The sequence below is a fragment of the Arthrobacter sp. PGP41 genome, assembly GCF_002953935.1.
Lineage (GTDB): Bacteria > Actinomycetota > Actinomycetes > Actinomycetales > Micrococcaceae > Arthrobacter.
Genome location: NZ_CP026514.1, coordinates 3,825,992 through 3,935,080 on the forward strand (window position 1 = coordinate 3,825,992; position 109,089 = coordinate 3,935,080).

Consider the following 109,089-nt stretch of genomic DNA (forward strand, 5'->3'; position numbering starts at 1 on the left):
TGGCTGGTCGCCCTCTACATGGTGGTCACGTCGATCATCACTATCGTTGGCGCCCTCTGGTCACCTGAAACCGCGCCCCAGGTGCGGCTCCGGAAGGGGCTCAGCGCAGAGCACGATCCCACAACAACCCGCTAGCCCAACCGGTTCCGCCGGCACCCTCCGGCAGACGGCATAGAGCCGGATGCCGGAGGGTGGCGGCAGCCGTGATTGGCTAGTCTGAAAGCCGGCACAACACTGGTACCCGCACAAGGGCCGCCAAGAAGGAAAGGGGACGCAGCCGATGGTGACGAGCCGCGACGTCGCAGAACTGGCCGGGGTCTCGCAGGCGACCGTATCCCGGGTCATGTCCTCGTCCCCGAAGCTGTCGGCTGCGACCAAAGCCCGGGTGCAGGCAGCCATGGAAACCCTGGGCTACGTTCCCCATGCCGGGGCCCAGGCCATGAAAACCAGGCGCACCAATGCGATCGGTGTCGTTGTTGCAGACCTGAACAACCCCTTCTACTCGGAGGCTCTCGACGAACTCACCCGCGAGCTCGATACTTCCGGTTTCAGGGTGGTCATCTGGAACGCCGGCGGCGGCAGCCACCAGGATGCACTGAAGGCCATCAGGGAACATGCTGTGGACGGCGTCATCTTCACAACCGCCACTGAAGACTCCATCGAACTGCAGGCAGCCATTGAAAAAAACAGCCCCATCGTCCTGATCAACCGGGTGGTGGAAGGGCTTGACTGCGACCAGGTCACGAGCAGCAATGCCGACGGCGGCGCAGCAGTCGCCGACTATCTTCTGACCCACGACAAAACGCGCGTGGCCTTCATCAGCGGCCCCGAGGACGCAAGCACCACCCGTGACCGCGGCCGGGGCTTCCTGAGCAGGATGGCTGACCAGGGACACCCGGTGCCCGAACACCTCCGCTTCAACGGGCAGTTTTCCCACGACATCGCGGCGCAAATCATGAACAGGCTGCTCTCACGGTCAGACCGTCCACAGGCCGTATTCTGCGCCAACGACCTCATGGCTTTCGGTGCCCTGGACGCCCTCCACGCCCAGCAGATTACGCCGGAAAGCTGCTGGGTCATCGGATACGACGACGTGGACATGGCAGCCTGGGATTCCTTCAGCCTCACCACCGTCCGCCAGCCAAGCCGTGAAATGGCCCGCATAGGAGCCCGAATGCTGGTGGAACGGATCATCACCCCCGGCCAGCCAACTCGCCAGGTTATTTTCCCGTGCGAGCTGATAGTCCGCGGAAGCGCTCGACAGCGCTGACCCGTCGACCTAAAGTCCCCACCCTCGGCCTCGACCGCGCGGGGCACGGTACCTAGACTTAAAGCGCTGGGACTTCTGCGCCGGGGAGCCCTTGACCGGGGGCGGCGCGGTTGCGGTCCGTCTCTCCACCTTTGGCATCTCACCAGGCGGCGTCATGCGAGCGTCCTCGAGGTCGTTTCTCGGTGCACTGTCCGCCGTGGTGCTCACGCTTGCGGCATGCACCTACTCAGAACCGGATCCCGCCCCTGCCTCCTTTGGCACCGCTCCCCCGCCCACCAGGTCCATTGACAACACCATGCGCGCCTTTGCGGACCAGGGCTCCGTGGCCGTGGTGGCGGAAGTCCGCTGGCCGGGAGGGACTTGGTCCCGTGCCTACGGTGTCCGGAACCTGGAGTCCAAAGTGGCCGCGACGCCGGCGGACCAGGTTTTCGTCGCAAGTATCACCAAGTCCATGACCGCCGTCTCCGTCATGAAGCTGGTGGAAGACGGCCTGATCGGCCTGGACGATCCCGTCAACGGAATACTGGACAGCTTCACCACGGTCCTGAAACCGCCTGGCCCCATCACTGTCCGCCAACTGCTGGGCCACACCTCGGGCATGCGCTCCTTTGAAGAGGTCACCGAGAGAACGGCCGACGACGTCCGGCGGGTTATCGAGGAGGACATCAGTCCCCAGCGGGGACTTGAGCTGACAGGGCAGCTGCCGTGGGACGCCCGGGACGTAGGCTTTTTCCGCTATTCCAACTCAAACTACCTGGCGCTTGGGCAGCTCGTGGAGAAGCTGCGGGGGCGGCCGTTCGCGGAGGTGCTGCGCCAGGACGTCATTGACCGGCTGAAACTGGAGCGGACCACCCTTGACCCGGCGGCCGCGGCCGGCCCCGACGTGATCCGCGGCTACATCACCTACCGCGGCGAACGCCTGGACGTGACGGAAGCGCCCGGAGCACTGGGCTCACCTGCCTCCGGAGCCATATCCACGATGTCCGATATCAATGACTTCTACGGCGCCCTGTTCCGCGGAGAGCTCCTGGCCAAGGAATCCGTGCAGGAGATGACCCGCGCCGAGGCCATCCCGCTGTACGGCCTGGGGCTGCGGAGGTGGAGCCAGGACTGCGACGGCACCCACCGGTTCGGCGGAACGGGCGGGTACTGGACCTACCGCACGGCCTCCGTTGCCAGCACCGACGGCAAGTACCAGGCCACCATGACCCTGGTCCCGCCGCCGATGCCCACTGCCCTCGAAGATCCCAAAACTGACGACAAGTTGAACCTCTGGGATGACCAGATGGTGTCCGCCCTGCAGGAGACCCTCGACCGGCTCTGTCCTTAGAGCGGCTGCTGCCGTTGCACCCCGGCGGCACCCAAGGAACGCCTGCGGCACGGACCGGCCTCCCGCCGTCGAACGTTCTCCAGGCTCCTCATGGAGTGATCCTGGCGCAGCACTGCCCTGGGCTGTTGTTGGCCGCCACCCGTTGTTCCGGCTCCCCGCTGCCGGCGGCCGCGCCGCTGAGGAAGGCCCCGTTCATGGCACAGACGACACTTGGGTGCCCCTCCGAGAGGCGGTGGAAGGGGCAGTTGGGCAGCGTGAACCCGCCGCTGCCGTCGGGATTGGGACGGTAGCCGAAAGCGACGAGGAAGTCCTCCAGGCCCTGGCTGTCCGCGGCCAGCGCCTTCCCCCTGGCATAGGCGGTGGCAAGGAGAACGTCCCGCACCGGCTGGTTGCTTGCCGCAGCCTCGTCGATAGCGGCTGCCATCAGCTCTCCGGCGAGGTCGTAGTTCCTGTCCGGCACCGAAACGCCCACTTCGCGGGCAGCGGCCCGGTACACCTTCGAGGGGCGCCCGGACCCCGGACCGGACTTTCCCGCCGGCTTGTGGAACTCCACGGCAAGCAGCCCGTCGGCCACGAGCCTGTCCAGGTGGAATGACACGGTACTTCGGGGAAGATCCGCGGCTTCAGCAGCCTCGTCCCGGCTCATCGCCGCAGGAGCAGCGAGCACCAGCTCGTACAACTGCCGCCGCTTTTCGTCCCCGAGGGAGGACAGCGCCACCACTCTGCGTGCCCACGAAAGCCTGGTCATGCCCGCACCTCTTTCTAAAAAGATTCCCCTTGTTTAAATCTACGGCACTTTCTAAAATCAAGATACCTACTTTTAGAAGGAGACCATCATGACAACAAGAGCAGCCCACACGCCGGCGCAGGCCCAAGGCCGCCATTCGGAACACCAGGCCTTCCTGTTGCTCCGCACCGTCTTCACGGTTGCACCTATCGTTTTTGGGCTGGACAAGTTCACCAACCTGCTGGTCGACTGGACGATCTACCTCGCCCCCGTGGCCACGTCCATCGTCCCCCTGCCCGCCCAGACCATCATGTATATGGTGGGCGTCATCGAGGTGATCGCCGGCATTGCCGTGGCTGTGCGGCCCCGGTTCGGTTCACTGCTCGTGGCCGCCTGGCTTCTCGGCATCATCGTCAACCTCCTGGTCCTCGGCGGCTTTTACGATGTGGCGTTGCGGGACTTCGGGCTCCTCGTCGGCGCCCTGGCCCTGAACCGGCTCTCCCCGGGGACAGGCATCTTCAGGTGAGCTGAAATGGACTGGCGGGGTGGGCGCTGGGCCCACTGGTGCATGCCCGGCGTCCTGCCTGCCCTTTCGAATACGACCTTGTGGGATCGTTGAGAACGACCACGTTCCCTGGCTCACTGGCCATCAGGCACGAGCTGAACGACTTCCTCTTCAACGAGGGCGGGCACATTGGCTACAGCGTCAGGCCCTCCGCGCGGCGCCGCGGCCATGCAGCAAGGGCGCTGGCCGACGCCCTGCCGCGAGCCCGGGAACCTGGAATCCAGCGGGTCCTCCTCAGCTGCGATGAGGACAACGCAGGCTCAAGGGCCGTAGCAAGCACTCAAGAGTCGAGCAAACCCGGGTTCAGAGGAATTGCCGCCAGCTGCCCCGGGACTGAACGTCCTCCCGCGCCGCTTCAACAAACTCTTCCACCTTCGTACGGCAGCGCTCTCCCTGCTCATTCAGATCCTTGCGGCTCCCCAGCTTCTTCAGGGCGGTGATATCCGTCAGCGACTGCTGGGCGAGATTGGCAATGTTCTCGTTGCTGGTCAGAAGGCGCACGCCGTAGTAAGCCGACCAAGCCGCGCCGCGGGCGCGATGAACATCGTCATCCTCAGTCCTCGCGTCCACGCCGTGGCCCTCAAACCACTCATCCATTACAGCCCGTCGGTACTCCATTACGGCTTCCGCGAAAGTCTTGTAGGCATCAATTCGGGCCTGATGGATGCGCGTCTCGAAAGCGTTCTTCCGGTTGAAGGCGTATGTCAGAATGGCGCCGAGCAGAGCACCAAGAAGGCCGATAATCGCAGTACCCACCGACCCTGCCTACCCCGCCGGCCGCAGCGACGTGATCATCCGCTTGATGTCCCGGTACTCCTGGGTCCCCGCGTACAGCTTCGCCTTCTCCAGGTACGGCAGCGACGCGTCGCCGGGCGTCCGGTTGAGCTCCGGATTGTAGAACGCCCCGAACGTGGCGGCATTGGGCGGCCAGGTGAAGAAGTGGAACATGTAGCAGGCTGAATCACCTTCGGGGTGCGGTGCGGACGTGATGCCGTAGGCCGCTGCCGGGGTATCCGGCGGGCCTGCAGCGGTGTCGTTGCCGCGGGTTTCGAAGGTATACCGCGGAACGGTGCCGTACTGCCCCAGCTGCGGCATCTCCTGCGATTCCAGGACCGAGTAGGGGTACTTTTCGGTGCACGTGGAGCCGGTGGCCATGTTGGTGCGCAGCGTCGCCAGCAGCCGGCCGTCCTCGCTTGTCACCTCAGCGAATGCCCCGCCACCCTCGGCCAGTTCCCCCGCCGGATCCTTGATGTGCCATGTGGAGGGCAGGTCGAAGGCCAGGTCGCCGGCCGCAGTGGTGTACGTGGTCCAGGAAGCCGACGGCGGCGGGGTAGCGGAGGGGCTGGCGGACGCACTCGCCGAGGCTGCCGCCGTCGTCATTTCCGTGGACGTTGGCGTGGCGCTTGCGGTGGCGGAGGCGGCCGACGACGTCCCCTGCGGCGGTCCGGCCGGCCCGCCGCAGGCGGTGAGCAGGGAGAGTGAAAGAAGTACTGCGGGTGATACCGCGCCGGGCCACGCTGACCGCCGCATCTCTGCCTCCTTGGAAGCGTTTTGGGGTCCTCCCATTGTGCCGCCGTACCGCAGCGCAGGACCTTTTAGTCAACCGATTGGAGCCAAACCGTTTCCCTCATAACAAAACGGTTAGGCTGGATTTCGCACGCGAGGGACAGGAGGCTGCGGTGGCTGAGGCAACGTCGACCGGGGCGGGTGTGGCTGAGCTGATGGCCGAGCTGGCGGAGCTTGAGGATCCAAGGGCACGCGAAGTGAACGAGAGGCACGGCGATGACCACGGCGTGAACCTCGGCAAATTGCGTGCCATCGCCAAGCGGCTGAAAACCCAGCAGGAAGTTGCCCATGAGCTCTGGGACACCGGCGACACCGCAGGCAGGCTGCTGGCCCTCCTGGTCTGCCGGCCCAAGGCGTTCGCGCGGGACGAGCTGGACGCGATGCTGCGGGAGGCCAGCGCACCAAAGGTGCAGGACTGGCTGGTGAACTACGTGGTGAAGAAGAATCCGCACGCCGAACAGCTGCGCGTGGCCTGGCTGGAAGATCCGGACCCGGTGGTGGCAAGTGCCGGCTGGGCCTTGACGAGCGAGCGCGTGGTGAAGGTACCCCGGGGCCTCGACCTTGCAGGACTGCTGGACGTCATCGAAGCGGAAATGAAGGACGCCCCGGACCGGCTGCAGTGGGCCATGAACACATGCCTGGCCCAGATCGGAATTGAGCACCCCGGGCACAGGGCCCGGGCACTGGAGACCGGCGAGCGCCTGCAGGTGCTCAAGGACTACCCCACCTCCCCCGGCTGCACCTCACCGTTCGCGCCCGCGTGGATCAACGAGATGGTCCGGCGGAAGGACGGCAAGGACGGTCAGGGCTGAGGCTACAGGTTTGCCAGGATGTTGGCGGCGTCGTCCAGGGCGCCGGGGGCTAGGGAGAAGTAGGCCCAAGTGCCGCGCTTTTCGCGGTGCAGCAGCCCGGCTTCGACCAGCACTTTCAGGTGGTGGGACACCGTGGGCTGGCCAAGGTCCAGAGGCTCCGTCAGGTCACACACGCAGGTCGATCCGGAGGGTGAGGCCTTGATGATGGAGAGCAGCCGGAGACGGTTTGGATCAGACAGGGCCTTGAAGACCAGCGCCTGCTGCTTCGCTTCCTTGGCGCCCAGCGTGGAGCCTCCTGCAGGCGGGCAGCAGGCTTCATCAGTGGCCGGCTGAAGGACGGGCAGCACATTCACCTACCTATTATGCGCCAAAATTGACATGCATCAATATAGTGGCGCCCTTTGTTGGGCCGGGAAGCCGCCTAGGAGCTGACTTTGGCCTCGTGCGGAAGTACGACGTCATCGGCGGCGCTGGCCGCGGAGGGGAAGAGGACGAGCAGGAGCCCCAGGCCCACTCCAGCGCCGACGACCTGGGCGATGACAAACGCGGGCACGGAGGCCGGTGCGATGCCGGCGAACGTGTCGCTGAAGATACGGCCAACCGTGACAGCGGGATTCGCGAACGACGTCGATGACGTGAACCAGTACGCGGCCCCGATGTAGGCGCCCACCGCCGGCGCGGCAAGGACGCCCCGCTTTGTAGCCGCAAGGGCGAAAATGAGCAGGATCAGGCCCGCCGTTGCGACCACTTCGCCGAGCAGGTGGCCGCCCGAGGCGCGGTCCTTGCCCGAGATGGAGGTGCCCACCTCAAACATGGCGTTCGCCACGGTACTGCCACCGATCGCACCGATCGCCTGGGAGGCCACGTAGACGCCGACGTCGGGCAGGGTCAGTCCGGCGCCGCTGCGCCGCCCCAGAATCCAGTCAACGAGCGAGACTACGGGATTGAAATGCGCCCCGCTGACAGGCCCGAACACGAGGATCAGGACGGTCAGGCCAAGAACAGTGGCGGTGCTGTTCTGCAGCAGCTGCAGGCCAACGTCGTTGGGCGAGAGCTGCTGCGCCATGATGCCCGAGCCCACGACGATCATCACGAGCAGGCTGGTGCCAAGGAATTCGGCGACGGCGCGACGCCACAACGGCGGCTGGTTCGTAGTCATGTCACCAAGCTTGACTCAAGAAAGTTACTCAGTCAAAGTTGACTCAATGAGAACTGACCCAGCGTCCGCTTTCCAGGCGCGCGTAGCCAAGCACGCAGCCCTGGCCGACCCTGCGCGGCTGCGCATCGTCGACCTGCTGACCCTCGGCGACTTCTCCCCCACGGAACTCCAGGTTGAACTGGGCATGCCATCCAACCTGCTGTCGCACCACGTGCGGGCCCTGGAAAGCGCCGGCCTGGTAACCCGGCACCGCTCCGAAGCGGACAAACGTCGCAGCTATATCCGCCTCACCGCAGGGGCGCTGGAAGGCCTCGCGCCCGGCGTCGAACATGACGCCACTCGGCTCCTGTTTGTCTGCACGCGGAACAGCGCCCGCTCCCAGATGGCCGCCGCCCTCTGGCGCCAGGTCAGTGATATCCCGCCCACCTCGGCCGGGACGCATCCGGCGGACCGCATCGCCCAGGGCGCTATTGATGTCGCCCGCCGCCATGGGGTGGAGCTGCCCGAGGTTCCGCCGCGGAAACTGGAAGGGATCTCCGGCGGCGATTTCGTGATCACCGTCTGCGACAACGCCCACGAGGAACTCGCCAACCTCGGCGGGATCCACTGGTCCGTCCCGGATCCGCTCCGACTCAACACCCCGGAAGCCTTTGAGGTTGCCTTCAATGACATTTCGCACCGCATCCACGGCCTCGCTCCCCGGCTTTATGCCGCCTGACACGGCCCATTCCAAGACCGCGCCACATTAAACATTGACAACCATCAATCAATCGTCGGATACTCCATACATCGATCAGCATCAATATGTTCGAGACGTAGGGCGTGACGACTTCAACCAGACCGAAACACCCAACTGATTCCAGGAGAACACCAGTGAGCACCGAAACCGCCAAGAAGCCGTCCGTCCTGTTCGTCTGCGTCCACAACGCCGGCCGCTCCCAGATGGCCGCAGCCTTCCTCACCAGCCTTTCCAAGGGCGCCATCGAGGTCCGCTCCGCCGGATCCCAGCCCGCAGACAAAATCAACCCGTCCGCCGTGGAGGCCATGGCTGAGGTGGGCATCGATATGTCCGCCGAGGTCCCCAAGGTCCTCACCACGGAGGCCGTAAAGGAATCCGACGTCGTCATCACCATGGGCTGCGGCGACGAATGCCCCTACTTCCCCGGCAAGCGTTACGAGGACTGGGTCCTCGAGGACCCCGCCGGCAAGGGCGTCGAATCCGTCCGCCCCATCCGCGACCAGATCAAAACCCGCATCGAGGGCCTGATCGAATCCCTCATCCCGGCCGCCAAATAGCCCGTCCCGGACACCAGGAGAGACACCCGTGAGCAGCACCAACGAAACCCCGGCAGCCGCCAAGGCTGAACAGCTGATCATCGTCGGTTCCGGCCCCGCCGGCTACACCGCCGCGATCTACGCCGCCCGCGCCGGGCTCAAGCCCCTGGTCCTCGCCGGCTCGGTCACCGCGGGAGGTGCCCTGATGAACACCACCGAGGTCGAAAACTTCCCCGGCTTCCCCGGCGGCATCCAGGGCCCGGAACTCATGGACGGGCTGCAGGAACAGGCGGAAAAGTTCGGCGCCCGGGTGGTGTTCGACGACGTCACGGAGGTTACGCTGACGGGCCATCTCAAGCGCGTGGTCACCGGCGGCGGCGACATGCATGAGGCGCCCGCCGTCATCCTCGCCACCGGCTCCGCCTACAAGGAACTCGGCCTGCCCGAAGAGAAGAAGCTCAGCGGCCACGGCGTGTCCTGGTGCGCCACCTGCGACGGGTTCTTCTTCCGCGACCAGGACATCATTGTGGTGGGCGGCGGCGACTCGGCCATGGAAGAGGCCATGTTCCTGACCCGTTTCGGCAAGTCCGTCACCGTCGTCGTCCGCAAAGACGAACTGCGCGCCTCCCGCATCATGGCACAGCGGGCCAAGGACAACCCCAAGATCAGCTTCGCCTGGAACTCCGCCGTCACCGCCATCCACGGCGCTACCAAGGTCACCGGCGTCACCCTGACGGACACCCGCACCGGCGAAACCCGCCACCAAGCCGCCACCGGAATCTTCGTCGCCATCGGCCACGTCCCCCGCACCGAACTGGTGGCCGGACAGGTGGACCTGGACGAGGAGGGGTACATCAAGGTCGACGCCCCCACCACCGTCACCAACCTCACCGGCGTCTTCGCCTGCGGCGACGCCGTGGACCACCGCTACCGCCAGGCCATCACAGCCGCCGGCACCGGCTGCGCCGCAGCCCTCGACGCCGAACGCTACCTCGCAGCACTCGAAGACGCAGACAGCATCGCCACCGCCCTCGTCGAAGAACCAACCCACGCCTGACACACCCCGCCCACCGCCGCCCCCACCCCAAACCCCATCCATCCCAACTAGGTAGCGCTAAGTGTCGTTATGGGCCGTCAGAACGACACTTAGCGCTACCTAGTTGGGGAGGCCACTGAGAACAAAAGAGGACACATGGATTCGACGACGAAGCTGCCGGTTGCCGTGATCGGCGCAGGACCCGTCGGGCTGGCCGCCGCCGCCCACCTGCTTGAGCGCGGACTGGAACCGCTGGTCTTCGAAGCAGGAACGACGGCGGGCGCTGCCATCGAGCAGTGGCGCCACATCCGGCTGTTCTCACCCTGGCGGTTCAACCTCGACGCCGCCGCCCTCCGCCTGCTCGCATCGGCAGGATGGGAAGCACCCCGCCCCACCGCACTCCCCTACGGCGGCGAACTCGTCGACAACTACCTCGCACCCCTGGCCGCACTGCCGCAGATCGCCTCACGGCTGCAAACCGGCGCGCGAGTCATCGCCGTCACCCGGCAGGGGCTGGACAAAACCCACAGCCGAAACCGGGACACAACGCCCTTCACCGTCCGCGTCGAACACAGCAGCGGCGAGACCCGCGACCACACCGTGTCCGGCGTCATCGATGCATCCGGCACATGGTCCCGCCGCAACCCGCTGGGCACCTCAGGCCTTCCCGCCGTCGGTGAAGACACGGCAGCGGACCGGATCTCCGCGCCGCTGCCGGACGTCACCGGCCGGGACCGCGCTTCGTTCGCCTGCCGCCGCGTCCTCGTCGTCGGTGATGGCCACTCAGCCGCCAACACCCTCATCAGCCTCGCTGACCTGGCCAGGGAAGAGCCGGATACCCGGATCCTCTGGGCCGTTCGCGGCGCTTCGGCGGACAAGGCCTACGGCGGCGGCGACGCAGACGGCCTGCCGGCACGGGGCCAGCTCGGAGCCCGCGTCCGACGCCTCGTGGAGGCAGGAAAAATCGAACTCCACACCAGCTTCGGCATCAGCTCACTGAAGAATCTCGACTCGCACGTGTTGGTCGAGTCCGTCGACGGCCGCACCCTCGATGCCGACGTCGTTGTGCCCTGCACCGGTTTCCGCCCTGACCTGGACATCCTGCGCGAACTGCGCCTCGACCTGGACCCCGCCGTCGAAGCGCCCGTCGGGCTCGGTCCACTTATCGACCCCGAGTTCCACTCCTGCGGCACAGTCCCGCCCCACGGCGCGAAGCTCCTGGCCCACCCGGACAAAGACTTCTACATCGTCGGCATGAAGTCCTACGGCCGGGCACCCACCTTCCTCCTCGCCACGGGCTACGAACAGGTCCGCTCCGTCGTCGCCGCGCTTGCCGGCGACCAGGAGGCCGCCGACACCGTCCAGCTCGAACTCCCGGAAACCGGCGTCTGCTCCACCGACGCCGGCACCAGCTGTGACGTCCCCGCGCAGGCCGGACCAGCGGCGGCCGCAGCCGAGGAGACCGGCGGCTGCTGCACCACACCCGAACCGATACTGGTCGGCTTCCCCACAGGCCTGGCACACGGCCGCTCGGGCACAACTGACCCGCTGTAATGTGATGGCGTGATCGTCCCCGATATTTCCCAGAGCGCCGCGGCGGTCGCGGACCACTACGACGAGCTCGATCCCATTTACCGCCGGGTGTGGGGCGATCACGTCCATCACGGGCTATGGGTGACTGGCCGGGAGACGCCTGCCGAGGCCGTCGAGGCGCTGGTCGGCACCGTCGGCGATCGGCTGGGCCTCATGCCCGGCGAGGCGTGCGTCGACATTGGCTGCGGCTATGGCTCCACCGCACGGCAGTTTGCGGTGACACGCGGGGTCCGCGTTACCGGCTTCACGCTGTCAACTGAACAGGCCCGCTATGCCGATGCGCATCCCGTACCGGCTGTGGACATCCAAGTCCGCGACTGGCTCGTCAACGGGATGGCCGATGCCTCCGCCGATGCCGCCTGGGCGATCGAATCGAGCGAGCACATGGTCGATAAGGCCCGGTTCTTCGCGGAGGCGCACCGCGTGCTGGCGCCCGGCAGCCGCTTCGTCATCTGCGCTTGGCTCGCCGAGACTGATGCCTGCGGCTGGAAGGTTCGCCACCTGCTTGAGCCGATCTGCCGCGAAGGGCGCCTGCCTTCAATGGGTACGCGCGAGGAGTATGAGGCGATGGCAACGGCGGCGGGCTTTGCGATCACTGGCTATGAGGATGCCAGCCGCCGCGTGGCGCGCACCTGGACGATCTGCACCCTACGACTTGTGAAGGCCTTGCTCGTAGATCGCGAGACCCGCCGCCTCGCCCTCCGCGCACGCAACCGCAGCTCGTTTCTGGGCTTGCCCCGCCTGATCCTGGCGTACCGCACCGGTGCGATGCGCTACGGGATTTTCACGCTGTCGAAGGCGAGGGAGAACGGGGCGCCACGCGAACCCGGCACGGTCAGCTAGGAGATGCGTCGGAGCCGCCATGACTAAATGGTTCGACTGCGCGGTCGGAGCCCCCGCGCGAGTCTCGCTCACCGCGAATCTTGATCGAACCTTCACAACCCGTGAGTGCCCCGGCCGAATGTCGACCGGGGCACTCACTCACTGCGTTCTGTGCGGAAGTCCTACGAACCCAGAAGAAGTGTGATGAGCCGGATGGAGGACGCGATGATGGTGATCAGGCCGATGGCGCCGAAAACGTTCTGCCACCAGCGGTTGCGGAGTTCCCCCATAACGGCGGCCTTGTTGCTCATGATGAACAGCAGGACCCCCAGCAGGGGCGCAATCAGAACGGTCAAGGACTGGGCGATGACGATGAGCCCCACCGGGGAGGACTGGAACGAGAGTGTAATGATCAGCCCAAAGGCGAGGATCATGCCGGTGACGATGCGCGCGGCAGGTGATCCTGCGTGGGCTCCCCTGCCCATGGCGTCGGAGAGCATGGTGCCGCCTGCAGTGGCGTTGGCGATCATGGAGGAGAAAGCGGCGCCGGATAGACCCAGGGCGAAGAGCATGGAGCCGACAGGGCCTGCGAGCGGCTCAAAGATGGAGGCGAGGGCGGTGATGGAGCCTGCTTCCCCGCCGGTCTTGCCCAGGACGGCGGCTGCCACCAGGATGACCAGGGCGGTCATGATGCCCGGGGCGACGATGCCGGGAATGGTATCCGCAAGGGTGATGTCCCGGTAGTCGGCGCGGGTGCGCCGGTGTTCTTTGATGCCGTACGAGGTGTAGAACGCGGCATTGATGGAGAAGTTGGTTCCCACCAGGGCAACTACCAGGATTTCACTGCCTACGGGCAGCGTGGGCACCATCCCTTCGAGGGAGCGGTACCAGTCCGGCTGCGCGACGACGGCGCTCGCCACGAAGGCGACGGCCATCAGGGCAACAATCACCAGGAGTGCCTTTTCGATGATGCCGTACACATTGCGGAAAGCGAGGACGAACGCGACGGCAGCCGTGCAGACGACCGTCCAGATCACCGGAGAACCGCCGAAGACCATCGACAGGCCCAGTCCTGACCCTACTGCGTTTCCTACGGAAAACATGAGGGTGATGCCAAAGACACCAAAGCCCGCGAGGACGCCCACCGGCTTGCCAAGGTGGTCCTTGATGGAAGTGATCAGCGACGTCGGCGTAACGATTCCCAGCCGGACGCTCATGTCCGTAAAGAAGATCATGAGAATGGTGGAGACTGCGATGACCCAGACAAGGCTGTAGTCGAAACGGCTGCCGGCCTGGACGGCGGTGGTGAGGTTACCGGGGCCGAACTGCCAGGCGCCCACCACAAAGGCCGGGCCCATCAGGGCGAGGTAGCCAAGGAAGGTACGGCGCTTTCCCGTTCCTGCGGGCGCGGGGTTTACGTGCGGGGTGGCCATCTGCTGTTCCATCTGTCCGGGATGGGTGATGGTCCTATTCTGCTCGCGCATCTGCGAGTCCTCCTTCTACAGCTGCAATGCTGTGGGTCGTCATTGACCGGGTGGAGAGTAAAAAAGTGGGGACCGGGTGGCGGGCCATGGCCCGCCACCCGAAGGGATCCAGGAAAATGGATCAGACAGTGGCCGTGACGCTGCCGAGGTTTGCGGACTTCAGGGCCAGGGCGATTTCGTCGCCGGCGCCCTCAGCAAGCGGAAGCAGCGGAGGCCGGACCGTCGCGTGCTCCAGGATTCCGCGGGCAACGAGGCCCTCCTTGAGCGCCACCGTGCCTTCCATATGCGAACCGCGGTGGTACACGTTCTTGGTGACGGGCAGCAGGCGGTCGTGGATGGCACGGGCCGCCTGGTAGTCCTTGGCCTTGCCGGCCGCGATGAGCTCCACCAGCGGTTCGGGTGCGAGTCCGCCGTAACCCACCAGGGCGCCGTCCACGTCAAACATGGTGTGCAGCAGGTACTCGTCATGGCAGGTGAGGATCTGCAGGTCCGGGTAGGTTGCGCGGAGCACGGGGATTTCCGTGTCCCAGCGTTTCATGTTGCGGACGCCGTTCTTGGTGGCGAACACACCTTCCTGGCCGGCGATCTCCAGCTGGGTTTCAAGGTCGTAGGTGGCCTTGGTGGCATCCGGGTACTGGAAGAGGATCAGCGGCAGGCCGGAGGTCTCGTAGATTTCCTTGTAACGGGTCTGCGGCGCACCCTTCTGGTAGCCGAACCGGAGCCAGCCGTGCGAGGGGTAAACGAGGCCCGCGGACGCGCCGGCCTCGACGGCCCGCTTTGCCTCCAGGGCAGCAACAGTGTTTCCCTCGCCGGTGATGCCCGCGATGATAGGAATCTCGCCATTGACCGCGTTCTTGAATTCGCGGATCACCAGGGCCTGCTCATCCTGGGTCAGGAAGGTGCCTTCACCGGCGTGGCCCAGGACCACCAGGCCCTTGACGCCCTCGACGCTAGCCAGCCAGCCGCCCAGCCGGTGGATGGCGTCGACGTCGACGCTGCCGTCGCGGTTGAAGGGGGTGACGGGAGCGGGGACCAGCCCGCGGAGATCGATGGTCATTTCACTACCTCTGTCTTCTTTGATGGTCGGCAGTCCCGCCGGGGTTTCAGTTTTCTTGATCTGAAAACGTTTGCGGGAACGTTTTCATTGTGACCCGCATCGCAGGGCGCTGTCAAGAGAACGTTTGCAGAAAGGGGGAATAGAGTGTCTTTACACGCTTGCCGTAGAAGAGGAGGACCGCCATGGAGCCCGTGGCATCCAGCACGATCGTCACGCTCAGGGACGTCGCTGCAGCCAGCGGCGTCAGTATTTCCACCGCCAGCCGCGCCCTGGACGAACGTACGGCTTCCCGCTCCGCCGCAGCGGCGCATGTGAGGAAAGTGGCGGAAGAGCTCGGGTACCGCCGGAACTCCTTTGCGTCCGGCCTCCGCCGCGGCGAAACCAGGACCCTCGGCGTACTCGTCCCCCGCCTGAGCGACACCGTCATGGCGCTCATGTTTGAGGAAATCGAACGGGCGGCGTCGTCCCGCGGTTATTTCGCGATGGTGGCCACCAGCGGCGACGACCCCAACGACGAACGCCGCGCGGCCGAAACACTTCTGGACCGGAATGTGGACGGCCTGATCCTGGCCACGGCACGGCTCGACGACGAACTTCCGCGCCGCCTGCGGGAGCGGAAGGTAGCGCACGCCCTGGTGCTCCGGACGGACGGCGTCAGCCCCTCCGCCCTCGGGGATGACGAGGTGGGAGGCTACCTCGCGGTCAGGCACCTCATCGACCTTGGACACAGCGACATTGCGGTGGTCACCGGACCGTCGTTCACTTCATCGGGAATCGCCCGCCTGGCCGGAGCCCGCAAGGCCCTGGCCGAAGCGCACCTGACGGCCCGCGAGGACTGGATCATCACCGGCGGCTACGGCATCGAAAACGGCTTCAGCGCGGGTGAAGCGCTCCTGGGGCATGAACCCCGCCCCACCGCGATTTTCGCGGCAAACGACAACCTTGCCATGGGCGTCATGGCCGCCGCCCACAGGCATGACCTGAAGATCGGGGCGGACCTGGCACTGGTGGGCTACAACGACACTCCCCTGGCCGCAAGGCTCCCGACGCCCCTGACGTCCGTCCACGTTCCCTTGGACCAAATCGCCAGGACCGCGATTGACCTCATTGTTGAGCCGGGCACGGAACCGCCGCTTCGGAAATCCATGCCCACGCTCATCCCGCGTGAATCAAGCGGCGCACGGCGTGTCAGCGACGGCAGGAAATGAACGAGCTGCCTGCCACGCGTTAGTCGCTTTCCGGCCCCTGCGTTGCGTCAGTGTCTTCCTCGGGCTCAAAGGTGTTGGGCTCGGCGTCCGATCCGATCCCCACGCCATCGCTGCTGCCGGGAACACCGCCGTCGCCCTTTTCCCGGGCCGCGGCCGCGCCCTCCTGCGGTTCGTCTTCAGGCAGTGAATCGGGTGAATTGATAGTCATCGCTCCTCCTTCATTGGCCGGTCCTTCACGCTAACAGCACCCGGCAGGAAAGGCTCCGATGCCGGCAAACAATTTGATGCCGCTACGTCCAGTCCGCCGAGAAATCCAGCGGCGGCCACCACCGCGTCCGCGTGTGGACAGCGAACCTGCGTCCCGTGACCTCGGTCGGGTTGAGCCGCACCAGATGCTCCTTGAGGCCTGGCTCCCAGGGTTCACGGTCCGGGTCCGCAAGCTCCAGGGGCAAGGCGCCGTCTTCCACGGGCTCGGGACTGCCCTTGACTACCACGCTCCACACCTCGGTGCTGTATGCGTTCAGCCCGTCCGTCTCCAGCGCCACAGCGGCCCCTGCGAGCAAGGAGCGCAGCTTGGTGCCAGGGGCAGTCCGAAAGTAGAGTGCCCGCTCTGCTGTCACGATGTTCACGGGAAAGATTTCGGGGGTGCTCCCGTTGATGACCGCCAGCCTGCCAATGTAGGAGGAGCGCAGGTACTCCCAGCACTCTGCTTCCGTGAGGACCTCGGTGTTCGGTCCCGGCTGTGTCATGCCCATGATCCTAGGCTTTCCCGGCAGGCTGGCGCAGCTCGAGGTATTTCTTCAGCGCCAGCCAGTTGGCTTGTTCCCGGCGGTTGCCGACGGCCCGGACCAGGGGCCCCAGGAGCCGCAGCGGACCGTGCGGCTCCAGCCTCCAGACCCAGCGAAGCCTGCACTGGTTTCCCTGCGGGGCGAAAGTCAGTTCGCCGGCGATGTCCATGCCGGCGGTCCGGCTGTGCGACTTCAGCGAACGGGGACGGCTGAACCCCGTGCATTCGATGGTCACGCGGGTGCGGCGCCGCCCCTTCATGACGGCGGCGTACCGGGTCCGGAGCCCAATGGGCCCGGGCGTGAGCTTCTCCACCTGCACCATGTTTGGGTTGTAGAGGGGCTCGTTGCGTTCGTCCGCCACGAAATCGAAGACCGCCTCGATCGGAGCGGCGATCACGATTTCTCCGATGATCGGTTTCATCCTTCCCTCCAAGGCCGCCGTTCGCAGGACCCGCGGCACGGGCCCTGCGAACAGCTTTGACTCAACCTGGCAGGAGCGGAAGTGCCGAAGGTCCCTCAGCCCTGGGTGGCCAGTTGCCTGCTTTCAGCAAGCCTGATCCAGGTGTCCACCACGGTGTCCGGGTTGAGGGAGACAGATTCGATGCCCTGGTCAACCAGCCACTCAGCCAGGTCAGGGTGGTCGCTGGGGCCCTGGCCACAGATACCGACATACTTGCCGCGCTCCCTGCAGGCCCGGATTGCCATTGCCAACAGCTTCTTCACAGCAGGATCGCGCTCATCGAAGCCCTCGGCCACCACCGCCGAATCCCGGTCAAGCCCCAGGGTCAGCTGGGTCATGTCATTGGAACCGATGGAGAAACCGTCGAAGTAGTCCAGGAACTCGTCCGCCAGAAGCGCGTTGGACGGCAGTTCGCACATCATGATGACCTCAAGGCCATTTTCGCCGCGCCGCAGCCCGTTCTCGGCGAGGAGGTCGATAACGCCCCGGGCCTCGTCCAAGGTCCGCACGAAGGGGATCATGAGCTTGACGTTGGTCAGGCCCATCTCGTTGCGGACGAAGGACAGGGCCTCGCACTCGAGGTCGAAGCAGTCCCGGAACGAGGGCTCTAGGTAGCGTGAAGCGCCGCGGAAACCGAGCATCGGGTTTTCTTCATGCGGTTCGTAGGCGGGCCCGCCGATGAGGTTGGCGTACTCGTTGGATTTGAAGTCGGACATGCGGACGATGACAGGCTCAGGCGCAAAGGCAGCTGCAATGGTGGCCACGCCCTCGGCCAGGCGCTTGATGTAGTAGTCGCGCGGGTTTTCATAGGCGGCGATCCGTTCCCGGATTACATCGGCTACGTCCGGCGCCTGGTCCTCGAGGTTCAACAAGGCCTTGGGGTGGATGCCGATCTGGCGGTTGATGATGAATTCGAGGCGGGCAAGGCCCACGCCGTGGTTGGGCAGCTGGGCAAAGGTAAACGCCTGCTCCGGCGTTCCCACATTCATCATCACCTTCACCGGCGCCTCGGGCAGCTGGGTGATTCCCGTTTCCTCAACGCTGAAGTCCAGCAGCCCTTGGTAGATGACCCCAGTCTCGCCGTCGGCACAGGACACGGTGACCTCGACGCCGTCTGCCAGCGCATCGGTGGCGTGCCCGGTTCCCACAACCGCGGGGATCCCGAGCTCGCGGGCGATGATGGCCGCGTGGCAGGTCCGTCCGCCGCGGTTTGTGACGATGGCGGAGGCACGCTTCATGATCGGTTCCCAGTCGGGATCGGTCATGTCCGCGACGAGGACGTCACCCGTCTGGAACGCGGCCATTTGGTCGATGGCGGTGAGGATGCGGACGCTGCCGGCGCCGATGCGCTGGCCGATGGCGCGGCCTTCGGCGAGCACCGGACCGGTCTCGTTGAGGCGGAACCGGGTCTGGCTGCCGGGCGCACGGCGGGACTGCACGGTCTCCGGGCGTGCCTGCAGGATGTACAGGCCGCCGTCAATGCCGTCCTTGCCCCACTCAATGTCCATGGGCCGGCCGTAATGCTTCTCAATGGCGACGGCGTGCCGGGCGAGCTGCTCGACGTCGTCGTCCGTGAGGCTGAAACGGTTCCGCAGCGCAGCCTCAACCGGGACGAAGTCAATGGTGCGGCCGACTTCCTGGCTGTTCGTGTACGTCATCTGGAGGGCTTTCTCGCCCAGGCCGCGCTTGAGGATTGCGGGGCGGCCCGCTGCCAGGGCGGGCTTGTACACGTAGAACTCGTCCGGGTTCACGGCGCCCTGGACGACGGCTTCGCCCAGGCCGTAGGAGGAGGTGACAAAAACGGCGTCCTGGAAGCCCGATTCGGTGTCCATGGTGAACATGACGCCGGAGGATCCGACGTCTGAGCGCACCATCCGCTGGATGCCGGCCGAAAGTGCCACGTCGGCGTGCTCGAACTTGTGGTGCACGCGGTAGGCAATGGCCCGGTCGTTGTACAGGGAGGCGAAGACGTCCTTGATGGCCTGCAGGATGTTCTCGATGCCGCGGACGTTCAGGAAGGTTTCCTGCTGCCCGGCGAAGGAGGCGTCCGGGAGATCTTCAGCGGTGGCACTGGACCGCACCGCCCAGGAGAGGTCGGCGGAGCCGCCGTGCTTCTCGACCAGCTGCTGGTAGGAGTTCCGGATCTGTTCTTCGAAGTCCGGGAGGAAAGGCGTCCCGCGCACCAGGGACCGGATCTCCTGGCCGGCTGCGGCCAAGGCCGTCACATCGTCAGTGTCCAGGCCTACCAGCCTGTCCGCGATCTTCTGGTCCAGGCCTGAGTCGGCCAGGAAGCGGCGGTAGGCATCAGCGGTGGTGGCAAAACCGTCCGGTACCTGTACGCCGGCAGAGGTCAGGTTCTGCACCATTTCGCCCAGGGAGGCGTTTTTCCCGCCCACCCGGTCCAGGTCCTTGAGCCCGAGTTCGGAGAACCACAGGATGTCTGTTGTCATAGTTGCTGCTCCTTTGCAGAGGGTCGCGCGTGGCACCCGCATCCGCGCATGGCGGAAGCGGGCAGATGCGCACAGTTCCTGTCAACAGTGGCAGGTCTCTAAAAGTCCTGCCACATGACGTGCGCCACACTCGGATTGTGAAACTTTTCCCTAATGTTTGAGGTTCATTTTCTGGAGGATGGTCGCCGCCATTTCCTCAACGGACACGCTGGCCGAGTTCAGGTACGGAATCCCGTAGGACTCATACAAGCGCTCCGCGCTGCGCAGCTCGAACCCGCATTGCCGCAGGGAAGCATAGGGGGAGCCGCGCCGCCGTTCGGTGCGGACCTGGCTGAGCCGCAGCGGATTGGTGGTCAGGCCGAAACACTTCGAAACAAAAGGCCTGAGCGGTCTCGGCAGTCCTTCCCGTTCAAAGTCCTCGTCCACCAAGGGAAAGTTGGCGGCGAAGATCCCGTGCTGCAGTGCCAGGTACATGGTGGTGGGCGTCTTGCCGCACCGGGAGGGGGCCACCAGGATGACCTGTGCCTTCTCCAATGCGCGCAGGCTCTGGCCGTCGTCGTGCTCCATGGCGTACTCGACCGCGGCCATCCTTGACTGGTAACGGGCAGCGTTCCCCAGCCCGTGCGCCCTGCCCGGTTCCCCGCTGGCCAGCGTGCCGAGCCCCTTTTCCAGGACGCCAATATGGGTCCCGATGAGGTCCACGACGATTCCCTGGCACGTGCCAAGGATCTGCCGTATTTCGCTGTTGACGGCCGTGGAAAAGACAATGGGCTGGAGGCCCTTGGCAGCGAAGCCGTCGATAGTCTCGACGACGGAACGCGCCTGCCCCGCACTGGTGATGAACGGGATTGTTATGCGGTCGAAATTGTTCACGGGGAACTGCGTCAGCAGTGTATTGCCGAGCGTTTCCGCAGTGATGCCGGTACTGTCCGAGAGAAAGTAGACGGGACGGAGATCGCCGCTGGTCATGTTGCTTTTCGGACTTCCACGGGGGTGCCGGGAAGGTTGAGCCGCGGGTCATGGCGGTAGGACGTCATGGGATGCCTTTCGTTCAGCGACGGTGGGGAACGGGTCCGGGCGGTATGACATCGAGTTTACGGAACAGGAAAGACCCGCCCAGAATTGATGGGATCTTGAGTTAAACCTTGCTGGCCGTTGAAGTTTCAGGTCCACGCTGGAGCCATAGCATCAAACAGTCTGTGGGGAGAAGGAGCTATGAGTGACCAGACAGCTTTTTACGGCGACGTCATCGCCGTAGGAGGTGTCCTGACGGATCAGCATCCGGTCGACTTCCACACGTTGGGGCTTGCCGGTTGCATTGACCGGCTCACCGGGCCCCTCCGCCAGCACGGGACCGCAGTCCACTGGGATACTCCGCACTGGGGCATCGAGATCCCGGCGGACTGCGCGTCCCTCCTCTACCAGTCGGCACGCGAGGCTCTAAGCAATGCCTACAAGTACGCCGATGCCTCCCGCCTGACCGTCCAGCTCGCCGCCGTGGACCATGGAATCCGCCTGGTAGTGGCCGACGACGGCGCGGGCTTTGACAGGGAGCACGCCTCCTTCGGGCGGCACCACGGCTACGGCCTGCGGCTCATGGCTGTGGCCGTGCGGGGAGCAGGCGGCACGCTGGACATCAGCTCCAGCCCGGGGCACGGTACCAGCGTCACGGTGACGCTGCCGCTCGACTAAAGACTCGGATGCCCGCCGTACTGGGACAGCGGGCATCCGTAATCACTAGCGCATCAATATCGCGGGAGCCCGCCTACCTGGTGAGCTTCCCTTCGTCCAGTTCAAGGTCGCCGATGTGGCCGGGCGCGTTCGCGGCCAGGACCCGGGCAACGAACGCGCTGTACTCGTCCATGTAGTGGCGCAGGAACTTGGCGGTCCCCTCGTCCTTGACCTCGCCGCCCTCACCGAACACGGCAGCGCTGTAGTGGATATAGGCTTCCGGGGCGTTCAACTGCGGGGCGTCCAGGAAGCTAAGGACGCTGCGGAAAGAGGACTGCATCACCGCCGTCCCGATGCTGCCCACGGACGCTCCAATAATGCCGGTGGGCTTGCGGGCGAATGAGTTGCTCCCCCAAGGCCGGGAGCCCCAGTCGATGGCGTTCTTGAGGGCGCCGGGAATGGAACGGTTGTATTCGGGGGATACAAACAGGATTCCGTCCGAAGCCTCGATGGACTCTTTGAGGGCGCGGCCTTCCGGCGGAAAGTCGGCGTCGTAGTCGTAGCTGTACAGGGGTAGGTCCTTGATGGGAATCTCAGTGAATTCCAGGTCCTCCGGAGCCAGTTTGATCAAAGCCTGGGAGAGGACCCGGTTGATTGAGCCGGTGGCCAGGCTCCCCACGAAGTACCCGATCTTGAACGGTGCCATGAGTGTTCCTTCCAAGGGCCGGCGGCGCCGGCCGTCCATGTTTGTTTGGAAAAGGTGCCGCCGCGAATGGACGGCGCTTGATGCCCGCTGCCCCACCAGTCCAGCACAGAAGTCCGGGTGCTGCCAGAGCGAGGAAGTACGTCCTTGACACGCCGCACGGGGGAGCGCTGAATGATCTGTAGCGAAGTCCCCCGGTCAGGAGCAGCCATGAGCGAGAATCCATTGCAGGACGAGCGGGTCCACGCGGAGGCACCCGCCGAGGGCGATCCGGACGCGGATATCACTGAAATCCGGGCCCACTCACAGGAGCCTGCCGAGGGACCGGACACAGACGAAGCCGCCCGGAAGGGCAAGTAGCAGCGCGCTTAATGAAGGGCATTCCGCCACCCGCGTCGCCATTCCACCATTCCGTCGTTCCCGGCTGCGCTCCGGATGATGGGTACCCCTTGCGGTCCCGCCGGTTTCGGGTCTACTTTTGAAACGAATCAGAAAACGGTTTCCCAACGCACCATGAGTCGACGAAGTGGATAACATGACGGACAGCACCCTCCTCAGATGGCTCGACGGCGAGGCGCCTGCGCAGATCAGCGGCGGAACCACCTGGGGAATGCCCTTTGCCCGCGGCTCCGTCCCTTCAGCCCGGGCCCTTTCGGTCTCGGACGCCAGCGGATCCCCGGTTGCCGCCCAGGCCTGGCCCCTGGCCACGTGGCCCGACGGTTCCCTCAAATGGGCGGGCATCGCGCTTCCCGCCACGGACTCGCCGTCGGAGGGTTACCTCGTAAGGTCCGACGGCGGCGCGTCACCCCGCGAAGGCAATCTCCCGCCGTCGGGCGCCACCGACGTCACCGTCACGGAAACCGCTGACACCCTCACAGTGGACACCGGCGCCCTCCAGATGGTGCTCAACCGCGGCGGCTCTACCCTGTTCAGCAGCCTCACCCGCAACGGCACGGAAGTGGCACGGGACGCCCGCCTCGCCAGCCTCCTGCAGGACGGAATATCCGAGGGCCCCGGCACCTTTAGCCGCGAGGCCTTCACCGGCGAGGTCACCGCCGTCACGCTTGAACAAAGCGGACCCGTTCGCGCCGTGGTGCGGCTGGAGGGGCGGCACCGGCCGGACGCTCCCGGAAGCAGCCGCCGGGACTGGCTCCCGTTCGTGGTCCGGTTCTACTTCTACGCCAACGCCCGCAGTGTCCGGATGGTCCACTCCTTTATCTGGGACGGCGACGCGGAGCTGGATTTCCTCGCCGGTCTTGGCGTCCGGTTCAGCGTGCCGCTGGCGTCCGAACTCCATGACCGCCACGTCCGCATTGCAGGGGCCGACGGCGGCTTCCTCACCGAAGGGGTCCGCGGCCTGACCGGCCTGCGGCGGGACCCCGGCACGGACGTCCGCCGGGCGCAGGTGGAGGGCAGGCCCACCCCGCCGCCCGCGGCATGGAACCCGGAGGTGTCGGAGCGGCTGCATTTGATCCCGGCGTGGAACGACTTTACGCTCAGCCAGCTCAGCGCCGACGGCTTCGAGCTGCGCAAGCGCACCGCGCCCGGCCACGCCTGGGTGGGGATCTCCGGCGGGACAAGGTCGGCCGGCTTCTGCTCGCTAAGCGATGCCCGGGGCGGTTTTGGTGTTGGCATCAAGGACTTCTGGCAGTCGCACCCCGGCCAACTGGACATCCGGAACGCTGCGACTGATGAAGCGGCCCTGACCGCGTGGCTGTACTCCCCCGAGGCCCAGCCGATGGACCTGCGCTTCTACCACGACGGCTTGGGCCAGGACACCTTCGAGGAACAGCTCGAGGGGCTCGAAATCACGTACGAGGATTACGAACCGGGATTCGGCAATCCCACCGGAATTGCCCGCACGCATGAGTTAACCCTGTTCGCGTACGAGGGCACGCCGTCAACGGAAAGCCTGGCGGCCGATGCCCTGGCCGTTTCCACCCCCGCCCTGCTCCAGGCCGCCCCGGAGTACCTGCACTCCGTGGGCGTCTTCGGCGACTGGGCTCCCGTGGACCGCAGCACGCCTGCCCGCGCGGAGCTTGAGGACCACCTGGACTTCCTCTTCGATTTCTACGCCGGCCAGGTGGAGCAGCGCCGCTGGTACGGGTTCTGGAACTACGGCGACGTGATGCACACCTACGACCTTGACCGGCACGTATGGCGGTATGACGTGGGCGGCTACGCATGGGACAACTCCGAGCTCTCCCCCGACCTGTGGCTCTGGTACTCGTACCTGCGCTCCGGCCGGGCGGACATCTTCCGGTTCGCCGAGGCAATGACCCGGCACACCGGGGAAGTGGACGTCTACCACCTGGGAGCCTGGCGCGGCCTCGGCTCCCGGCACAACGTCCAGCACTGGGGCTGCAGCGCCAAGCAGCTCCGCATCAGCACGCCCGCCTACCGCCGCTTCTACTACTACCTCACAGCGGACGAACGGACCGGGGACCTGCTCACCGAACTGGTGGACAGCGACCAGAACTTCCTGGGCCTGGATCCCGTGCGCAAGGTCCGGCCCGACGCCGACACATACCGGCCGGACCGCGGCGCCCTGGGGGTGGGTCTCGGCACGGACTGGGGTTCGCTCGCAGCCACCTGGCTTACGGACTGGGAACGCACGGGCAACCCCCGGTCCCGGGACCGCCTCCTGGGCACCATGGCAGACATTGGCGCCCTCAAGTACGGCTTCCTCACCGGCGAGGCGCTGTACGACCTGGACAAGGGCCGGTTCGACACCGGCCGCGAGCTGCTCCAGGTCTCCCACCTCAGTGCAGTGTTCGGGCTGGTGGAGATCTGCAGCGAACTGGTGGACCTGGTCCCCGATCCGGACTTTGAGCGGGCGTGGCTGCAATACTGCCGGCTCTTCCTGGCCACGAAGGAGGAACAGATGGACGCCGTGGGCCAGCCGCTTGAGGGCATCCACCTCACGCAGGCGCACAGCCGGCTGACCGCCTATGCTGCGGCCCGGCTGGATGACCCCGAACTCGCTGCCCGGGCCTGGGCGGGCTTTGCCGAAGGAGGCGAACACCTCAATCACGGGTCGGCGTTCACGCTCCGGGAGATCGAGCCGCCGCACGTGCTGCTGCGCGTGCACGAGGCACCCACCGTCTCCACCAACGACACCTCCCAGTTCGGCCTGGCGGTGATCCAGAACCTGGCGCTGATCGGCAAGCACCTCCCCGGCTGACCGTCCCCTGCGTTACTGAAGGGGTGGTGGGGAGTGTCCGGACGGAGCAAACTTAAGCTACTGATGACCAGCTTTCTCATCGGTTTCGGTTCAGTCAAAGGAGACGTCATGAGCACGAAAGTGGAGAAACGGATTGTGGTCGATGTACCGGTCAGCACCGCCTACACCCAGTGGACCCAGTTCGAGGAGTTTCCGCGCTTCATGGGCGGCGTGGAGAGCGTGACCCGCCTCAGCGATGACCGCCTCAAGTGGATGGCCCATATTGGCGGGGTGCGGCGGCAGTGGGAAGCCAAGATTCTTGAGCAGCTTCCCGGCCGGCGGGTGGCCTGGGCCGCGGTTGAAGGCGTCACCAACTCCGGCGCGGTCGATTTCAGGGACGCCGGCAATAACCGGACCGAGCTCACCCTGACCCTGGAGTACAAGCCCGCCGGGGTAGTGGAAAGGGTGGGCAGCCTGCTGCATGTGGTGGGCCGCCAGGCGGAACACGACCTCAAGAAGTTCAAGGATTTCATCGAACACCGGGGCCCTGCCGCCCAGGCCGAAGCCACCGCGCCCGCCGGAGCGACCGCGCCGGCCGGAGCGACGGTGGCGGCGGCCGAGCAGCCGACCTACAACCGCTTCGCGCACCCGTTCGACCAGACCGGCGGCATGGTGGATTTCGAGGGCGAGTCGGACGAGACGGCCGAGGGCGAAAGCTACAGTTCCGCCGAACGCCGGACCCGCCGCAGCGGGGGTAACCTCCCACCGATCGACGGCAGCCTGGGCCAGCACTGAACGCGTTCCTTCCCGGCTGCGGGTGTTGCTCTGGAAACCAGCCCGCCCAAAAGGTATGTTGGTAAGCATGCTGATGATTTTTACCGACTTGTCAGCTTCCGGTAACACAGCGAAGGAGACGTTATGAGCACGAAGGTGGAAAAACGCATTCTGGTGAACGTACCGGTAAGCACCGCTTACAACCAGTGGACGCAGTTCGAGGAATTCCCGCACTTCATGGGCGGCGTCAAGAGCGTGACGCAGCTCAGTGACGACCGGCTCGAGTGGGTGGCCGAGATCGGCGGCATCCGCCGGCAGTGGGAAGCCAGGATCCTGGAGCAGGTCCCGGACCGCAAGGTCGCCTGGGCAGCTACCGAAGGTGCCACGAACGCCGGGGCAGTCGAGTTCGAGGACGTCGGCGGCGGCCAGACCTCCCTGCAGCTGACGCTCGAATACGAGCCCGAAGGAATCATCGAAAAAGTGGGCGACAAGCTCAACGTTGTGGACCGCCAGGCCGAGGCAGACCTCAAGCGGTTCAAGGAATTCATCGAGGATGAGGGCTACGCCAGCGGTGCCTGGCGCGGCAGCGTAAGCTCCGGGGCGCCAGTCGGCACTCCGGGCGTGGAAGACGCCGCGGGATCGCGTGGCGATTCCGGCAAGGCCGGCGTGTCCGGCAAGGTGGCCGCCGGCGTGGGCGTAGCAGCGGCAGCAGGCGCAGCAGCCGCAATGGCCGGTTCAAAGCAGGACACGGCCGAGGCCGCGGATGTAACGGTCACTCCAGCGAACCCCTCGGAACCCGTCACCGTCACGCCGATTCCGGCGGACACTACGGGCACGACGGCGGCAGCCGGCTCCACCGGTTCGGTCGCCGACCTGGGCGATGACAGGATCGGCCACGCCTTCGACCAGACCAACGGCCTCGTGGACACCACCGGGGAGTCGGACGAGACGGTTGAGGGCGAGAACCTGAGCGCGGGCGAACGGCGCGAAGATGAGCGCCGGCCCGATGGCGGCCTGCCGCCCGTTGGCGGCAACCTCGGCCAGCACTAACAGGATGTAGCCGCAGCGCAACAGAAAGCGCCGTCCACCTCCTTTCCGGAGGCGGACGGCGCTTTTTCGGTTGCCGTAGCCGTCGCCCCACGCGGCTACGCTGCCACGCGGCGGATCGTAGGGAACCGTGTCCATGATTGTGCCGCTGGCGCCGTTGAACGCGGTGAGGAATTCCGGCCTGGACTGAACGCTACGGAACAATATCTCCCGTTTGGTCCCGTCAAAGCCTCGCGGCTGCGTCGCCGCGCGGCCGGCCCGCTGCCGCCTGCAGGAGCGGCAGCGTCCTCGCGGGCATGACCTCCACCAGGGACATGGCCGTGCTGGTTCGTACGACGCCGGCGATCGCCAGCATGCTGCGGGTGACCCTATGGAGATCGGCGGGGTCCTTCGCGGCGACTTTCGCGAGCAGGTCCGCGTCGCCGGTGGTGGCGTGCATCTCGATGATTTCCGGAATGGTGCGCAGTGCCGCCATGGCCTCATCGCTGGCGGACTGGCTGATGGAGATCGAGATGAAGGCGATCAGCGGCAGGCCGAGGGCGTCTGTGCGGACGCGCTGGCTGAACGGGGCCAGGCTGCCGTCGTTGACCAGGCGCCGGAGCCGCGCGTGCACCGTGTTGCGGGCCACGCCCAACGTCCGCGACAGGGACAGGACCGTGGCCTGCGGATCCGCGTCCATGGCCAAGAGGATTTCGGCGTCCAAGGCATCGATGAGGTGCATAGTGAGCATTTTGTCATGTTGCCGGGCCTTCTCCACCCTGATCTGTCCTGCCTGATTTGCTCGTGTTGCGCAGATGCTCCGCGCTGCCCCACGATGCCTTCATGGCCACCATCCTTCCCCAGGCACCGGCACCCGAGGTGCGTTCCGCCGTCGCAAACCTCCCCGCTTACATTGCCGGGAGGAGCGCGGAAACGGCCCTGACTGCCGCCCTCGCCTCGAACGAGAGCCACTTCGATCCCCTGCCCTCGGTCATCGACGTGATCTCTGCCGAGACGCGCAGGATCCACCGGTACCCAAGCATGGGCGCCGTGGACGTCCGGGACGCGATCGCACGCCACCTCTCGGTGTCCGCGGATGAGGTTGCTGCCGGGCCGGGAAGTTCCGGGGTGCTGCAGCAGATCATTTCCGCGGTATGTAACCACGGCGACGAGGTGGTTTTCGCGTGGCGTTCCTTTGAGGCCTACCCCATCCTGGTGACGGTGGCCGGCGCCGTGCCTGTCCCCGTCCCGCTCCGCGACGACGAGCACCACGACCTTCCTGCCATGGCCGCTGCCGTCACCGGGCGGACGCGGCTGGTAATCCTCTGCTCTCCCAACAACCCCACCGGCGTGTCCATCCCGGCGGACGCGCTGGAGGAATTCCTCGGAGCCGTGCCGCCGCAGGTCCTGGTGGTGCTGGACGAGGCCTACATCGAATTCCAGCGGGGCCCGGGTTTGGATTCCCTGGAACTCTACCGCCGGCACCAGAACCTGTGTGTCCTGCGGACCTTCTCGAAGGCCTACGGGCTGGCCGGGCTGCGGATCGGCTACGCCATCGCCCGCCCGGCCGTGGCTGAGGGGCTGCGGCGCACCGCCATTCCATTCGGCGTCAACCGCATGGCGCAGGCGGCCGCGGCGGCGTCACTGGACGCGCAGGTTGAGATCCGGGAACGGACCGATGCGGTGGCGGAGGAGCGCACCCGCGTTGTTTCCTCCTTGCGCCAGTCCGGCTGGACTGTCCCGGACAGCCAGGCCAATTTCTACTGGCTGCGGGCATCTGACGGGCTGCGGGAACAGATCCTTGCAGCGCTTTCCGACGCCGACATCCTTGCACGGGGATACGCGGGCGACGGCGTCCGGGTCACCTTGGCGGACAGGGAAACGAACAACCGGGTGCTCGCCGTGCTCGCGGACCGCGGGCGGTTTGCCGCCCAGTGAGCACGCCAACCGCGTCACCCGAAACCACCGCCGCCCCAACCACGCCGGACCTGGGACCGGCGGCACCAGGCCGCGTGCCGCCGTCGGCCGTCCGCCATTCCGCCATCGAAGATGTCCTAGGGATCCTCACGGGCGCCTTCACCGCCTCACTGGGCCTGTTCCTGCTCAAGTCCAGCCAGGCTGTCACGGGCGGAACGGCGGGCCTGGCGCTGCTGCTCAGCTACTCCCTCCCGGTTTCTTTCGGCGTTATCTTCATGGCGGTGAACGCGCCTTTCTTTGCCCTGGCGGTCTGGAAGAAGGGCTGGAACTTTGCCCTCCGGACGGGGGCCGCCATCGGTCTGGTTTCGGCCATGTCCGGCCTGCACCCCTGGGCACTTGGCGCCCTGCACATCGACCCGGTGTACGGCGTGCTGGGCGGCAACCTGCTCGCCGGCGTCGGCTTGCTGATCCTATTCCGGCACCAGTCCAGCCTGGGCGGCTTCAGCATCCTTGCCCTACTGCTGCAGGAGAAGTTGAAGTGGCGCGCCGGGTACGTCCAGATGGTGCTGGACGTGGCGATCGTCCTGGCGGCGCTGGCCGTGGTGGCTCCCCTGATGGTGCTGCTCGCCGCCGCCGGAGCCGTCCTCCTGAACTTCATCCTGGCCCTGAACCATCGCCCGGGACGCTACCTGGGAAAGTGACCGCCGGCGCGCGGATTTATTCCCCGGCCCGCCCTGAAATATCTTTGCCCGGGTCGCTGTTGCCGGGGACATGACAACAATCGGAATCATTGGTGCAGGACATATTGGAAGCCAGATTGCCCGGAAGGCAGTGGAGTTGGGCTACGACGTAGCCATCAGCAACTCCCGCGGCCCTGAAACGCTGGCCGGGCTGGTGGCGGAACTCGGCCCGAACGCCCGGGCCGCAACTCCTGCGGAGGCAGCGGCGGCCGGTGATTTCGCCGTCGTCGCCGTTCCGCTGAAGAACTACAGGGACGTCCCGGTTGAGCCGCTGGCCGGCAAGGTGGTGATTGACGCCAACAACTACTACTGGGAACGGGACGGCCGCATCCCTGCCCTGAACAATGGCGAGGCCACCACGTCCGGGCTGCTTCAGGAACACCTGCGCGACTCGAAGGTGGCCAAGGGCTTCAACCACATTATGGCCGCCGAGATCACCACGGACGGGAAGCCTTCCGTAGCCGGGGACCGGCGGGCCCTGGCAACGGCCAGCGACTATCCGGAGGCCGCCGAACTGGTCACCCGCCTTTATGACGAATTCGGCTTCGATACCGTGAACATCGGCCTGCTGGAGGACAGCTGGCGCGTGGAGCGGGACCGCCCGGCGTACGTTGTCCAGCAGGACGCCGCCGAGCTCAAGGAAAACCTGGGCAAGGCGACCCGGACCCCCTGACGGCACGCCAACTGGCTGGCAGCAAACGTCGCGAAATCGTATTTTGGAGACGTTAACTGCCGGCCCGGTCTGCGGCAGCTCCGCACGATGGTGTTGCCGGCACAGGCACCTGCAGGGTGCGCGCCAAGACATCGGGGGCCCCGTTCTGCTTACAATCGAAACCTCAAACAACTACTGAGGGACCCATGAAGAAATTCGCCACAGCCCTGATCGCCGCCGGACTCGTTGTCTCCGCAACTGCCTGCACTGCCTCGAACCAGCTCACCACCGCGGAAACCTGCGAGCGGATCCAGTCCGTCGTGTCCAACCCGGCCAACAACGCCGGCAAGACCGGCATGAACCGCCTGGCCAACCAGATCCGTCCCATTCACGCCGTCGCCTCAGACGACCTCAAGGGTGCCCTTGCATCGATCCTTGAGTACACGGACGAGCAGGCCAAGGAAACGCCGGACGAGGCCAAGCTCGGCGAGCTCCAGTCCGGCTATGAGAAAGCCGGCGCCACGTACAGCCAGTTCTGCAGCTGATTTCCGGCTGACTCCGGCTGCAGGCGGCGCGCTGCGCTGCCGTGGGGATCCGGTCACCCAAGGGTGGCCGGATCCGTGTTTGCTCCGCACAGGACTACCGCCACTCGCTCACCGACGCCCGGGACGAAGGCGCCGGAAGTAAGCGCGGCATAAGCGGCAGCGGCGCCGTGTTCCACGATGATCTTGTAGTCATCCCACAGCTTCCGGCGGGCTTCGATGATGTCGCCATCGGACACCAGGACGCTTGCGACACCGGCGCGGACCGCCACAGAGAAGCCGATGTCACCGATGCGGCGGGCACCGAGGGAGTCCGCCGCTATGCCCGATACGGGGACGTCAACCGGCGCTCCGGCGGCCAGCGCTGCGTGCAGCGTCGGTGCCGTTTCCGGCTCTACCGCCACCACTTTGGCCCGGCCCTCGACGGCCGCCGCGATTCCTGCCATCAGCCCTCCCCCGCCCACGGCAACCAGGATGGTGTCCACACCGCCCAGCTGGTCGAGCAGCTCGAGCCCTACCGTTCCGGCACCAGCGGCAATTTCGGGCTGGTCGTAGGCGTGGCAATAGACCGCCCCGGTTTCGCCGGCATGCCTGACGGCCGCCTGGTAGGCCTCCGCGTACTCGGCCCCGCCCTGCACCACTGCTGCTCCGATGGCCTTCAGCTTTCCTACCTTGACGGCGGGCGCGGCGGCGGGGACGAACACGGTTGCGGGGACGCCCAGCTGTGCGGCTGCGTAGGCGTTGGCCAGTCCGGCGTTGCCGCCGGAGGCCACCACGACGCCGACATCCGGCTTCAGCTCCCCGCGTTCCTTGGCAGCAAGAACCCGGTTGAGGGCTCCGCGGGCCTTGAACGTTCCGGTGTGCTGCATGAATTCGCATTTGAACCACACCGGGCCGGGGAAGGCTTCCGGGTCGCCTTCGAGGACAGGCGTTACACGGGTGAGGCCAGCGGTCCTTCGCGCTGCCAGTTCCACGTCGGCGCGGGTGATCATTGCTGCGCTAGACCTCGTCGTCCCAGGTTCCCGGCTCCTGCAGCGTTTCCTCGGGCTTGTGTTCCCGGGGCGGTTCGCCGCTGCCCGTGTAGGATGCCGGAACGGTTCCTGCAGCATGCGCCTGCTGCTCTTCCCGGATGTTGCCGGCACCGGGCAGTTCCGGGTGCTGGCCGCTCTGCGGGGCCTGCTTGGCTTCGTTGGATTCCCCGGCTTCGTCCGGATCTCCGGGGCCGCGAAGGTCTGCGGTGTTCTTGGGCTCGTCATTGCCAGCGGTCATGGTCCTGCCTTTCGCTTGGGAACTGCGGTGTCCGGCGGGGTTTGCACGGTACCGTTCTCCACCCTACGGGCTGACCTCGTCCGGCAGCCGGAACCTGGCAAATGCGGCCCGGCACCTGTGAATTGCGACTCAGCCGGGACTTCCGGAGCGTACGCTGCGTTAAACCCAATGGCGAAAGGAGGCCACATGATCATTGTCCTGACCGGGATTGACGGTTCGGGAAAGTCCTCGGCCGCCCGCGCCCTGGTATCTGCCGTTGAAGCCGAAGGCGGCCATGCACTGCTGCTGAACAACCATGCCGGCCGGCGAAGCATGTCCGTCCTATGCGCGAAGCTGGGGATTCGCCTGCCTGGCAGCGCTGCGGACGCCTTGGAGACCACGTTCCGGATGTGGAACGTGCTGGTAAACCACCTCCGTGCCAGCCGTTTCGACGGCCTGACAGTGATGGACCGGCACCTGTACTGCCAGCTGGCGCTCCGGAAAACAAGAGGCTTGGGGCGCGGCCGCCTGCTCCCGTGGCTGCTGAACGTGCTTCCGGCCCCTGACGCCGTCGTGCACCTCGAGGTGGACCCTGAGGTGGCCCACCACCGCATTGTCGAGCGCGGCACGGACGCCGAGACCTTGGAGGACCTGGTTGCCTTCGCGGACGCGTACCGTGCCCTGCCGGAATTCAGCGGCTTTCTGAAGGTTGACGCCTCGGTGCCTGTCCCGGAGATGGCGCAGCGCCTGGCGTGCGTCATCCGCCAACTGGCGCCTCCGACGACGGCACCACAGCCCGCGCCGCACGGTGACTAAGCGCCGCACGGACACAGGACGGGCGGACAAGGGCGGGCGGACCCACAGTCAGCCCGCCCTCCCCAAGAGGCGTGAAGCCCCAGCGCGATGAAACCCTAGCGCGATGCCGTTGGCGAAGCCGAGGACGTCGCGGTGCCCGTCGACGCGCTCTCCGTTGCCGTAGGTGAAGCTGAACCGCCCGGCGAGGACGTGCCGGTGGAGCGGGACGTGCTGGTGGACGTCGGGCTGGAAGTCCCGCTGCCGCCGTCGGCCTTCTTCAGCACCTCGTTGATGAGGTCCTCAAGCTCCTTCTGGTCCGGGTCCCCGAGGTTGGCGCCGCTCTTGGTGGCAACCACCAGCAGCCGCCCCTGGGCAGCGGAAACCTGCATCAGCTTTTGCTGGTTTTCACCGCTGCGCGTGCTCAGGGTGGCGAAGGTCTTCTCGGCGTCAGTCTCCGCGTTCACCTCCTCGCTGGCGACCTCGTACTTTTGCCCCAGGGCCTCAACGGAGAACTTGGCACACTGGTCCATCTTGCCGCTGATGTCAGCCAGCACCTTCACTGCGTCCGGCCCCTCGCTGCCTGACTGGGCGGACAGGCTGCGGGGCTGGTCCCCCTCAGAAAGCGCCACGGCTACGTCGCCGCCTTCCACTTTGTCCAGCAGCCCGGCCGTGGCGATGTCCTTGCAGTCTGCAGGATCCACGGTTGCGGCGCTCAGGAGCAGGTTGGCGATGTTTCCGCCCTGGTCCACCTGCTCCTTGGAATACAGCTTCAATTCATTGCCGTCGTCATCAGACATGCCGGAGATCAGCTCGCGCAGCTCATCCTCGCTGTAAACCTTCGCCTCAGCTGTAGCGGAAGCCGACGCTGTCGCCGAAGCCGAAGGGCTGGCAGTTCCACCACCGCCGCCCGTACAGCCGGCCAGCGCAATCATCGCTGCTGCCAATACTCCAAGCGCAGGTACTCTTCGCATCAGGTACAACCCCTTACAAGAAATAGGAAGCATGCTTAGTGTTCCTAGCCTAAGGGATGCAACCCTCCGCTGGAAATATGGTGCACAGCTCCGGGATGACGGCGGGCCGCAGGGATCCGCCAGCCCGGCGTCCATATGGAATAATCCGTTGCAGTGGTCCTTACCGGACCGCTCCACGGACCGGAGGGGGCACACGTGCCAGCCACAGCACCACCAGCGAGCAGCGCTCCGCCGTCCGGCCCCACCATCCACAACTCCCAGATCCCCAAGCATGAGCAGTTGCGGACCATCATCCTCAAGCTGGCCAGGGAAGAACTGGAGCCCGGCGCCAGGCTTCCCAGCGAGCGCACCCTCATGGATTCCTACGGCGTCAGCCGGATCACGGTCCGCGCCGCGATTGGACGCCTGGTCAACGAGGGCCACCTGGTCCGGGTTCCCGCCAAGGGCACCTTCGTGGCGGATTCCCCCGTGCAGTCCACGCTGCACCTCGCCTCCTTCACCCAGGAAATGGAGGCGATGGGACACGTTCCCAGCACCGTAGTACTGGTGGCGGAAACCGCCGCCGTCCCCGCGGACACTGCCGAAGCGCTGAGCCTTGCCCCTGGATCTGAAGCGATTCATCTCAAGCGGCTCCGGCTGGCGGACGGCCGCCCGGTCAGCGTCGACGACGCCTGGTACAGCCCCGAGCACGCCCCGGGCCTGCTGGATATCGACCTGACCGGATCCGTGTACAAAGCACTGGCGGCGCAGTTTGGCCACCAGATTGACCGGGCGCGGCAAAGCGTCCGGTCCGAGGGCGCCCCCGCGGATGTGGGGGCACTCCTCGGAACCGGAACCGGGGCGCCGGTTTTGGCCTTCGACCGGGTGTCCTATTCAGGCCCCCTGGCCATCGAGCATTCGCGCTCCTGGTACCGCTCGGACCGCTACTCGCTCACCATGGAAGTCCGGCTCTAGCCCCCTGCCAGCGTCTTAGTCCAGCGAAAACAGGCCTGCGCCGGCAGTCACCGCACCCGTTGCCATGAGCGTTGCCGTGTCCGGCTTGGTATCGAGGACGACGACGGGACTCACCATTGAGTAACCGGCCGCCAGGGCGGCGGCGGGGTCCACGTGCATCACGGATTCACCGGCGCCAACGGTGTCGCCCTGGGCAATCAGCAGCTTGAAGCCTTCGCCTTTGAGCTTGACCGTGTCGATGCCCACATGGGTGAGCACTCCCCGCCCGGCTGACTCCACCACCACAAAGGCGTGCGGCAGGAGCTTGACCACTTTTCCGGCGACGGGGGACACGACGTCGAACGACTCTCCTGCCGGCGGCTCAACGGCCGCGCCGGAACCCACCATCTGGCCTGCGAAGACGGGATCCGGAACGTCCGACAAAGGAACCACGCTGCCGCTGATGGGCGCGAGGACAACAAGCGTTTCCGGCATCAGAGCAGGTCCTCGATGTCTTCGGCCAGGTTGTCCGCCTCCGGGCCAACAATGACCTGGACTGCGGTGCCTGCTGCGAGGACGCCGTGGGCTCCGGCCGCTTTCAAAGTGGCTTCGTTGACTAGCGACCCGTCCTTCACCTCGGTGCGCAGGCGGGTGATGCAGGCCTCGACTTCCACGATGTTGGCGGCTCCGCCAAGGCCCTCAATGATCTTTTCTGCTTTGGACATGGCTGCCCTTTCTGACGGTGCCCCGGGGAGCACTGCTTCAGCACCAGGACCGGCGGCCCAAGTGCGACCAATTATGTTCCCGTTCATCGGAACTGTCAGCGCCTGCCCCGTAGAAGTTCTACCTTGACATGCGCTCGTGGGATGAATCACACTGAACTGGTCATAACCAGACAGTACCGGCTGGAACCGTTTCTTCACAAGCCCCCACCGATCCCGCAGAGGTGTAACCATGTCAACGTCCGAGACCACCGCCCTGGCTCCAGAGAAGAAGCCGAACAGGGCCTTCGCAACCCTCCAGCGGCTGGGCCGCTGCCTGATGCTGCCCATCGCCGTCCTCCCCGCCGCCGGCATCCTGCTTCGCATCGGGCAGGCAGACCTGTTGGGCGCGATCCCCGGCTTCGAAGGCGGCGCAGCCGTCATCTCCGCCGCGGGCAACGCCGTCTTCACCTGGCTGCCGCTCATCTTCGCCGTCGGCATCGCCATCGGCTGGGCCAAGAAGGCCGACGGTTCCACCGCATTGGCAGCAGTGGTGGGATACATGGTGATTGACGGCGTCTTCAAGGCCATGTCCCCCCTGGTCCTGGCCGGCCAGGTTGACCCCGCCGGCAAGCCCGCCATGATCAACTACGGCGTCCTGGCCGGCATTGTGGTGGGCCTGCTGTCCGCCATGCTTTGGCAGCGGTTCTACCGCACCAAACTGCCGGACTTCCTGGGCTTCTTCAGCGGCCGCCGCCTGGTGCCCATCCTGACGTCCGTCACCAGCCTGGCAGCCGGCGTCGTCCTTGCCCTGTTCTACCCGCTCTTCAACGCCGGGCTCTCGGCAGTGGGCGAAGCCGTAGCCGGCAACGCCGTGGCCGGTGGCGGCGTCTATGGTTTCGCCAACCGCATGCTCATCCCGGCCGGCCTGCACCACATCCTCAACTCCGCCGTGTGGTTCCTCATTGGCGACTACACCGACGCCTCGGGACAGCTTGTCCGCGGCGACCTCAACCGCTTCTTCGCCGGCGACCCCAGCGCAGGCATCTTCATGACCGGATTCTTCCCCATCATGATGTTCGGCCTGCCGGCAGCAGCCCTTGCCATCTGGCGCCACGCCAAGCCCTCGCAAAAGAAGATCGTGGGCGGCATCATGCTTTCCACCGCCCTCACCGCCTTCTTCACCGGCATCACCGAACCGCTTGAGTACTCCTTCATGTTCGTCGCCTTCCCGCTCTACATCGTCCATGCAGTCCTCACCGGGACGTCCATGGCCCTGGTCAATGCCCTGGACATCCACCATGGCTTCACGTTCTCTGCCGGGCTGATCGACTTCGTCCTCAACTTCGGTAAGTCGGAGAACGGCTGGCTGCTCATCCCCATCGGACTGGGCTACGCGGTGGTCTACTACTTCCTCTTCTCCATCGTCATCAAGCGCTGGAACCTGCGGACGCCCGGCCGCGAAGACGACGAAGTCACTGTGGAGACAGACGCCGCCAAGTAGCGGCATCCCCCTCCCCCGCCCACCCCGCCGCCAAGCAACGGCGCCAGCAACCGAAAGTATCTTCACCGTGGAAATCATCATCCTTCCCGCCCCTGCCGACGTAGCACGCACGGCCGCGGACGCCATCGAGGAACAGGTCCGCCGCGGCCCGTCCGTCCTGGGCCTCGCCACCGGGTCCACCCCGCTGGGCACCTACCAGGAGCTCATCGAACGGCACCGGACCGGCGGCCTGAGCTTTGCCGGGGCGCAAGCCTTCCTCCTCGATGAGTATGTTGGCCTGCCCAGCACGCACCCGCAGTCCTACCACTCGGTGATCCGGGACGAGTTCACGGCCAGCGTGGATTTCGATGCGGACGCGGTACATGGGCTGGACGGGATGGCGGAGGACCTGCGGGCCGAGGCGGAGCAGTACGAGGCGCGGATTGCAGCTGCGGGAGGGGTGGATATCCAGATCCTGGGCATCGGCACGGACGGCCACGTGGGGTTCAACGAACCGATGTCGTCACTGGCCTCCCGGACCAGGATCAAGACCCTCACCCGGCAGACGCGGCAGGACAACGCCCGCTTCTTCGACCACGCGGACGACGTGCCGGACCATGTCCTGACGCAGGGGCTGGGCACCATCCGCGAGGCCCGGCACCTGCTGCTGCTCGCCATGGGCGAGGCCAAGGCGGAGGCCATCGCGGCCGCCGTCGAGGGCCCGGTCGCCGCCAACTGCCCCGCGTCCGCGCTCCAGCTGCATCCGCATGTCACGGTCCTGGTTGACGAGGCCGCGGCCTCGCTGCTGGCCCACCGGGCCTACTACCAGGACACGTTCGGACGGAAGCCGGCGTGGCAGGGGCTCTGAGCACGGGCCAGGGTACGCCGGTGGCTGTCGTCAGCCGGCCGCAGCTGGAGCTTGCCGTGGAAAATGCCGACGGCGTGCGGCTGGCTGCCGCCGTCGGCGCGGCCCGCGTGGAGCTCTGCGCAGCCCTCGCCGAAACCGAGGGCATCACACCCAGCATCGGGATGACGGAACAGGCCTGCCGCGTCGGGCTGCCCGTCCACGTCCTGGTGCGGCCGCGCCCGGGCAACTTCGCCTACTCCGATGACGAACTCGACGTCATCGAGCGCGACGTGGCCGCCTCGCTGGCCGCCGGGGCCGCCGGTGTCGTGGTGGGGCTGCTCGGGGCCGACGGCGGGCCGGACGTTCCTGCCCTCCGCCGGATCGTTGAAGCGGCACGCCGGTCCAATCCGTCTGCGGAAATCACGTTCCACCGGGCGTTCGATGCTGCCCTCGCGGCCGGCGCCGACCCTGCGGACGCGCTGGCCCGGCTCCAGCAGGCAGGCGTGGACCGCGTCCTGACGAGCGGCGGCAGTCCGGACTGCGGCTCAGGCCTCGCCATGCTGGGCGGCCTGGTCGGGCTGGGACGCACGCACGCTCCGACGGTCCAGATCATGGCCGGCGGAGGAGTGACGCTTGACCTGGTACCGTCACTGCTCGGCATCGGCGTCCACGCCGTGCACACCTCCGCCCGGCCACGCCTGAACGGCCGTTCCGGCACGGACCGCGCAGATGCCGCCGATCCTGACCTGGCAGCCCGGTTGGCGGCAGCACTGACGACGCGAGGACTGGAACCATGAGCCCCGAACTGATTCTTCGTGGCCGCATTGTCACCGGAAGCATGGACGTCCCCGATGGTGTCGTGGCGGTCGACGGCGGCGTGATCACCTACGCGGGCCCGGCGTCGGGATTTTCCGTGCCGGACTCAGGCGGGGCCGAAGGTGCCGGGCCGGACGTTGCCGGACGTGTCCTTTTGCCCGGGCTGGTGGACCTGCATTGCCATGGGGCACTGGGCTCGGATTTCTCCGAAGGATCCGTCGAGGGTGCCCGGTCCGCGGCACAATACCTGCACAGCCGCGGAACCACCACGCTGCTGGGGAGCCTGGTGACGGGATCGCCGGAGCACCTGGTCCGGAACCTCAAAGCCCTGCGGGGCCTGGCGGATGAGGGGCTGATCGCCGGTTCCCATCTTGAGGGCCCCTTCCTCGCTTCGGCACAGTGCGGCGCACACGACCCCGCGCTGCTGCGCGAACCCGACGCCGGACTGGTGGCCGAGCTGCTTGAAGCGGCCGGCCCGTCCCTGGCCTCAATGACATTAGCAGCGGAACTTCCGGGCGCTGGAGCCCTTGCGGCCATGCTCACTGCGCGGGGGATCATTCCCTCCCTGGGCCACACTGCCGCAGACCCCAGCACCGCGGCAGCCTTCCTGGAACAGGCGGCCGCAGGACTCGCGGCCCCGGGCAGCCCCTCCGCCAGGACGCGCCCAACCGTCACGCACCTGTTCAATGCCATGCCCGGCCTGCACCACCGCTCCCCCGGACCGGTGTCATCCAGCCTCCGGGCTGCGCACGCAGGCAACGCCGTGGTGGAGCTGATCGCCGACGGCGTCCACCTTGCCCCGGAAACCGTCAAGATGGTGTTCGAGCTGGTGGGGGCAGAAAACATCGCACTGGTCACCGACTCGATGGCCGCCACCGGCCTTCACGACGGCCAGTACCGGCTGGGGACACTGGCTGTCACGGTGGACAGGGGCGTGGCCAGGGTGGACAACACCGGTGCCATCGCGGGTGGAACCGCTACCTTGCTGGACGTTGTGCGGACCACGGTTGCGGCAGGCGTCACCCTTCAGGCTGCGGTCCTCGCGGCAACGGCCGTACCTGCCTCCGTCCTGGGACTGTCCTTGCAGGTGGGAGACCTGCGCGCCGGCATGCGTGCCGACGTCGTCCTTGTTGACCGGGACCTGCGTCTTGGGGGAGTGCTGCGCCGGGGCGAGTGGGTCACGCCGCCGGGGTAGCGGTGTTCCGTTGTCCGGACGTTGAATGTCAGACCCCACCGCCAAGATGGATTCATGGACAGCAACCCGGTGGCGGAGGCGGATGCGGCAGTAGACGCACCTGTGGCTGCTTGTGAGGCGGTGCTCAGTGGCAGCGGTACCGCTCCTTCCCGTGCGCCTGGTTCCGGTCCTGCTGGCGGGCTTGTTGGCGGGGCTGATGACGATCCGTTGCAGCAGGTCGCTGATGGGGCTTCGGATGTTCTAGGCGGGCTGGCCCGGTCCGAGGCGAAGCTGGCGGCGTTGAGGGCGCACGCGGTTCAAGTGTTCGCTGCCGCCACGAGCGTGCTGAACGCTCCGGCGTCCTCGCCGCATGAGGCAACGGCCCAGAACCGGAGCCTGGCGGCCGAAGTGGGGTGTGCGCTGGTGATCGGTGACCGGGCCGCCGGCGCCCTGCCGGCCGAGTCCTGCGCCCTGACCACGTCCCTGCCCGGACCCTTGCCGCGTTGGAGTCCGGGACGATTTCCTGGGCGCACGCTGGGGCAGCCGCCCTGGAGGCCCATTCCCTGGATCCGGATACACCAAAACCGGCCGGAGCGGCCACCATCGGGGAGATGCCGGCTTACCGGTTCAAGGCCAAGGCCAGAACTTGGCGGGAACGCCGCCACCCCGAATCGCTGGAGAAGCGCCACGCCAAGGGTGTGGCGGACCGGCGGGTGGAGTGCTGGCCGGACAGCGACGGGATGGCTTGGGTCGCCGCGCGCCTGCCCGCGGACCAGGCACTGGCGATCTGGAACCGGCTCAACGCACTCGCCCGGGGAACCGCCCTGCTCGGCCTGACTGATGAGCCGGCGATGCTGGACGGGCACGGCCCGATCCCGGCGTCCATGGCCCGGGGCCTTGTGGCTAACGGGGCGGAGTCGTTCCACCGGGTCCTGGTCGATCCGAGGGGCGGGGCACCGCTGGAGATCGGCCGGCCAGCTACCGGGTCACCAAGGCGATGAGGAACTGGCTCAGGCTGCGGGACGGCAGCGGCTGGAAACCCACACCAGCCACCAAGGACGAACCACCCGGCTGGATCTCACCCACTGGCCGCCCGGACTCACCCCTGCTAAAATGCCGGGGCTCCTGCCCGCGGGAAGGAGCACCCTAGAAGATGCGCTCCAGGACTTGATGTCAGGCTGAGGTAACCAAAAAGCTCAGCCGGCCCCCGGCAGGCAGACTTCCACGAGGCCGTCGCTCACACGGGTTTCGAACAGTGGCTGCCGTGCCGTTGCGGGGCCAGCCTGGACTTCCCCCGTACGGAGCGAGAAGGTGCTTCCGTGCCAGGGGCAGACGACGCACGGGTCGCCGCTGCCATCACCACCGCCAGAAGCCCCGCCAGCCCGAACCGCCCCGGCCTGAAGCCTTCCGCCCCTCAGCTTGCCTTCGTGCAGCGGCCCGGAGAGGTGGCTGCAGACATCGGACAGAACGCGCACGTCTTCTGCCTCCCGGTAGACAAGCAACGGGATTTCGGCAACAACAAGTTTGTGGAGCTTGCCGTCCGGCAGTTCCGCGAGCGGTGCCAGGGGCTGCCAGCCGCTCGGGAAGCGGTGCGGGATCTCCTCGCTGTGGTTCACGCCGGCCGCCTGCCGGTAGGTGAGGTGGCCGCCCAGGAAACCGCCAGCGCCCACTGCGGCAAGGCCAAGGTACGCAAGCGCCTTGCCGGCTGCCCGGCTTCCCTGGGCACGTGCAACCAGGGAGGCGGCGTAAAGGCTCGTGGCGGTGATGTTGGCAGCAGCGTGGACAAGTCCAACCCGCTGCTGCTGCGGGTGCAACTGGGTCCAGTCGGTAAAGCCGGCCACCGCGGTAGGCACAGCGGCGCCGGTTCCCACTCCTATCAGCAGTGCGGCGGCCCGGTCGTTGCCGGGCAAGGCGTCAAGCACGGCGGCGGATATCCATGCACCCAACGGCACCTGGACCGCCAGCGGGTGCACAGGGTGCCCGATCGGGACCCCGTGCAGGACGTCGCGCGCCCACTTGGGCCGGATGACGCGCTTCACCACTTTTCGGACCTTCTTGGAAAGGGGATCCAGCCACTCGGCATCCTCCAGGCGGGTAACAAGTTCCAGTGCAGGCAGCGGTTTCATGCGTCTTCCTTACCCCTTTGCTCCGTGTAAGTCCGTCGCGTGAAGCTTACTTACCGGCAGGGTCAAAGCACAGGGCAACGGCGGTGAAACCTAACGCAGCGGAGAGCCCAGGACCGTGAACTGATGGCCGCCCATTTCACCGGACAGCAGGGGCATGGCCTCGGTTATGGCCTCCTGCACGCTGTCCAGTTCCAACGAAGCCCGGTGTGCCTCCGGTGATTCCCACAGTTCACACACGAACACCGTATCCGGCGCGGCATCGTTGATGCCCACCTCGTAGAGCAGGCAGCCTGCCTCCTTCAGCCCGGCCATGGGCCGGACCAGGATGGAAACTACGGCGTCGCGCTGGCCGGGCTTGGTCTCAAGGGTTCCCACATTCGCAAACGTCATAGGGACAGTGTGCAGGACGGGGACGGCAGGACGCGGCGCTACCGCGCCGTCGCAGGGGAAGTCTCCACGGCTGGGGCTTCCACCGGGTGGGACCGTTCGATTTCGGTCACCACTGCGGGGCCGCCCGGCACCTCGGTGCCGGGCGGGCCGGATGCCGCCTCCGCCGTCGTAATGTCACCGGCAAAGGCACGCAACATGGCGGCACGGTCGAACTGGCCCTCCCACTTGGCCACCACAAAAGTGGCAACGCAGTTCCCCAGCAGGTTCACCACTACGCGCATGGAGTCCATCAGCCGGTCCGCGCCAAGGAGCAGCGCGACGCCGGCCACTGGGAAGATCCCCAGCGCACCCGCGGTGGCGGAGAGCGCCAGGAACGCCGAACCGGGTACGCCGGCCATTCCCTTGGAGGTGAGCATGAGGACCCCGAGGGCGGCAAGCTGCTGGCCCAGGTCCAGGTTGTAGCCAAAGGCCTGCGCCAGGAACAGCAGCGAGATGGAAAGGTACAGCGCGGCGCCGTCCAGGTTGAAGGAGTATCCGGTGGGGATCACCAGGCCGGTGGTGGCACGGGAACAGCCGGCGTTGGTCAGCTTGGTCATGATGCGTGGCAGCACAGACTCGGTGGACGCGGTGCCCAGTGCCAGGAGGAATTCCTCGCGGGTGTACTTCATGAACTGCCACAGCGGCACCCGCGGATATGCCCATGCCACAACGAACAGCAGACCGATGAACACTATTGCCGCGCCATAGCAGGCCGCGATCAGCAGCGCATAGGTGCCCAGCGAGCCCAGGCCGTACTGGCCGATGATGAAGGCCATGGCGCCAAAGGCTCCCACCGGAGCCACCCGCATGACCCAGCCCATGATCTTGAAGAACAGTTCGAGCACCGTTTCCATCAGGGTGATCACCGGCAGGCAGCGTTCACGGCCGACGACGACGATCGCCGCACCGAAGAACACCGCGAAGCACAGGACCTGCAGCAGGCTGTTGCCGGCAAAGGCGCCCACCACGCTCGTGGGAATGATTCCCAGGATGAAGGCGCCGGCATCCTTGGGCGGGGCGGTTGCGGTTTTCGCATTGAGCGCGTCCTGGGAGAGCGACGCCGGATCGATGTTCAGTCCCGCGCCGGGCTGGACAAGGTTCCCCACAACGAGGCCGAAGACCAGGGCAAACAGGGTGGCCGCCGTGAAGTAGGTCAGCGCCTTGACGCCGGTGCGGCCCACGGCCTTGACGTCGCTGACCGCCGCGATGCCGGTGACGATCACCAGGAAAATCAGCGGTGCGATGATCATCTTGATCAGCTGGATGAAGCCGTCACCCAAGGGGCGAAGCGCTGCGCCGATGTTTGGCCAGAAGTGGCCGATCAGGATGCCTGCGACGACGGCAACCAGGATCTGGAAAAAGAGGGACTTGTAGAGCGGTTTCCTGGCTGCCCCGGTTGGTGATTGCGGGGAGGGTGCTGCGTCGGCGGTGAAGTTCATTCCAGTACCTGTTCGTAAAGGACGGACGGCACACGGGATGCCGCAGGGTCACGAGCCACGCTAGGGAACCCATGTTTCCGGAAAGATAAATCCGTAATGCGGAATTATTAAACCGAAACGGCCGGCTGCGCCCCGGCGGCGGGAAATGAGCCGGCAACTTATGTGACATGACAGCGCCACAGGGGAGTGAAAGTATCCCCTTGTCTCAGCTGCACGGGCTGCACCCAGCCCCGAAGAAACGGAGCATCATGCCCCTCACTCCCCCCACCGACGCCGAACTGGACACCATGATCCGGGCCCGCCTCGCCTCGCTCGGCATCGACCTCACCCAGCTTCCCGCCGGAACCGCCAGCGACCCGGAAACCGGAAGCCCGGGCCAGGCGTCGGTCCTGGCCAGCCTGCGCTCCTTCATGCGCACCACAGTCGCTGAACTCAGCGCCTACCAACTGCCTTTCGCCGGCCCGGCAGGCAGTGCGGACCCTGCGCTCTTGTCACAGCAGGCAGTTCCTCCCGCCCTGTACCCCTCGATTGACACTGCACGGAGGACGGCATGAACCCGGCGGAAAGCTCGAACAGCCAGCCCATGGACCGCAGCATCGACCGCCGGTCGTTCGTCAACAGGTTCACTGCGCTGGCTGCGGCCGCCTCGTTGGGGGCGGTGGCGCTTCCAGCAGTTGCCCACGCGGCGCCCTCGGCAGCAGTGCCCGCCGGCATCAACCCGGACGCCTATGGCGACGTCCGGCCCGAGGCCCTGGCCGACATCACCGAACTGACCATCGCGGAAGCAGCAAGCCTCATCCGGCAAGGCCGGCTCAGCGCAGAACTGCTGGTGGAGGCCTACCTTGACCGGATCGGCGCCTTTGATGCGGACTACCAGGCTTTCAACCTCGTCGCCGCCGACGACGCCCTTGCCAGCGCCCGCGCCCTGGCCGGCGCGGCGTACAAGGGTCCCCTGCATGGCATTCCCCTGGCCATCAAGGACAACTACTACACCCGCGCCTATCCCACGACGGCCAATTCCCACATCTTCAAGGACTTCGTTCCGCCGTTTGACGCGACGGCGGTCTCCAGGCTGGCGGGTGCCGGCGGCATCATCCTTGGCAAGACCCAGATGGGGCCGCTCGCCACCACCCGTGCCACCACGCCTGACGGCCGCATCACCACCGTCAACGCATGGACGCCGGGGAATCCGCAGACCAACCCCGGCGGATCCTCGTCCGGCTCAGCCACGGCCGTGGCTGCCCGGATGGCAACCTCCAGCGTGGGAACCCAGACCGGCGGTTCCATCACCGCGCCCTCCAACGCCCAGAACCTCACCGGGCTCAAACCCACCATGGGCCGGGTTTCGCTGTACGGCATCATCCCCTTGAGCTATACCCGCGACCACCCCGGCCCCCTCGCCAGGGATGCCAAGGACGCGGCAATCATGTTGAGCGCCATGGCCGGCGAGGATCCCAACGATCCGCGGACACTGGGGCTTCCGCCGGTTCCGGACCTGATCCAGGCCGCCACCCCGGTGAAGCGCGGCAACAAGGTGGCCACGCGCTGGGGTACCCGCGTGGGCGTCATCCCGGACTTCACCGCGGGCTCATCGGAAACGGCGGCGGCACGGAAGGCGTTCCTGGACAAGCTCGCCGGGACTGAAGGCATCCAGGTGGTCAACGTTCGGTTGCCGGAGGACTGGGACACCCTCACCAGCACTGCATTCAACAACGTCCGGCTGCCGGAACGCAGCGAGCCCTTCCTGCCGGTGCTGCGCAAGGACCTGCGCAGCTTCGGGGTATCCGTGACCGGCTGGCTGCAGGGCTCCATGCTCGGCGCCAACGAGTATGTGCTGGGCCAGCGTGCCAAGGTCCTGCTGCTGGAACGCGTTCTGGACGACCTGTTCGAGCAGTGCGACGTGGTGCTGCAGACCAGCCCCAACCCGTTCGATGCCATCGGCCTGCCGGAACTCGCCCTGCCCATCGGCTTCGACTCCGCAGGCGTTCCCATCGGCACCATCCTCGGCGGCCAGCCCTTCGCCGAGGACCGGCTCCTTGCCGTGGCCGCGGCGTACCAGGCCGTGACGGACTGGCACCTGCGGCGACCCGCGAACCCTGCCGGCGAATCCCCCGAGCCAATCTCTGTTGATCCGCCCAACTCCCGGAAGCCCTTCGGCAAGAGCGCACGCGGCAAGGTTGCGGCCGCACCGGTTCCACCGGGCCGGGGCCGCCTTGAGGCGCATGAGGTGGCCGAGCTGTCCCAGTAGCAGCCCCAAAATCCCCGGCCCGCCCCCTTTCCGGGAGGCGGGCCGGGACGTCCACGGCTCACTCCGCAGCCGGCAGCCCTCCGGCCTCCACCACCACCGCGCCGCTCGACGTCGTATCCTCCTTCAGCATCCAGCCGACCCGCTTGACGGTCCGCAGCATCACCACGCTCTCCACCAGTTCGATGTCCGGCACCTTCTGCTGTAGCGCCAGCTCGGCGTTCATCACGTCTGCCAGGGACTGCAGCCACATGATGATCACGAAATTGGTGGGGCCCGTGGTGGATGCGCTGAGCCGGACGTTGCTGATGGTGCGGATCTCGGCAGCGGCAGCTTCATGGCGGCCGGCCGGAACGTTCGCGAACCACTGGCAGGTCACCGGGAAGGAAGAGTAGGCCTGCGCAATCTCGCACCGGAACAGCAGGATGCCGCTGGCCAGCACACGGTTCAGCTGCCGCTGCACCGTCGCCGGATGGCGCCCCAGCCCCCGCGCGATGTCCGCCGCGGTGGCGCGTCCGTCCCGTGCGAGGTAAGGCAACAGGTCCAGGTGGCTTGCCGGCAGTTCGCCCTGCGGGTCCGGCCCCCGCGTCCGCGCACCGGCCGAAGCACCCAGCGTCCTCAGGGTCGCCAGCTGGGTCCGGTCCAGGACGTTCAGGCGCCACTCGTCCGCGCTGGTGTGAAGCCGCGTGCACAGCGCCGTCTGGTACTTGGTGAGCCCCTCGATGGCCTTCAGCCGGGAAACAACCCGGCTGCTGAACTCGTCCAGTGATTTCGTGATGACGGTCAGCATCAGGTCCCGGTTGCTGGCCGCCTCCTCGACGGTGACGATCTCCGGCACGGCCGCCAGTTGCGCCGTGACGCTGTCGCGTTGGTGCATCTCGCAGTCCACCGCAACAAACGCCAGGAGCATCTGCTGGGGATCCCCCACCAGGTGGGCAGTGACCCACGCTGCCCCGCTTGATGCCAGCCGCTCCCACCGGGCCGCAAGCGTGGTGGCGTGGACGCCCAGCACCTTTGACGCATCCGCCCAGCCGAGCCGCGGAGAGGACTGCAGTACCTGGATGAGTGCCAGGTCGTCTTCGCTGAGTTCCACGGGCAGCCCCTTCATTTGCCTGCACGAATCCTGTGCATAGACCACGCCCACAGAATAATTCCAGCGCTTTCAAAGAATGTGAAGTGGGCCACTCCAGAATAGTCCACAGACCCGGAACGCCAATGCGAGGAGTGACAAGTGCCCGTAACCGAAGATGCGCAGGAACTGCAGGGGGACCTCATCCACCTCCGCCACGACCTGCACAGGCACCCGGAAATCGGGCTCCACCTTCCGCGGACCCAGGAGAAGGTCCTCCAGGCGCTGGACGGACTTCCCTTCGAGATCACCCTGGGCAAAGACACCACCTCCGTCACCGCGGTGCTCCGCGGCGGCGGCAGCATCGATGCGTCGGGAAGCACAACGGACCGGCCCGCCGTCCTCCTCCGCGCGGACATGGACGGCCTCCCGGTGCAGGAAAAGACCGGCGTCGAATTCTCATCCCAGGCAGATGGCGCCATGCACGCCTGCGGCCACGACCTGCACACCTCGATGCTCGCCGGAGCCGCCACGCTCCTCGCCGAGAAGCAGCACCAGCTGCAGGGCGACGTCGTCCTCATGTTCCAGCCCGGGGAAGAAGGCTGCGACGGCGCCAGCTACATGATCCGCGAAGGCGTCCTGGACGCCGCCGGCACCCGCGTCCAGGCGGCCTACGGGATGCACGTGTTTTCCTCCCTGGAGCCCCACGGCACCTTTTGCACAAAGCCCGGCGTGATGCTCAGCGCCTCGGACGGGCTTGAGGTCACGGTGCTCGGCGCCGGCGGCCACGGCTCGGCCCCGCACTCCGCGAAGGATCCCGTCACCGTGGCGGCCGAAATGGTCACGGCCCTCCAGGTCATGGTGACCCGGCAGTTCAACATGTTCGATCCCGTGGTGCTCTCGGTGGGGGTGCTCCATGCCGGCACCAAGCGGAACGTCATTCCCGAAACGGCGCGCATCGAGGCGACGGTCCGGACCTTCTCCGAGGAATCCCGCCTGAAGATGAAGGAGGCCGCGCCGCGCCTCCTGCAAGGAATCGCTGCCGCGCACGGGGTGGAAGTCCACGTCGACTACCAGGAGGAATACCCCCTCACCATCACCAACGAGGACGAGACCCACACGGCGGAAAAAGTCATTGCAGGGCTCTTCGGCGAGCGCCGCCTCTCCCGCTGGGCCACTCCCCTGAGCGGCTCCGAGGACTTCTCCCGGGTGCTGGCCGAGGTGCCGGGCACCTTCGTCGGCCTCAGCGCCGTCGCCCCTGGCGGCAATCCGGCCACCTCACCGTTCAACCACTCGCCTTACGCAACGTTCGACGACGGCGTGCTGGCTGACGGGGCAGCGCTGTACACCGAGCTCGCCACCTCGCGACTGGCGGCGCTTGCGGCGGCGTCCTAGCCGCCTTCACCATCCCCCACCATCCTCTTCACCACGATCCTGAGGAAGTAACCATGTCCATCGCAGTAACCAAGCAGCAGACTGGACGCGTGTCCACCGCTAAAACCATCGTCGGGACCGGCATCGGCAATGCCGTGGAATGGTACGACTGGGCCATTTACGCGACGTTCACGCCCTTCATTGCCAGCCAGCTGTTCAGCAAAGCCGACCCCGCATCGGCTGTCCTGTCCACGCTGGCGATCTTCGCCGTCGGCTTCGTGGCCCGGCCCTTCGGCGGCTTCCTCTTCGGCTGGATCGGCGACAGGGTGGGCCGAAAAACGTCCATGACGCTCGCCGTCGGACTCGCTTCATTGGGCAGCCTGATGATCGGCATCGCGCCCACGTTCGCGAGCATCGGTGCCTGGGCCTCGCTCATGCTGCTGGTGGCCCGCCTGGTCCAGGGCCTGGCGCACGGCGGCGAGCTGCCGTCGTCGCAAACCTACCTCTCGGAAATGGCACCCAAGGAGCACCGCGGGTTCTGGGCGACCCTGATCTACACCTCCGGCACCATGGGCATCCTGTTCGGAACACTGCTGGGGGCAGTCCTGAACATGACGCTGACCGCCGAGGCCATGAACGCCTGGGGCTGGCGGATTCCGTTCCTCCTAGGCGCGGCGATGGGCCTGTACGCGCTGATCATGCGCTCGCGGCTGCACGAGACCGACGCCTTCGAAGGCGAGTCCGTGGCCGAAAAGCGCGCTCCCATCTGGCCGCAGATCGTCCGCCACCGCAAGCAGGCGCTGCAGGTCATCGGACTCACGGTGGGCCTCACGGTGATCTACTACATCTGGGGCGTCGTGGCGCCGAGCTACGCCACCACCGCCTTGAAGATCGACCGCGGCGAGGCGCTGTGGGCCGGCGTAATCGCCAACATCGTGTTCATCGCCGCACTGCCGGTGTGGGGCAAGCTGTCTGACCGCATCGGCCGCAAGAAAGTCCTGTGGTCCGGCGCGATCGGCTCAGCAGTCATGCATTTCCCCATGACCTGGCTCCTCAAGGACTCCGCATGGCAGTTGGCTGTCGGCATGTCCGTGATGCTGGTCTTCATCGCCGCGAGCGCCGCCATTGTCCCGGCCGTCTACGCCGAGCTGTTCCCGACGTCGATCCGCACCGTGGGCGTCGGCGTCCCGTACTCCATCTGCGTGGCAGCCTTCGGCGGAACGGCCCCGTACCTGCAGCAGTGGCTGGGAACCACCATGGGCGTTCCGCAGGTGTTCAACGTGTACGCGGTGGTCCTCCTGGCCATCAGCGCCGCGTTCGTCTTCACCATTCCCGAGACGAAGGGCAAGGACCTGACCCACTAGGAAGCCGGGCCCTAGGAAGCCGGGCCGCCCGCCCCGGCGCAGCACCAGTCCCCTGCCGCTCGCAAGAGCGGCAGGGGACTTTTTGGTGCTGTGCTAGATCCGGGCGTGCATCCCGAAGCTGCGGGGGCGGCCGAACGAGGCCGCACCCAGGAATTCGACGGCGACGAACGGCTCGTCGCCCACCACCCATTCATCGTGCCCGGGAGGCAGCGCATAGGTGTCATGGGCGTGAATCGTTGACCGTCCGCCGTCGGCCGTTTCCACCTCCAGTTGCCCCGATATGCAATAGCCGAGGTGGTGGTGCTCGCAGTAGGGGGTCAACTCGGAGGGCCTTGCAGAGTCCGACCACCGCCAGCCCGGCGCGAGGATCAGGCGCGCCACGGAGTAGTCGTCAACGGTGACAAGGTCGAATTCCGCCTTGTCCGGGCAACGCTTCGAGTCCGGTGAATCCAGGGACTTGACTGCCAGTTCCCTGATGAAGTTTGCCGTCATGAGGTCACAGCCTAGGAGTGGTGTGGAAAACGCCCGGCGCGGACCAGGCGATGGAATGGATACCGACGAGCGGCGAAGTTGTGTCGAGACCATGTAGCGGCGTGCGCCCCTGCCCCGGCGCACACCCATCCACCGGACCATGCCGATGTATCTCTAACCGTAGCCCTGCAGCCCCTGAAGTCAATGGGAAATCTCCTCCCGGCTCCCCGACCGGTCCGTCTTGACTCGGGCACCCATCCTTCCCTAGACTTTTCATAAAGCAGAATCTAAATTCCACAAGGCGGAAAGAAGCAAATAGGCCGCCGCAAGGGAAGATAGATCAAAGCCCTCCTTGGAAGGACCTACGATGACGTACACAGTGAACTGCTCCATCCTCCTTACTGAACTGCCCCTGCTCGAGCGCCCCGCGGCAGCCAAGGCAGCCGGTTTTGATGCTGTCGAGTTCTGGTGGCCCTTCGAGTCCTCAGTCCCCTCCGACGCCCAGGTCACCGAATTCGAGAACGCCATCAAGGACGCCGGCGTCCAGCTCACCGGCCTGAACTTCAACGCCGGCAACATGCCGGGCGGGGACCGCGGCCTGGTGTCCTGGACGGGACGCGAGTCAGAGTTCAAGGACAACATCGAGGTTGTTGCCGGCATTGGCGCGCGCCTGGGCTGCAAGGCCTTCAACGCCCTTTACGGCAACCGGCAGGACGGCTCCACCCCCGAGGAGCAGGACGAACTCGCGGTCAGGAACCTGGCCGCGGCAGCGGAAGGCGTCGCCCGCATCGGCGGCACCGTCCTCCTGGAACCCGTCAGCGGCGCACCCAAATACCCGCTCCTCACCGCTGATGACGCACTCAAGGTCATCGCCCGCGTGAAGGCGGAGGCCGGCGTCGAAAACATCAAGCTCCTCGCCGACTTCTACCACCTGTCCGTCAACGGGGACGACGTCGAATCCGTCATCGAAAACCATGCCAAGGACTTCGGCCACATCCAGATTGCCGACAACCCCGGCCGCGGCGCCCCGGGCACGGGCACGCTCCCGCTGGGCCAATGGATCGCCCGCAGCCGCGAACTCGGCTACAACGGCTACATCGGACTCGAATACAAGGAACCGCAGGAAACAGCCTTCAGCTGGGCCATCCGCGAACACGCCTCCCGCTAGTCCACCCGCCCCGCCCAACTGAGTAGCGCTAAGTGTCGTTTAGAGCCCTCAAAACGACACTTAGCGCTACCTAGTTGGGCCGGGCATCCCCACCGGCACCTCCGGCACCACCACAGACTTCAGATTTCAGAAAAGAGAAACCTCATGAGCAACGTTGCAGTCATCGGACTCGGAATCATGGGCCTGCCCATGGCCATCAACCTCGTCAAGGCCGGCCACACCGTCACCGGCTTCAACCGCAGCCAGGACAAGATCGAGAAGCTGGTTTCGGAAGGCGGCAAGGGTGCCACGAGCATCGCCGACGCCGTCAGGGATGCCGACGTCGTCATCACCATGGTGCCGGACTCCCCCGATGTTGAGGGCGTGGTCAGCGGCAAGGACGGCGTCTTCGCCAACGCCAGGCAGGGCACGCTGTGGATCGACGCATCCAGCATCCGCCCGGATGTGGCCAAGCGCCTCGCGGACGAAGCCCGCGACGCCGGCATCCGCCCCCTCGACGCCCCGGTTTCCGGCGGCGAGCAGGGCGCCATCGACGCCGTCCTCTCCATCATGGCGGGCGGCGACAAGGAAGACTTCGACGACGCCCAGGATGTCCTGAACGCCGTCGGCAAGACCATCGTCCACGTGGGCCCCTCCGGCTCCGGCCAGACCGTCAAGGCTGCAAACCAGCTGATCGTCGCCGTCAACATCGAAGTCCTCGGCGAAGCCATTGCCTTCCTGGAGGCCTACGGCGTGGACACCGACGCCGCCCTCAAGGTCCTCGGCGGCGGCCTGGCCGGCTCCAAAGTCCTGGACCAGAAGGGCCAGAAGATGCTGGACCGCAACTTCGACCCCGGCTTCCGCCTCGCCCTGCACCACAAGGACCTGGGCATCGTCACCTCCGCCGCCCGCGAGGCCAACGTCGCCATCCCGCTCGGCGCCATCGCAGCACAGCTCGTCGCCGCCACCGTCAACCAGGGCGACGGCGGCCTCGACCACTCCGGACTCTTCAAGCAGGTCCTCCAGCTCAGCGGCCGCGAGTAACGCACCCGCGCCAGAGGCGCGGTAACCAGCGCAACGGGAGCACCGCGGCCGTACCTCGCGACGGCGGCTCCTCCACCACACCCAAAAACAGCCTGCAAAGGCCCCAAAGTTTCCCTAGGAGCACCCCATGAGCAAGATGCGTACCGTTGATGCAGCGGTTGCCATCCTGGAAAAGGAAGGCGCCACCGAGGCGTTCGGCCTGCCAGGCGCTGCCATCAACCCCTTCTATTCCGCCATGCGCGCCCACGGCGGCATCCGCCACACCCTGGCCCGCCACGTTGAAGGCGCCAGCCACATGGCGGACGGTTACAGCCGCGCCAAGGACGGCAATATCGGCATCTGCATTGGCACCTCAGGCCCCGCCGGCACGGACATGATAACCGGCCTCTACGCCGCCTGGGCAGACTCCATTCCGATGCTCTGCATCACCGGCCAGGCCCCCGTGGCCAAGCTGCACAAGGAAGACTTCCAGGCCGTGGACATCGAGTCCATCGCCAAGCCGGTCACCAAGATGGCCATGACCATCCTGGAGCCAGGCCAGGTTCCCGGCGCCTTCCAGAAGGCCTTCCAGCTGATGCGCTCCGGCCGCCCCGGCCCTGTGCTGCTGGACCTGCCCATCGACGTGCAGCTCGCCGAGATCGAATTCGACATCGACACCTACGAGCCCCTGCCCGTCGAAAAGCCCAGGGCCTCCCGCAAGCAGCTGGAAAAGGCCCTGGACATGCTGACCGCGGCCAAGCACCCGCTGATCGTGGCCGGCGGCGGCATCATCAACGCCGGCGCCTCCGCACAGCTGGTGGAACTGGCCGAGATCCTGGACGTCCCCGTCATCCCCACGCTGATGGGCTGGGGCACCATCCCGGACGACCACCGGCTGATGGCCGGCATGGTGGGCCTGCAGACCAGCCACCGCTACGGCAACGAGAACTACCTGCGGAGCGACTTCGTGATCGGCATCGGCAACCGCTGGGCCAACCGCCACACCGGCGGCCTGGACACCTACACGGCGGGCCGCAAGTTTGTACACATCGACATCGAGCCCACGCAGATCGGTCGCGTGTTCTCGCCGGACCTGGGCATCGCGTCCGACGCCGGCGCGGCGCTGGCAGGGCTGGTTGAACTCGCCAGGGAGCGCAAGGCGGCAGGGTCCCTGCCGGACTACAGCGCCTGGGTTGCCGAATGTGCGGAGCGGAAGGCCACCCTGCACCGCAAGACGCACTTCGAGAACATCCCCATCAAGCCGCAGCGCGTGTACGAAGAGATGAACAAGTCCTTCGGCCGCGACACCATCTACGTGTCCACCATCGGCCTGTCCCAGATCGCCGGCGCGCAGATGCTGCACGTGTTCGGCCCGCGCAAGTGGATCAACGCCGGCCAGGCTGGACCCCTGGGCTGGACCGCCCCGGCGGCCCTCGGCGTGGTCCGCGGCAAGCCGGACGAGACCGTGGTGGCCCTCTCCGGCGACTACGACTTCCAGTTCATGATCGAGGAGCTGGCCGTTGGCGCGCAGTTCAACCTCCCCTACATCCACGTGGTGGTGAACAACTCCTACCTGGGCCTCATCCGCCAGTCCCAGCGCGGCTTCAGCATGGAGCAGAACGTGTCCCTGGCCTTCGAGAACATCAACAGCACGCACCTGTCCGAGGAAACCCGCGGCTACGGCGTGGACCACCTCAAGGTGGCCGAAGGCCTGGGCTGCAAGGCCGTGCGCGTGGAGGACCCCAACGACCTCGCCGCCGCCTTCGACAAGGCCAAGGCCCTCATGGGCGAGTTCCAGGTGCCTGTGGTGGTGGAAGTGATCCTGGAAAAGGTCACCAACATCTCCATGGGACTGGAGATCAACGCCATCAACGAGTTCGAGGACCTGGCAGAGACCGCCGCCGACGCTCCCACCGCCATCCTGGCACTGCAGGCCTAACCATGCGGATCGTCATTGCCCCGGACAAGTTTAAAGGATCCCTGTCCGCCCCCGAAGTGTGCAGCTACCTGGAAAAGGGGCTGCGGCGAGGGGCCGGCCCGGAACGCATCGGCAACCTCGATGTGGTCCGGATTCCGGTAGCCGACGGCGGTGAGGGCACCCTCGACGCCGCCGTCGGCTCCGGCTTCGCCCGCCGCAGCGCGGTGGTGGCCGGACCAACAGGGGAACCGGTCACGGCCGAGTTCGCGGTCCGGGGCAACGAGGCAGTCATCGAGATGGCGGCTGCCTCGGGCCTGGCCCTGCTCCCCGCCGGGGCGCTGGCTGGGGGGCGGCCAGGCTCGACGGCGGCACGCACCGCCACGAGCCTGGGCACCGGCCAGCTCATCACCGCTGCCTTGGACGCCGGCTGCAGCCGCATCATCCTTGGGGTGGGCGGCAGCGCCAGCACGGACGGCGGCGCCGGAGTCCTGCAGGGCCTCGGCGCCAGGTTCCTGGACAACGAGGCCAACGAACTTCCACCCGGCGGCGCCGCCCTCGCCCGCCTGGACCGGATCGATTTCAGCGGGTTCGACCCCCGGCTGAAGGACACGCGCTTTGTGCTGGCGTCCGACGTCGACAATCCCCTGCTGGGCGCCCAGGGCGCCGCGGCGATTTTCGGCCCGCAGAAGGGCGCCACGCAACAAGACGTCGGCATGCTCGACGCCGCCCTGGCCAGGTTTGTCGAAGTCCTGGCCAGGGAAATCGGATTCCGCGCTGTTAAGGCTGCCGAGGCTCCGGGAGCCGGGGCAGCCGGCGGCGCAGGCTACACCGCCATCGCCGTCCTCGCCGCAACGCGGCGGCCAGGGATCGACGTGGTCCTGGAGTTCACGGAACTGGAGCAGCGCCTGGCCGGCGCCGACCTGGTGATCACCGGCGAAGGCAGCCTGGATGAGCAGAGCCTGCTGGGCAAGACCCCCATGGGCGTTGCCAGGGCAGCGGCGGCGCAGGGTACTCCCGTCATTGCCGTCTGCGGCCGTACCACCCTTACGGACGGCCAGGCCGCCGCCGCAGGATTCGTGGATGTCTACGCTTTGACGGCGCTCGAAACCGATGTAAACAGGTGCATAGCAGAGGCAGGGCCGTTGCTGGAGCAGCTGGGCACCCAGATCGGTGCGGGGCTGGCAACCAACGGGCCTGCCGCCGCAAGTACCAAGGAGGACCTCCGTGTCTGAAGAACGTTTTGACCTCGTCATCCGGGGGCGGCGCATCCTGACCACCGCCGGCATCGCGCCGCGCGAGGTGGGCGTCCGCAACGGGAAGATCGTGGCCCTTGAGCCGCTGGGCAACAGCCTGGCAGGCGCCGAAGTCATCGATCTTGCCGACGATGAGACGCTGCTCCCGGGCCTGGTGGACACCCACGTCCACGTCAATGAGCCCGGCCGCACCGAGTGGGAGGGCTTCGCCTCCGCCACCCGCGCCGCAGCAGCCGGCGGCGTCACCACCATCATCGACATGCCGCTGAACTCCGTTCCGCCCACCACGACGGTGGAGAACCTCAAGCTCAAGCGCGAGGTGGCCGAGGACCAGGCGTTCATCGACGTCGGGTTCTGGGGCGGCGCCATCCCCGGCAACAAGGCCGATCTCCGCCCCCTGCACGACGAGGGCGTATTCGGTTTCAAGTGCTTCCTCCTGCACTCGGGCGTGGACGAGTTCCCGCACCTGGACGCGGACGAGATGGAGGAGGACATGGCCGAGCTCAAGTCCTTCGACTCGCTCATGATCGTCCACGCCGAAGACTCGCACGCCATTGACCGCGCCCCGCACCCCGGCGGCGACCACTACTCCACCTTCCTGGCCTCGCGGCCCCGCGGCGCCGAGAACAAGGCCATTGCCGAGGTCATCGAACGGGCCCGCTGGACCGGTGCGCGTGCGCACATCCTGCACCTGTCGTCGTCGGACGCGCTGCCCATGATCGCCAGTGCAAAGCGCGACGGCGTCAAGCTCACCGTGGAGACGTGCCCGCACTACCTCACGCTCATGGCGGAGGAGATCCCGGACGGTGCCACCGCCTACAAGTGCTGCCCGCCCATCCGCGAAGCCTCCAACCGGGAGCTGCTGTGGCAGGGCCTCCTGGACGGCACCATCGACTGCATCGTCTCGGACCACTCCCCCTCCACGCTGGACCTGAAGGACCTGGAGAACGGCGACTTCGCCGTGGCCTGGGGCGGTGTCTCGTCGCTGCAGCTGGGCCTGTCCCTGATCTGGACCGAGGCGCGGCACCGCGGCATCCCGCTGGAACAGGTGGTGTCCTGGATGGCGGAGAAGCCAGCCGGCCTGGCCCGGCTGACCAACAAGGGACAGCTGGCGCTGGGCTACGACGCCGACTTCGCCGTCTTTGCGCCCGACGAGGCGTTCGTGGTGGACGTGTCCAAGCTCAAGCACAAGAACCCCATCACCCCGTACGACGGCAAGGCACTGTCCGGGGTGGTCCGCAGGACCTTCCTGCGCGGCGCCGTGGTGGACGGCCAGACCCCCACGGGCAAGCTGATCCGCCGCGGCGGAGTCTAAGGACGCGCCATGGCAGTGGAAGCACACCAGCCAAGGGCGGGGGCGCGGCACGGGTTTCCGGTGAAAGGGGCGGCAGCACACGGCGCGGCTGCACGTGGCCTGGCCCTGTGGGTAGTCCCCGCGGAAGGCACCAGCCCCGACCTCCTGGCCCGGGCCGCCCAGCTGGTCCTTGCACGGGCCCTCCAGACTGCTCCGGAGGCGGAAGTCCACTGGCCTGCCGCCGGAGCACCCACGTCAGGGTCCTCCGCTGATACGGGGGGAGCCGCAGGCGACTCCCCTCCGGCTCCCCCCGCGGCGGAGGCAGCCAACCCGGCACTTTCAAAGGACGACGGCGGCACGCGCCTGCCGCCGTCGGCCGGCCCTGTCAGCCGGGTGGCCGTGGACCTGGCGGCGGACATCGTCCTGCTGGACGGCAGCCCGGTGCCGCTGACCGGCGTCGAGTCCAAGGTGCTCAGGTACCTGGTGACCCACCTGTCCCGGCCCGTGGACAGGGAGGAACTGCAGGAGTTCCTGGAGTCGCTGCAGTTCCCCGGCGCGTCAGCCCGCGCCATCGATGTGTATGTGGGCCGGATACGCGGGAAACTCGGGAATGCGCGCCATGCCGTGGCCACCGTCCGGGGCGGCGGATACCAGTTTGTGCCCGGTCCCTGCGCCACCGTTCGCGGCCCGGCGGAATACTGCATATGACGCCGGAGTTGTACCACTCAGCGGAAACCCGCTTCACTTGATGTTTTGCCATTACCTGACAAAGACTTCCAAAGGAATGCCATGAGCCAGACTTTGACCACCAAGCTTCAGCCCGGAACCCAGGCCCCGGATTTCACCCTTCAGGACGCCCAGGGCCGCCAGACTGCCTTGGCCGACTACCGTGGCAAGAACGTCATTGTGTACTTCTACCCCAAGGCCGCCACCCCCGGCTGCACCACCGAGGCCTGCGATTTCCGTGACAGCCTGGCCTCACTGCAGGGCAAGGGCTACGAGGTCATCGGCATCTCTCCTGACGCCCCGGAGGCCTTGGCCGGCTTCACGGGCGACTTCTCCCTGACCTTCCCGCTGCTCTCCGACCCCGACCACGCCGTCGCCCTCGCCTACGGCGCCTGGGGTGAAAAGCTCGTCAACGGCGAAATCGTCGAGGGCATCGTCCGTTCCACCGTAGTGGTGGACCCCGAAGGCAATGTCACGCTTGCCCAGTACCAGGTGAAGGCCGACGGCCACGTCGCGGCCCTGAAGGAAGCCCTGGGGATCTAACGCTCTCGCAGTTAACGCGGCTTTCCCTCCAACGCTCTCGCAGTTAACGCGGCTTTCCCCCGGACGCTCTCGCAGTTCATTAACTGCGGGAGCGCAAGGCCTCAAAAGCCTTTGGCCGGCGCTGTCGCCTCGGCCGCTGCCGCCTGGGCATAGGACGCAGAGATCCGTCGATAGACGGGCGTCAGGAAGGCCAGTAGCGCGGCCACAACCATGATGCTCCCCGCAACCAGGAACACCAGGGCGATCCCGCGGGAGGTGCCTTCGCCCAGGAGCGGGGCCAGCTGGGCGGCGCCGTCGGCGGACCGAGCGTAGGGGATGATCCAGAACTGGGCGATCGGCGCAATGAGGAATGCCGTAACCGGCGAAGCAGCGGACTCGAACGCCATGGCAAACCCGAACACCCGGCCCTGCCGCTGCAAAGGCACTACCTGCTGGATGACCGTCTGTTCGGCCGCTTCCACAAAAGGCACCAGGACCAGGTACCCCCAGATGCCGGCGATGTAGAGCCAGGCCCACTCCCGCAGCGTAAACACCCCGCCGAGGACGCCCATCAGGACCACGGCGGCGAGGAGGGTGCGCAGCGGATTGGCCCCGAGCCCGAACTTTCCGATCAATGCCCCGCCCACCAGGATCCCGGTGAAGCCGACAGCGGAGAAGATCCCCCACAGTTCAACGGGGAACATCTCCAGGCCATACGGGTCCATCAACGCCATGTAGACCCCGCCGATGAAATTGTTGAACGTGGAGAAGAGGATCAGCGCGAACAGCCCCGAAATGGCCAGCACTGCGGCGAGGGAGCCGCGCAGGTCGAACCCGCCGTGCGCATCCGTTGCGGCGGCACGCACCTCTTCAGGCATGCGCAGGGTGAGCAGGTGCGCGAACGCCAGCGCGGTCAGCACCAGGGCAGCACCGATGGTCCAGCCCATGCCCAGCAGTCCCACCGAGAGCCCGGAAAGCACCGAGGTGACAATGAACATCAGTCCCTGCACCATGCCCACCAGCCCGTTGGCGTTTGCCCGCCGGTCCGGCTCGATGAGGATGGTGACGGTGGTGGAGAGGGCGATGTTCCGCATGTTTTCCACCACGGCGCCAATCAGGATGACCATGACGAAAACCCAGAACCACGGCCGGGCCAGGTCCAGCAGCGACGACGTGGGGGTCAGCAGGAACATGACCCCGGACAGCACGAACATCACCAGGGTGAAGGCAGCTGCGAAGCGCATCACGGCCAGTTTGCGGTAGCGGTCCACGAAGGTGCCGAAGCTGATGCTGGACAGTGCGATCAGCAGCATGTAGGCACCGCCCACCACGCCGGTTGCTATGACGTTGCGCGTTTCCAGGTACACCCAGAAAGTCAGCGCAAACCAGAGGTAGCTGGTGGTGACGTTGGCGAGGGCGGTGTTCACCAGGATCCCGGTGAAAGTGCGGGAGCGCTGGGCCGGAGTGCGCAGGGAAGTGTCGACGGCGTCCGGATCAGTAAGGTGCGGAGCCTCCCCTACCTCCACCGGGACGGACGTGTCCGCCATGTCCCTGCTGGGTCTTTTCCCGCCGTCGTCTGCTGAAGCGGCGCGCGGCCGGACCGGTTCCTGCTCGGTCATGCGTCCCAGTGTAGTGACATCCCACACTCACGGACACGGCCAGCGAGTCAGCGCTTGTCGCGGTCGTTGAATTCAACGTCCAGTTCGTAGTGGCGGAATTCCGTTTCACGGTCCGATTCGCCGTCTATCACCATTTCGTGGTCGAGCTGGCGCTGGATGCGGCTGTCCAGGACCTGCAATTCGTTATCCGATACCTTTTGGAGGTCCTCGGGGAACTGGTCGTCCGGAGTGAGATGCAGATTATCGTTCATTGTGCCCGCCATGTCTTCTGCCGTTGCCTGGCTGCCCAGTCTAACGCTGCCCGGTCCGAGTGTCCCCCTTCTGTGGCACGGCAATGCCCTACGGAGGCCTCGAGAGTGCTGTTGCCGGAGCCCCTGCCCGGTGACAGGATTGCCGCATGGCCATCCAGGTCCGGCCCGCAACACAGTTCGAGGACGTCAAAACCATAGTTGGGCCCAAGCGGCCGGACGCCAACGTGTGCTGGTGCCTGAGCTACCGCATCCCGTCCAAACTGAACCAGGCGCTGCGCGGGACCGAGCGCGGAGAGCTGGTCAGGCAGTTGGTCGCGGAGGATCCACCGGCGGGGGTTTTGGCGTACGACGGCGGCGAGCCAGTTGGGTGGGCAGCGGTCCACCCCCGCGCGGATACCAGTTTCGCCCGCAACCGGAAGATCCCCCATGTGGACGATGCGGATGTGTGGTCGGTCTGGTGCATCAGGGTGCGGCCTGGATACCGCGGCAGGGGCATTTCGCACCATTTGCTGGCAGGGGCCGTGGACCTGGCCCGGAGTTATGGCGCCCCGGCCATCGAGGGGTATCCGGTGGACAACAGCGGCAGGAAAGTGGACCTCACCATGGCCTATGTGGGCACGCGGAAACTGTTTGAGGACGCGGGTTTCACCAAGGCCGCGGACACGGAGTCAGTCCTTAATGGCTTCCCTCGGGTGCTGATGCGCCTGGAGTTGCGGCCGAGCTAAGGGCGCCCCGGCGCGTCAGGGCTTTTTCCACCAGCTCCCGGGCCAGCCCTCGTCAATTGCCCACAGCGCCAGCAGCAGCGCATCGGCTGTCATGAGCCCAGCAATAAGGTACGCCCACCCTGTAAACCAACTCATAGCAATCTCCTGACCCGGTAAACCCCCAGCCACTCGATTGCTCATAAGTGTGGCACTTAAAGCGCCAGTACGGAACGGCCCCCGGCCGCAGTCCTGAAAAGCGTCTCCAGCCTGTGGTGCGCTTCGGTTTCCAACTTGAGCCGGCGGGTCAGCTGCTCCACCTGCTGGGACATCTCGGCGCCTAGCGGAAGCCTGTCCCCCGGCCAACTCCAGACCTCCCTCGATTCCGCCAGGGCTTCGGCCAACGCACTGGCTGCTGCCCGGACCTTCCGCCTGTGAAAGTAGACGCGCATCAAAGCGCGGCTCTTCTCCAGGCCCTTGTCCAGGGCCGCGGCGGCAGCCGAACCGACCGCCGTATGGTCTGTGATCTTGACTTGTCCCATGGGCTGCACCTTCTCCGAGCCGTTCAACCTCCCCGGCGGGTCGTCTTTGACCCTTGTCCGATGGAAGCTGCTGCCTGTCTTCGAGTGTCCCGCCCGCACCTCAATGTCCGGGCAAGCCGGTCCAAGGATTTCCGCAAGATCGGGCAACACCGTTTCTGTTGTAACCTCTTGACACCACAGCGCGGCTGCTCTTGAATATTACGTATGCTGAAATAACAGTTCCATGATGTGGAAGCCGCGCGACAGCCAGTTGCCGGCGCCGGAAAGTCCGGCCTCCGCATAGCCGTCACCATGGATGCCAGCAGATCGCCACCTAGGAACAGCCAGCATGAAGCTTGCCGAATTCAACAGCGCGGACCCTGCCCGGGCCGCAGAAACACTGAGGCCCTGCATCGACGTCACGCGATGGGTGGATGCCGTCACGGCGGGCCGCCCGTTCACCACCAAGGCTTCCCTGCTCACCTACGCATCGCAGTCAGCCAGCCCCTTTACCCCTGCCGAGGTGGAGTCCGCCATGGCGCACCATCCGCGCATTGGGGAACGTCCGACGGCGGCCACCACCGAGGCGTCCATGTCCCGTTCCGAGCAGGCCGGGGTGGATCCTGCAGACACGGCCCTCACGGAAGCCCTGGCCCGAGGCAACAGGGATTACGAGGAGAAGTTCGGAAGGGTCTTCCTGATCCGCGCCGCCGGCCGCACCGCCCCGGAAATCCTGCAGGCCCTGAATGAACGGCTCGCAAACTCCCCGGCCGAAGAAGACACGATCGTGGCCCAGCAGCTGCGCGAAATTGCCGTGCTCCGGCTTGAAGGACTGATCACCGAATGAGCGTCTCCCACGTCACTACGCACATCCTGGACACCGGTGCCGGACGCCCGGCCGCGGGAGTCGCCGTCGTCCTCTACCGGAACGACGGCGGCACTTGGCGCCACGTGGCAGATTCCACCACCGACGCCGACGGCCGCGCCAAGGACCTCGGTCCGGAGCGGCTGGAGGCCGGGCACTACAAGCTGAACTTCGCCACCGGGGACTACTACGCAGGCCTGCAGACAGCCACGTTCTTCCCGGAAGTGGACCTGGTGTTCGAGGTGACCGGCCCGGAGCACTACCACGTCCCCCTCCTCCTGAGCCCGTTCGCCTACTCCACCTACCGCGGCAGCTGAAGCTTCGAAAAATGTAGGCTTGATGCATGCCTTCTGAACAACCCCCTGCCGAGCAGCGCGAAGTTACCGTCCGCCGCGCGCCCAAGTATGTGCCCTTCCTCATCCTCGGCGCACTGGCGGGCATCGCGGCTGCAGCGGTGGTGGCGTATGCCGTTCCGGCGAACCCCAGCTTCGACGCCGGCGCTGTCTTTGGGTTCTTCATGGTGCTGTTCGCGGGCGGCGGCGCCATCCTTGGGGCCGTGCTGGCGCTGATCCTGGACCGCCGCAGTGTCAGGCGGCAGCAGCGGGCCGTGGTGGAAGCCGTGCCGGACTCCGAGCCGGACACGGATCCCCAGCCGTAGCCCCGGTTACAGCGCGCCCCGGTCACAAACGGGCGCCCGGAAAAGTCCTACCGCATGTCGTGAGATAATCGACCAGTGGCACGCGGCGATGGAAAACTTTCCCATGATCTTCTCCCTGGCGAAAAAGGCCCGCAGGACGCTTGTGGCGTCTTCGGAGTCTGGGCACCAGGTGAAGAGGTAGCAAAACTTACCTATTACGGGCTGTATGCACTACAGCACCGCGGTCAGGAGTCGGCTGGTATTGCCACCAGCGACGGCAAGCGGATCAACGTCTACAAGGACATGGGACTCGTCTCCCAGGTCTTCGACGAGACCACGCTGAACACCCTGACCGGGCACCTGGCGGTGGGACACTGCCGCTACTCCACCACCGGCGCAAGCCACTGGGCCAACGCGCAGCCCACCCTCGGCGCCACCAGCACCGGCACCGTCGCCCTGGCACACAACGGCAACCTGACCAACACGGCCGAGCTGAACGCCATGATCCAGGAGCGCCACGGCGACCAGCTCACCGGCGAAATGAAGCAGGGCAACACCTCGGACACCGCCCTGGTCACCGCCCTGCTGGAGGGCGAGCCGGGGAAGAGCCTCGAAGAGACGGCCATCGAGCTCCTGCCCAAGATCAAGGGCGGCTTCTGTTTCGTCTTCATGGACGAAGGCACGCTGTACGCCGCCAGGGACACCTACGGCATCCGCCCGCTGGTCCTGGGCCGGCTGGAACGCGGCTGGGTTGTGGCCTCCGAGCAGTCCGGCCTCGCCACCGTGGGCGCCAGCTTTATCCGCGAAATCGAGCCCGGTGAGTTCATCGCCATCGACGAGCAGGGCGTACGTTCCCAGCGCTTTGCAGAGGCGACGCCGGCCGGCTGCGTTTTCGAGTACGTCTACCTTGCGCGTCCGGACGCCGCCATTGCCGGCCGCTCCGTCTATGAGTCCCGCGTGGAGATGGGCCGCCAGCTGGCCCGCGAAAACACGCAGGTGGCGGACATCGTCATCCCGGTACCGGAGTCCGGCACGCCGGCGGCCGTGGGCTACGCCGAGGAATCCGGGATTCCCTTTGCACACGGCTTCGTCAAGAACTCCTACGTGGGCCGCACGTTCATCCAGCCCTCGCAGACCCTCCGCCAGCTGGGCATCCGGCTCAAGCTCAACGCCCTCGAGTCCGTGATCCGCGGCAAGCGCGTTGTGGTGGTGGACGATTCCATCGTCCGCGGGAACACCCAGCGGGCCATTGTCCGCATGCTCCGCGAGGCCGGGGCCGCCGCCGTCCACGTCAAAATTTCCTCCCCGCCCGTGCAGTGGCCGTGCTTCTATGGCATCGACTTCGCCTCACGGGCCGAGCTGATTGCCAACGGCGCCACCATCGACGAGATCTCGCAGGCCATCGGGGCGGACTCGCTGGCCTACATCTCCGAGGACGGGATGATCGGCGCCACCCGGCAGCCGCGGGAGCGGCTCTGCACTGCCTGCTTCACCGGCAAGTACCCCATCGAGCTTCCGGGTGCGGACAAGCTGGGCAAGAACCTGCTGGAGCGGACGGACCTCGGCGGCCTCAAGCCCTCGCCGTCGGCCCTTCCGGGCGCAACAGCGGCCCTCTCCGTCGATTCCCAGGAAGATCCTGCGGAGAAGTCCGGCGCCACCGGTTGCGATCCTGGACCGGACTCCGAGTTTGAAAACCTGCTGACCGACGCCGACCTCGTGCCGGACGCACACGCCGCCACCGGCGCTGACAAGAAAGAGTCCGTATGACTTCCGCTGCCCCCGCCCCTGGCAACACCCCCGGTAACGCCGCCGGCATCACCTACGCCTCAGCCGGCGTTGACGTTGAAGCCGGGGACCGCGCCGTCGAGCTGATGAAGGGGGCCGTCAAGGCCACCCACAACTCCTCGGTGATCGGCGGGGTGGGCGGGTTCGCCGGGCTCTACGACGTCTCCCGTCTCCTGACCTTCAAGAGGCCGCTGCTGGCCACGTCCACCGACGGCGTGGGCACCAAGGTTGCCATCGCCCAGGCCATGGACATCCACGACACCATCGGCTTCGACCTCGTCGGCATGGTGGTGGATGACATCGTCGTGGTTGGCGCTGAGCCGCTGTACATGACCGACTACATCGCCTGCGGCAAGGTGGTGCCGGAGCGCATCGCCGATATTGTCCGCGGCATCGCAGCAGCATGCTCCGTGGCCGGAACGGCCCTGGTGGGCGGTGAAACCGCCGAACACCCCGGCCTGCTGGGCGAGCACGAGTACGACGTCGCAGGCGCGGCCACCGGCGTGGTTGAAGCCGACCAGCTCCTGGGTCCGGACCGCGTGCGCGCCGGTGACGTGGTCATCGGCATGGCCTCCTCCGGCTTGCACTCCAACGGCTATTCCCTGGTCCGCCGCGTGATCAACCACGCCGGCTGGGCACTGGACCGCCAGGTCTCCGAACTGGGCCGCACCCTGGGCGAGGAACTTCTCGAGCCCACCCGCGTCTACGCTGCCGACTGCCTGGACCTGGCCCGCGCCTTCCCTGTCACGGGCTCGTCTGCCGTGCACGGCTTCAGCCACGTCACCGGCGGAGGCCTCGCCGCCAACCTGGCCCGCGTGCTCCCCCAGGGCCTCGTGGCCACCGTGGACCGCAACACCTGGGAGCTGCCTGCCATCTTCAAGCTGGTGTCCGAACTGGGCAACGTGCCGCTGGCGGACCTGGAACGCACCCTGAACCTGGGTGTGGGCATGGTGGCCATCGTGTCCGCCGAAGCCGCGGACGCTGCAGTGGCCCGCCTCAACGACCGCGGCCTGCTGTCCTGGGTCATGGGCACCGTCACCGAGGATTCGGATGCAATCCTCAAGACCGGGCCGGACTACGTCCAGGGCGCCAAGGGCGTAAACGGCGGCGCGGTTCGCCTGGTCAACACCTACGCCTAAATACTCCATCGAGTGCTCCGTACCGGCCGCTTTGCCCCGTCAAAGCGGCAGATAAGGAGCACTCGATTGCTTTAACCGGCGCCGGGGAATGCCCCCAAAACCGGTTATCTGAGATAAAACACTCAGTCCCTTGACTGCTAAGCATGCTTACCTTTAGGCTTTTAAATGGAAGTGCAGCACAGAAGGTCAACGCGGGGTTTTCGAGAGCGTAATGCCCGCCCCGCCCGAGTCCGGCGGCAAGTGCCCGCTCGGTTGGACCGCCTTCCCCCGCCGATCCGGCGGATGCCAAGAAGCAACCATAAAGACGTCCGGTACCTGCGCCGTGCAGCAGCACGGCATCAGGCAGTCAACATGCCCAATTGCGGGCGGACTGCCCACAGGGGCACCGGGGCAGATATCAAGGGAGCGAAAATTATGTCAGTTCTGAAGAAAACCACCGCCGCAGCCGCTGGAAGCCTGTTCTTGCTGGGCGCCGTCGCCGGCCCTTCACACGCAGCGAACAACAATACGTTGAATGACGGCCTTGTAAATGTCACGGTCGGCGACATCACTGTCGAGGATGCCGTGGACGTGAATGTTGCAGCCAGTGTCGCAGCAACCCTCTGCGATGTCGCCGACATCGGATCGGTCGCAGTTCTTGGCGAAGCAGTAGACGCCACCGGCACCGAACAGACCGTCTGCGATACCGCCACCGGCCCGGTGCGCATCGTGAATAACTAGCAGTTCAGCAGGCTCCACGGGGGACATGCCACACAGCGCATGGCGCAGCGTCCCGCAATTCCAAGCCTTGCCCAAGGGCCCCAGCCACCGGCTGGGGCCCTTCTGTGCGCAAGCCAACCCCGGGGTCCACCCTCAAATCCGCCCCTGATACATGCCGGGCGCCAAGGCGTGGACGACGGCGCGGTTAGCCTGGTCAATACCTACGCCTGACAACTCCGTCGGGTGCTCCGTGCCGGCCCTGTTGATCCATCAAAGCGGGAGGTACGGAGCACCCGATGCGCTTTAGGGCCAGCGGGACACGCTAGCCGTCCTGCAAGAAAGTGATTGGCGGCACTCTTTTCCCTTGACTACTAAGCATACTTAGCATTAGGGTCGAAGCATGGAAGGCAGCCAGGAAATGCTGGGGGACACTTCTTCCGGGCTCAGTGCTTGAGCCCAGAGCCTGACTCGGAGTTACCCTCAGGCGGACTGACTTTCACCGCACATTTGCGGAACCAAGAATGCAACCACAGAGACGCTTGTTCCCTGCGCGATACAGCGCGGCCTAATTCAACCCACGAGTCGCATTACGGGTTGCATGAGGCCGGGACCAGGCTCGAATTAAGGGAGCGAAAAATGTCAGTACTGAAGAAAGTTACCGCAGCAGCAGCAGGATCACTGCTTATGGTCGGAGCAATGTCCATGCCCGCACAGGCGGCATCGCCGATTCAGGTCCAGGACGGCCTGGTGAACGTTGCTGTGGGCGATGTAAACGTCTTGAACAACGTCGACATAGGCGTCGCCGCTCAGGTCGCCGCTGAGATCTGCGGGGTCAAAGTAGGCCCAGTTGCAGTTCTCGGCAAGGCAGTCGATCGTTCCGGCGAGACGCGGACCGTTTGCGAATCCTCTCAGGGTCCCGTCACCATATCCAACTAGCTCGTCAAGAAATGCGCTCCCGCTGGGGGCGCATTTCTTTGCTTTAACGCGGACAAACTACACTAGTGCGAATGATTCTTGACTGAATGTGTCTCTACCATTGGTGACCCTGCCAAAGAATTGACATTCCCATGCCTGCGTCAGCCCTGTCCGTGACAAACCTTTCACTCTCCATCGGCGGGCGGCGATTAGTGCATCCGGCGACCCTTTTTCCGTGGAGGACAGCGGGAAGATCTCCTATACCGGACAGCTGCAGCGCGTCTGCATTGCCCTTGCCCTAGCCTGCGGCGCCTCCGTGTTGGTGGCTGGCGAACCCGCCACCGCCCTTGACGCCGTCACCCAACTGAAAGTACTGGCAACCCTTCGCACCTGGGCGGCCGAGGGCCGCAGCCTGCTCTTGATTACCTACGACCCCACTGCAGCGGCTGCGCTGTGCACGCGCGCCATCGTGATGGAAGCGGCCGGATCGTGGAGCAGGCATCCATGGCTGAGTTGCTCCAAGACCCGCAACACCCCTACACGCCCCGCCTGGTAACGGCGGGCTCAGCATGATGGGGCCGCTCCCTGCCAACAACATCTCCTTCGCCTACCCCAGGCCCGGTTTCCGCCAGAAGAGGCCGGCAGGGGCACTCCACAACATCAGGCTGCAGCTTTCACCGGGCACCAGCACGGCCCTGGTGGGGAGCTCCAGCTCCGGGAAGTCCACCCTGGTGCGGATCCTGCCTGCCCTGGCAAAGCCCGACGCCGGCGGTCACCCTCGGTAGCCGCGCGGTAAGGCCCGGACCTGTCCGGTCCCTGCGCTGGCACCGGCAGGCGGTGCAGTACATTCCGCAGAACCCGGCCGGAAGCCTCAACCCCGGATGTCTGTTACGCAGCTCCTGGAAGAGCCGCTGCGGCAGCTAAGGGGCGCCGACGCCAGCGCCCGGAACCGCACTCGCGCTCGCCGCTCTCGGTTCCTGGGGCCGGGCCCGCAGCAGCCCTCGCCGGGTGTGGACTCATCCTGGCTGAGGGCATGGGCCATGTTGAGCGCACCTCGCGGGGAGTCCTGGCACCCGCCTCCGCACTGGTCCTGGCGTCCGTAGGGGCCGTGGGACTGGCTGGCGCGGGGCAACAGAAAGCCCGCCGCCCGCACCGTTGAGGTGCGGGCAGCGGGCCCAATAACTGAAGTCGGCATCTTGGAACCCACCAGGATCCAAGGGCCGAAAAAGAAGCGCCGCACCGGTCCCGGGACCAGGATCCATCGCTGGATCCGTTAGTGCTGCGGCGTCACAGGGCTGCCCGGTAACGGCAACAGCACCTTGCGACAACTAGCCGATCCGACGGGTGTCTACCTCGTCGTCGTCTTCTTCCAAATCATCCGCGTACTTATCCACATATGCCGAATAGTCCGGCTCAACCGGCTCATTCGCGTAATGGCTCGTGGCACGACTGCTTGGACCCGTCAGCTCACGCTGAAGTGCCGAGTAGTCAGTGTTCGGGGAGTAGTACTTGATATCCCGAGCCTGCTTGGTAGCTTTTGCCTTTTGACGGCCGCGCCCCATGGCGTGACCCCCTTTTGTACTTGGACCGGAGGTGGTCACCTTGGCTATCGGTGAGGCCCCGGAATGTTTGGTCAATTTGTCGTACACCTAGATTACATGCTTTCGACTGCCCCCGCTCGCCACGGACGGCCCCCGAAGGTGGTTTGGGTTACCATTCACGGCCCCGATCCGCAGGTTTACGGCTTTTTTCTTCGGTAGAGTCACTTGGACAACTGCTGATACAGGCCGCAGACCGGCTGCCCGCCGCGGATAGAACGCAGGAGGATCCATACCCGTGAACCACCAGGACGTCCCGCCGAAACCCTCCTCGCCCCCCACCGCCGGGCTGCCGCGCGTGCCCGCCCCTGCTGCCCGGCCGGTCCTGCACCCGCATATGGAACCGCAGGACGGTGCGGCGCCGAGATCCGGGCGGGTGAAGCGGCCGACCCTGTGGATAGCGTTCTTTGTGGCAGTCCTGCTGGCCGTTATCGGCTCGCTGGCGTGGCTCGCCCTGTGGCTGAACTCCAACCCGGACAGCAGCACTTCACGGGGCCAGGTTCCGGGGGTGGTGGAAACCACGGTCACGCCACCCGCAACGCCGCTGCCACTGCCACGCGAGGGGGTCCAGCCCGCCGACTATGCGCTGGGCGACTGCTTCAAGGACTTCGACCCCGAGTCACTGTCCTCCACCGTGGTGCCGTGCGATACCGGGCACTCCGCCCAACTCGTGGCGTTGTTCCGCTACCCGGAGGGCGGATCCTATCCCGGCGCCGAGGCACTGAAGGCGAAGGCCCTGGAAGCGTGCCAGGCAGCAAGGCTGGGCCCGGCCGCCAACGACTACGACCTGAACTTCGAGCGCAGCTTCCCCAGCACCACCAGCTGGGAATCCGGCGACCGCAGGGTGGACTGCTATGTAGTTGCCCCCGGCGGCAACGTGATCAATGCAAGCGTGCTGCCCTAGCAGCCAGGCCGCCCGGGCAGCACGCCTGGCATCCATAGCCCCTGGCTTTAGTCCTTGCGGCGGACGGACAGGCCGCTGCCGCCCACCGGCGCGGATGGGAGTCCGGTTCCGGCCGCCGTGAGTTCCTCGAGGTCCGCTGCCGTGTCCACCAGCACCGTGTCGCCGTCGCTGATCTCGCCGGCCAGGATCGCTTTCGCCAGCCTGTCGCCGATTTCCCGCTGCACCAGGCGGCGGAGCGGCCGGGCGCCATAGGCGGGGTCGAACCCGGAGATGGCGAGCCAGGCCCGGGCACCATCCGTGACTTCGAGGGTCAAGCGGCGCTCATGGAGCCGGCGTCCGAGTTCGTCCACATGAAGCTCCACAATGCGCGCAAGCTCCTCCACGGTCAGGGCGTCGAACAGCACAACCTCGTCCAGCCGGTTCAGGAACTCCGGTTTGAAGGATGCGTTGACGGTGGCCATGACCGCATTCCGCTTGGCTTCGGCGTCCAGGGACTGGTCCACCAGGAACTGGCTGCCCAGGTTGGAAGTCAGCACCAGGATCACGTTGCGGAAGTCCACGGTGCGGCCCTGGCCATCGGTGAGCCGGCCGTCGTCGAGCACCTGCAGGAGGATATCGAAGACCTCGGGGTGGGCCTTCTCCACCTCATCCAGCAGGATCACTGAATACGGCCGACGGCGGACGGCTTCCGTCAGCTGGCCGCCCTCCTCATAGCCCACATAACCCGGAGGCGCGCCCACAAGCCGGGCCACGGAGTGCTTCTCGCCGTACTCGGACATGTCGATGCGCACCATGGCGCGCTCGTCGTCGAACAGGAAGTCCGCCAGCGCCTTGGCCAGCTCGGTCTTGCCCACGCCGGTGGGTCCCAGGAAAAGGAACGAACCCGTGGGGCGGTTGGGATCGCTGATCCCGGCACGCGCGCGCCGGACGGCGTCGGAGACTGCCGCGACGGCCTTCGACTGGCCGATCAGCCGCTTCCCGAGCTCGGCCTCCATGTGCAGCAGCTTCTGGCTCTCGCCCTGCAGCATGCGTCCGGCGGGAATGCCTGTCCAGGCGGAGATGACCTCGGCAATATCCTCAGCCGTCACTTCCTCGGCCACCATCTGGGCAGGCTTGTCCACCACGGCGGCCTCCGCTTCAGCAGCAGCGTTCAGCTCGCGTTCGAGCGCCGGGATTTCCCCATAGAGAATCCGTGAAGCAGTCTCCAGGTCGCCCTCGCGCTGGGCCTTGTCCGCGGCCGAGCGCAGTTCGTCGAGCTTGGCCTTCAGGTCGCCCACACGGTTGAGTCCCGCCTTCTCGGCCTCCCAGCGGGCGTTAAGCGCGGAGAGCTCCTCTTCCTTGTCAGCCTTGTCGGCGCGGAGCGCCGCCAGCCGCTCCACCGAGGACGGATCCGATTCCCCGGCCAGGGCCAGCTCCTCCATGGTGAGCCGGTCCACCTGGCGCCGCAGCTGGTCTATCTCCTCCGGCGCCGAGTCGATCTCCATCCGGAGGCGGGACGCGGCCTCGTCCACCAGGTCGATGGCCTTGTCCGGCAGCTGCCGGCCCGAGATGTAGCGGTTGGACAGCGTTGCGGCGGCCACAAGGGCGGAGTCCGCGATAGACACCTTATGGTGCGCCTCGTAGCGCTCCTTGAGGCCGCGGAGGATGCCGATGGTGTCCTCCACGCTCGGCTCACCCACGTACACCTGCTGGAAGCGGCGCTCAAGGGCGGCGTCCTTCTCGATGTTTTCGCGGTACTCATCCAGCGTGGTCGCACCGATCAGCCGCAACTCGCCGCGGGCCAGCATGGGCTTGAGCATGTTGCCGGCATCCATCGAGGAATCACCGGTGGCTCCCGCACCCACAACCGTGTGGATTTCGTCGATGAAGGTCACGACCTGGCCCTCGGAGCCCTTGATCTCCTCAAGGACGGCCTTCAGCCGCTCCTCGAACTCCCCGCGGTACTTGGCGCCCGCCACCATGGAGCCCAGGTCAAGGGAGATGAGGGTCTTGCCGCGCAGGCTTTCGGGCACGTCGCCCGCCACCATTCGCTGCGCCAGCCCTTCCACCACGGCGGTCTTGCCCACTCCCGGTTCGCCGATCAGCACAGGATTGTTCTTGGTGCGCCGGGACAGGACCTGGATGACGCGCCGAATTTCGGAATCCCGGCCAATCACGGGGTCCAGCTTGCCTGCCCGGGCCATTCCAGTAAGGTCCGTGCCGTACTTCTCAAGCGCCTGGAAGGTGTTTTCCGGGTCCGGGCTGTCCACCTTGCGGTCGCCGCGGACACCCGGCAGGGCGGCGAGCAGCGCTTCATGGGAGGCGCCGGCGTCGCGCAGCAGGCGCGCCGCGGCATCATTGCCCGCGGACAGCCCGAGCAGGAGGACCTCCGTGGAGACGAAAGTATCGCCCAGCCGGTCAGCCTCATTCTTGGCGTTCTGGATGGCCTGCAGGGCGGGGCGGGAGAGCTGGGCCTGCTGGCTGGAGCCGCCGGAGGTGGCCGGCAGGGCCTTGATGGCGCTGCTTGCCTGGACGCTGACCGAGTCCGGATCGGCACCGGTGGCGCGCAGCAGCGCCACGGCGACTCCTTCGCGCTGGTCCATCAGCGCCTTGAGCAGGTGGGCCGGCTCCACCTGGGGGTTTCCGGCCGTGGAGGCGTTCATGGCCGCAGCCGAAAGAGCCTCCTGGCTCTTGGTGGTGAATTTGACGTCCAAAGAGAGCTCCTTCCGGGGGCAGTTTTCCTAAGTTGAGTGTACTACGCTCAACTTTCATTTGGGGATTCTTTCCGGGACTGTTTGCCTACAGCGAAACAGCTCACCGACGGCGGCGTAAGGGGCAATGGGCCCTATCTGCGTCCATCCCTGCTGTTCACATCCGCCGCCGCGCACTCTACTATCGGCCTGTGGCCTGGGGCAGCGTGCCGCCGGCGCAATCAAGAGGGGACAATCCGTGAAAAAGTTCGTGGTTCTTTACGTCGCACAGCAGTCAGCCCAGGCCCAGATGGCGGAAAGCTCGCCGGAAGCCGCGCAGGAGGGCATGAAAGCCTGGATGGAATGGGCCGGGCGCGCCGGTGACGGCATCGTGGACATGGGGAGTCCGCTGGGTGCCGGAACGGAAATCACCGCTGCAGGGGCCTCTGAAGCCCCTGCAGGGGTGGCAGGTTACGGGATCATCCAGGCCGATGATCTTGCCGGTGCACAGGCGCTGCTGGACGGCCACCCCCACCTGATGATGCCCGGGGCCAGCATCCAGGTCTACGAAACTTTGGACCTGCCCGGCATGTAGGGCGGGGCACGGTCCTCCTATAACGGGTAGACCGACACCGCTGTCGCCTTCACCACGAAGTGCACCGCCAACCCGGGAACCAGGCCGAGGTCCGCCGAAGCCGCAGGAGTGATGTCCGCCGCCAGGCTTCCTGCCCTGACGCGGACGAAGTCGCCATGCGGTTCAAGATCGGTGATGGCCGCCCCGAAGGAATTACGCGGGCTTCCGTGGGCATCGGTGAGGAAGACGGAAACGGACGACGGCGGGAACACGGCCACCGCCGCCCGTCCCGGGGGAATAGGGTCCTCGCTGTGTCCGGCTATGTGCTGGCCCCGGCTGGTCAGGATGCCGTCCCCGGCGAGCGTCCCGGGAACGAAATTGAGCCCTGCCAGCCCGGCCGCGAAGGCGCTGCGGGGCCGTTGCAGCACCTGCCGCGTGGGGCCCTCCTCTGTGATGCCCCCGTTTTCAAGGATCACCACCCGGTCCGCCAGCATCAGCGCGTCCAGGACATCGTGGGTGATGATGATGGCCGGCCGGTCTGCGAGGACGTGTTTGAGCAGCCGCCGGAGCAGCGGGGCCGAGTGGATGTCCAGCGCGGCCATCGGTTCATCGAGGAGGAGGAGGCCTGGATCCGCGGCGAGCGCCCGGGCCACGGCAACGCGCTGGGCCTGCCCGCCCGAAAGCTCCCCGGGACGGTGTGCTGCAAGGCCTTCAGCTTCCACCTGTGCCAGCCACTGCAACGCCCTGGCCCTGGCCAGCAGCTTGGACGCGCCCGCGCTGCGTGGGCCGAAGGCCACGTTGTCCGCGGCGTTGAGATGCGGGAAAAGCAGCGGTTCCTGCGCAAGCAGGGCCGTCCCCCGGCGGTGGGGCGGGGTCCACTGGTTCCGCCCGCCGCCCACATCGAACAGGGTCCGGCCGTTCAGCTCGGCCCGTCCGCTGTCCGGCCGCAGCAGCCCCGCAATGACGGAGAACAGCGTCGACTTGCCGGCGCCGTTGGGTCCCATCACTGCAACGGTTTCAGCGGGCCCCACGGAGAAGGCGACGTCGAAACCGCGCTCCGCCACGGCTGCCTGGAACGAGAAAGTCACGGAACATCCCCGCCCGCCGCGGGAGCCGGCGTCGTCCGCTGTCCGGACAGGCGGAGGCCGGGCGTCCTGCCCGCGGGGCGCCGGTACGCAAGTGCCACCACGGCCACTGCCACGGCCACCAGCACCAGGGATAGCGCGACGGCGGCGTCGGGGTCGGTCTCCCGCTGCAAGTAGATTTCCAGCGGCAGCGTCCGGGTGACCCCCTGCAGGCTGCCCGCGAACGTGAGGGTGGCGCCGAATTCGCCCAGGCTCCTGGCGAAGGCAAGGACCGCCCCTGATGCCAGGCCGGGCAGGACGAGCGGCAGCGTGACGCGGCGGAAGACGGTTCCGGGCGATGCGCCGAGCGTCGCTGCCACCGCCTCGTACCTGTGTCCGCCGGTGCGCAGCGCACCTTCCAGGCTGACCACCAGGAACGGCAGGGCCACGAATGTCTGGGCCAGGACCACGGCGGTGGTGGAAAACGCAATCTGCAGCCCCAGCACCTCAATCGTCCTGCCCAGGAGGCCCTGCCGGCCGAAGGTGTACAGGAGGGCGATGCCGCCCACCACGGGCGGCAGCACCAGCGGGAGCAGCACCAGCGAGCGCAGGAGCCCCAGCAGCGGGAGCGCGCCGCGGGCAAGGACCACCGCCAGCGGAACGCCGAGCACGACGCACAGGGCAGTGCTGGCCGCCGATGTCCGCAGGCTCAGCCCCAGCGCCGCAAGGGCTGACTCTGACGTGACCAGCGGAAGGAAGTTGGCCCAGTTGACCCGTGCCACCATGGCGACGAGCGGAAGGACCACCATCGTGGCGGCAAGGACTGCGAGCGCGTAGAGCCACCGGGGAATGCCCGTATACGCCTGCTGCCCGCCGGTCACGTGCAGCCCATCATCTGCTGCCCACCGGCCCAAACCCGGCGGCCGCCAGGACTTCCCCGCCTTCGGGGCCTGCCACCAGCTCCAGGAACTTTGCGGCAGCGGTCTTGTTGCGGCTGCCGGCAAGCGTTGCGATGGGGTACGTGTTCACCGCTGCGGCCGACTCCGGAAAGGGAACGCTTTCCACCTTGCCGACGGCTGCCCGGAGATCGGTGACATAGACGAGTCCGGCGTCAGCCTCTCCCGAGCTGACTTTCCCCAGGACATCAGCCACCGAGTTTTCCTCGCTGACCGGGCTGAGGTCCGTTCCAGTCTGCTGTTCGACGGCGGCCGCGGCGGCCCCGCAGGGCACCTGGCGGGCGCACATCACGAGCTTCGTTCCGCTCCTGGCCAGGTCCGCGAAGGATCCGATTCCTGCCGGGTTCCCTGCCGGGACGGCGATGGCCAGGGTATTGGTGGCAAAGTCCCGCGGCTGGCCGTCCACCAGGCCGGCATCCTGCAGCCTGGCCATGTTGCTGGTGTCCGCCGAGGCGAACACGTCCGCGGGAGCGCCCTGGCTGACCTGGGTGGCCAGGTCCGACGACCCGGCAAAGCTAAGGGTGACGACGGTTCCGGGATTCTCCTTTTCGAACCGTTCCGCGAGCTCGGTGAAACTGGCCTTAAGGGACGCCGCGGCGAAAACAGTCAGTGTTCCCTGGCCGGCTCCCTGGGCGGTGTTGCCCGAAGCGCCGGCGCCGGCGCCGCTGCCCGCACAACCGGCCAGCAGGGCCGCCAGCAGGATTGCCGCCAGCAGGGCTGCGGCCCGCCGGACCAGCGTCACGCGGTTCCCTTTCCCTGCGGGGTTTCGATGATCACGGTGGTGGCCTTGACCACGGCCGTGGCCACGGAGCCGAGTTCCAGTCCCAGTTCCTTGACGGCCTCGCTGCTCATCAGGGACACCACGCGGAAGGGGCCGCACTGCAGCTCCACCTGAGCCATCACATTGTCAGCCTTGATGCCGGTGACGAGGCCCACGAAGCGGTTGCGGGCCGAGCTGCCTGCACGGTGCGGATCGGCCGGAAGCTGCGCCAGTTTTTGTGCGTGCCTGGCCAGTTCCAGGCCGTCAACGGCGAGCCGGCCGGCGTCGTCCTTCCGCGGCGTGAGGCTCCCGTTCTCGGTCCAGCGCCGGACGGTATCGTCACTGACGCCCAGGAAACGGGCGGCCTCGGAGACGCGGATAGTTGGCATAGAGCCACTCTAGTACGCATTTGCGGCCTAATGACAGCGACAGGACCGCATTTCAGGGCTCCTGTGCTGCCGGAAGGCGCATCCGGGACCCGCGGCGGCGCAGCACTAGACTTCCTCCATGGTCCTCTACATCGACCCGCCCCTCTGGCCCGCGCACGGAACGCACTTCTCGCACCTCATTTCCGACGAATCGCTGGCGGAATTGCACGCCTTCGCGGCGGCGGCGGGTGTCCCCGAACGGGCCTTTGACGGGGACCACTACGACGTTCCGGAGCGCCGCTTCGACGACCTCGTGGCGGCCGGCGCCGTTCCCGTCGAAGGGCGGATCCTGGTCCGCAGGCTCATTGCCAGCGGCCTGCGCATTCCTGCCCGGCAACGGAACAAGTCGCTCAAGGTCCCGCTGCTGAACCGCTGGAACTCGATCATGCCAGGCCACGACGCCCTCTTCCTGGACCTCCTGGACCGGTGGAGCGAGGACCACCGCCACTATCACGGCTGCACGCACCTGCTGGCAGTACTCGAAGCCCTCGACCTGCTCACCGATCCCGCCGACCCGCCGCGGACAGTCCTGCTGGCGGCCTGGTTCCACGACGCCGTCTACCGCGGCATAGCCGGCCAGGATGAGGAGGAGTCCGCGCGCCTGGCCGAGGAGCGCCTGCACGGCGCCGGCCTTCCGGAGGCGGAGGCGGCCGAGGTGGCACGGCTGGTCCGGCTGACATCCGACCACCGCCCGGAACAGGGGGACGACGACGGCGCCCTCCTCTGCGACGCCGACCTGTCCGTCCTGGGCGGGGATCCGGAGGAATACGCCAGGTACGTTGCTGCCGTCCGCAAGGATTACGCGCACATCGGCGACGCCGACTTCGCAGCCGGGCGCGCCGCCGTCGTGCGCCACCTGCTGGAACTGGAGCCGCTGTTCCACAGCGGCAGGGCAAGGGAACTGTGGCAGGCCGCGGCGCACCGCAATTTGAAGGGCGAACTGGCGTGAACGCACCCACCTCGAATTCCCGCCACACGTTCACTGCCAGTGCCGCGCACCGGCAACTGCCCTACGCGGTCCGGGTTGAGTGGGGGCGCGACGGCGGGAGCACGGTAACGTCCGGCGCGGACCTTGCCGTGGTGGTTGACGTCCTCTCCTTCAGTACCTGCGTGAGCGTCGCCCTGGACCGGGGCGCCGCGGTTTTTCCTTTCCCGTGGAAGGACACCGGCGCGGAGGATTTCGCTGCCCGCCACCGCGCCCTGCTGGCCGGTCCCAGGGACGGGGGCGGGCTCAGCCTCTCCCCGGCGAGCCTTAGGGCCGCCGATTCCCTTGAGCGCGTGGTCCTGCCGTCACCCAACGGTTCCGCGCTCTGCCACGAACTGGCGCGCAGGGTTCCGTTGCTGGCCACCGTGTGCCTCAGGAATGCCGCAGCCACCGCGGACTGGGTGGCTGCCAACCTCCCTGAAGATGCAGTGATCGCCGTGGTTGCTGCCGGCGAACGCTGGCCGGACGGCACCCTCCGGCCCGCCGTGGAGGACCAGATTGGGGCAGGGGCGTTCATCGCAGGCCTGGTGGCTGCGGGCAAGGGCGGTTACGAGGCCGAAGACGGCAGGCACGGATACTCGCCGGAAGCTGTGGCTGCGATGGCCGTTTTCGAGGCCGCCGAGCCGCGGCTCCGGGAGACGCTGCACGGCTGTTCGAGCGGCCGTGAGCTGACCGGGGCGGGCTACGGTGCCGACGTCGATGTCGCCGCGGAACTGGACGACAGCGACGCCGTAGCCATCATGGCGAACGGGGCGTTCAGCCCCCGCTGAGGTGGCACTGTTCCGCGGCGTTCCGTCTGGCGTTTTATCGGTAGGCGGATACGAACGGCTGGCTGGTGGGCACAATCTGCTTGCCCAGCGGCATCAGGGAGACCGGGATGAGCTTCAGGTTGGCGATGGCCAGCGGGATGCCAATGATGGTCACTGCCATGGCAAAGGCTGTGACCACGTGTCCGATGGCGATCCAGATGCCTGCCACCAGCAGCCAGATGACGTTGCCCAGCAGGGAGAACACGCCCGCACCGCCGGGCTTGTCCACCACCGTCCGGCCAAACGGCCAGAGCGTATACGCAGCGATCCGGAACGAGGCGATGCCCCAGGGAATGGTGACAACCAGCAGGCAGCAGATCACCCCCGCGAAGAAATAGCCCAGCGCGAGCCAGAAACCGCCGAAAACCAGCCAGATGATGTTGAGCAGTGCCTTCATCCCTCCATTGTGCCCCGGGGGCCATGGCAGCGGGATGGGGGCCTCCCCTTACGGTCCCCTGAATCAGCGGCTAGACCGGGGTAGGAACACCCTTGGCCGCCTGCACGAAGGCGCTGACCTTGGCCAGGTCCTTAACGCCGCGGGACGACTCAACACCGGAGGAAACATCGACGCCCCAGGCGTGCGCCGCCGTGGAGGCCTGCGCAACATTGGCGGCGTCCAGGCCGCCTGCCAGCAGCCATTTACGTTCCTGCAGCACGGGGAGTTTGGCCACGGACGCATAGTCCCAGGCCTCGCCGGAGCCGGGGACGGCGGCGTCGATCAGGAGCAGGTCCTCCCCCCAGTCCTCCAGGTCCTCGGCAGCGGCACCCATGGTGACGGCCCTGACCAGCTTCATGCCGGCGTCGTGCACCGTGGCGACGTCCCCGCGCGAGCGCCGGCCGTGCAGCTGGATCCACTCCAGCCCGGCGGCACGGGCGATGGCCACGGCGTCGGCAGCCGGCTCGTCACGGAACACGCCGACAGGCGTTACCCCCTTCGGCACTTCGGCCAGCAGCGCGGAGGCCTGGGACGGCGAGACCACGCGGGGACTCGCCGTGAGGACGAAACCCACTGCGTCGGCCCCTGCCTCCACCGCAGCGCGGACGGATTCCGGCGTGCTGAGACCACACACTTTGACGAACATTCCCGGCTCCTTCAGGCTGTTTTCGTGTTGTCCCCCCGCAGGAGAGTAGCAGGGAACCGGGGCTGCCGATACGGGCAAGCAGCGGGCCAACTAGGCTGGGCGGATGGAGATCATCCGCTTCGCAGACCGCAAGCCCCAGCCCTGGCGCAACGGCGGCGGGGTCACGCGCCAGATTGCCGGCCATCCCGACGCCGCCTCCCTCCAGGACGGCGGGTGGGACTGGCGGGTCAGCATCGCCGAAATCACCAAAGCCGGGGACTTCTCACCGTTTCCTGGCATGGAGCGGGTGCTGACGGTGGTGGAGGGCGAACTCCTGCTCCTGACCGTGGACGGCGCTGAACATCCCCTGGAGAAGTACCGTGCGTTCCGGTTTCCCGGCGGGGCCGCCACTTCCTGCGCACTTCCCACGGGAGATGTCCGGAACCTCAACGTCATCACCCGGGCCGGCAGCTTCAAGGGGTTCACGTCCATCGTTGAGATTTCAAAGAAACGCGCCCACCAGCTGTTTGCCGGCCAGTTGGGGATCCTGCTGCAGGGCCAGGCCACAGCCTCCGACGGACGCCGTGAACCCGAGGCCCTGGGCCGCTACGACGCCGTGGTGGGCTCGGACAGCGCCTCCCCTGAGGTCCTGGGCCGCGGCTTCCTTGCCGTCGTGTCCATCGACCAGGTCACTGGCTAAGACTGAACGAGCCAACCTCAACCACAGCACTGCTCCGGCGGGCCTCCTCTGCGGCGAAAACGGCTGCATGGCTGACCAGGGACTCCTCCAGTCCAGACACCACCGCCGACCAGTCACCGGTGGCCAGCGCAGCCACCCAGGCCTGCACCAGGCCGCGGTCGCCGCCCTCGTGCTTTTCCCCCTGGACCCGCGGCGCGGCAGCGGGGACCGGGTGGACAGTGGTTATTCCGGTCAGGAAATCGAAGACCGAGATGGCTTCGGCTTCCACGTCGATCTCCCCGTGGCTGCCGAAGATCCGGGTGCGCCGCGGGCCGGCGGCGGTGAAGGCCGTGGCGGTGAAGGCGGCAGTTGTGCCGTTTTCGTATTCAATATTCACTACCTGGTGGTCCACGACGTCATTGTCGGAGAAATAGACGCAGCGGCCATAGGGGCCGGTTGCCAGGGCGTGCAGCAGCGACTCTGGCGTGCCGCCCGGATCCACCACGTCCGCGAAATACGCCTTGGCTGGATCAGCCTTAGCTCCGTCCACGGGCCGGCCCGCACCATAGATTTTCAGCGCGGAATAGGGGCAGCGGGGCTCCGCAGGGCAGTCTATGCAGCGCCGGGCGGCACCCTCCGGCGCCCCTTCGGGGCGGAAATGGGCCAGCGTTCCGAACGACGACACCTTCAGTGGCCTGCTCCCGATGATGTAGGAAAGCCAGTCGACGTCGTGCGTGCACTTGGCAAGGAGGAACGGGCTCGCGCTTTCCTCCTTGCGCCAGTTCCCGCGGACGTACGAGTGCGCGAAATGCCAGAAGCCCACTGGCTCCAGGTGCTGGACGGAGATGATCCGGCCCACCGCCCCGTCCAACAGGATCTGCCTGAGGAGCGCTGTCAGCGGGGTGTAGCGCAACACATGGCAGACAGTCGCGCCGGCGGCGCTTTCACGGCCCAGGCGTTCCAGTTCTGCGCAGCCGGCGGGGTCGACGGCGACAGGCTTCTCCAGGAGGATCGGGTAGCCGTGGGCTGCGGCTGCCGCGAAAGGACCTCCATGCTCACGGTCAGGGGTGGCGATGATGATGCCGTCGGCCGGCAGGCGGTTTTTGAGCATTGCCTGCCAGTCCTCGAACACGCCCTCCGCCGGCACATTCAACTCGGCCGCCAGGCCGTTGCGCAGCACCGGGCGCGGCTCAGCCACGCCCGCAACGACCGCCTGGCCGGTGGCAACGGCGAGCCGGGCATAGGCTGCGCCCCTCGCCCCTGCACCTGCGATGAGGAGCCGCACCGGATGCCGTTGCGCCGGCCCGGCATCCACTGGTCAGCCGTTCTCAGGATCGGCAAGCCATTCCAGCGCCACGGCCGCTGTCCACGACTGGTCCATGCTGCCCAGCGGTTCGCCGGTGAAGGGCTCGTAGTACTCACCGAAATGGCCCTCCATCAGCTGGGCGAGGGAGGCCTCCCGCAGCCGGCGGTAGCGCTTCTCGTCCCCGCGCCTGCGCAGGCAGTGGGCCAGGTACCAGTTCATCACCGGCCACACGGGTCCGCGCCAGTACTGGCGCGGCTTCAGCCCTTTATAGGTGGTGGACGTGGAAGCCGGCAGCGGGAAGGCCAGGCGGGGATCGCCCGTCCAGTCCGGCCCTTCGAAGACTTCCAGTTGCCGGTCAAGGAGGGCCTGGTCATTGGTGGAAATGAGGGGCGCGAATCCGGCCATGGTGGGCGGTCCGATCCACTCCCCCGTCAGCACATCCCGGTCGCGTGCGAGTCCGGTCCTGCCATCCACCGTCGCGTCAACGCCGTCGCGGAATTCCCTGGCCCATTCCCGCAACCGGGGCGCCTCCTCCGGCAGTCCGAACTGTTCCGCCAGCACGGCCAGGTCCTCATTGGCCGCGGCGTAGATCGCGGACATGAAGACGTCCTTGACCTGGAAGGCCATCACCCGGGGCAACCGCTCGTCGTCGAACCTCACGTCCGCCATCTGTTGCACCAGCCAAAGGTAGCGGCTGTACTCCTCGTCGCTGGGGCGCTGGCTGTGGTCCTTGACCTTCTGCGTGTCCGTGCGGACGAACGGCTCCATCTTCCCCGGGTTGACCCTGGAATACGGGCCGTCAAAGCGCGGGGAGTTGTCCATCCCGGATTCCCAGCCGTGGTAAATGGTCAGCAGGCCCGAGCCGTCCCCGCCGCGGGCCCTCCGCAGCCAGGCGTGCCAGTCGATCCATCCCGGCAGCGTCCGGCGGGTGAATTCATCCGCGAGCCTGGCATCCTTGCCTCCCGCAGCCGTGGCCCGTTCCACGATGCGCCGCAGCATGGTGGCGTGCACCGGCGGCTGGCAGATGCCGCTGGACTGCACACCCTCCGGCGAGGCCCCGCGGGTCCCCCACCGTTCGATGTCGGGGAAGTAGCCGGGGACGTCGGAGAAGACGATGTGCGGGATCATCCCGCTCTTCCACTGGGCGGCCAGCAGGTAGTCGAGCTCCCGGAGGGCGCGTTCGACACTCACGGTCGAAAGTCCGGCGGCGACGAACGCGGCGTCCCAGCTCCACATGTGCGGATACAGGTTCGGTGCGGCCGTCACCATGGTGCCGAGGTCGTTGGCTGCCAGGACGTTCCTGGCGCGGCGCCCGAGCTCCTCAAGGTCCTTGATCGGATACGTGTCCCTGTCCGGCGCCTGGCTCATGCCGTGAGTCCCAGCTGCGTCTCCGTATCGAAGAACCGGATGGTTGCCTGGTCGAACCTCAGTCCAACCTTTTCCCCCGGGGAGACCCGTACCGTGGAGGCAACCTGGACCTTGATGGTCTGTCCGCCCAGGTCCACGGTCAGCAGGGTTGCATGGCCAAGCGGTTCCACCACTTCCACGGTGGCGTCGAGGGTTCCCGGGGCTCCCCGCTGCTCAATGTAGATGTTTTCCGCGCGGATCCCGACCATCACGGGAAGTCCGCCGGACCGGGCCGCGGAGCGGGCCAGGAATTCAGGCGCCTCAGTGCCTTGGCCGGCGACTTCCAGGGCGCCCTCCTGCGTCACCCGGCCCTCAAGGAAGTTCATTGGCGGCGAGCCGATGAATCCCCCGACGAAGCGGTCCGCGGGCTCCTCATAGACGGTGATGGGATGCCCAAGCTGGGCTATCTGCCCCTTCTTCATCACGGCCACCCGGTCTGAGAGGCTCATCGCCTCCACCTGATCGTGCGTCACGTAAAGCGTGGTGGAGCCCAGCTGCTGGACAATCTTTTTCAGTTCCGCCCGGAAGTCGAGGCGCAGGAGGGCGTCCAGGTTGGACAGGGGCTCGTCCATGAGCAGGACGTCCGCATCCATAACGATGGCCCTGGCGACGGCGACGCGCTGCCGCTGCCCGCCCGAGAGCTGGGCAGGGTAGCGGTCCAGGTAGGGGGTGAGCTGGAGCAGGTCGGCCGCCCAGGCGACCTTCTTCTCGAGTTCATCCCGGGGAACCTTCTTCATGACGAGGCCGAACCCGATGTTGGTGCGGACCTTGCGGTGCGGGAACACGGCGTAGGACTGGAACACCATGGAGAGGTTCCTGTCCTGCGGGGGCAGGTACGTTACATCCCGGCCGCCGATTGAGATACTCCCTTCATCCGGGAAGTCCAGCCCCGCCACCATGCGCAGCAGGGTTGTCTTCCCGCAGCCCGAGGGCCCGAGAAGCACCATGAACTCACCCTCTGCAACCTCGAGGGACACGTTGTTCGTGGCCAGCTCGGTGCTGCCGGGGTAGGTCTTGTGGAGACCTTTGATGGAGATGTCAGCCATGGGACAGCCTCTCTGGAGAGCACTAGCGGATCGTGGAGCCCCACATGTTTGTGAGGTAGCGGCGCATGAAGAAGATGAAGATCAGTGCCGGGATCACCAGCAGGAAGCCGCCGGCGAACCGGTAAGCCAGCGGTGACTCGGCGAGGGAACTGAGGACCTGGGCCGGCAGCGTGCGCTGGTTCAGGGTGAGGATCGACGCACCCAGGACTTCGTTCCAGGACATGACGAAGGTAAAGATGGAGGCCGCGGCGATGCCGGGGATGGCCATGGGCATGACCACCTTGAGGAAGGCCTGCACGGGGGTGCAGCCGAAGATGCGGGCAGCTTCCTCGACGTCGCGCGGCACGCCCAGGAACACCGAGGACGTGATCAGGATGGTGGTGGGCAGCGCCAGTGCGGTGTGGAGCAGGACGACGGCAAGGACGCTGTCATACAGCCCCGTCTGCAGGAACAGCTGGGCGAGCGGCACGGAAAGCACCACGATGGGCAGCGCACGGGTGAAGAGCAGGAAGAGCTGATAGGGGTCCCGGCCGGGGAAGGCGAAACGTGCCACCGCGTACCCGGCGGGAACTCCGATGATGAGGGAGAGCAGGAGGGTGAAGATGCCCACCTGGACGGAGTTGATGAGCCCGGCCAGGACGCCCGTGGACTGCAGGAACGTCTGCATGGTTTCGAGGGAGAAGTTGCTGGGAACAAAGCTCAGGGGGAACGCCTGCAGGGCCGCCCTGCTGGAGGTGGCGGACAGCGCGATCAGGTAGATGGGGAGCGCCATGAAGAGCGTGATGAGGATGCAGCCCACCTGGAGCAGCACCCGGCTGCGGCGCCGCCGTGCCAGCGGCCGGCGGTCCACTTCCGGCTGGGGCCGCGATTCCGGAGCCGTTGCCTGGTTGGTGGTGGCGTGGCTCATCGGGCTGCCTCCGATTGGTCTCGCAGGAGCTTGAGGTAGCCGACTGCGGTCACCATGGACACTGCCATGACCACCAGGGCCAGGGCCGAGGCCACGTTGGCGTCCTGCAGTCCGGTGTACCACCGGTAGGTCTCGCCGACCACCAGCGGGAAGTTCTGGCCGGTGAGGGCCAGCGCCACGGCGAAGGTCTGGAACGCGAGGATGGTCCTCAGGATCAGGGCCGTCTGGAGGCTGGGACGCAGCAGCGGGAGGGTCACGTGCCAGAGCCGGTCCCAGAAGCCCGCGCCGAAGACGCCGGCGGCCTCCTCGTAGTCCTTGGGGATGGACTGCAGCCCTGCCACCACGATGACGAACACCAGGGACGTGGCGCGCCAGACCTCGGCGATCAGCACGGCCATGAACATCGAGGCGTAGTTGTCGTAGGCGAGCCAGGAGACCGGTTCAAGGCCCACGGAAGCCAGCACGGAGTTGAGGTATCCGCGGTCCGTGAAGACGGTCAACCACACCAGGCCGGCGGCAAGGTCGCTGACGGCCAGGGGTATGGCCCAGATGTAGAAGTACACCGACGAGCCCCGCGGTTTGGCCCGGATGAGCAGGGCCATGGCAAGCGCCAGGACGAACTGGATCGGAATCATCACCACGATAAGGAGCAGCGTGTTGCCCACGGATGACCAGAAGTACGGATCCTGCGCCATCCGGGTGAAGTTCGCCGTCGTAAGCCCTTCGGGGCCGCCGAACGCCTGAAGGATGCCGCTCACCATCGGCCAGCCGAAGAGCAGTGTCATGAAGACGATGGACGGGGCGATGAGCAGCATCGCTGCCGAGGTGCCGCTCCTGCGCGACGGCCGGCCCCGCGGCGCTGAGGGCCGGGGCCGGGGCTTGGCGTCCGCCGGAGCGCCGGGGGCGGCCATCAGGAGACCTTACATGGGGTCTGTTTGGGATCCGGCGCCCAGCAGGGGACGTTGAGGCTGTCCATGATCTTCGCGAGTTCCGCACCCTGCCGGTCCAGCGTCGCCTTCACGTCGGCGTTGTTCAGGCAGATTTCCTGGAAGCAGTTCTTGAAGAGCTGGGAAACCTGGGGGTCTTTGTCTCCCAGGCCGACCGGCGGCAGTGCGAGCAGCGCATCGGAGGCCTCCTGCTGGGCCTTGACTGCCTTTGCCTCAAGGGCGACGCCGCCGGGAAGGTCGCCGCCGACTTCCGTCTTGACAACGGGGAAGAAGGAATTGGATTTCAGTGTCTCAATCTGCGCCTCGGGCTTGGACAGGGCCTTGATGAGTTCGAAGGCCTTGTCCTTCTCGGGTGAACCTTGGGGCACTGCCATGCCGCCGACGATCAGCAGGTAGCCCTTGCCCTTCGGACCGGACGGCGCCGGCACCATCAGCCATTCGTCGGGCTTGTCCTTGACGGCGGTGATGAGTCGGGCCACATGGTCCCAAGCGACCATGACCTCACCGTTGGCCAGGGGCTCCTGCATGAAGTCGTAGTTCGCGGAGGCGGGGTTGGTGTTAGCCCAAAGCTCCCGCATATAGGTCCAGGCCGTGACGGCATCCGGGTTGCGGAAGGTGGTGATTTGTCCGCCGGTGAAGCTGGGGAGGAGGAAACCCTGGTAGAAGCGGTGGTGAAGGCCCTTGGGCCCCGCCGGAATGCCGAAGACCGGCCGGCCGTTCGCTGCTTTGGCGGCCTGCGCCCATGCCAGGTATTGATCGTAGGTGAGCTTGTTGACGTCGGCTCCCGACGGCAGCCACTCAAGCGCCTTCTTGTTGATCGCCAGCACATATGTCGCCTGGATCCACGGAATGTACCGGGGAACGTCCGTGCCGAGCTTGGACAGCTCCTTCAGATCGTCTGAGTATCCTGCCGAGGACAGGTCGTTCATCAGGGAGCTGAGGTCCTCCAACTGTGAGGCAAAGGGAACAAGGTCGCCGTGCAGGCCTCCGGCAATTCCCACCTCCACCTTTCCGGCCGAAAGCTGGGACTTCAGGGTGGTGTTGAAGACGCCGGTGTCAACGGGGTTGTAGGCCACCTGGATATCCCCGGCAAACTTTTTGAGCGTGGCTTCGTACTTTTGCCGCTCCTCCACCGGGGAGAACTGGGTGGAGAGGAAGTTGACCGAGCCGGCCCCTCCGCTTCCGCTGGTATTCACACCGCAGGCCGCGAGGAGGGGGCCTGTGGCCAGGGCCAGCAGGCCTCCCTTCAACAAGGTCCGCCGGCTGACGTCGAAGTGAGCGAGATCGGACATGGGAGCCTCCTGCTTAAAGGGCAGATAGTATTTTTGTCTGATGGTCGATCATAATTGTGTGATCCAGACCACGTCAACGCCCCGGCTGCAGGCCAGCCTGGTCCACTTCAGAGGGAGCGAGCATGACCCAGCAGAGGACGCTCGTCGGGGGCTCGGGCCAACCTCCGGTGGGGCTTGCCACAAGTGCCGGCCATGTTCTCCAGCTGCTGCGCTCGAACGCGGCAGGTTACAGCCGCGCGGAACTGTTGGACATCACGGGCATGGCGCGGTCCACCCTCTATGAACGGCTCGACGCGCTTTTCGCCGCGGGCCTGGTTTATGAATCCACCCCAATACATGCCCAGCGCGGCAGGCCGCCGCGCGCCCTTCGCTTCGATGACCGCAACAAGCTGGTCCTCGGCATCGATATCGGCCACACCCACGCGGGGATCCACCTCCTGTCCCTAAGCCGCGAAATCGAGGCCTCCGCCCTGCTGCCCATCGATATCGTGCAATCCCAGGAGGACGTGGCCGGCCAGGTCATCAAGGAGTCCCTCCGTCTGCTCGACGGGCGGCAGCCCGTGGGAGCGGGAGTGGGACTGCCCGCTCCCGTAGACCCGCTCCACCGGCTGGGGCTGGAGCGGACCGTCCTTGCCCACTGGGACCTCCAGCGCCTGCAGGAGGTGATGGAGTCAAGGCTGGACTGCCCGGTCCTGCTGGAAAATGACGTCCGCTCGATGGCCGTAGGGGAGGTCCGGGAGCCGCTCGAATCCCTCGTGGCTGTCAAAGTCAGCACCGGCGTCGGCTCCGGCATTATTGTCGGCGGCGCACTGGTGCGTGGCGCCCACGGCGCCGCCGGGGACATCGGGCACGTCCGCGTCCCCGAGGCCGCGGGCCGGCGCTGCCGCTGCGGCAGGGACGGCTGCCTCGCCGCCGTGGCCTCGGGGCGGGCGCTGCTCGCCGATCCGAAGCTCTCCGGCTATGGGACGCTGCGGCAGCTTGTGGACGCCTGTGGCAGCGACCCCGCCGTTCGCTCCGCCGTCGCGGAAGCCGGAAGGGTGCTGGGACGTGCGCTCGCCGCGACCGTGGGCACGCTGAACCCGGGGCGCATCGCCATTGGCGGGCTCGTCGGAGTGCTCCCGGACTTCCTGCGTGCCTGCCGCCGGCAGATCCTGGACGACGCCTTCGAGCCCTCCCTGGTGGACCTGGAGATTGTGCCGGCGGACAGCAGGACCGCCACGGCCATTGGCCTGTGCAGGCTGGTGGAGGAGAGCCTTTACGCGCCGGAGCGTGTTGAACAGTTGCTGGTGCAGCGGGCTGGCTGAGAAGTGAAGCCTTCCCATACTGGCCACGCCCAGCGGCCGTCCCTAGACTCGGGCTATGACCACTTCAAACTTCAATGCCCTCCTGTCCACCCAGATCGGCAATGAGTTCGCTGCCTCCCAGCAGTACATTGCCGTGGCCACCTGGTTCGCCAACCAGGACCTCCCCCAACTGGCCAGATACTTCTACCGCCAGTCCGTGGAAGAGCGGAACCACGCCATGATGATGGTGCAGTACATGCTGGACCGGGACATTACCTTCACCATCCCCGGCGTTCCGGCCGTCCGCAACGACTTCGCCTCCGTCACGGAGCCACTGGCCCTTGCCCTGCAGCAGGAAAAGGAAGTCACCAAGAACATCGAGGACCTGTTCCGGGCCGCCCGGGGCGAAAATGACGCCCTGGGCGAGCAGTTTATGCTCTGGTTCCTCAAGGAGCAGGTGGAGGAAGTAGCCTCCATGACCACGCTCCTGAACATCGCCGAGCGCGCGGACAACCTGTTCGACATCGAGAACTTCATCGCCCGGGAAACCATCGGCGACGGCGGCCGCGACGCCGCAGCGCCCGAGGCCGCCGGCGGCGCGCTCTAACCTTCCCTGCCCGGCCCAACTAAGTAGCGCTAAGTGTCGTTTTGGAGGCTCATAACGACACTTAGCGCTACCTAGTTGGGGTGGAAGAGGCAATGGTGAGGTTCGCCACCACGGGTGGCCCGCCGTCGTCGCCCGTTGCTACGCTGGAAAGCAAGGCTCTGCACCCGAGCCTCCGGACGACGGTTCAGTACCCGGCACACGACAAGACTGGCCAAAGGATCCCCCATGTCGTGGCTGATACTCATTCTTTCCGGCGCCCTCGAGGCTGTCTGGGCGGCAGCCTTGCACCGCGCCTTCCAGGCTGCCGGACGCCGCCGCATTGCGCCGGCTGCACTCTTCCTGGTGTCCGCCGCGGCAAGCACCGGCGGCCTGGCACTCGCCATGCAGTCCATTCCCACCGGCACGGCCTACGCCGTGTGGGTAGGCGTCGGCGTGGTGCTGACCTCCGCCTACGCGATCGCCAGCAGGGTGGAGCGCCCGACGGCGGCGCGCCTCCTCCTGCTGTCCGGCATCGCAGTGTGCGTGGTGGGCTTGAAGGTGGTGGCGTGATGCTGCAGCACAGGGTTCCCTGGCTGGTGCTGCTGGCCTCGGCGGTCCTGGAAGCCGTGTGGGCCACGGCCCTTGGCCTGTCCTACGGCTTCAGCAGACCGCTCCCCACCATGGTTTTCGCCGTTACGGCAACGTTCAGCATGCTGGGACTGGGCTGGGCCATCCGGCACATCCCCTTGGGCACCGCCTACGCCGTGTGGGTGGGGGTAGGCGCCGCGCTGACCGTCGGCTGGGCAATGGCCACCGGCGCGGAAGCCTTCAGCGTGCTCAAAGTGGCTTTTATCGCGGGGATCGTGGGCTGCGTCGCCGGCCTGAAGGCTTTGCCGCAGGACCGGCCGCGCAGCACCAGTCCCTGGACCGCAACAGCTACGATTCGGGCGACTGGTTCCACATCCTGGACCAGACGGGCGGCACCAACGGCTTCGGCCGCGGACTGCCGCCAAAGGCCTGTTCCACCTGGGTGACGCCGGCCTGTGCAGCAGAGGGGCGGCGTTCCAGGCTCAGCGACTGTCCTGTCCTGTCCTGTCCTGTCCCCGGGCAGTCTAGGCTTTTGCCATGGACTCCCCCGAGATCACCCAGGCCATGGACGCCCTCCGGCGCAGGCTGGTTCCCGGGACGCGCATCATCCTGGGCATCGCCGGAGCGCCCGGCTCGGGCAAGTCAACCTTCGCGGAATGGATCCGGCGGCAGTTCGGTCCAGGGCAGGCCGTGGTGGTGCCCATGGACGGCTTCCACCTGGGCAACGCCATTATTGACGGCACGCCGCTCCGGCAGCGCAAGGGGGCCATGGACACGTTCGACGCCGGCGGGTACCTTTCACTGCTGCGCCGCCTGGCCCGGCGCGACGAGCCGGTGGTTTACGCGCCGGAGTTCCGGCGCACCCTGGATGAACCCGTGGCAGCCTCCATTGCGGTGCCGGCGGAGGTGCCGCTGGTCATCACGGAAGGCAACTACCTGCTGATGGAGCAGGAGCCTTGGAAAGACATCCGAGCCCAGCTGGACGAGGTGTGGTTCGTGGACACGCCGCCGGCGCTGCGGCTGGGCCGGCTCGTGGCGAGGCATGTCTCGTTCGGGATGGACCGGCAAGCGGCGGAAGCGTGGGCAGCCGGTCCTGACGAAGCCAACGCCGTACTGATCCAAGCCACCCGGCGGTCGGCGGACCGGGTGATCCCCTGGGATTAGGCCCTGCCCAGCGACTGTGAAGATTTTGAGCCTGCACAAGAGGAAACGAACAGGAGAACCCATGGCATCCACAGTTGGACTCGGCGACGGCCTCAGCGTCAGCCCCCTCGGCTTCGGCGGAATGGCGCTCACGCCGGTCTACGGGGAGGTGGACCCGGAGGACGCTCTCCGGACGCTGCATCACGCCGTCGACTCCGGTGTCAGCTTCATTGACACCGCGGACATCTATGGCGGGGGCAGCAACGAGGAACTGATCGCGCGGCTGCTGAAGGAGCGGCGGAACGAGGTCCAGCTGGCCACTAAATTCGGTTTGGTGGGGACGCCGGCGGACGGCTACACGGACATCCGCGGCGATGCCGCCTACATCCGCCAGGCCGTGGACCGCAGCCTGCAACGGCTGGGAACCGACCGGATTGACCTCTACTACATGCACCGCCGTGACCTCCGCGTTCCGATTGTGGAAACCGTGGAGGCCATGGCGGAGCTTGTGCAGCAGGGCAAGGTCAAGCACCTGGGGCTGTCCGAAGTGACGGCCCAGGAGTTGGAGGAAGCCTCCGCCGTCCACCCCATTGCGGCGGTCCAGAGTGAATGGTCCATCTGGAGCCGCGACGTGGAACGCAACGTTGTTCCTGCCGCGGCCGCCCTGGGAGTGGGTTTTGTGCCGTATTCGCCGCTGGGCCGGGGATTCCTCACCGGCACCGTGGACGCCTCGAGCCTGGGCGAAAAGGACTTCCGACGCCGGATCCCCCGTTTCGCCCTGGATGCTGCAAGCGCCAACCAGGCAGTGGTGGACACCGTCCGGTCCGTGGCTGGCGAACTGGACGCAACACCTGCCCAGGTTGCCCTGGCCTGGCTGTTCGCCCAGGGCAGGCGGCTGGGCCTGCCGGTCGTCCCCATCCCCGGCACGCGCAAGCGCCACCGGATCGACGAAAACCTGGGCGCCCTCGCGTTGGACCTCACCCCTGCCCAACTGGACGCGCTCGGTGAAGCCTCGGACGCCGTCGTCGGCTCCCGCTCAGCGGACCCCAACTGGGTGTCCGAGGGCCGTGAATAGACTCAAGCCCATGGACTCACTTCTGTACGACCTGCCAGCCCTGACCATCCGCCGCATTTCCGTCAGCGAAATGGACAACAACGTGTACCTGCTGACCGCCAAAGGCAGCGGCGAGCAGGTGCTGATCGACGCCGCGGATGACCTTCCCGCCATCCGGCAGCTCCTGCAGGATGCGGCTGGGGACACGCCCGCACCGGCGCGGCTGGCCGTAGTCGCCACCACGCACCAGCACTGGGACCACGTCCGGGCGCTGAAGGAGCTGGTGGCCGCCACCGGGGCGTCCACCGTTGCCGGAACGGACGACGCCGATGCGCTGCCTGTCCCAGTGGACCGGCGCCTTGGGCAGGGGGACACCGTTGCCGTGAACGGCATTTCGCTCACCGCGGTCCACCTGCATGGACACACACCGGGCTCGATTGCCTTTGTGTATGAAGACCCCGAGGGGCCAACGCACATTTTCTCCGGCGACTCGCTGTTCCCCGGCGGCGTGGGCAACACCCAGAAGGATCCGGAGCGGTTCAGCCTGCTGCTGTCCGACGTAACCGAGCGGCTGTTCGGCACCTACCCGGACACCGCCGTCGTGCATCCGGGACACGGCAAGCCGACAACCCTGGGCGCTGAGCGGCCGCACCTCGAGGAGTGGCGCGCCCGCGGCTGGTAAGAACCCGCCGTTTTCCGCTACCGAATCTGACGGCCGCTCCCGGGATCCCGGGAGCGGCCGTCCGTTTCGGGCGCGAAAGTCCGAAAGGTTAGCGGCTGCGGCGCTCGTTGGACGCCGGAGCCGACGCGCGGCGGGGACCGCTGCGGGCGGGACGGCCGGAGCCGCCGCCGTTGCTCGAACCGTAGGACCCGCCGGACGTGCCGCCGGTGTTGGAGGACCAGACGGCTTTGTTGCCGCCGCTGGCCGCACCCGCACCCGCACCCGCACCAGCGGAGCGTGAACCGCCGCGGGTACCTGCACCCGCACCGGCTGCCGCGCGCTGACCGGTTGCCGGGCGTCCACTGCGCTGGCCGCCCGAGGCAGCCGGACGTCCTGAGCTGGCCGGGCGGCCCGTGCCGCCGCGGGGGGCTTCGCTGCGGGTTACCCGCGACTCTGCACGGCCGTCCGAACCGCGGCCGGCCGATGCACGGCCACCTGCTGCGGGGACGTCGTTGCGGTGCGTGGAAGCGGTGACGCGGCCACGGTTGTTGCGCCGTGCCGCCGCTGCCGCAATGGCGCGGTCCTCGTTCTGCTCAGCCACCCGATCGAATGCTGCGCGGGCTTCGGTACGGCCTTCGAAGGCAACGGCCCGGCGCTCGGCGCGGGGAACATCGGTGCGGACAGGCTCGGCCGAAACCTTGCCCCGGCCGCCGCGGCCGCCCCGGCCGCCCGTGGTGGGTGCGGCCTGGCGGCGTGCGCGCTTGCGCTCGGCGTTGGCACCCGTGGAGGTGCCGCCGCCCTGCTGCGCGGCCTTCTTGGCCAGCAGTGCAGCGCGGGTTCGCGGGTCGATCTTTTCTGCCATCTCACCCACGAGTTCGGCAACGAGCGGTGAGTTGGCGGTGACCCGCTCGAAGTTGACCTCGACGCCGGCGGCCTTCATTAGCTTCTTCACGTCGCTCTGCTGCTCCGGGAGGGTCAGCGTGACAACGGTGCCGTCGGAACCGGCGCGGGCGGTGCGGCCTGAACGGTGCAGGTACGCCTTGTGCTCGGTGGGCGGGTCAACGTGGATGACCAGTTCGACGTCGTCCACGTGAACACCGCGGGCGGCGACGTCGGTGGCCACCAGGACGCGGACGTCACCGTTGGAGAACTCGGCGAGGTTGCGGTCACGGGCGTTCTGCGACAGGTTGCCATGCAGGTCGACGGCCGGGATCCCGGCGTCGGTCAGGGTCTTGGCCAGCTTGCGGGCGTGGTGCTTGGTCCGCATGAAGAGGACGCGGCGGCCGGCACCTGAGGCGAGCTCAACGATCAGCTGCTTCTTGACGGTCTGGTCGTTGACCACCAGGACGTGGTGCTCCATGGTGGTGACCGCGGCCTGGGGGTCGTCCACGGAGTGAGTCAGCGGATTGGACAGGTAGCGCTGGACGATCTTGTCCACGCCGTTGTCCAGGGTGGCGGAGAACAGCAGGCGCTGGCCTTGGCTGGGGGTCATGTCCATGAGCTTCTTCACCACGGGCAGGAAGCCAAGGTCGGCCATGTGGTCCGCCTCGTCCAGCACGGTGATTTCCACGGCCTCGAGAGTGAGGATGCGCTGGCGGATCAGGTCCTCCAGGCGGCCGGGGCAGGCGATGACAATGTCGACGCCGGCACGCAGCGCCTTTTCCTGCCGCGCCTGGGAGATGCCGCCGTAGATCACGGTGGTGTTCAGGCCGGCAGCCTTGGCCAGCGGCTCGATGGTGGCGTTGATCTGGGTGGCCAGTTCGCGGGTGGGTGCAAGGACAAGGCCCATGGGGCGGCCGGGCTTGCGGAAGTACGGTGCTTCGCGCTCGGCGAGGCGGGCCACCAGCGGGATGGCGAAGGCGATGGTCTTGCCGGAACCGGTGCGGCCGCGGCCCAGGACGTCGCGTCCTGCAAGGGTGTCAGGGAGGGTCTTCACCTGGATGGGGAACGGGGTTTCGATTCCCTGGGCGGTGAGGGTGTCAGCAAGGGCTTTGGGCGTGCCGAGGGCAGCAAATGTAGTCAAAGTCAAAGGTCTTTCAGGCGGTATCCATGCGGATATCGGCCCCCGATGCCGGTTGGCTCAAGGGTTCGCCGAAGAAAATTCAGGTGATCAACCAGCCTGCTGCCGCTTATGCAAAGCGGCGGCCGGGACCAAATGGAATGCGTTCATCGACGCAGGATGTGCCTCTCACATGAAAAAAGCCCAGCCCCTGGATGAAGGGGGACCTTCACACAGGAAAACCTGGGCATCACTGCACATCAAGTTCCACCAGTCTAGCATCCCGGGCCCGCTCCCCTTCTCCGCCCCTCCCAACTAGGTAGCGCCAAGTGTCGTTTTGACCCCTGAAAACGACACTTGGCGCTACCTAGTTGGGCGTTGCCTTGGGGGCGGGGCCGGGGCAGGCTTGAGGCATGAGTGAACACGCCGCCCGCGGGAATGACGCGCAGCATCCTGAACCGCAGCAGAAGACGCACGACGCCGGGCCTGGCCTTTCCGACGGAACGCTCACCGAAGGCGTGGCCATACACGCCGGAGCCGACGCCGCGGCCATCTGGGACGACCGATACCGCAGCAAACCCCGGATGTGGAGCGGCAAGCCCAACCCCCAGCTGGTGCGGGAAGCCGGCGGCCTCCGTCCCGGTAAAGCGCTGGACCTTGGCTGCGGCGAAGGAGCTGATGCCATCTGGCTTGCCCAGCAGGGGTGGACAGTCACCGCCGTCGACGTCTCCGCGGTAGCCCTGGACCGGGCACGGTCCCATGAAAAGGCCGCGCTGGCACGGGAAAGCGTCCATGCCGCGGAGGGCACCATCGGAAGCCGGATCACCTGGCAACAAGCGGACCTTGACCAGTGGGAGCCCGGGGACTCCTTCGACCTGGTGACGTCGCAGTTCCTGCACTCGGAGGAGCTCGCCTGGCAGGGCCCGCTCCGCACCGCCGCGGCGGCAGTCAAGCGCGGCGGCACGCTGCTGGTGGTGGGCCACCACCCGGACAGGCTCCCGCCGTGGGGCGGCGGGCACAACCACCGGGGGATGTTCTATACCTGCGATGAGCTCGTCCAGGAACTGGGGCTTGACGGTCCCGAATGGCAACTGGAGGTCCAGACCAGCCGGGAGCGGCCGGTCACCGGGCCTGACGGACGGCACGCAACGATCGCCGACGTCGTCCTGCGGGCCACCCGGCTGCCCTGACCCCGCGCCCCGGGAATCCGGCGGCCGGCCCGGGTGCCCCGTTGGGCGCGCTACGTGCGCGGACGGCCGGTGATCCGGGGCGCGACGGCGGCCGCGGCGGCGGCGAGCACCGCGGCGAGGCCGAAGACCCCGGCGAAGGATTCCGCCGTCGTCGTAAATGCCGCGAACACGATGCCCGTGGTGGCGAGGGCAAGCGCCCCGCCCAGCGAGTCCGCGATGGACATGGCGGAGCTGTTGAAGCCCTCATTTTCCTTGCTGGACAGTGCCAAGGTCATCACACTGAGCCGCGGATACAGCAGCCCCATGCCCCCGCCGGCAAAAATCCAGCCGGCAATGACGACGGTGGGCGGCCAATGGAACGCGGTGGTGGCCAAGGCGAGGATCACCGCGCCGAGGACCATCAGGGCACCAATGCTCACGGCACCGCGGTGGGACAGACTGCTGCCCAGGCGTCCCTGGACGGCCGCAGCGCCTGCCCACGCCAGCGCCCCGCCGGTGAGGGTAAGGCCGGCGAAGGTGGGCGGAAAGGCATACTGCTCGATCAGCAGGTACGGCAGGTAAACCTCGGCCCCGAAGAACGCAGCCGAGGCGAGCCCGCGCACCAGGATCACGCTGGGCAGGCCGCGGCGGGCGGCAAGGGTGCCCCGCGGAACCAGCGGGCGGACGGCCAGCAGGGCAATCACGACGGCGGCAACCGCCACGAGTGCCGGCGCGGCGGGAACACCGGGGATCCGGATTTCCCGTGACAGGTTGAGCCCCAGCACAGCGAGCGCCGCCAGGGTTGCCCAGGCCAACCGGCCCGGCGCCCAGGGTGGCCGCAGATGCGGCGCCCCGGCCGGTTCAGGCTCCAGTCCCCGGAGCACGGGCGCGACCATCAGCAGCGCTGGGATGACCAGCCCCACCACGCCCAGGAAGACCCAGTGCCAGCTGAAGACCTGCGCCACGATCCCGGCCGCAAAAGGCCCCACCAGTGACGGGATCACCCACGCCGCGGAGAACGCCGCAAAGATCTTGGGGTGCAGGGTGCCGGGATAGATGCGCGCCACCAGCACATACAGCGCCACTGTCAGGGCTCCCCCGCCCAGGCCCTGCACCAGGCGGCCTGCAACCAGCACGGGCATGGACACGGCGGTTCCGGCAATCAGCAGGCCCAGCACAAACAAGGCCACGGAGGCGTAGAGCGGGGCTGTGGGGCCGCGCCGGTCGGACCAGTTTCCGGCGGCAACCATGCCGATCACGCCTGTTGCCAGGGGCCCGGCAAACGCGAGCGCATAGAGTCCTGCGCCGTCGAGTTCGCGGCTGACCAGGGGCATGATGGTGGTGACGGCGAGGGATTCGAATGCGGCCAGGAACACCAGGGCACACGTGCCAACCGTCACCCAGAGGTACGTCCCCCGGAGGATGCCCGCCGCGGGACTGGTCGTTGGAACAACGGAATCCTGCACGGTGACCGCCCTTAACTGACGAACCGGTCGCGGCCGGCGCGGTACCCGAAGATCCCCGCCAGCAGCCCCACCACCAGGAACAGGACCCCGGCTGCTGTGAAGGACCCTGTAGCCTGGTGCAGCTGGCCCACCATCAGCGTGCCGGTGGAGCCCAGCCCGTAGCCCACGCCCTGCATCATTCCGGACAGGTGTGCGGCGGTGTGCCCGTCCCGGGTCCGCAGCATGATCATGGTCAGCGCCGCGGCAGTGAGGCTGCCCTGGCCCAGTCCCAACAGGCCCGCCCACGCCCAGACCAGCTCCAGGGGGCCGAAGATGCTGAGCGCGAAGCCCGCCCCGGTCATGAGGGCCACGGCGGCGTTGATGGCACGCTGGTCCTTCAGCCTGGCGGCGAGTGCGGGCGCGAACAGCGAACCGAGCATCTGCAGCACAATGGACATCGAGACGATCAGCCCCGCCGTTGCCCCGTCCACGCCCCGTTCCCGGAGGATCGGCGCCAGCCAGGCGAAGACGCTGAAGGACATCATGGCCTGCAGCACCATGAAGATGGTCACCTGCCAGGCCACCGCGGAGCGCCACACGTTCACGCCGTCCCTGACGGCCTGGTGCCGGATGCGCGGCTGGCGGAGGGCCACCGGGAGGAACAAGAGAAGGACGACGGCGGCAGGCACCGCCCAGGACCACAGCGCCAGGGTCCACTCCCCCGTTGCCGTGTAGACCGGGTAGGTGAAGCCTGCCCCCAACGCCGCCGAAGCGCAGATGGCTGTGGTGTAGAGCCCGCCCATCAGGCCCAGCCGGTGCGGGAAGTCGCGCTTGACCAGCCCGGGCAACAGCACGTTGCACAGGGCGATTGCCGCCCCGCAGGCCGCTGTCCCTGCCAGGAGAGCCGGCAGGTGGCCGGCGTCCTGCCCGGTTGCCGGGAGGCCCAGTTCAGCGGGGCGCAGCAACAGCCCTGCCGTAAGCACCGCCATGGCGCCGAGGAGCACGCGCTCGGCGCCGAACCGCCTTGCCAGTACCGGGGCCAGGGGCGCGAACACGCCCAGCAGCGTGACGGGCACGGTGGTCAGCACCACCACGGCCCAGCCGGGCAGGGCTGCCTGGGCCATTACCTCGGGAAGGACTGCGGAGAAGCTGGAAAAGACTGTCCGCAGGTTCAGTCCGATCAGGACCAGGCACAGCCCCAGGTATACGAGCTGCCGGCGGCTGCCAACCTGGGTGGGCCCGGGCGCGGGCGTCTCGTCAACTTCTGCGTCCACCAGCGTCCCTGGCTGCCCCTTCACCCCAGGGTCACCTGCCCGGCGGTTCCATGCCTTGGCATTGGTCGCTTCCCTCATCAGCCCATTCTTGCAGGGTGGGCTGGCTGCCCGGATTATCCACATATGGACCGCGGCACCTTCCGGCGGTTCCGGCGCCACGCCTACGTTGTAACTTGCAGCAGCCGCAGGTTGCTCAGCGATCAGCGCAAACGGCAGGAGGGTGATGGGCATTCAGCCACCGAATGAGCCACGCGGGCACGGGATGGCGCAGGCCGGGGAAACTCCGGCGGAGAGCAGGGCACCCCTGGTCCACGGCAACGTGCGCAAAGCAAACGCCAGCCTGATATTGGCCGGCCTTTCCCTTGCCAGCATGACGATCACAGCTCCGCTGGCCATATTTGCCATGCTTGCCACATATCCGTCCAACGGCCCGTCAGAGACGCCCTGGCTGGTGCCTTTAGCGTTCTTTAGCCTGCCCCTCCTTTTTTCGCTGCCGTCACTGGCACTGTCCATCCCCATCGTGTACGGCCAACCGCACTCACCGCCCGGGCGGGGGCGGGCCGCCGTTGCACTGTGCATCGGCGGCTTAGTGGTTGCCCTGGCCGTGGGTCCTGCACTGGACCAGTTGGGGAAACTGTGAGCAGCACACGGTCCGCGCGCCGCTATTCTGGAAGGGATGAGCGAATCCCCGGAAAACCCCCAGCAGCCGCATGTCCCGAGGCCCGTCACGCCCGGGACGCAGGCTTCCTTTGGCACGTACGGCGGCCGGCCGGTCAGCTTCGTCCGCCGCGGCACGCGCCTGCAGGGCCGCCGGCAGGCGGCCTGGGAGGAGCATGCGGAACGGTGGGCGGTGGACGTTCCCCGCCACGTTGCGAACACCTCGGTCCACCCCGACTACACATTCGACGCCGAAGCCGAGTTTGGCCGCAAGGCTCCCCTCATTGTGGAGATCGGCTCGGGCCTGGGCGACGCCGTGTGCCACGCCGCCGAGCAGAACCCGGACACCGACTTCCTGGCAGTTGAGGTCTACACCCCGGGCCTGGCCAACACCATCATCAAGATCAACAGCCGCGGCCTCAGCAACGTCCGGGTGGTGGAGGCCAACGCCCCCGAAGTCCTGGCCACGATGCTCCCGGCGGGCTCCGTCAGCGAACTGTGGGTCTTCTTTCCCGATCCGTGGCACAAGTCCCGGCACCACAAACGCCGCCTCATCCAGCCCGAATTTGCCGGCCTCGCGGCCCGTGCCCTGAAACCGGGCGGCCTGTGGCGGATCGCCACCGACTGGTCCAACTACGCCGTCCACGTCCGGGATGTCCTGGCGGGTTCACAAGACTTTGAAAACCTGCACACCGGCGAGCGCCGCGGCCCGGAAAGTCCCCTCACGCAGGTTTGGCAGTCAGGCGTCGAGTCCGTGGTGGGCGGTGCACCGGTCAGGGAGGGCCGCGCCCCCGTCAGCACCGAGCACACCGGCCCCAACGAAGGAATTGACGAAACCGGCGGCTGGGCGCCCCGTTTCGAAGGACGGATCCGGACCAGCTTCGAGGCCAAGGCCCACGAGGCCGGGCGGCTGATCTTCGACCTCTGCTACCGCCGGCTCTAGGACCGTCCTGCAGGGCCGCAGCCGGCGTCCGGCCATGCTGAAGCCGGCCACTCCCGCCGGCCGCCGGGGGCGGCCACTGTTCCGCACCGCCTCCGCGTGGCACGATTGCCCTGTGTGCAGGGGGCGCACGCCAGCTGAGCACATGCACAAAGGAACAGCCATCAAAAAGGAAATGAAGCAGGCCGTTGACGCGGCGGAAAACGTCACCAACTCGCGGACGCTGGAACTGCTGGCGAGGGCAGGCTTCGCGGCGAGCGGCATCCTGCACCTGCTGGTCGGCGCAATCGCCATCAGGTTGGCATCTGGAGGTACCGGAAATGCTGATTTCAGCGGCGCGGTGGCCGAGCTCGCCACCCAGCCCGCAGGGCCGTTCCTCCTGTGGGCAAGCTTCGCTGCCTGCGCCGGCCTGGCACTATGGCAAACCAGCGATGCCATCTTTGACTACAACCGCCTGCCCACCAAGGAAAAAGCCGGAAAGAAGGCCAAGGCCGGCGTCCAGGCGCTCGTCTTCACCGGACTCGCCTTGACGCTCATGTCCTTCGCCATGGGAACAGGGTCCGGCGGGGACAACCAAAAAAGCGCCGCAGACCTCACCCTGACCTTGATGAGGGCTCCCGGAGGCGTGGCCCTGCTGGTCCTGCTGGGCGCCGCCATCGCCGTCACCGGAGTCATCTACGGTATCCGCGGCCTGAGGAAATCCTTCGAAAAGCACCTGGTCATGCCGGCTTCCCCGTCAGCCCGGACTGCAGTTACGGTGCTTGGCGTCACGGGGTACGTGGCCAAGGGCACGGTGCTGCTGCTGGCAGGCCTGCTGATCGCGGTGGCCACCCTCCAGGCCCATCCGGAAGACTCCACGGGACTCGACGGCGGGCTCCGCGCCCTCCGTGACCAGCCCTTCGGCGTCTACCTCCTGGCCGCTGTGGGGGCGGGCCTGATCTGTTACGGCGTCTTCATGGTAGTTCGCGCCAAACTGGGCAAATTGAACAACTAGCCTGTTTGACGGTTGCGGGGGGCTCCCCCCAGGGCCGGCACGTCAGGGGACGGTGATCACGGCCACGGCGCGTTCGGTGGCATCGCGCAGTTCAACGCTTGCGATGCTCCCCAGCTGGAGCGGCGTGGCCCCGGTGACCTTGACCCTGCCGCTGGGAGTCGCCGTCCAGGCGCACGCCCGGTCCTCGCCGCCGTCGCGGTCCCGTACCCACAGGGACAGCGTCCCCTCGGCCGGGAGGCTGCTGCCGTTCACGGCAAGCTCTGTTCCCCAGGTCTTCCGGGCGAGGTCCACCCTGAACTGGAGGCCGCCGCCCGACTGCACCGAGTAGGTGGCGTCCGGCTGCGGGGGCCGGACCAAGAGCGGACCGCCCGCCAGGCCCAAGGCAAGGCACGCGGCGGCTGCGGCGGCTGCCAGCGCCGTCCACCGCCGTCGTAATGTCCGACGGCGGTGCGCCAGTTTGCGCAGCAGCGGCACCGGATCTGGGAACGGCGCCGGATCAGGCTGTCTCCGCGGCTCAGCCGTGAGCACCGCGGCGTCCGGCACGGGGAGGGCGTCGAGCAGCATGGGAATCTTCTCCAGGCCCGCAAGTTCATCGCGGCACTTCCCGCACTCCTGCAGGTGGGCCTCGAACGTTTCGAGGTCCTTGGCGTCCAGGCCGCCCAGGAGGTAGGCGCCCAGCAGCTGGTGCGGTTCCGCGGTGTTCACCGTTCCACCCCCATCTCGTCCAGGATGGTGCGCAACGCCCGCACGGCATAATAGGCGCGCGATTTGACCGTTCCGCTGGGGATGTTGAGCTGGACGGCGGCCTCGTTCACGGTGAAGCGCCGGTAGTGCAGGGCCACCAGGACGTCCCGGTGTTCCTTGCTCAGCCGGACCAGGGCCTCCTCGACCAGCACGCGGTTGAGGAGCTCGTCCACTTTCTCCATGACTGCTGCGGGCTCGGAGACGTCGCCTTCCAGCATTTCAGCCGGACGGCGCTGCGCCCTGCGGTAGTTGTCGATCATGATGTTCCGGGCCGTCCGGTACAGGTAGCTGCGCAGGCTCCCGGTGATCTCAGGCGTTTGCTGCCAGACGCGCAGCACGGTTTCCTGGACCACGTCCTCGGCGAGCTGCGGATCCCGGGAAACGCCCAGCACAAAGCGGCGCAGGGCAGGGCCGTGGTCGCGGTAGATGGACTTCACCACGTCCTCATCAAGCGGCACGCCGTCCCTCCTGCCGGGGTTCACCCACAGTTCTTTTATACGCCCGTAAAGACGCCGTGGTCCGGCGGAAGGTTCAATGCGCGGCGGGCGTGAACCAAACCCCGTCCCGGTGCGTCGTAAGGATTAGCGTCCGGTGATCCGACGCCGGGCCCAGCCAAGGAGCAACCCCATGAAACGCAACGTGGGCGCAGGCCTCGCCGCCCTGGCCCTTTCCGCGGCGCTGGCCGCCTGCGGCGGCAGCACCGGAACCGCACCGGCCACCACCGGTCCGGCGGCCACCAGTTCGGCAGCCACGGCGGGTCCGCCCGCCGCTTCTGCAAGCGCCAGTGCCGCCGTCGAGCTCAAGACAGCCTCCTCAACCGCGGGGGCCATCGTTGTGGATGCCAAGGGCATGAGCGTCTACTTCTTCACGAAGGATGTCAAGGACTCCGGAACCAGCGCCTGCACGGACGCCTGCCTTGCAGCCTGGCCGCCGGTCACCACCACGTCGGAACGGCCGTCCGCGGACGGCGTCAGCGGGGCGCTGGGCACCATCGCGACGCCGGACGGGAAGAAGCAGGTAACACTGGCGGGACTGCCGCTGTACTACTTCGCCAAGGACGCCAAGCCCGGCGACATCCTGGGCCAGGGCGTCAACAACGTCTGGTACCTGGCCAGCCCGTCAGGCGCCATGGTCAAGGCAGGCGGAGCAGCCTACTGAAAAGCGGGTTTAGGGCACCGGGACCGTGGGCAGTGTTCCGGGCAGCGTAATGTCCGACGGCCCGGGGACGGGGACCGGGGGGCGGCCGAGGCCTTCCGCAAGGTCGTCGGGAACGGCGGCGGGCAGCGTGCCCGATGCCGGTAGGTCGGCGGCGTTGCCCGGAGAGGCCTGGCCGGGGGCGGTTTCCGGTACTCCGGGCCCGTCGGAAGGCACAGCCGGGAGTCCGCCGGCCGGCACCGGATCCGGGCCGGGGGCTGGTACGGCCGGGGCAGTTGCCGGGCCGGCTGGATTCGCCGGGAGGGGCGCGGCGGGTTCGTCGGCCTGGTTGCCGGCAGGTGCTCCCCCGGAGCCGGTCATGAATGAGGTGATGCTGTGGCCCAGTTGGGTGAAGGACTCGCGGATCCCCTGGTCCGACGCCGCCGCAACAGCGCCGCCGGCACTCAGCGAGAGCGCCACGGACAGCGTGGTGAGCGCGACGCGCCGCTTGGCCCTGCGGCGTGCCGCCAGCTCGTCCGCGCGAGGGACGTCATCAAGGGTTGCGGCCGGTTGAGGGGCAGCAGCCACGGCCGGCATCATCAGCGCAGCGACCGCGGCGGAGGGCGCGGGAGTGGCGTCCGCGAGCGCACGAAGCTCCAGCAGCGCAGGGCGGAGCCGGGCGTCGTCGTCCATGCCTGCCTCGAGGAGCAGCTGGTTTACGAACGAGTCGCTGCGGGATGCTGCGGTGTCACTCATGATTGCCCTGGTTTCGTTGAAGCGTCTGTGCCTTGAGGTTGTGCAGGGCCCTGCGCTGGAGCTGCTTGACGGCTCCGGTGCTCTTGCCCATGATGCCGGCCACCTGTTCTATGGACAGGTCGGCCACTACGCGGAGGGCCAGGACTTCCTGGTGTTCATCGCTGAGTCCGTCCAGCATTGCGGCGGCGCCGCCATGAAGTTCAACGGCGTGTTCTTCTGCCGACGGCGTGGTCCTGGCGTCCAGCTCGGGATCGTAGGGGCTCAGCTGGGGCCTGCGCTCCAGCCGGCGGTAATAATCAACCATCCGCGCATGTGCCATGGAAAAAAGCAGTGACTTGGCGCCTTGAAGACCGCCCGTGAGATCGCCGATTTTCGGGTAGAAGGCAAGGAAGACGTCCTGGGTGACCGCCTCCGGATCATCCACCCCGCGCGCCCGGAGGTACCCCTGGACGGGGCCGGCGAAGGACCGGTAGGCAGCACCGAACAGCACAGCCGGATCTGTTCCGGCCGTACCCTCGAGTATGTCGGTCTCTTCTTGGGCCAAAGTGCTTAGCACCAGCGGCTCCTCCATCCCGGGACGCGGCTCATGCCTGTCCCGGTCTCGGGTTCGGACTGCCAGTCTCCATGGTGTTGCGTGCCGTCATTCGGCATCTGGTCCGGGCACGTTGCCGCACGTGCGGCTGGCGTTCGTGCAGACCCGGACTGCCGTACTGCGGGAACGGAGCCACTGCCGTTCCCGCAGTACAGACTACCGACTCGCGGTTAGCGGACCGAAACGGAGGGGGTGTCCACTACGCTGCCGGCTTCGGCGGGGACAGCCGGAACGGCGGGAACGGCGGGTTCGCCGTCGACACCGGGAACGGCGGGAACTGCCGGAACAGCAGGCGCTTCGGGAAGTTCAACATCAACAGCTGCGGACCCTGTAGCGGCGGCGCCGGCCTCGGCGGCGGCGTGAGCCTCGGCAACGACGTCGGCGCAGAAGCTTTCGATGTTTGCCTCGCCTTCAGCGGCGATCACCAGCGAGGAGAAGCCCTCGGAGGAAGCGTTGAGGCCGCCGTTGGTGAAGGCGGTGCACAGGCCGAAGGCTGCGGCGCCGGTTGCATCAACGGCAGTGTTGGCACCAGCGGAGGCGGAGGCCTGGGCGGAAGCGTTGTCGCCGGTAACGGTGGCGTCGCCTGCGGCTGCAGCGTCGGCGTCAGCGTCTGCGGAAGCGTCGGTGCCGGCAGCGGCGTCGGCAGTTGCCTGCGCGTCGCCTGCTGCTTCTGCTGCCAGCTTCGGGGCCGGTGCGCCGAAAAGGTCGTGGGCGGTCTGCTGCGCCTCGGCGGGGAGGACACCGGAAACGGCGGCGGCGCCGGTTCCGCCGACGGCAATGGTGCCTGCTGCCAGGACTCCGGCGGCTACTTTGCTGGTGGCAAGAACGGTGAACAACGACATAAGACACTCCAGAAACTAGACAACAGGTTTGATTCGGGCCCGGCGGGCGGACCCATCACCTCCTACATCGCAGGGGACGGCGGAAAGGTTACGGGTAGCCAAAAAATCTTTTCGCGGCCTCCTGCAGGAGGCTGCAGGGCGGCCGGGACCGGCAGCGCTACGATCGACCCATGCCTACGGATCCGGAACCAACAAAGAAGGCCAGCACCTGGCAAACAATGGTGGACAGCAATAAGTCGCTGCTTCTGCGGAAGACAGGCAAGGACACAGCTCACTGGGCAGGGCAGGCCCGCGCCGCCGGCATCAAGGACGACGGCGAGCTCCGCACCTGGATGCGGGACGGCTTCGGGGTGACGGGTTACGCCCGGTATGCAGTGTCTTGGGAAATGTTCGGATACCCGGAGTTCATGCTCCGGGACGCCGATGAACTGATCGACGGGCAGTACGCCAACCACCCCCAGTTAAGGCCCATCGCGGACGCCATCCTGGGCTGGGCGTCCGCCACCGAAGGCGTTCAGATCCAGATGCGGAAGGGCTACGTCTCACTGCACAGCCCGCGGCGCAAGTTTGCCCAGGTTACCCGCACCACCAATACGGCCGTGGATGTCACCCTCCGGCTCAACGCCCCTGCTGAAGGCAGGATCGAGGCAGCCAGGACCCGGGCGGACGATCCCTTCACCCGGAAGGTGCGCCTGACATCCGTGGACCAGGTGGACGACGAACTGCTGGACATCCTGGTGGCCGCTTTGGAGCAGAACAGCTGACCGGCTAAGGGCCCGGACCCGGGCACGCCTGGGACATGGCGGCCCGGGCCATCAAATGCCCGGCCAACAATGCCCCTAGGCGTTGGCCATCTCCGTGTCGGCTTCCTCGAACTCCACCGCGGCCACGATCTCCCGGGTTTCCGGGTTGATCATGAAGGCCTCGTCCTCCTCCTCCACCATGAGGAAGTCGCCGTGATCGGTGGAGAAGTGCCACGCAAGGACCCGCTCGCCGTCGTGGACGTAGTTGGGGTCGCCCATGGTGATCTTGAGGAGCTCATACCCCGCGATGCTGCAGAGCTCGCGGATGATGAGCTCAAAGTCGGGGGCCTCCTCCAGCGCTTCGGCTTCGGCCTGGGCCTTGCGCTCGGGCAGGTCGGTGATCATCGACACCAGCCGCTCGATGTACGCCCCGACCTCTTCGTCGTCAAGCACCAGCAGTTCAGCCTGGCCGCGCAGCCAGGCGGCGTTGAGCGCGGTGATGTTTTCGCTCTCCAGCAGCTCCTCGAACTCGCCGTCGAGCTCCTCCATCCGGAGGACGCCGTCGGGCGTGTCCTCCGTATCATCCAGGCCGCCGTCGAGGTAGTGCTCCTCGTCTTCTTCGGACAGGTCGTCGAACGCCTCAACTGCCCTGTTGAAGAGGTCAAGGTGGGCAGCGGCGCCCATGCCCGCCATGCCTTCGCGGATCAGCGTGTCAGTTTCGGACCTGTCGACTGCGGTGAACACGTACTGCGCGAAACCGCCCTCCAGGGCCTGGGTGAGGTAGAAGTCCACGTAGTAGCTGCGGACGGCCACGGGTGACATCTCTTCGGTCCGGAGCAGGGCGGTGTGCATGGCATCCACGATGCTGACGTTGGCCTCGACGACGTCCTCGTCGCTTGAGTCGATGCTGCTGCTGGTCAGGACGACGGGCTGCTGGCTGGTGATCATGGCAATCCTCACTGCTGTTGACGGGTGGTGCAGGGTACGTTTTCACGCTACGTCGGGCGGGCCGACGCGTTGCTGAGGAAGAAATGAACGTCGGGCGAAGTTTGCGGGGCGGAGAAGTTTCCGGCTCCGGGGACAGCCGGGGCCAGGCGCGAGCCGCGGGAACGGCGGCACGCCACGCCCGGCCGGCGAACTAAGATGGATCAGATAACCACCCACCGGCCGCGGCCCCCCGCGGCCTGCTGAAAGTAGCGCGCACCATTCCATCCCAACCGGACGAAAGTACGGCACTGGCAATACAGACCCCCGCCATCAACGACCGTTCCCTGGCGGCCGGGCTGGCGTATGCCATGGGCAGCCGCGTCTCGGGCATCTCGTTCGACGCCGCCACCGGGCTCATGCTGGGCAAGGTCCGCGGCGGGGCGGATGTGCCCTACTCCACCACTGCCAAGCTGGTCCGCAAGGCAGGCGGCTGGAGCTGCACCGTGGGCGTGTGCAGCTGCCCGGTCCGCAAGGACTGCAAGCACGTGGCCGCGCTGCTTTTCGCCGCCGAGGACAACCCCGCCATCCGCGTGCAGCTGCTGGCGCCGTCAACGTCCACACAGCTGTCCCGCAGCCCGTCCGCTCCCGCCCTGTCCGACTGGGAGCAGGCGCTCAGCCCGCTGATCTCGCAGGGAACCACTCCCTCAAGCGCCGGCGTTCCGCTGGCGCTGCAGTTCGAGATCGAAGAGCCAGCCCCGCATTTCTCCTACACCGGCCGGCGGGATCCGCTCCGCAGCGTGCGCCAGCTCAAGGCCCGGCCGGTGATCATGGGCGCCAAGGGCAAGTGGATCCGCGGCGACGTCTCCTGGACCACCCTGAACTACCTGAACTTCCGGCGCGAGTGCAACCCGGCGCACGTGGAGTGGATGCAGGAGTTCCTGGCCAGCCATTCCGCCGCTGCCGGCCGGACGTACAACCCCTCCGGCTTCTGGCTCAGCCTGAACTCCTACGCCGGCAAGAATCTGTGGAGCCTGCTGGCAGACGCCCGCAAAGTGGGCCTCGCCCTGGTGCATTCCCGCGGCACTGAACCGGTGCGGCTCGCTGAAGCCCCTGCCGCCGTCGGCCTTAATCTGGGCCGCTACGGCTCCCCGGCCACGGAACCTTCCGCCGGTGCCGCCGCAGGTTCCCAGGGCACCACAGCCGCCGACGGCGGGCTGGAGCTGGTGCCCACCATCACCGTGGAGGGGGCCGAGGTTGATCCGGCGTCCGTGGGGACCATCGGCCGGCCCGCCCACGGAATCTTCTTCACCGCCGGAGAAGCGTCGTTGCCCGGCGTCCCCGACCCCGACGGGATCATCACCCTTGCACCGCTGGAAAGCGGACTGAGCGAGGAGCTGCTGGCGTTCGTGACGGCCGGCAGCACCCTGCACATCCCGGCCAAGGACGAATCGCGCTTCCTGACCGGTTTTTATCCGAAGCTGAAACAGACTGCCCGGGTCACTGCCCGGGACGAGTCCGTCGAGCTGCCGGCGCTGGCTGTCCCCACCCTGTCCCTGCTGGCAAACTACGGCGCGGACCACCGGGTGCGGCTGCACTGGGAGTGGCACTACAAAACGGGAACCCTTGTCACCGCCCAGCCCCTCTGGCGCCACCCCGGGGACCATGGATACCGCGACGACACCGCCGAGGCACGCATCCTGGAAGGCATCGGCCAGCCGTGGGACATGGTGCCGGCGCTGGGTGAGTCCGCCGCCGGCGGCTGGGGCACCCCCCGGCTCGCGGCCTCCGCCGAGCTGAAGGGCCTGGACACCCTGGCCTTCACCGAGGAGGTCCTGCCGCGCCTGCGCGAGGCGCCCGACGTCGAGGTGGACACCGTGGGCGACATCGCCGACTACCGCGAGGCCGAGGAAGCTCCGGTGGTGTCCATCTCCACCAGGGCCACCGAGCAGCGCGACTGGTTCGACCTCGGCATCCAGATCTCGCTGGAAGGCCAGCCGGTGTCCTTCGCCGCGGTGTTCTCAGCACTGGCCGCCGGGCAGACCAAAATGCTGCTACCCAGTGGCGCCTATTTCTCCCTGGACCTGCCCGAGCTGCACCAGCTGCGCGCGCTCATCGAGGAAGCCCGCTCGCTGCAGGACAACAAGGATGCGCCGCTGCAGATCAGCCGCTTCCAGGCCGGCCTCTGGGATGAGCTGGCCCAGCTGGGGGTGGTGGACGAGCAGGCGGCCGCGTGGCGGTCCGCGGTGGGCGGCCTGCTGGAGGGCGGCATGGACGGCCTGCCGCTCCCCGCCACCCTCAACGCGGAGCTGCGCCCGTACCAGCTGGAGGGCTTCAACTGGCTCACCTTCCTGTACCGGCACAGCCTGGGCGGCATCCTCGCTGATGACATGGGCCTCGGCAAGACCGTGCAGGCGCTGGCCCTGATGTGCGCCGCCAAGGAGCTGGCGCTGGCGGCAGCTGATTCAGCGTCCGACGCCGGCGCTCCCTTTTTGGTGGTTGCGCCCACCAGTGTGGTGGGCAACTGGGCCGCGGAGGCGGCGCGCTTTGCGCCCGGCCTGAAGGTGCATGCCGTCAGCGAGACGTTCGGAAAGAGCGGCCAGGACGCCGCGGAGGTCCTGGCCGGGGCGGACATCGTGATCACGTCCTACGCCCTGTTCCGGATCGATTACGAGGCCTACGCTTCACGCACGTGGTCCGGCCTGGTGCTGGACGAGGCGCAGTTCGTGAAGAACCACCAGTCCAAGGCGTACCAATGCGCCCGCAAACTGCCGGCGGCGTTCAAGCTGGCCATCACGGGCACGCCCCTGGAAAACAACCTCATGGAGTTCTGGGCCCTGACGTCGATTGTTGCACCGGGGCTGTTTTCCAGCCCCAAG

Annotated in this window: 116 protein-coding genes, 3 pseudogenes and 1 riboswitch (2 of these 120 only partly in view); of the genes and pseudogenes, 68 read left to right on the forward strand and 51 right to left on the reverse strand. The window is 66.8% G+C overall.

Annotation, left to right across the window (positions count from 1 at the left end):
- The 3 genes from C3B78_RS17495 to C3B78_RS17505 form a co-directional block, all read left to right on the forward strand.
- Positions 1 to 135 carry the 3' portion of an MFS transporter gene (locus tag C3B78_RS17495; RefSeq protein ID WP_199775280.1) on the forward strand. 1,218 nt of this gene lie to the left of the window's left edge, so only the last 135 of its 1,353 coding nucleotides appear in the window; the start codon falls outside the window, past its left edge; the stop codon is at positions 133 to 135.
- A gap of 145 nt (positions 136 to 280) precedes the next feature.
- A complete protein-coding gene (locus C3B78_RS17500) occupies positions 281 to 1,270 on the forward strand; it encodes a LacI family DNA-binding transcriptional regulator (protein WP_104999193.1) in 990 nt (329 codons plus the stop codon).
- Positions 1,271 to 1,424: 154 nt separating this feature from the next.
- On the forward strand, positions 1,425 to 2,600 hold the full coding sequence (locus C3B78_RS17505; protein WP_104999194.1) for a serine hydrolase domain-containing protein: 1,176 nt from the start codon (positions 1,425 to 1,427) through the stop codon (positions 2,598 to 2,600).
- A gap of 88 nt (positions 2,601 to 2,688) precedes the next feature.
- Here C3B78_RS17505 and C3B78_RS17510 read toward each other — a convergent pair whose 3' ends face one another.
- Positions 2,689 to 3,348, reverse strand: a complete 660-nt coding sequence (locus tag C3B78_RS17510; protein WP_104999195.1) for a helix-turn-helix transcriptional regulator — start codon at positions 3,346 to 3,348, stop codon at positions 2,689 to 2,691.
- An 88-nt stretch (positions 3,349 to 3,436) separates the two neighbouring features.
- Between C3B78_RS17510 and C3B78_RS17515 the strand changes: the two genes are divergently transcribed.
- On the forward strand, positions 3,437 to 3,853 hold the full coding sequence (locus C3B78_RS17515; protein WP_104999196.1) for a hypothetical protein: 417 nt from the start codon (positions 3,437 to 3,439) through the stop codon (positions 3,851 to 3,853).
- An 80-nt stretch (positions 3,854 to 3,933) separates the two neighbouring features.
- Positions 3,934 to 4,158: pseudogene (locus C3B78_RS20170) on the forward strand (GNAT family N-acetyltransferase); the annotation flags it as partial.
- Positions 4,159 to 4,195: 37 nt separating this feature from the next.
- On the opposite strand, the gene C3B78_RS20175 reads toward C3B78_RS20170, so the two are convergent.
- Both C3B78_RS20175 and C3B78_RS17525 read right to left on the reverse strand, forming a co-directional pair.
- Positions 4,196 to 4,648 carry a hypothetical protein gene (locus C3B78_RS20175; protein ID WP_234005639.1) on the reverse strand — a complete coding sequence of 151 codons (453 nt, stop codon included), beginning with the start codon at positions 4,646 to 4,648 and terminating at the stop codon, positions 4,196 to 4,198.
- A 9-nt stretch (positions 4,649 to 4,657) separates the two neighbouring features.
- Positions 4,658 to 5,422, reverse strand: coding sequence for a hypothetical protein (locus tag C3B78_RS17525; protein WP_104999197.1), 765 nt, complete (start codon positions 5,420 to 5,422; stop codon positions 4,658 to 4,660).
- 191 nt (positions 5,423 to 5,613) lie between these two features.
- On the opposite strand from C3B78_RS17525, the gene C3B78_RS17530 reads away from it, so the two are divergent.
- Positions 5,614 to 6,270 (forward strand): DNA alkylation repair protein, encoded by a 657-nt coding sequence (locus C3B78_RS17530; RefSeq protein WP_104999869.1) that lies wholly within the window; start codon positions 5,614 to 5,616, stop codon positions 6,268 to 6,270.
- 2 nt (positions 6,271 to 6,272) lie between these two features.
- On the opposite strand, the gene C3B78_RS17535 is transcribed toward C3B78_RS17530, so the two are convergent.
- Positions 6,273 to 6,623: an ArsR/SmtB family transcription factor gene (locus tag C3B78_RS17535; protein WP_104999198.1), complete on the reverse strand. Its 351-nt coding sequence runs from the start codon at positions 6,621 to 6,623 to the stop codon at positions 6,273 to 6,275.
- 68 nt (positions 6,624 to 6,691) lie between these two features.
- Entirely contained in the window at positions 6,692 to 7,429 is a 738-nt protein-coding gene (locus tag C3B78_RS17540) for an aquaporin (protein WP_104999199.1), read from the reverse strand.
- 46 nt (positions 7,430 to 7,475) lie between these two features.
- Here C3B78_RS17540 and C3B78_RS17545 point away from each other — a divergent pair, with 46 nt between their 5' ends.
- From C3B78_RS17545 to C3B78_RS17565, 5 genes are all read left to right on the forward strand, one after another.
- Entirely contained in the window at positions 7,476 to 8,147 is a 672-nt protein-coding gene (locus C3B78_RS17545; RefSeq protein WP_104999200.1) for an arsenate reductase/protein-tyrosine-phosphatase family protein, read from the forward strand.
- 155 nt (positions 8,148 to 8,302) lie between these two features.
- Complete coding sequence (locus tag C3B78_RS17550; protein WP_104999201.1) at positions 8,303 to 8,725, forward strand: arsenate reductase ArsC; 423 nt, start codon at positions 8,303 to 8,305, stop codon at positions 8,723 to 8,725.
- 28 nt (positions 8,726 to 8,753) lie between these two features.
- Positions 8,754 to 9,761 carry a thioredoxin-disulfide reductase gene (gene trxB, locus C3B78_RS17555; protein ID WP_104999202.1) on the forward strand — a complete coding sequence of 336 codons (1,008 nt, stop codon included), beginning with the start codon at positions 8,754 to 8,756 and terminating at the stop codon, positions 9,759 to 9,761.
- 135 nt (positions 9,762 to 9,896) lie between these two features.
- Positions 9,897 to 11,294 carry an FAD-dependent oxidoreductase gene (locus tag C3B78_RS17560; RefSeq protein WP_104999203.1) on the forward strand — a complete coding sequence of 466 codons (1,398 nt, stop codon included), beginning with the start codon at positions 9,897 to 9,899 and terminating at the stop codon, positions 11,292 to 11,294.
- A gap of 9 nt (positions 11,295 to 11,303) precedes the next feature.
- Positions 11,304 to 12,176: a class I SAM-dependent methyltransferase gene (locus C3B78_RS17565; RefSeq protein ID WP_104999204.1), complete on the forward strand. Its 873-nt coding sequence runs from the start codon at positions 11,304 to 11,306 to the stop codon at positions 12,174 to 12,176.
- Between the two features lie 161 nt (positions 12,177 to 12,337).
- Here C3B78_RS17565 and C3B78_RS17570 read toward each other — a convergent pair whose 3' ends face one another.
- Positions 12,338 to 13,639, reverse strand: coding sequence for an Nramp family divalent metal transporter (locus tag C3B78_RS17570; RefSeq protein ID WP_104999205.1), 1,302 nt, complete (start codon positions 13,637 to 13,639; stop codon positions 12,338 to 12,340).
- A gap of 121 nt (positions 13,640 to 13,760) precedes the next feature.
- Positions 13,761 to 14,696 carry a dihydrodipicolinate synthase family protein gene (locus tag C3B78_RS17575; protein ID WP_104999206.1) on the reverse strand — a complete coding sequence of 312 codons (936 nt, stop codon included), beginning with the start codon at positions 14,694 to 14,696 and terminating at the stop codon, positions 13,761 to 13,763.
- A 182-nt stretch (positions 14,697 to 14,878) separates the two neighbouring features.
- On the opposite strand from C3B78_RS17575, the gene C3B78_RS17580 reads away from it, so the two are divergent.
- Positions 14,879 to 15,904 carry a LacI family DNA-binding transcriptional regulator gene (locus C3B78_RS17580; protein ID WP_104999207.1) on the forward strand — a complete coding sequence of 342 codons (1,026 nt, stop codon included), beginning with the start codon at positions 14,879 to 14,881 and terminating at the stop codon, positions 15,902 to 15,904.
- Positions 15,905 to 15,923: 19 nt separating this feature from the next.
- On the opposite strand, the gene C3B78_RS17585 is transcribed toward C3B78_RS17580, so the two are convergent.
- From C3B78_RS17585 to C3B78_RS17605, 5 genes are all read right to left on the reverse strand, one after another.
- Positions 15,924 to 16,112 carry a hypothetical protein gene (locus C3B78_RS17585; RefSeq protein ID WP_104999208.1) on the reverse strand — a complete coding sequence of 63 codons (189 nt, stop codon included), beginning with the start codon at positions 16,110 to 16,112 and terminating at the stop codon, positions 15,924 to 15,926.
- A gap of 82 nt (positions 16,113 to 16,194) precedes the next feature.
- Entirely contained in the window at positions 16,195 to 16,653 is a 459-nt protein-coding gene (locus C3B78_RS17590) for a pyridoxamine 5'-phosphate oxidase family protein (RefSeq protein ID WP_396136686.1), read from the reverse strand.
- A gap of 10 nt (positions 16,654 to 16,663) precedes the next feature.
- A complete protein-coding gene (locus C3B78_RS17595; protein ID WP_104999210.1) occupies positions 16,664 to 17,113 on the reverse strand; it encodes an SRPBCC family protein in 450 nt (149 codons plus the stop codon).
- 95 nt (positions 17,114 to 17,208) lie between these two features.
- Entirely contained in the window at positions 17,209 to 19,602 is a 2,394-nt protein-coding gene (gene ppsA / locus C3B78_RS17600) for a phosphoenolpyruvate synthase (RefSeq protein ID WP_104999211.1), read from the reverse strand.
- Positions 19,603 to 19,752: 150 nt separating this feature from the next.
- Positions 19,753 to 20,571, reverse strand: a complete 819-nt coding sequence (locus C3B78_RS17605; RefSeq protein WP_104999212.1) for a pyruvate, water dikinase regulatory protein — start codon at positions 20,569 to 20,571, stop codon at positions 19,753 to 19,755.
- Positions 20,572 to 20,817: 246 nt separating this feature from the next.
- On the opposite strand from C3B78_RS17605, the gene C3B78_RS17610 reads away from it, so the two are divergent.
- On the forward strand, positions 20,818 to 21,294 hold the full coding sequence (locus C3B78_RS17610) for a sensor histidine kinase (protein ID WP_104999213.1): 477 nt from the start codon (positions 20,818 to 20,820) through the stop codon (positions 21,292 to 21,294).
- A 73-nt stretch (positions 21,295 to 21,367) separates the two neighbouring features.
- On the opposite strand, the gene C3B78_RS17615 is transcribed toward C3B78_RS17610, so the two are convergent.
- Entirely contained in the window at positions 21,368 to 21,979 is a 612-nt protein-coding gene (locus tag C3B78_RS17615; protein ID WP_104999214.1) for an NADPH-dependent FMN reductase, read from the reverse strand.
- A 207-nt stretch (positions 21,980 to 22,186) separates the two neighbouring features.
- Here C3B78_RS17615 and C3B78_RS19905 point away from each other — a divergent pair, with 207 nt between their 5' ends.
- From C3B78_RS19905 to C3B78_RS17630, 4 genes are all read left to right on the forward strand, one after another.
- On the forward strand, positions 22,187 to 22,336 hold the full coding sequence (locus C3B78_RS19905; RefSeq protein ID WP_199775281.1) for a hypothetical protein: 150 nt from the start codon (positions 22,187 to 22,189) through the stop codon (positions 22,334 to 22,336).
- 175 nt (positions 22,337 to 22,511) lie between these two features.
- Entirely contained in the window at positions 22,512 to 25,160 is a 2,649-nt protein-coding gene (locus tag C3B78_RS17620) for an exo-rhamnogalacturonan lyase family protein (RefSeq protein ID WP_104999215.1), read from the forward strand.
- Between the two features lie 108 nt (positions 25,161 to 25,268).
- Entirely contained in the window at positions 25,269 to 25,934 is a 666-nt protein-coding gene (locus C3B78_RS17625; protein WP_104999870.1) for an SRPBCC family protein, read from the forward strand.
- A gap of 123 nt (positions 25,935 to 26,057) precedes the next feature.
- Positions 26,058 to 26,963 (forward strand): SRPBCC family protein, encoded by a 906-nt coding sequence (locus tag C3B78_RS17630; protein ID WP_104999216.1) that lies wholly within the window; start codon positions 26,058 to 26,060, stop codon positions 26,961 to 26,963.
- 66 nt (positions 26,964 to 27,029) lie between these two features.
- Here C3B78_RS17630 and C3B78_RS20320 read toward each other — a convergent pair.
- Both C3B78_RS20320 and C3B78_RS17635 read right to left on the reverse strand, forming a co-directional pair.
- Positions 27,030 to 27,152, reverse strand: a pseudogene (locus C3B78_RS20320) (rhamnogalacturonan lyase family protein); the annotation flags it as partial.
- 31 nt (positions 27,153 to 27,183) lie between these two features.
- On the reverse strand, positions 27,184 to 27,690 hold the full coding sequence (locus C3B78_RS17635) for an Lrp/AsnC family transcriptional regulator (protein ID WP_104999217.1): 507 nt from the start codon (positions 27,688 to 27,690) through the stop codon (positions 27,184 to 27,186).
- Positions 27,691 to 27,782: 92 nt separating this feature from the next.
- Between C3B78_RS17635 and C3B78_RS17640 the strand changes: the two genes are divergently transcribed.
- The 4 genes from C3B78_RS17640 to C3B78_RS17655 all read left to right on the forward strand — a co-directional run bounded on the left by C3B78_RS17640 (position 27,783) and on the right by C3B78_RS17655 (position 30,793).
- Entirely contained in the window at positions 27,783 to 28,877 is a 1,095-nt protein-coding gene (locus tag C3B78_RS17640) for a histidinol-phosphate transaminase (RefSeq protein WP_104999218.1), read from the forward strand.
- Complete coding sequence (locus tag C3B78_RS17645; protein ID WP_396136687.1) at positions 28,874 to 29,557, forward strand: YitT family protein; 684 nt, start codon at positions 28,874 to 28,876, stop codon at positions 29,555 to 29,557. Before C3B78_RS17640 ends, C3B78_RS17645 begins: the two co-directional genes overlap by 4 nt.
- Positions 29,558 to 29,627: 70 nt before the next feature.
- On the forward strand, positions 29,628 to 30,269 hold the full coding sequence (locus C3B78_RS17650; protein WP_104999219.1) for an NADPH-dependent F420 reductase: 642 nt from the start codon (positions 29,628 to 29,630) through the stop codon (positions 30,267 to 30,269).
- Between the two features lie 185 nt (positions 30,270 to 30,454).
- Positions 30,455 to 30,793 (forward strand): hypothetical protein, encoded by a 339-nt coding sequence (locus tag C3B78_RS17655; protein ID WP_104999220.1) that lies wholly within the window; start codon positions 30,455 to 30,457, stop codon positions 30,791 to 30,793.
- Positions 30,794 to 30,846: 53 nt separating this feature from the next.
- On the opposite strand, the gene C3B78_RS17660 is transcribed toward C3B78_RS17655, so the two are convergent.
- The gene (locus C3B78_RS17660) at positions 30,847 to 31,782 is read right to left on the reverse strand and encodes a threonine/serine dehydratase (RefSeq protein WP_104999221.1); all 936 of its coding nucleotides are present in this window, start codon (positions 31,780 to 31,782) and stop codon (positions 30,847 to 30,849) included.
- Positions 31,783 to 31,789: 7 nt separating this feature from the next.
- Positions 31,790 to 32,059 carry a hypothetical protein gene (locus C3B78_RS17665; RefSeq protein ID WP_104999222.1) on the reverse strand — a complete coding sequence of 90 codons (270 nt, stop codon included), beginning with the start codon at positions 32,057 to 32,059 and terminating at the stop codon, positions 31,790 to 31,792.
- Positions 32,060 to 32,245: 186 nt separating this feature from the next.
- On the opposite strand from C3B78_RS17665, the gene C3B78_RS17670 reads away from it, so the two are divergent.
- Complete coding sequence (locus tag C3B78_RS17670; protein ID WP_104999223.1) at positions 32,246 to 32,854, forward strand: AAA family ATPase; 609 nt, start codon at positions 32,246 to 32,248, stop codon at positions 32,852 to 32,854.
- Positions 32,855 to 32,949: 95 nt separating this feature from the next.
- On the opposite strand, the gene C3B78_RS17675 is transcribed toward C3B78_RS17670, so the two are convergent.
- Positions 32,950 to 33,804: a hypothetical protein gene (locus tag C3B78_RS17675; RefSeq protein WP_234005453.1), complete on the reverse strand. Its 855-nt coding sequence runs from the start codon at positions 33,802 to 33,804 to the stop codon at positions 32,950 to 32,952.
- Between the two features lie 195 nt (positions 33,805 to 33,999).
- Here C3B78_RS17675 and C3B78_RS17680 point away from each other — a divergent pair, with 195 nt between their 5' ends.
- Positions 34,000 to 34,758, forward strand: coding sequence for a GntR family transcriptional regulator (locus tag C3B78_RS17680; RefSeq protein ID WP_234005454.1), 759 nt, complete (start codon positions 34,000 to 34,002; stop codon positions 34,756 to 34,758).
- A 15-nt stretch (positions 34,759 to 34,773) separates the two neighbouring features.
- Here C3B78_RS17680 and C3B78_RS17685 read toward each other — a convergent pair whose 3' ends face one another.
- Both C3B78_RS17685 and C3B78_RS17690 read right to left on the reverse strand, forming a co-directional pair.
- Entirely contained in the window at positions 34,774 to 35,232 is a 459-nt protein-coding gene (locus C3B78_RS17685) for a PTS sugar transporter subunit IIA (RefSeq protein WP_104999225.1), read from the reverse strand.
- Positions 35,232 to 35,462 (reverse strand): glucose PTS transporter subunit EIIB, encoded by a 231-nt coding sequence (locus C3B78_RS17690; RefSeq protein WP_079595209.1) that lies wholly within the window; start codon positions 35,460 to 35,462, stop codon positions 35,232 to 35,234. The genes C3B78_RS17685 and C3B78_RS17690 overlap by 1 nt, the downstream gene beginning before the upstream one ends.
- Before the next feature lie 229 nt (positions 35,463 to 35,691).
- On the opposite strand from C3B78_RS17690, the gene C3B78_RS17695 reads away from it, so the two are divergent.
- The 5 genes and pseudogenes from C3B78_RS17695 to C3B78_RS17715 all read left to right on the forward strand — a co-directional run.
- The gene (locus C3B78_RS17695) at positions 35,692 to 36,942 is read left to right on the forward strand and encodes a PTS transporter subunit EIIC (protein ID WP_104999226.1); all 1,251 of its coding nucleotides are present in this window, start codon (positions 35,692 to 35,694) and stop codon (positions 36,940 to 36,942) included.
- A 67-nt stretch (positions 36,943 to 37,009) separates the two neighbouring features.
- Positions 37,010 to 37,789, forward strand: a complete 780-nt coding sequence (gene nagB, locus C3B78_RS17700) for a glucosamine-6-phosphate deaminase (RefSeq protein WP_104999227.1) — start codon at positions 37,010 to 37,012, stop codon at positions 37,787 to 37,789.
- Complete coding sequence (locus C3B78_RS17705; RefSeq protein WP_199775282.1) at positions 37,774 to 38,565, forward strand: copper homeostasis protein CutC; 792 nt, start codon at positions 37,774 to 37,776, stop codon at positions 38,563 to 38,565. Before nagB ends, C3B78_RS17705 begins: the two co-directional genes overlap by 16 nt.
- Positions 38,562 to 39,779 (forward strand): N-acetylglucosamine-6-phosphate deacetylase, encoded by a 1,218-nt coding sequence (locus C3B78_RS17710; RefSeq protein ID WP_104999228.1) that lies wholly within the window; start codon positions 38,562 to 38,564, stop codon positions 39,777 to 39,779. The genes C3B78_RS17705 and C3B78_RS17710 overlap by 4 nt, the downstream gene beginning before the upstream one ends.
- A gap of 54 nt (positions 39,780 to 39,833) precedes the next feature.
- Positions 39,834 to 40,851 (forward strand): annotated as a pseudogene (locus tag C3B78_RS17715) (DUF222 domain-containing protein); the annotation flags it as partial.
- A gap of 103 nt (positions 40,852 to 40,954) precedes the next feature.
- Here the strand turns inward: C3B78_RS17715 and C3B78_RS17720 are convergent.
- The 3 genes from C3B78_RS17720 to C3B78_RS17730 all read right to left on the reverse strand — a co-directional run bounded on the left by C3B78_RS17720 (position 40,955) and on the right by C3B78_RS17730 (position 43,752).
- Entirely contained in the window at positions 40,955 to 41,884 is a 930-nt protein-coding gene (locus C3B78_RS17720; protein ID WP_104999229.1) for a Rieske 2Fe-2S domain-containing protein, read from the reverse strand.
- Between the two features lie 90 nt (positions 41,885 to 41,974).
- The gene (locus C3B78_RS17725) at positions 41,975 to 42,274 is read right to left on the reverse strand and encodes a putative quinol monooxygenase (RefSeq protein WP_104999230.1); all 300 of its coding nucleotides are present in this window, start codon (positions 42,272 to 42,274) and stop codon (positions 41,975 to 41,977) included.
- A 38-nt stretch (positions 42,275 to 42,312) separates the two neighbouring features.
- A complete protein-coding gene (locus tag C3B78_RS17730; RefSeq protein WP_234005455.1) occupies positions 42,313 to 43,752 on the reverse strand; it encodes a cation:dicarboxylate symporter family transporter in 1,440 nt (479 codons plus the stop codon).
- Positions 43,753 to 44,000: 248 nt separating this feature from the next.
- Between C3B78_RS17730 and C3B78_RS17735 the strand changes: the two genes are divergently transcribed.
- Positions 44,001 to 44,306 carry a hypothetical protein gene (locus tag C3B78_RS17735; RefSeq protein WP_104999231.1) on the forward strand — a complete coding sequence of 102 codons (306 nt, stop codon included), beginning with the start codon at positions 44,001 to 44,003 and terminating at the stop codon, positions 44,304 to 44,306.
- Positions 44,303 to 46,000, forward strand: coding sequence for an amidase (locus C3B78_RS17740; protein ID WP_104999232.1), 1,698 nt, complete (start codon positions 44,303 to 44,305; stop codon positions 45,998 to 46,000). The genes C3B78_RS17735 and C3B78_RS17740 overlap by 4 nt, the downstream gene beginning before the upstream one ends.
- Before the next feature lie 58 nt (positions 46,001 to 46,058).
- On the opposite strand, the gene C3B78_RS17745 is transcribed toward C3B78_RS17740, so the two are convergent.
- Entirely contained in the window at positions 46,059 to 47,105 is a 1,047-nt protein-coding gene (locus C3B78_RS17745; protein WP_104999233.1) for an Lrp/AsnC family transcriptional regulator, read from the reverse strand.
- A 123-nt stretch (positions 47,106 to 47,228) separates the two neighbouring features.
- Here C3B78_RS17745 and C3B78_RS17750 point away from each other — a divergent pair, with 123 nt between their 5' ends.
- Both C3B78_RS17750 and C3B78_RS17755 read left to right on the forward strand, forming a co-directional pair.
- Positions 47,229 to 48,461, forward strand: a complete 1,233-nt coding sequence (locus C3B78_RS17750; protein ID WP_104999234.1) for a M20 metallopeptidase family protein — start codon at positions 47,229 to 47,231, stop codon at positions 48,459 to 48,461.
- A gap of 53 nt (positions 48,462 to 48,514) precedes the next feature.
- On the forward strand, positions 48,515 to 49,804 hold the full coding sequence (locus C3B78_RS17755) for an MFS transporter (protein WP_104999235.1): 1,290 nt from the start codon (positions 48,515 to 48,517) through the stop codon (positions 49,802 to 49,804).
- A gap of 93 nt (positions 49,805 to 49,897) precedes the next feature.
- On the opposite strand, the gene C3B78_RS17760 is transcribed toward C3B78_RS17755, so the two are convergent.
- Positions 49,898 to 50,296 carry a cupin domain-containing protein gene (locus C3B78_RS17760; RefSeq protein WP_104999236.1) on the reverse strand — a complete coding sequence of 133 codons (399 nt, stop codon included), beginning with the start codon at positions 50,294 to 50,296 and terminating at the stop codon, positions 49,898 to 49,900.
- A 346-nt stretch (positions 50,297 to 50,642) separates the two neighbouring features.
- On the opposite strand from C3B78_RS17760, the gene C3B78_RS17765 reads away from it, so the two are divergent.
- The 7 genes from C3B78_RS17765 to bcp all read left to right on the forward strand — a co-directional run bounded on the left by C3B78_RS17765 (position 50,643) and on the right by bcp (position 58,179).
- A complete protein-coding gene (locus C3B78_RS17765) occupies positions 50,643 to 51,443 on the forward strand; it encodes a hydroxypyruvate isomerase family protein (protein WP_104999237.1) in 801 nt (266 codons plus the stop codon).
- Positions 51,444 to 51,587: 144 nt separating this feature from the next.
- A complete protein-coding gene (locus C3B78_RS17770; RefSeq protein ID WP_104999238.1) occupies positions 51,588 to 52,466 on the forward strand; it encodes a 2-hydroxy-3-oxopropionate reductase in 879 nt (292 codons plus the stop codon).
- A gap of 127 nt (positions 52,467 to 52,593) precedes the next feature.
- Positions 52,594 to 54,384, forward strand: coding sequence for a glyoxylate carboligase (gcl, locus tag C3B78_RS17775; RefSeq protein WP_104999239.1), 1,791 nt, complete (start codon positions 52,594 to 52,596; stop codon positions 54,382 to 54,384).
- Between the two features lie 2 nt (positions 54,385 to 54,386).
- Positions 54,387 to 55,595: a glycerate kinase gene (locus C3B78_RS17780; RefSeq protein ID WP_104999240.1), complete on the forward strand. Its 1,209-nt coding sequence runs from the start codon at positions 54,387 to 54,389 to the stop codon at positions 55,593 to 55,595.
- Positions 55,588 to 56,931, forward strand: a complete 1,344-nt coding sequence (allB, locus tag C3B78_RS17785) for an allantoinase AllB (RefSeq protein WP_104999241.1) — start codon at positions 55,588 to 55,590, stop codon at positions 56,929 to 56,931. Before C3B78_RS17780 ends, allB begins: the two co-directional genes overlap by 8 nt.
- Positions 56,932 to 56,940: 9 nt before the next feature.
- Complete coding sequence (locus C3B78_RS17790; protein ID WP_104999242.1) at positions 56,941 to 57,618, forward strand: helix-turn-helix domain-containing protein; 678 nt, start codon at positions 56,941 to 56,943, stop codon at positions 57,616 to 57,618.
- Positions 57,619 to 57,699: 81 nt separating this feature from the next.
- Positions 57,700 to 58,179: a thioredoxin-dependent thiol peroxidase gene (gene bcp, locus C3B78_RS17795; RefSeq protein ID WP_104999243.1), complete on the forward strand. Its 480-nt coding sequence runs from the start codon at positions 57,700 to 57,702 to the stop codon at positions 58,177 to 58,179.
- A 101-nt stretch (positions 58,180 to 58,280) separates the two neighbouring features.
- On the opposite strand, the gene C3B78_RS17800 is transcribed toward bcp, so the two are convergent.
- Positions 58,281 to 59,705, reverse strand: a complete 1,425-nt coding sequence (locus C3B78_RS17800; protein WP_104999874.1) for an MFS transporter — start codon at positions 59,703 to 59,705, stop codon at positions 58,281 to 58,283.
- Positions 59,706 to 59,824: 119 nt separating this feature from the next.
- Positions 59,825 to 60,028: a hypothetical protein gene (locus C3B78_RS17805; RefSeq protein ID WP_104999875.1), complete on the reverse strand. Its 204-nt coding sequence runs from the start codon at positions 60,026 to 60,028 to the stop codon at positions 59,825 to 59,827.
- 146 nt (positions 60,029 to 60,174) lie between these two features.
- Here C3B78_RS17805 and C3B78_RS17810 point away from each other — a divergent pair, with 146 nt between their 5' ends.
- Entirely contained in the window at positions 60,175 to 60,753 is a 579-nt protein-coding gene (locus tag C3B78_RS17810; RefSeq protein ID WP_104999244.1) for a GNAT family N-acetyltransferase, read from the forward strand.
- Between the two features lie 191 nt (positions 60,754 to 60,944).
- On the opposite strand, the gene C3B78_RS17815 is transcribed toward C3B78_RS17810, so the two are convergent.
- Positions 60,945 to 61,271 (reverse strand): hypothetical protein, encoded by a 327-nt coding sequence (locus C3B78_RS17815; RefSeq protein WP_104999876.1) that lies wholly within the window; start codon positions 61,269 to 61,271, stop codon positions 60,945 to 60,947.
- A gap of 328 nt (positions 61,272 to 61,599) precedes the next feature.
- Here C3B78_RS17815 and uraD point away from each other — a divergent pair, with 328 nt between their 5' ends.
- The 9 genes from uraD to C3B78_RS17860 all read left to right on the forward strand — a co-directional run bounded on the left by uraD (position 61,600) and on the right by C3B78_RS17860 (position 68,075).
- Complete coding sequence (uraD, locus tag C3B78_RS17820) at positions 61,600 to 62,097, forward strand: 2-oxo-4-hydroxy-4-carboxy-5-ureidoimidazoline decarboxylase (RefSeq protein WP_104999245.1); 498 nt, start codon at positions 61,600 to 61,602, stop codon at positions 62,095 to 62,097.
- Complete coding sequence (uraH, locus tag C3B78_RS17825; RefSeq protein ID WP_104999246.1) at positions 62,094 to 62,432, forward strand: hydroxyisourate hydrolase; 339 nt, start codon at positions 62,094 to 62,096, stop codon at positions 62,430 to 62,432. The genes uraD and uraH overlap by 4 nt, the downstream gene beginning before the upstream one ends.
- 26 nt (positions 62,433 to 62,458) lie before the next feature.
- Entirely contained in the window at positions 62,459 to 62,773 is a 315-nt protein-coding gene (locus C3B78_RS17830) for a hypothetical protein (RefSeq protein WP_104999247.1), read from the forward strand.
- 75 nt (positions 62,774 to 62,848) lie between these two features.
- Positions 62,849 to 64,519, forward strand: coding sequence for an amidophosphoribosyltransferase (gene purF / locus C3B78_RS17835; protein WP_104999248.1), 1,671 nt, complete (start codon positions 62,849 to 62,851; stop codon positions 64,517 to 64,519).
- On the forward strand, positions 64,516 to 65,676 hold the full coding sequence (purM, locus tag C3B78_RS17840) for a phosphoribosylformylglycinamidine cyclo-ligase (RefSeq protein WP_104999249.1): 1,161 nt from the start codon (positions 64,516 to 64,518) through the stop codon (positions 65,674 to 65,676). Before purF ends, purM begins: the two co-directional genes overlap by 4 nt.
- 414 nt (positions 65,677 to 66,090) lie before the next feature.
- Positions 66,091 to 66,396: a hypothetical protein gene (locus C3B78_RS17845; RefSeq protein ID WP_104999250.1), complete on the forward strand. Its 306-nt coding sequence runs from the start codon at positions 66,091 to 66,093 to the stop codon at positions 66,394 to 66,396.
- A 615-nt stretch (positions 66,397 to 67,011) separates the two neighbouring features.
- Positions 67,012 to 67,311 (forward strand): hypothetical protein, encoded by a 300-nt coding sequence (locus tag C3B78_RS17850; protein WP_104999251.1) that lies wholly within the window; start codon positions 67,012 to 67,014, stop codon positions 67,309 to 67,311.
- A 214-nt stretch (positions 67,312 to 67,525) separates the two neighbouring features.
- On the forward strand, positions 67,526 to 67,846 hold the full coding sequence (locus C3B78_RS17855) for a hypothetical protein (RefSeq protein ID WP_104999252.1): 321 nt from the start codon (positions 67,526 to 67,528) through the stop codon (positions 67,844 to 67,846).
- 13 nt (positions 67,847 to 67,859) lie between these two features.
- Positions 67,860 to 68,075, forward strand: a complete 216-nt coding sequence (locus tag C3B78_RS17860) for an ATP-binding cassette domain-containing protein (RefSeq protein ID WP_104999253.1) — start codon at positions 67,860 to 67,862, stop codon at positions 68,073 to 68,075.
- A 543-nt stretch (positions 68,076 to 68,618) separates the two neighbouring features.
- Here C3B78_RS17860 and C3B78_RS17865 read toward each other — a convergent pair.
- Entirely contained in the window at positions 68,619 to 68,852 is a 234-nt protein-coding gene (locus C3B78_RS17865; protein ID WP_009359485.1) for a DUF3073 domain-containing protein, read from the reverse strand.
- 274 nt (positions 68,853 to 69,126) lie between these two features.
- On the opposite strand from C3B78_RS17865, the gene C3B78_RS17870 reads away from it, so the two are divergent.
- The gene (locus C3B78_RS17870) at positions 69,127 to 69,792 is read left to right on the forward strand and encodes a septum formation family protein (protein ID WP_104999254.1); all 666 of its coding nucleotides are present in this window, start codon (positions 69,127 to 69,129) and stop codon (positions 69,790 to 69,792) included.
- Positions 69,793 to 69,839: 47 nt separating this feature from the next.
- On the opposite strand, the gene clpB is transcribed toward C3B78_RS17870, so the two are convergent.
- Positions 69,840 to 72,485, reverse strand: coding sequence for an ATP-dependent chaperone ClpB (gene clpB / locus C3B78_RS17875; protein ID WP_104999255.1), 2,646 nt, complete (start codon positions 72,483 to 72,485; stop codon positions 69,840 to 69,842).
- A 235-nt stretch (positions 72,486 to 72,720) separates the two neighbouring features.
- Between clpB and C3B78_RS17880 the strand changes: the two genes are divergently transcribed.
- Entirely contained in the window at positions 72,721 to 73,056 is a 336-nt protein-coding gene (locus C3B78_RS17880) for a hypothetical protein (RefSeq protein WP_158677287.1), read from the forward strand.
- A 17-nt stretch (positions 73,057 to 73,073) separates the two neighbouring features.
- Here the strand turns inward: C3B78_RS17880 and C3B78_RS17885 are convergent, their stop codons facing one another.
- From C3B78_RS17885 to C3B78_RS17900, 4 genes are all read right to left on the reverse strand, one after another.
- Positions 73,074 to 74,123, reverse strand: coding sequence for a sulfate/molybdate ABC transporter ATP-binding protein (locus tag C3B78_RS17885; RefSeq protein WP_104999257.1), 1,050 nt, complete (start codon positions 74,121 to 74,123; stop codon positions 73,074 to 73,076).
- Entirely contained in the window at positions 74,120 to 74,908 is a 789-nt protein-coding gene (locus C3B78_RS17890) for an ABC transporter permease (protein ID WP_234005621.1), read from the reverse strand. Before C3B78_RS17890 ends, C3B78_RS17885 begins: the two co-directional genes overlap by 4 nt.
- A gap of 82 nt (positions 74,909 to 74,990) precedes the next feature.
- Positions 74,991 to 75,797 carry a molybdate ABC transporter substrate-binding protein gene (modA, locus tag C3B78_RS17895; protein WP_199775284.1) on the reverse strand — a complete coding sequence of 269 codons (807 nt, stop codon included), beginning with the start codon at positions 75,795 to 75,797 and terminating at the stop codon, positions 74,991 to 74,993.
- Positions 75,794 to 76,204, reverse strand: coding sequence for a TOBE domain-containing protein (locus tag C3B78_RS17900; protein WP_104999258.1), 411 nt, complete (start codon positions 76,202 to 76,204; stop codon positions 75,794 to 75,796). Before C3B78_RS17900 ends, modA begins: the two co-directional genes overlap by 4 nt.
- Before the next feature lie 118 nt (positions 76,205 to 76,322).
- Between C3B78_RS17900 and C3B78_RS17905 the strand changes: the two genes are divergently transcribed.
- Together C3B78_RS17905 and C3B78_RS17910 are read left to right on the forward strand one after the other, a co-directional pair.
- On the forward strand, positions 76,323 to 77,192 hold the full coding sequence (locus C3B78_RS17905) for a DUF4031 domain-containing protein (protein ID WP_104999259.1): 870 nt from the start codon (positions 76,323 to 76,325) through the stop codon (positions 77,190 to 77,192).
- On the forward strand, positions 77,189 to 77,998 hold the full coding sequence (locus C3B78_RS17910; RefSeq protein ID WP_104999260.1) for a 2-phosphosulfolactate phosphatase: 810 nt from the start codon (positions 77,189 to 77,191) through the stop codon (positions 77,996 to 77,998). Before C3B78_RS17905 ends, C3B78_RS17910 begins: the two co-directional genes overlap by 4 nt.
- 34 nt (positions 77,999 to 78,032) lie before the next feature.
- Here C3B78_RS17910 and C3B78_RS17915 read toward each other — a convergent pair whose 3' ends face one another.
- Complete coding sequence (locus C3B78_RS17915) at positions 78,033 to 78,434, reverse strand: YccF domain-containing protein (RefSeq protein ID WP_104999261.1); 402 nt, start codon at positions 78,432 to 78,434, stop codon at positions 78,033 to 78,035.
- 70 nt (positions 78,435 to 78,504) lie between these two features.
- The gene (locus C3B78_RS17920) at positions 78,505 to 79,119 is read right to left on the reverse strand and encodes a phosphoribosylanthranilate isomerase (protein WP_104999262.1); all 615 of its coding nucleotides are present in this window, start codon (positions 79,117 to 79,119) and stop codon (positions 78,505 to 78,507) included.
- 103 nt (positions 79,120 to 79,222) lie between these two features.
- Between C3B78_RS17920 and C3B78_RS17925 the strand changes: the two genes are divergently transcribed.
- Entirely contained in the window at positions 79,223 to 79,798 is a 576-nt protein-coding gene (locus tag C3B78_RS17925) for a HutD/Ves family protein (protein WP_104999263.1), read from the forward strand.
- Here C3B78_RS17925 and C3B78_RS17930 read toward each other — a convergent pair.
- The 6 genes from C3B78_RS17930 to C3B78_RS17955 are packed head-to-tail and all read right to left on the reverse strand — an operon-like array spanning position 79,788 to position 86,682.
- On the reverse strand, positions 79,788 to 81,092 hold the full coding sequence (locus tag C3B78_RS17930) for a Gfo/Idh/MocA family protein (RefSeq protein ID WP_234005456.1): 1,305 nt from the start codon (positions 81,090 to 81,092) through the stop codon (positions 79,788 to 79,790). The genes C3B78_RS17925 and C3B78_RS17930 overlap by 11 nt on opposite strands.
- Before the next feature lie 3 nt (positions 81,093 to 81,095).
- Complete coding sequence (gene ggh / locus C3B78_RS17935) at positions 81,096 to 82,451, reverse strand: glucosylglycerate hydrolase (RefSeq protein WP_104999264.1); 1,356 nt, start codon at positions 82,449 to 82,451, stop codon at positions 81,096 to 81,098.
- Complete coding sequence (locus C3B78_RS17940) at positions 82,448 to 83,536, reverse strand: ABC transporter ATP-binding protein (protein ID WP_104999265.1); 1,089 nt, start codon at positions 83,534 to 83,536, stop codon at positions 82,448 to 82,450. The genes ggh and C3B78_RS17940 overlap by 4 nt, the downstream gene beginning before the upstream one ends.
- A 22-nt stretch (positions 83,537 to 83,558) precedes the next feature.
- On the reverse strand, positions 83,559 to 84,443 hold the full coding sequence (locus C3B78_RS17945; protein ID WP_104999266.1) for a carbohydrate ABC transporter permease: 885 nt from the start codon (positions 84,441 to 84,443) through the stop codon (positions 83,559 to 83,561).
- Positions 84,440 to 85,354, reverse strand: coding sequence for a carbohydrate ABC transporter permease (locus tag C3B78_RS17950; protein ID WP_199775285.1), 915 nt, complete (start codon positions 85,352 to 85,354; stop codon positions 84,440 to 84,442). Before C3B78_RS17950 ends, C3B78_RS17945 begins: the two co-directional genes overlap by 4 nt.
- A complete protein-coding gene (locus C3B78_RS17955) occupies positions 85,354 to 86,682 on the reverse strand; it encodes an ABC transporter substrate-binding protein (RefSeq protein WP_104999268.1) in 1,329 nt (442 codons plus the stop codon). The genes C3B78_RS17950 and C3B78_RS17955 overlap by 1 nt, the downstream gene beginning before the upstream one ends.
- Positions 86,683 to 86,804: 122 nt before the next feature.
- Here C3B78_RS17955 and C3B78_RS17960 point away from each other — a divergent pair, with 122 nt between their 5' ends.
- From C3B78_RS17960 to C3B78_RS17990, 7 genes are all read left to right on the forward strand, one after another.
- Entirely contained in the window at positions 86,805 to 87,986 is a 1,182-nt protein-coding gene (locus C3B78_RS17960) for an ROK family transcriptional regulator (protein WP_104999269.1), read from the forward strand.
- Between the two features lie 55 nt (positions 87,987 to 88,041).
- The gene (locus C3B78_RS17965) at positions 88,042 to 88,572 is read left to right on the forward strand and encodes a ferritin (RefSeq protein WP_104999270.1); all 531 of its coding nucleotides are present in this window, start codon (positions 88,042 to 88,044) and stop codon (positions 88,570 to 88,572) included.
- Between the two features lie 150 nt (positions 88,573 to 88,722).
- Positions 88,723 to 88,788: riboswitch (guanidine-III (ykkC-III) riboswitch) on the forward strand.
- A gap of 9 nt (positions 88,789 to 88,797) precedes the next feature.
- Positions 88,798 to 89,121, forward strand: a complete 324-nt coding sequence (locus tag C3B78_RS17970) for a DMT family transporter (protein WP_104999271.1) — start codon at positions 88,798 to 88,800, stop codon at positions 89,119 to 89,121.
- Complete coding sequence (locus C3B78_RS17975; RefSeq protein WP_104999272.1) at positions 89,121 to 89,585, forward strand: DMT family transporter; 465 nt, start codon at positions 89,121 to 89,123, stop codon at positions 89,583 to 89,585. The genes C3B78_RS17970 and C3B78_RS17975 overlap by 1 nt, the downstream gene beginning before the upstream one ends.
- A gap of 91 nt (positions 89,586 to 89,676) precedes the next feature.
- A complete protein-coding gene (locus C3B78_RS17980; RefSeq protein WP_104999273.1) occupies positions 89,677 to 90,303 on the forward strand; it encodes a nucleoside/nucleotide kinase family protein in 627 nt (208 codons plus the stop codon).
- Between the two features lie 61 nt (positions 90,304 to 90,364).
- Positions 90,365 to 91,357, forward strand: coding sequence for an aldo/keto reductase (locus C3B78_RS17985; RefSeq protein ID WP_104999274.1), 993 nt, complete (start codon positions 90,365 to 90,367; stop codon positions 91,355 to 91,357).
- A 10-nt stretch (positions 91,358 to 91,367) separates the two neighbouring features.
- Complete coding sequence (locus C3B78_RS17990; protein ID WP_104999275.1) at positions 91,368 to 92,018, forward strand: MBL fold metallo-hydrolase; 651 nt, start codon at positions 91,368 to 91,370, stop codon at positions 92,016 to 92,018.
- Between the two features lie 88 nt (positions 92,019 to 92,106).
- Here the strand turns inward: C3B78_RS17990 and C3B78_RS17995 are convergent, their stop codons facing one another.
- Positions 92,107 to 94,020 (reverse strand): DEAD/DEAH box helicase, encoded by a 1,914-nt coding sequence (locus C3B78_RS17995; protein WP_104999276.1) that lies wholly within the window; start codon positions 94,018 to 94,020, stop codon positions 92,107 to 92,109.
- Positions 94,021 to 94,409: 389 nt separating this feature from the next.
- Between C3B78_RS17995 and C3B78_RS18000 the strand changes: the two genes are divergently transcribed.
- Entirely contained in the window at positions 94,410 to 95,186 is a 777-nt protein-coding gene (locus tag C3B78_RS18000; protein WP_104999277.1) for a class I SAM-dependent methyltransferase, read from the forward strand.
- Positions 95,187 to 95,236: 50 nt separating this feature from the next.
- On the opposite strand, the gene C3B78_RS18005 is transcribed toward C3B78_RS18000, so the two are convergent.
- Together C3B78_RS18005 and C3B78_RS18010 are read right to left on the reverse strand one after the other, a co-directional pair.
- Positions 95,237 to 96,631 carry an MFS transporter gene (locus C3B78_RS18005; RefSeq protein WP_104999278.1) on the reverse strand — a complete coding sequence of 465 codons (1,395 nt, stop codon included), beginning with the start codon at positions 96,629 to 96,631 and terminating at the stop codon, positions 95,237 to 95,239.
- A gap of 11 nt (positions 96,632 to 96,642) precedes the next feature.
- On the reverse strand, positions 96,643 to 97,962 hold the full coding sequence (locus C3B78_RS18010) for an MFS transporter (RefSeq protein WP_199775286.1): 1,320 nt from the start codon (positions 97,960 to 97,962) through the stop codon (positions 96,643 to 96,645).
- Between the two features lie 145 nt (positions 97,963 to 98,107).
- Here C3B78_RS18010 and C3B78_RS18015 point away from each other — a divergent pair, with 145 nt between their 5' ends.
- From C3B78_RS18015 to C3B78_RS18025, 3 genes are all read left to right on the forward strand, one after another.
- The gene (locus C3B78_RS18015; RefSeq protein ID WP_158677288.1) at positions 98,108 to 98,524 is read left to right on the forward strand and encodes a hypothetical protein; all 417 of its coding nucleotides are present in this window, start codon (positions 98,108 to 98,110) and stop codon (positions 98,522 to 98,524) included.
- A 36-nt stretch (positions 98,525 to 98,560) separates the two neighbouring features.
- Complete coding sequence (trmB, locus tag C3B78_RS18020) at positions 98,561 to 99,484, forward strand: tRNA (guanosine(46)-N7)-methyltransferase TrmB (RefSeq protein WP_104999280.1); 924 nt, start codon at positions 98,561 to 98,563, stop codon at positions 99,482 to 99,484.
- Between the two features lie 142 nt (positions 99,485 to 99,626).
- On the forward strand, positions 99,627 to 100,475 hold the full coding sequence (locus C3B78_RS18025) for a DUF1206 domain-containing protein (RefSeq protein WP_104999281.1): 849 nt from the start codon (positions 99,627 to 99,629) through the stop codon (positions 100,473 to 100,475).
- Between the two features lie 42 nt (positions 100,476 to 100,517).
- On the opposite strand, the gene C3B78_RS18030 is transcribed toward C3B78_RS18025, so the two are convergent.
- Positions 100,518 to 101,180 (reverse strand): zf-HC2 domain-containing protein, encoded by a 663-nt coding sequence (locus tag C3B78_RS18030; protein WP_104999282.1) that lies wholly within the window; start codon positions 101,178 to 101,180, stop codon positions 100,518 to 100,520.
- Positions 101,177 to 101,677 (reverse strand): sigma-70 family RNA polymerase sigma factor, encoded by a 501-nt coding sequence (locus tag C3B78_RS18035; RefSeq protein WP_104999283.1) that lies wholly within the window; start codon positions 101,675 to 101,677, stop codon positions 101,177 to 101,179. Before C3B78_RS18035 ends, C3B78_RS18030 begins: the two co-directional genes overlap by 4 nt.
- A 169-nt stretch (positions 101,678 to 101,846) precedes the next feature.
- Here C3B78_RS18035 and C3B78_RS18040 point away from each other — a divergent pair, with 169 nt between their 5' ends.
- On the forward strand, positions 101,847 to 102,377 hold the full coding sequence (locus C3B78_RS18040) for a COG4315 family predicted lipoprotein (protein ID WP_104999284.1): 531 nt from the start codon (positions 101,847 to 101,849) through the stop codon (positions 102,375 to 102,377).
- 9 nt (positions 102,378 to 102,386) lie between these two features.
- Here C3B78_RS18040 and C3B78_RS18045 read toward each other — a convergent pair whose 3' ends face one another.
- The 3 genes from C3B78_RS18045 to C3B78_RS19775 all read right to left on the reverse strand — a co-directional run bounded on the left by C3B78_RS18045 (position 102,387) and on the right by C3B78_RS19775 (position 104,543).
- On the reverse strand, positions 102,387 to 103,109 hold the full coding sequence (locus C3B78_RS18045) for a hypothetical protein (protein WP_104999285.1): 723 nt from the start codon (positions 103,107 to 103,109) through the stop codon (positions 102,387 to 102,389).
- Entirely contained in the window at positions 103,102 to 103,680 is a 579-nt protein-coding gene (locus C3B78_RS18050) for an RNA polymerase sigma factor (RefSeq protein WP_104999286.1), read from the reverse strand. Before C3B78_RS18050 ends, C3B78_RS18045 begins: the two co-directional genes overlap by 8 nt.
- Before the next feature lie 191 nt (positions 103,681 to 103,871).
- Entirely contained in the window at positions 103,872 to 104,543 is a 672-nt protein-coding gene (locus tag C3B78_RS19775) for a protein tyrosine phosphatase (protein WP_158677289.1), read from the reverse strand.
- 170 nt (positions 104,544 to 104,713) lie between these two features.
- On the opposite strand from C3B78_RS19775, the gene C3B78_RS18060 reads away from it, so the two are divergent.
- Entirely contained in the window at positions 104,714 to 105,307 is a 594-nt protein-coding gene (locus tag C3B78_RS18060; protein WP_104999287.1) for a DUF5655 domain-containing protein, read from the forward strand.
- Positions 105,308 to 105,382: 75 nt separating this feature from the next.
- Here C3B78_RS18060 and C3B78_RS18065 read toward each other — a convergent pair whose 3' ends face one another.
- Positions 105,383 to 106,234, reverse strand: coding sequence for a DMP19 family protein (locus tag C3B78_RS18065; RefSeq protein ID WP_104999288.1), 852 nt, complete (start codon positions 106,232 to 106,234; stop codon positions 105,383 to 105,385).
- A gap of 257 nt (positions 106,235 to 106,491) precedes the next feature.
- Here C3B78_RS18065 and C3B78_RS18070 point away from each other — a divergent pair, with 257 nt between their 5' ends.
- Positions 106,492 to 109,089 carry the 5' portion of a DEAD/DEAH box helicase gene (locus tag C3B78_RS18070; RefSeq protein ID WP_104999289.1) on the forward strand. The gene runs 843 nt beyond the window's last position, so only the first 2,598 of its 3,441 coding nucleotides appear in the window; the start codon lies at positions 106,492 to 106,494; the stop codon falls past the right edge of the window.

What these genes read in the sequence shown, in the direction of transcription:
- C3B78_RS17955 (WP_104999268.1), bottom strand. Translation starts at nt 86,682, where the DNA reads ATGTCCGATCTCGCTCACTTCGACGTCAGCCGGCGGACCTTGTTGAAG.
- C3B78_RS17900 (WP_104999258.1), bottom strand. Translation starts at nt 76,204, where the DNA reads ATGCCAACTATCCGCGTCTCCGAGGCCGCCCGTTTCCTGGGCGTCAGT.
- C3B78_RS17525 (WP_104999197.1), bottom strand. Translation starts at nt 5,422, where the DNA reads ATGCGGCGGTCAGCGTGGCCCGGCGCGGTATCACCCGCAGTACTTCTT.
- C3B78_RS17985 (WP_104999274.1), top strand. Translation starts at nt 90,365, where the DNA reads ATGGCATCCACAGTTGGACTCGGCGACGGCCTCAGCGTCAGCCCCCTC.
- C3B78_RS17620 (WP_104999215.1), top strand. Translation starts at nt 22,512, where the DNA reads ATGACGGACAGCACCCTCCTCAGATGGCTCGACGGCGAGGCGCCTGCG.
- C3B78_RS17635 (WP_104999217.1), bottom strand. Translation starts at nt 27,690, where the DNA reads ATGCTCACTATGCACCTCATCGATGCCTTGGACGCCGAAATCCTCTTG.
- ppsA (WP_104999211.1), bottom strand. Translation starts at nt 19,602, where the DNA reads ATGACAACAGACATCCTGTGGTTCTCCGAACTCGGGCTCAAGGACCTG.
- C3B78_RS18010 (WP_199775286.1), bottom strand. Translation starts at nt 97,962, where the DNA reads ATGAGGGAAGCGACCAATGCCAAGGCATGGAACCGCCGGGCAGGTGAC.
- C3B78_RS17530 (WP_104999869.1), top strand. Translation starts at nt 5,614, where the DNA reads ATGGCCGAGCTGGCGGAGCTTGAGGATCCAAGGGCACGCGAAGTGAAC.
- C3B78_RS18025 (WP_104999281.1), top strand. Translation starts at nt 99,627, where the DNA reads ATGCACAAAGGAACAGCCATCAAAAAGGAAATGAAGCAGGCCGTTGAC.
- C3B78_RS17590 (WP_396136686.1), bottom strand. Translation starts at nt 16,653, where the DNA reads ATGACACAGCCGGGACCGAACACCGAGGTCCTCACGGAAGCAGAGTGC.
- C3B78_RS17970 (WP_104999271.1), top strand. Translation starts at nt 88,798, where the DNA reads ATGTCGTGGCTGATACTCATTCTTTCCGGCGCCCTCGAGGCTGTCTGG.
- C3B78_RS17515 (WP_104999196.1), top strand. Translation starts at nt 3,437, where the DNA reads ATGACAACAAGAGCAGCCCACACGCCGGCGCAGGCCCAAGGCCGCCAT.
- C3B78_RS17865 (WP_009359485.1), bottom strand. Translation starts at nt 68,852, where the DNA reads ATGGGGCGCGGCCGTCAAAAGGCAAAAGCTACCAAGCAGGCTCGGGAT.
- C3B78_RS18040 (WP_104999284.1), top strand. Translation starts at nt 101,847, where the DNA reads ATGAAACGCAACGTGGGCGCAGGCCTCGCCGCCCTGGCCCTTTCCGCG.
- C3B78_RS17720 (WP_104999229.1), bottom strand. Translation starts at nt 41,884, where the DNA reads ATGAAACCGCTGCCTGCACTGGAACTTGTTACCCGCCTGGAGGATGCC.
- C3B78_RS17655 (WP_104999220.1), top strand. Translation starts at nt 30,455, where the DNA reads ATGAAGAAATTCGCCACAGCCCTGATCGCCGCCGGACTCGTTGTCTCC.
- C3B78_RS18065 (WP_104999288.1), bottom strand. Translation starts at nt 106,234, where the DNA reads ATGATCACCAGCCAGCAGCCCGTCGTCCTGACCAGCAGCAGCATCGAC.
- C3B78_RS17640 (WP_104999218.1), top strand. Translation starts at nt 27,783, where the DNA reads ATGGCCACCATCCTTCCCCAGGCACCGGCACCCGAGGTGCGTTCCGCC.
- C3B78_RS17805 (WP_104999875.1), bottom strand. Translation starts at nt 60,028, where the DNA reads ATGAACGATAATCTGCATCTCACTCCGGACGACCAGTTCCCCGAGGAC.
- C3B78_RS17625 (WP_104999870.1), top strand. Translation starts at nt 25,269, where the DNA reads ATGAGCACGAAAGTGGAGAAACGGATTGTGGTCGATGTACCGGTCAGC.
- C3B78_RS17660 (WP_104999221.1), bottom strand. Translation starts at nt 31,782, where the DNA reads ATGATCACCCGCGCCGACGTGGAACTGGCAGCGCGAAGGACCGCTGGC.
- C3B78_RS17595 (WP_104999210.1), bottom strand. Translation starts at nt 17,113, where the DNA reads ATGAAACCGATCATCGGAGAAATCGTGATCGCCGCTCCGATCGAGGCG.
- C3B78_RS17760 (WP_104999236.1), bottom strand. Translation starts at nt 50,296, where the DNA reads ATGACGGCAAACTTCATCAGGGAACTGGCAGTCAAGTCCCTGGATTCA.
- C3B78_RS17710 (WP_104999228.1), top strand. Translation starts at nt 38,562, where the DNA reads ATGAGCCCCGAACTGATTCTTCGTGGCCGCATTGTCACCGGAAGCATG.
- C3B78_RS17810 (WP_104999244.1), top strand. Translation starts at nt 60,175, where the DNA reads ATGGCCATCCAGGTCCGGCCCGCAACACAGTTCGAGGACGTCAAAACC.
- C3B78_RS17650 (WP_104999219.1), top strand. Translation starts at nt 29,628, where the DNA reads ATGACAACAATCGGAATCATTGGTGCAGGACATATTGGAAGCCAGATT.
- C3B78_RS17860 (WP_104999253.1), top strand. Translation starts at nt 67,860, where the DNA reads ATGATGGGGCCGCTCCCTGCCAACAACATCTCCTTCGCCTACCCCAGG.
- C3B78_RS17615 (WP_104999214.1), bottom strand. Translation starts at nt 21,979, where the DNA reads ATGGCACCGTTCAAGATCGGGTACTTCGTGGGGAGCCTGGCCACCGGC.
- C3B78_RS17965 (WP_104999270.1), top strand. Translation starts at nt 88,042, where the DNA reads ATGACCACTTCAAACTTCAATGCCCTCCTGTCCACCCAGATCGGCAAT.
- bcp (WP_104999243.1), top strand. Translation starts at nt 57,700, where the DNA reads ATGAGCCAGACTTTGACCACCAAGCTTCAGCCCGGAACCCAGGCCCCG.
- C3B78_RS17570 (WP_104999205.1), bottom strand. Translation starts at nt 13,639, where the DNA reads ATGCGCGAGCAGAATAGGACCATCACCCATCCCGGACAGATGGAACAG.
- C3B78_RS17960 (WP_104999269.1), top strand. Translation starts at nt 86,805, where the DNA reads ATGACCCAGCAGAGGACGCTCGTCGGGGGCTCGGGCCAACCTCCGGTG.
- C3B78_RS17945 (WP_104999266.1), bottom strand. Translation starts at nt 84,443, where the DNA reads ATGAGCCACGCCACCACCAACCAGGCAACGGCTCCGGAATCGCGGCCC.
- C3B78_RS17990 (WP_104999275.1), top strand. Translation starts at nt 91,368, where the DNA reads ATGGACTCACTTCTGTACGACCTGCCAGCCCTGACCATCCGCCGCATT.
- C3B78_RS17695 (WP_104999226.1), top strand. Translation starts at nt 35,692, where the DNA reads ATGTCAACGTCCGAGACCACCGCCCTGGCTCCAGAGAAGAAGCCGAAC.
- uraH (WP_104999246.1), top strand. Translation starts at nt 62,094, where the DNA reads ATGAGCGTCTCCCACGTCACTACGCACATCCTGGACACCGGTGCCGGA.
- C3B78_RS17790 (WP_104999242.1), top strand. Translation starts at nt 56,941, where the DNA reads ATGGCAGTGGAAGCACACCAGCCAAGGGCGGGGGCGCGGCACGGGTTT.
- C3B78_RS17745 (WP_104999233.1), bottom strand. Translation starts at nt 47,105, where the DNA reads ATGAAGGGGCTGCCCGTGGAACTCAGCGAAGACGACCTGGCACTCATC.
- C3B78_RS18050 (WP_104999286.1), bottom strand. Translation starts at nt 103,680, where the DNA reads ATGGAGGAGCCGCTGGTGCTAAGCACTTTGGCCCAAGAAGAGACCGAC.
- C3B78_RS17890 (WP_234005621.1), bottom strand. Translation starts at nt 74,908, where the DNA reads ATGGTGGTCCTTCCGCTCGTCGCCATGGTGGCACGGGTCAACTGGGCC.
- C3B78_RS17610 (WP_104999213.1), top strand. Translation starts at nt 20,818, where the DNA reads ATGAGTGACCAGACAGCTTTTTACGGCGACGTCATCGCCGTAGGAGGT.
- C3B78_RS18060 (WP_104999287.1), top strand. Translation starts at nt 104,714, where the DNA reads ATGCCTACGGATCCGGAACCAACAAAGAAGGCCAGCACCTGGCAAACA.
- C3B78_RS17765 (WP_104999237.1), top strand. Translation starts at nt 50,643, where the DNA reads ATGACGTACACAGTGAACTGCTCCATCCTCCTTACTGAACTGCCCCTG.
- C3B78_RS17580 (WP_104999207.1), top strand. Translation starts at nt 14,879, where the DNA reads ATGGAGCCCGTGGCATCCAGCACGATCGTCACGCTCAGGGACGTCGCT.
- C3B78_RS17740 (WP_104999232.1), top strand. Translation starts at nt 44,303, where the DNA reads ATGAACCCGGCGGAAAGCTCGAACAGCCAGCCCATGGACCGCAGCATC.
- C3B78_RS17725 (WP_104999230.1), bottom strand. Translation starts at nt 42,274, where the DNA reads ATGACGTTTGCGAATGTGGGAACCCTTGAGACCAAGCCCGGCCAGCGC.
- C3B78_RS17920 (WP_104999262.1), bottom strand. Translation starts at nt 79,119, where the DNA reads ATGTTCGTCAAAGTGTGTGGTCTCAGCACGCCGGAATCCGTCCGCGCT.
- trmB (WP_104999280.1), top strand. Translation starts at nt 98,561, where the DNA reads ATGAGCGAATCCCCGGAAAACCCCCAGCAGCCGCATGTCCCGAGGCCC.
- C3B78_RS17505 (WP_104999194.1), top strand. Translation starts at nt 1,425, where the DNA reads ATGCGAGCGTCCTCGAGGTCGTTTCTCGGTGCACTGTCCGCCGTGGTG.
- C3B78_RS18000 (WP_104999277.1), top strand. Translation starts at nt 94,410, where the DNA reads ATGAGTGAACACGCCGCCCGCGGGAATGACGCGCAGCATCCTGAACCG.
- C3B78_RS17560 (WP_104999203.1), top strand. Translation starts at nt 9,897, where the DNA reads ATGGATTCGACGACGAAGCTGCCGGTTGCCGTGATCGGCGCAGGACCC.
- C3B78_RS17675 (WP_234005453.1), bottom strand. Translation starts at nt 33,804, where the DNA reads ATGCGAAGAGTACCTGCGCTTGGAGTATTGGCAGCAGCGATGATTGCG.
- C3B78_RS17815 (WP_104999876.1), bottom strand. Translation starts at nt 61,271, where the DNA reads ATGGGACAAGTCAAGATCACAGACCATACGGCGGTCGGTTCGGCTGCC.
- C3B78_RS17925 (WP_104999263.1), top strand. Translation starts at nt 79,223, where the DNA reads ATGGAGATCATCCGCTTCGCAGACCGCAAGCCCCAGCCCTGGCGCAAC.
- C3B78_RS17500 (WP_104999193.1), top strand. Translation starts at nt 281, where the DNA reads ATGGTGACGAGCCGCGACGTCGCAGAACTGGCCGGGGTCTCGCAGGCG.
- C3B78_RS17545 (WP_104999200.1), top strand. Translation starts at nt 7,476, where the DNA reads ATGAGAACTGACCCAGCGTCCGCTTTCCAGGCGCGCGTAGCCAAGCAC.
- C3B78_RS17510 (WP_104999195.1), bottom strand. Translation starts at nt 3,348, where the DNA reads ATGACCAGGCTTTCGTGGGCACGCAGAGTGGTGGCGCTGTCCTCCCTC.
- C3B78_RS17670 (WP_104999223.1), top strand. Translation starts at nt 32,246, where the DNA reads ATGATCATTGTCCTGACCGGGATTGACGGTTCGGGAAAGTCCTCGGCC.
- C3B78_RS17540 (WP_104999199.1), bottom strand. Translation starts at nt 7,429, where the DNA reads ATGACTACGAACCAGCCGCCGTTGTGGCGTCGCGCCGTCGCCGAATTC.
- C3B78_RS19775 (WP_158677289.1), bottom strand. Translation starts at nt 104,543, where the DNA reads ATGTCGTTGTTCACCGTTCTTGCCACCAGCAAAGTAGCCGCCGGAGTC.
- C3B78_RS17575 (WP_104999206.1), bottom strand. Translation starts at nt 14,696, where the DNA reads ATGACCATCGATCTCCGCGGGCTGGTCCCCGCTCCCGTCACCCCCTTC.
- C3B78_RS18045 (WP_104999285.1), bottom strand. Translation starts at nt 103,109, where the DNA reads ATGAGTGACACCGCAGCATCCCGCAGCGACTCGTTCGTAAACCAGCTG.
- C3B78_RS17730 (WP_234005455.1), bottom strand. Translation starts at nt 43,752, where the DNA reads ATGAACTTCACCGCCGACGCAGCACCCTCCCCGCAATCACCAACCGGG.
- C3B78_RS17665 (WP_104999222.1), bottom strand. Translation starts at nt 32,059, where the DNA reads ATGACCGCTGGCAATGACGAGCCCAAGAACACCGCAGACCTTCGCGGC.
- C3B78_RS17980 (WP_104999273.1), top strand. Translation starts at nt 89,677, where the DNA reads ATGGACTCCCCCGAGATCACCCAGGCCATGGACGCCCTCCGGCGCAGG.
- C3B78_RS17755 (WP_104999235.1), top strand. Translation starts at nt 48,515, where the DNA reads ATGTCCATCGCAGTAACCAAGCAGCAGACTGGACGCGTGTCCACCGCT.
- C3B78_RS17780 (WP_104999240.1), top strand. Translation starts at nt 54,387, where the DNA reads ATGCGGATCGTCATTGCCCCGGACAAGTTTAAAGGATCCCTGTCCGCC.
- uraD (WP_104999245.1), top strand. Translation starts at nt 61,600, where the DNA reads ATGAAGCTTGCCGAATTCAACAGCGCGGACCCTGCCCGGGCCGCAGAA.
- C3B78_RS17585 (WP_104999208.1), bottom strand. Translation starts at nt 16,112, where the DNA reads ATGACTATCAATTCACCCGATTCACTGCCTGAAGACGAACCGCAGGAG.
- C3B78_RS17915 (WP_104999261.1), bottom strand. Translation starts at nt 78,434, where the DNA reads ATGAAGGCACTGCTCAACATCATCTGGCTGGTTTTCGGCGGTTTCTGG.
- C3B78_RS17950 (WP_199775285.1), bottom strand. Translation starts at nt 85,354, where the DNA reads ATGGCCGCCCCCGGCGCTCCGGCGGACGCCAAGCCCCGGCCCCGGCCC.
- C3B78_RS17735 (WP_104999231.1), top strand. Translation starts at nt 44,001, where the DNA reads ATGCCCCTCACTCCCCCCACCGACGCCGAACTGGACACCATGATCCGG.
- gcl (WP_104999239.1), top strand. Translation starts at nt 52,594, where the DNA reads ATGAGCAAGATGCGTACCGTTGATGCAGCGGTTGCCATCCTGGAAAAG.
- C3B78_RS17845 (WP_104999250.1), top strand. Translation starts at nt 66,091, where the DNA reads ATGTCAGTTCTGAAGAAAACCACCGCCGCAGCCGCTGGAAGCCTGTTC.
- C3B78_RS18015 (WP_158677288.1), top strand. Translation starts at nt 98,108, where the DNA reads ATGGGCATTCAGCCACCGAATGAGCCACGCGGGCACGGGATGGCGCAG.
- C3B78_RS19905 (WP_199775281.1), top strand. Translation starts at nt 22,187, where the DNA reads ATGAGCGAGAATCCATTGCAGGACGAGCGGGTCCACGCGGAGGCACCC.
- C3B78_RS17850 (WP_104999251.1), top strand. Translation starts at nt 67,012, where the DNA reads ATGTCAGTACTGAAGAAAGTTACCGCAGCAGCAGCAGGATCACTGCTT.
- purM (WP_104999249.1), top strand. Translation starts at nt 64,516, where the DNA reads ATGACTTCCGCTGCCCCCGCCCCTGGCAACACCCCCGGTAACGCCGCC.
- C3B78_RS17770 (WP_104999238.1), top strand. Translation starts at nt 51,588, where the DNA reads ATGAGCAACGTTGCAGTCATCGGACTCGGAATCATGGGCCTGCCCATG.
- C3B78_RS17940 (WP_104999265.1), bottom strand. Translation starts at nt 83,536, where the DNA reads ATGGCTGACATCTCCATCAAAGGTCTCCACAAGACCTACCCCGGCAGC.
- C3B78_RS17830 (WP_104999247.1), top strand. Translation starts at nt 62,459, where the DNA reads ATGCCTTCTGAACAACCCCCTGCCGAGCAGCGCGAAGTTACCGTCCGC.
- C3B78_RS17605 (WP_104999212.1), bottom strand. Translation starts at nt 20,571, where the DNA reads ATGACCAGCGGCGATCTCCGTCCCGTCTACTTTCTCTCGGACAGTACC.
- C3B78_RS17975 (WP_104999272.1), top strand. Translation starts at nt 89,121, where the DNA reads ATGCTGCAGCACAGGGTTCCCTGGCTGGTGCTGCTGGCCTCGGCGGTC.
- C3B78_RS17800 (WP_104999874.1), bottom strand. Translation starts at nt 59,705, where the DNA reads ATGGCGGACACGTCCGTCCCGGTGGAGGTAGGGGAGGCTCCGCACCTT.
- C3B78_RS17685 (WP_104999225.1), bottom strand. Translation starts at nt 35,232, where the DNA reads ATGCCGGAAACGCTTGTTGTCCTCGCGCCCATCAGCGGCAGCGTGGTT.
- ggh (WP_104999264.1), bottom strand. Translation starts at nt 82,451, where the DNA reads ATGAGCCAGGCGCCGGACAGGGACACGTATCCGATCAAGGACCTTGAG.
- C3B78_RS17630 (WP_104999216.1), top strand. Translation starts at nt 26,058, where the DNA reads ATGAGCACGAAGGTGGAAAAACGCATTCTGGTGAACGTACCGGTAAGC.
- C3B78_RS17690 (WP_079595209.1), bottom strand. Translation starts at nt 35,462, where the DNA reads ATGTCCAAAGCAGAAAAGATCATTGAGGGCCTTGGCGGAGCCGCCAAC.
- C3B78_RS17905 (WP_104999259.1), top strand. Translation starts at nt 76,323, where the DNA reads ATGGTCCTCTACATCGACCCGCCCCTCTGGCCCGCGCACGGAACGCAC.